The organism is Ferruginibacter profundus (assembly GCF_054783275.1).
The window spans coordinates 2,279,599-2,381,521 of the sequence record NZ_BAAGQW010000001.1 but is presented as its reverse complement, the minus strand read 5'-3'; the positions used below and the strand labels follow the sequence as shown (position 1 = coordinate 2,381,521).

General features: G+C 39.7%; 71 protein-coding genes and 1 tRNA gene (1 of these 72 cut by a window edge). 44 read left to right on the top strand and 28 right to left on the bottom strand.

What is annotated here, in order from left to right; genetic code table 11:
- Positions 1–335 precede the first annotated feature (335 nt).
- The 6 genes from ACYVM0_RS10075 to ACYVM0_RS10050 all read right to left on the bottom strand — a co-directional run bounded on the left by ACYVM0_RS10075 (position 336) and on the right by ACYVM0_RS10050 (position 7,839).
- Entirely contained in the window at positions 336–1,343 is a 1,008-nt protein-coding gene (locus ACYVM0_RS10075) for a hypothetical protein (RefSeq protein ID WP_460556272.1), read from the bottom strand.
- 294 nt (positions 1,344–1,637) lie between these two features.
- Positions 1,638–1,835 (bottom strand): site-specific integrase, encoded by a 198-nt coding sequence (locus ACYVM0_RS10070; protein ID WP_460556269.1) that lies wholly within the window; start codon positions 1,833–1,835, stop codon positions 1,638–1,640.
- Between the two features lie 147 nt (positions 1,836–1,982).
- Positions 1,983–2,396, bottom strand: a complete 414-nt coding sequence (locus ACYVM0_RS10065; protein WP_460556266.1) for a helix-turn-helix domain-containing protein — start codon at positions 2,394–2,396, stop codon at positions 1,983–1,985.
- 350 nt (positions 2,397–2,746) lie between these two features.
- Positions 2,747–3,208: a hypothetical protein gene (locus tag ACYVM0_RS10060; RefSeq protein WP_460556263.1), complete on the bottom strand. Its 462-nt coding sequence runs from the start codon at positions 3,206–3,208 to the stop codon at positions 2,747–2,749.
- 219 nt (positions 3,209–3,427) lie between these two features.
- On the bottom strand, positions 3,428–4,726 hold the full coding sequence (locus ACYVM0_RS10055; protein ID WP_460556260.1) for an amidohydrolase family protein: 1,299 nt from the start codon (positions 4,724–4,726) through the stop codon (positions 3,428–3,430).
- A gap of 50 nt (positions 4,727–4,776) precedes the next feature.
- Positions 4,777–7,839: an amidohydrolase family protein gene (locus ACYVM0_RS10050; protein ID WP_460556257.1), complete on the bottom strand. Its 3,063-nt coding sequence runs from the start codon at positions 7,837–7,839 to the stop codon at positions 4,777–4,779.
- A 283-nt stretch (positions 7,840–8,122) separates the two neighbouring features.
- Between ACYVM0_RS10050 and deoC the strand changes: the two genes are divergently transcribed.
- From deoC to ACYVM0_RS10030, 4 genes are all read left to right on the top strand, one after another.
- Positions 8,123–8,779, top strand: coding sequence for a 2-deoxyribose-5-phosphate aldolase (gene deoC / locus ACYVM0_RS10045; protein WP_460556254.1), 657 nt, complete (start codon positions 8,123–8,125; stop codon positions 8,777–8,779).
- Positions 8,780–8,813: 34 nt separating this feature from the next.
- Positions 8,814–9,281, top strand: a complete 468-nt coding sequence (locus ACYVM0_RS10040; protein WP_460556251.1) for a hypothetical protein — start codon at positions 8,814–8,816, stop codon at positions 9,279–9,281.
- 90 nt (positions 9,282–9,371) lie between these two features.
- Positions 9,372–10,547, top strand: a complete 1,176-nt coding sequence (locus ACYVM0_RS10035) for a M20 metallopeptidase family protein (RefSeq protein ID WP_460556248.1) — start codon at positions 9,372–9,374, stop codon at positions 10,545–10,547.
- Positions 10,548–10,696: 149 nt separating this feature from the next.
- Complete coding sequence (locus ACYVM0_RS10030; protein WP_460556245.1) at positions 10,697–12,100, top strand: MBL fold metallo-hydrolase RNA specificity domain-containing protein; 1,404 nt, start codon at positions 10,697–10,699, stop codon at positions 12,098–12,100.
- Between the two features lie 192 nt (positions 12,101–12,292).
- Here ACYVM0_RS10030 and ACYVM0_RS10025 read toward each other — a convergent pair whose 3' ends face one another.
- The 3 genes from ACYVM0_RS10025 to ACYVM0_RS10015 all read right to left on the bottom strand — a co-directional run bounded on the left by ACYVM0_RS10025 (position 12,293) and on the right by ACYVM0_RS10015 (position 17,687).
- Entirely contained in the window at positions 12,293–15,163 is a 2,871-nt protein-coding gene (locus ACYVM0_RS10025; RefSeq protein WP_460556242.1) for a DEAD/DEAH box helicase, read from the bottom strand.
- Positions 15,164–15,245: 82 nt separating this feature from the next.
- Complete coding sequence (locus tag ACYVM0_RS10020; protein ID WP_460556239.1) at positions 15,246–16,490, bottom strand: NAD(P)/FAD-dependent oxidoreductase; 1,245 nt, start codon at positions 16,488–16,490, stop codon at positions 15,246–15,248.
- A gap of 183 nt (positions 16,491–16,673) precedes the next feature.
- Positions 16,674–17,687 carry a LacI family DNA-binding transcriptional regulator gene (locus ACYVM0_RS10015; RefSeq protein ID WP_460556236.1) on the bottom strand — a complete coding sequence of 338 codons (1,014 nt, stop codon included), beginning with the start codon at positions 17,685–17,687 and terminating at the stop codon, positions 16,674–16,676.
- Between the two features lie 168 nt (positions 17,688–17,855).
- Between ACYVM0_RS10015 and ACYVM0_RS10010 the strand changes: the two genes are divergently transcribed.
- The 12 genes from ACYVM0_RS10010 to uxuA all read left to right on the top strand — a co-directional run bounded on the left by ACYVM0_RS10010 (position 17,856) and on the right by uxuA (position 39,765).
- Positions 17,856–18,746 (top strand): inositol oxygenase family protein, encoded by an 891-nt coding sequence (locus ACYVM0_RS10010; RefSeq protein ID WP_460556233.1) that lies wholly within the window; start codon positions 17,856–17,858, stop codon positions 18,744–18,746.
- A 53-nt stretch (positions 18,747–18,799) separates the two neighbouring features.
- Entirely contained in the window at positions 18,800–21,820 is a 3,021-nt protein-coding gene (locus ACYVM0_RS10005) for a SusC/RagA family TonB-linked outer membrane protein (RefSeq protein ID WP_460556230.1), read from the top strand.
- 24 nt (positions 21,821–21,844) lie between these two features.
- Entirely contained in the window at positions 21,845–23,488 is a 1,644-nt protein-coding gene (locus tag ACYVM0_RS10000) for a RagB/SusD family nutrient uptake outer membrane protein (protein ID WP_460556226.1), read from the top strand.
- A gap of 87 nt (positions 23,489–23,575) precedes the next feature.
- Positions 23,576–24,556 (top strand): purple acid phosphatase family protein, encoded by a 981-nt coding sequence (locus tag ACYVM0_RS09995; RefSeq protein ID WP_460556223.1) that lies wholly within the window; start codon positions 23,576–23,578, stop codon positions 24,554–24,556.
- Between the two features lie 40 nt (positions 24,557–24,596).
- Entirely contained in the window at positions 24,597–26,360 is a 1,764-nt protein-coding gene (locus ACYVM0_RS09990; RefSeq protein ID WP_460556220.1) for a hypothetical protein, read from the top strand.
- A gap of 5 nt (positions 26,361–26,365) precedes the next feature.
- Positions 26,366–27,577 carry an acyltransferase family protein gene (locus tag ACYVM0_RS09985; protein WP_460556217.1) on the top strand — a complete coding sequence of 404 codons (1,212 nt, stop codon included), beginning with the start codon at positions 26,366–26,368 and terminating at the stop codon, positions 27,575–27,577.
- A 78-nt stretch (positions 27,578–27,655) separates the two neighbouring features.
- The gene (locus ACYVM0_RS09980) at positions 27,656–29,290 is read left to right on the top strand and encodes a sodium/sugar symporter (protein WP_460556214.1); all 1,635 of its coding nucleotides are present in this window, start codon (positions 27,656–27,658) and stop codon (positions 29,288–29,290) included.
- 56 nt (positions 29,291–29,346) lie between these two features.
- On the top strand, positions 29,347–31,548 hold the full coding sequence (locus tag ACYVM0_RS09975) for an alpha-N-acetylglucosaminidase (protein ID WP_460556211.1): 2,202 nt from the start codon (positions 29,347–29,349) through the stop codon (positions 31,546–31,548).
- A gap of 664 nt (positions 31,549–32,212) precedes the next feature.
- Entirely contained in the window at positions 32,213–34,528 is a 2,316-nt protein-coding gene (locus ACYVM0_RS09970) for a GH92 family glycosyl hydrolase (RefSeq protein ID WP_460556208.1), read from the top strand.
- A 5-nt stretch (positions 34,529–34,533) separates the two neighbouring features.
- Complete coding sequence (locus ACYVM0_RS09965; protein ID WP_460556205.1) at positions 34,534–36,999, top strand: glycoside hydrolase family 95 protein; 2,466 nt, start codon at positions 34,534–34,536, stop codon at positions 36,997–36,999.
- 125 nt (positions 37,000–37,124) lie between these two features.
- A complete protein-coding gene (locus tag ACYVM0_RS09960) occupies positions 37,125–38,567 on the top strand; it encodes a glycoside hydrolase family 28 protein (RefSeq protein ID WP_460556202.1) in 1,443 nt (480 codons plus the stop codon).
- 22 nt (positions 38,568–38,589) lie between these two features.
- Positions 38,590–39,765, top strand: a complete 1,176-nt coding sequence (gene uxuA, locus ACYVM0_RS09955) for a mannonate dehydratase (protein ID WP_460556199.1) — start codon at positions 38,590–38,592, stop codon at positions 39,763–39,765.
- A 37-nt stretch (positions 39,766–39,802) separates the two neighbouring features.
- On the opposite strand, the gene ACYVM0_RS09950 is transcribed toward uxuA, so the two are convergent.
- Positions 39,803–41,950 (bottom strand): glycoside hydrolase family 3 C-terminal domain-containing protein, encoded by a 2,148-nt coding sequence (locus ACYVM0_RS09950; RefSeq protein ID WP_460556196.1) that lies wholly within the window; start codon positions 41,948–41,950, stop codon positions 39,803–39,805.
- A gap of 291 nt (positions 41,951–42,241) precedes the next feature.
- Here ACYVM0_RS09950 and ACYVM0_RS09945 point away from each other — a divergent pair, with 291 nt between their 5' ends.
- Entirely contained in the window at positions 42,242–43,510 is a 1,269-nt protein-coding gene (locus tag ACYVM0_RS09945; RefSeq protein ID WP_460556193.1) for a sterol desaturase family protein, read from the top strand.
- A 158-nt stretch (positions 43,511–43,668) separates the two neighbouring features.
- The gene (locus ACYVM0_RS09940) at positions 43,669–45,414 is read left to right on the top strand and encodes a glycoside hydrolase family 13 protein (protein WP_460556190.1); all 1,746 of its coding nucleotides are present in this window, start codon (positions 43,669–43,671) and stop codon (positions 45,412–45,414) included.
- Positions 45,415–45,497: 83 nt separating this feature from the next.
- Here ACYVM0_RS09940 and ACYVM0_RS09935 read toward each other — a convergent pair whose 3' ends face one another.
- Positions 45,498–46,469: a LacI family DNA-binding transcriptional regulator gene (locus tag ACYVM0_RS09935; RefSeq protein WP_460556187.1), complete on the bottom strand. Its 972-nt coding sequence runs from the start codon at positions 46,467–46,469 to the stop codon at positions 45,498–45,500.
- 280 nt (positions 46,470–46,749) lie between these two features.
- On the opposite strand from ACYVM0_RS09935, the gene ACYVM0_RS09930 reads away from it, so the two are divergent.
- From ACYVM0_RS09930 to ACYVM0_RS09910, 5 genes are all read left to right on the top strand, one after another.
- Entirely contained in the window at positions 46,750–49,719 is a 2,970-nt protein-coding gene (locus ACYVM0_RS09930) for a SusC/RagA family TonB-linked outer membrane protein (protein ID WP_460556184.1), read from the top strand.
- A gap of 29 nt (positions 49,720–49,748) precedes the next feature.
- On the top strand, positions 49,749–51,422 hold the full coding sequence (locus ACYVM0_RS09925; RefSeq protein ID WP_460556181.1) for a RagB/SusD family nutrient uptake outer membrane protein: 1,674 nt from the start codon (positions 49,749–49,751) through the stop codon (positions 51,420–51,422).
- Between the two features lie 92 nt (positions 51,423–51,514).
- Positions 51,515–54,892 (top strand): VCBS repeat-containing protein, encoded by a 3,378-nt coding sequence (locus tag ACYVM0_RS09920; protein WP_460556178.1) that lies wholly within the window; start codon positions 51,515–51,517, stop codon positions 54,890–54,892.
- A gap of 47 nt (positions 54,893–54,939) precedes the next feature.
- Positions 54,940–58,290: a VCBS repeat-containing protein gene (locus ACYVM0_RS09915; RefSeq protein ID WP_460556175.1), complete on the top strand. Its 3,351-nt coding sequence runs from the start codon at positions 54,940–54,942 to the stop codon at positions 58,288–58,290.
- A gap of 5 nt (positions 58,291–58,295) precedes the next feature.
- Complete coding sequence (locus ACYVM0_RS09910; protein ID WP_460556173.1) at positions 58,296–61,643, top strand: VCBS repeat-containing protein; 3,348 nt, start codon at positions 58,296–58,298, stop codon at positions 61,641–61,643.
- Here ACYVM0_RS09910 and ACYVM0_RS09905 read toward each other — a convergent pair whose 3' ends face one another.
- The 3 genes from ACYVM0_RS09905 to ACYVM0_RS09895 all read right to left on the bottom strand — a co-directional run bounded on the left by ACYVM0_RS09905 (position 61,644) and on the right by ACYVM0_RS09895 (position 65,664).
- On the bottom strand, positions 61,644–62,579 hold the full coding sequence (locus tag ACYVM0_RS09905; RefSeq protein WP_460556171.1) for a hypothetical protein: 936 nt from the start codon (positions 62,577–62,579) through the stop codon (positions 61,644–61,646). It abuts the gene before it with no gap.
- Between the two features lie 61 nt (positions 62,580–62,640).
- Complete coding sequence (locus tag ACYVM0_RS09900) at positions 62,641–64,134, bottom strand: glycoside hydrolase family 32 protein (protein WP_460556168.1); 1,494 nt, start codon at positions 64,132–64,134, stop codon at positions 62,641–62,643.
- A 180-nt stretch (positions 64,135–64,314) separates the two neighbouring features.
- Positions 64,315–65,664: an MFS transporter gene (locus tag ACYVM0_RS09895; RefSeq protein ID WP_460556165.1), complete on the bottom strand. Its 1,350-nt coding sequence runs from the start codon at positions 65,662–65,664 to the stop codon at positions 64,315–64,317.
- Between the two features lie 235 nt (positions 65,665–65,899).
- Between ACYVM0_RS09895 and ACYVM0_RS09890 the strand changes: the two genes are divergently transcribed.
- The 9 genes from ACYVM0_RS09890 to ACYVM0_RS09850 all read left to right on the top strand — a co-directional run bounded on the left by ACYVM0_RS09890 (position 65,900) and on the right by ACYVM0_RS09850 (position 79,419).
- Positions 65,900–67,600, top strand: coding sequence for a glycoside hydrolase family 13 protein (locus tag ACYVM0_RS09890; RefSeq protein ID WP_460556162.1), 1,701 nt, complete (start codon positions 65,900–65,902; stop codon positions 67,598–67,600).
- Positions 67,601–67,684: 84 nt separating this feature from the next.
- Positions 67,685–69,712 (top strand): glycoside hydrolase family 65 protein, encoded by a 2,028-nt coding sequence (locus ACYVM0_RS09885; RefSeq protein WP_460556159.1) that lies wholly within the window; start codon positions 67,685–67,687, stop codon positions 69,710–69,712.
- Positions 69,713–69,975: 263 nt separating this feature from the next.
- Entirely contained in the window at positions 69,976–70,545 is a 570-nt protein-coding gene (locus ACYVM0_RS09880) for a hypothetical protein (protein WP_460556156.1), read from the top strand.
- 70 nt (positions 70,546–70,615) lie between these two features.
- On the top strand, positions 70,616–71,947 hold the full coding sequence (locus ACYVM0_RS09875; protein ID WP_460556153.1) for a vanadium-dependent haloperoxidase: 1,332 nt from the start codon (positions 70,616–70,618) through the stop codon (positions 71,945–71,947).
- An 80-nt stretch (positions 71,948–72,027) separates the two neighbouring features.
- Positions 72,028–73,095 (top strand): transporter family protein, encoded by a 1,068-nt coding sequence (locus ACYVM0_RS09870; RefSeq protein ID WP_460556150.1) that lies wholly within the window; start codon positions 72,028–72,030, stop codon positions 73,093–73,095.
- An 82-nt stretch (positions 73,096–73,177) separates the two neighbouring features.
- The gene (locus ACYVM0_RS09865; RefSeq protein ID WP_460556147.1) at positions 73,178–74,128 is read left to right on the top strand and encodes a hypothetical protein; all 951 of its coding nucleotides are present in this window, start codon (positions 73,178–73,180) and stop codon (positions 74,126–74,128) included.
- A 48-nt stretch (positions 74,129–74,176) separates the two neighbouring features.
- Positions 74,177–75,730, top strand: a complete 1,554-nt coding sequence (locus ACYVM0_RS09860) for a vanadium-dependent haloperoxidase (protein WP_460556144.1) — start codon at positions 74,177–74,179, stop codon at positions 75,728–75,730.
- Positions 75,731–75,792: 62 nt separating this feature from the next.
- Complete coding sequence (locus tag ACYVM0_RS09855; RefSeq protein WP_460556141.1) at positions 75,793–77,994, top strand: TonB-dependent receptor family protein; 2,202 nt, start codon at positions 75,793–75,795, stop codon at positions 77,992–77,994.
- Positions 77,995–78,279: 285 nt separating this feature from the next.
- Complete coding sequence (locus ACYVM0_RS09850) at positions 78,280–79,419, top strand: DUF3179 domain-containing (seleno)protein (RefSeq protein WP_460556138.1); 1,140 nt, start codon at positions 78,280–78,282, stop codon at positions 79,417–79,419.
- Between the two features lie 7 nt (positions 79,420–79,426).
- Here the strand turns inward: ACYVM0_RS09850 and ACYVM0_RS09845 are convergent, their stop codons facing one another.
- From ACYVM0_RS09845 to ACYVM0_RS09820, 6 genes are all read right to left on the bottom strand, one after another.
- Positions 79,427–80,377: an alpha/beta hydrolase gene (locus tag ACYVM0_RS09845; protein WP_460556135.1), complete on the bottom strand. Its 951-nt coding sequence runs from the start codon at positions 80,375–80,377 to the stop codon at positions 79,427–79,429.
- A 26-nt stretch (positions 80,378–80,403) separates the two neighbouring features.
- On the bottom strand, positions 80,404–80,820 hold the full coding sequence (locus ACYVM0_RS09840) for a DUF3830 family protein (RefSeq protein WP_460556132.1): 417 nt from the start codon (positions 80,818–80,820) through the stop codon (positions 80,404–80,406).
- Between the two features lie 249 nt (positions 80,821–81,069).
- Complete coding sequence (locus ACYVM0_RS09835; RefSeq protein ID WP_460556129.1) at positions 81,070–81,444, bottom strand: hypothetical protein; 375 nt, start codon at positions 81,442–81,444, stop codon at positions 81,070–81,072.
- Between the two features lie 10 nt (positions 81,445–81,454).
- Positions 81,455–82,708 (bottom strand): hypothetical protein, encoded by a 1,254-nt coding sequence (locus ACYVM0_RS09830; protein WP_460556126.1) that lies wholly within the window; start codon positions 82,706–82,708, stop codon positions 81,455–81,457.
- 9 nt (positions 82,709–82,717) lie between these two features.
- Entirely contained in the window at positions 82,718–84,052 is a 1,335-nt protein-coding gene (locus ACYVM0_RS09825) for a DUF4270 family protein (RefSeq protein WP_460556123.1), read from the bottom strand.
- A 136-nt stretch (positions 84,053–84,188) separates the two neighbouring features.
- A complete protein-coding gene (locus ACYVM0_RS09820; protein WP_460556120.1) occupies positions 84,189–85,217 on the bottom strand; it encodes a Kelch repeat-containing protein in 1,029 nt (342 codons plus the stop codon).
- Between the two features lie 235 nt (positions 85,218–85,452).
- Between ACYVM0_RS09820 and ACYVM0_RS09815 the strand changes: the two genes are divergently transcribed.
- Positions 85,453–86,652: a sensor histidine kinase gene (locus tag ACYVM0_RS09815; protein ID WP_460556117.1), complete on the top strand. Its 1,200-nt coding sequence runs from the start codon at positions 85,453–85,455 to the stop codon at positions 86,650–86,652.
- A 58-nt stretch (positions 86,653–86,710) separates the two neighbouring features.
- Positions 86,711–87,469 (top strand): LytR/AlgR family response regulator transcription factor, encoded by a 759-nt coding sequence (locus ACYVM0_RS09810; protein WP_460556113.1) that lies wholly within the window; start codon positions 86,711–86,713, stop codon positions 87,467–87,469.
- 29 nt (positions 87,470–87,498) lie between these two features.
- On the opposite strand, the gene ACYVM0_RS09805 is transcribed toward ACYVM0_RS09810, so the two are convergent.
- The 6 genes from ACYVM0_RS09805 to ACYVM0_RS09780 all read right to left on the bottom strand — a co-directional run bounded on the left by ACYVM0_RS09805 (position 87,499) and on the right by ACYVM0_RS09780 (position 90,704).
- A complete protein-coding gene (locus ACYVM0_RS09805; RefSeq protein ID WP_460556110.1) occupies positions 87,499–87,669 on the bottom strand; it encodes a hypothetical protein in 171 nt (56 codons plus the stop codon).
- Between the two features lie 156 nt (positions 87,670–87,825).
- Positions 87,826–87,972, bottom strand: a complete 147-nt coding sequence (locus ACYVM0_RS09800) for a hypothetical protein (RefSeq protein ID WP_460556107.1) — start codon at positions 87,970–87,972, stop codon at positions 87,826–87,828.
- Positions 87,973–88,009: 37 nt separating this feature from the next.
- Positions 88,010–88,666, bottom strand: a complete 657-nt coding sequence (locus tag ACYVM0_RS09795) for a class I SAM-dependent methyltransferase (protein WP_460556104.1) — start codon at positions 88,664–88,666, stop codon at positions 88,010–88,012.
- A gap of 115 nt (positions 88,667–88,781) precedes the next feature.
- Positions 88,782–89,258 carry a DinB family protein gene (locus ACYVM0_RS09790; protein ID WP_460556101.1) on the bottom strand — a complete coding sequence of 159 codons (477 nt, stop codon included), beginning with the start codon at positions 89,256–89,258 and terminating at the stop codon, positions 88,782–88,784.
- A gap of 30 nt (positions 89,259–89,288) precedes the next feature.
- A complete protein-coding gene (locus ACYVM0_RS09785; RefSeq protein WP_460556098.1) occupies positions 89,289–90,029 on the bottom strand; it encodes an SDR family oxidoreductase in 741 nt (246 codons plus the stop codon).
- An 84-nt stretch (positions 90,030–90,113) separates the two neighbouring features.
- Positions 90,114–90,704 (bottom strand): TetR/AcrR family transcriptional regulator, encoded by a 591-nt coding sequence (locus ACYVM0_RS09780; RefSeq protein WP_460556095.1) that lies wholly within the window; start codon positions 90,702–90,704, stop codon positions 90,114–90,116.
- Positions 90,705–90,869: 165 nt separating this feature from the next.
- Here ACYVM0_RS09780 and ACYVM0_RS09775 point away from each other — a divergent pair, with 165 nt between their 5' ends.
- Positions 90,870–91,349: a hypothetical protein gene (locus ACYVM0_RS09775; RefSeq protein ID WP_460556092.1), complete on the top strand. Its 480-nt coding sequence runs from the start codon at positions 90,870–90,872 to the stop codon at positions 91,347–91,349.
- 18 nt (positions 91,350–91,367) lie between these two features.
- The gene (locus ACYVM0_RS09770; protein ID WP_460556089.1) at positions 91,368–91,538 is read left to right on the top strand and encodes a hypothetical protein; all 171 of its coding nucleotides are present in this window, start codon (positions 91,368–91,370) and stop codon (positions 91,536–91,538) included.
- Between the two features lie 145 nt (positions 91,539–91,683).
- Here ACYVM0_RS09770 and ACYVM0_RS09765 read toward each other — a convergent pair.
- Positions 91,684–91,755: transfer RNA gene (locus ACYVM0_RS09765), tRNA-Glu, on the bottom strand.
- Positions 91,756–91,967: 212 nt separating this feature from the next.
- On the opposite strand from ACYVM0_RS09765, the gene gap reads away from it, so the two are divergent.
- The 7 genes from gap to ACYVM0_RS09730 all read left to right on the top strand — a co-directional run bounded on the left by gap (position 91,968) and on the right by ACYVM0_RS09730 (position 98,075).
- Entirely contained in the window at positions 91,968–92,978 is a 1,011-nt protein-coding gene (gene gap, locus ACYVM0_RS09760; RefSeq protein ID WP_460556086.1) for a type I glyceraldehyde-3-phosphate dehydrogenase, read from the top strand.
- A 219-nt stretch (positions 92,979–93,197) separates the two neighbouring features.
- Entirely contained in the window at positions 93,198–94,418 is a 1,221-nt protein-coding gene (locus tag ACYVM0_RS09755) for a phosphoglycerate kinase (protein WP_460556083.1), read from the top strand.
- A 183-nt stretch (positions 94,419–94,601) separates the two neighbouring features.
- The gene (locus ACYVM0_RS09750; protein WP_430989363.1) at positions 94,602–95,183 is read left to right on the top strand and encodes a LemA family protein; all 582 of its coding nucleotides are present in this window, start codon (positions 94,602–94,604) and stop codon (positions 95,181–95,183) included.
- Positions 95,184–95,188: 5 nt separating this feature from the next.
- Complete coding sequence (locus tag ACYVM0_RS09745; RefSeq protein WP_460556079.1) at positions 95,189–95,788, top strand: LemA family protein; 600 nt, start codon at positions 95,189–95,191, stop codon at positions 95,786–95,788.
- Between the two features lie 6 nt (positions 95,789–95,794).
- Positions 95,795–96,256 carry a TPM domain-containing protein gene (locus ACYVM0_RS09740; RefSeq protein WP_460556076.1) on the top strand — a complete coding sequence of 154 codons (462 nt, stop codon included), beginning with the start codon at positions 95,795–95,797 and terminating at the stop codon, positions 96,254–96,256.
- A gap of 11 nt (positions 96,257–96,267) precedes the next feature.
- Positions 96,268–97,059, top strand: coding sequence for a TPM domain-containing protein (locus ACYVM0_RS09735; protein WP_460556073.1), 792 nt, complete (start codon positions 96,268–96,270; stop codon positions 97,057–97,059).
- Between the two features lie 11 nt (positions 97,060–97,070).
- Positions 97,071–98,075 (top strand): TPM domain-containing protein, encoded by a 1,005-nt coding sequence (locus ACYVM0_RS09730; RefSeq protein WP_460556070.1) that lies wholly within the window; start codon positions 97,071–97,073, stop codon positions 98,073–98,075.
- A gap of 65 nt (positions 98,076–98,140) precedes the next feature.
- On the opposite strand, the gene ACYVM0_RS09725 is transcribed toward ACYVM0_RS09730, so the two are convergent.
- Positions 98,141–100,585 carry a M1 family metallopeptidase gene (locus tag ACYVM0_RS09725; RefSeq protein ID WP_460556067.1) on the bottom strand — a complete coding sequence of 815 codons (2,445 nt, stop codon included), beginning with the start codon at positions 100,583–100,585 and terminating at the stop codon, positions 98,141–98,143.
- A 187-nt stretch (positions 100,586–100,772) separates the two neighbouring features.
- On the opposite strand from ACYVM0_RS09725, the gene ACYVM0_RS09720 reads away from it, so the two are divergent.
- A protein-coding gene (locus ACYVM0_RS09720) for a DUF4476 domain-containing protein (protein WP_460556064.1) crosses the window boundary here: on the top strand, positions 100,773–101,923 show its 5' portion. Its footprint extends 298 nt past the window's final position; only the first 1,151 of its 1,449 coding nucleotides appear in the window; its start codon is at positions 100,773–100,775; its stop codon lies beyond the right edge, outside the window.

Sequence of the window (101,923 nt, the reverse complement as noted above, 5' to 3'; positions counted from 1 at the left end):
TAATTAATAGAAATGAATTTCTATTCAAAAGCTTCTGTTTGTAAGGTCAAAGATTTAATCTGTTTCGTATTGGTCTTGTGCTGGGTTATCGAAATTTAAGGGTGTTCTTAAAATTACAGCCAACGTTCGAGGCTTGCCGCAGGGCTGGTATTTTTTAACTGTCTGCCCGGCAACTGAAGCCGATTGAAAAACTGAAGTTGAAGTTAACAACTAAAAGCTCAATAGAATTCGGTCAAGCCCGATATTAGCTGATAGTAGTTAAACTGCTGATTGTTACTACGTCCGCCAGCCCTGCGGCAAACCTTTTGTTGCCTGCTGGCGTTTCATTAGGGGCGTCAATTCTCCACGTTCGCTTCTTCTCCTAGGAACTCTTTGTGTAAGTTGTCTATGTCAACCTTGTTCTGGTATTTCTCAAAAAGTGGATTTGGATATTTTGCAATCGCAATTGTTAGATACCTTCCCAATGTTTCCCGTCTAAACTTGTTTCTTGCATTTATGGTTTTATCAAATAATTCTATTGTCTTTGCGTTGGGATATTTTGCTAATGCCTGATAAAGTATTCTCCATTTACTATAGTCATAGTATTTGTCCTTCCATTCTGTTTCAAATACTTTAATTAGCAGCGGATAAAAAGTAGTATCTGGGAATTCTCTAACTGCCCAAATAGCATAGTATTGAGTTTTGTCATCAGAAAAATAGCTTGTAATAATTTCTTTATCCTGTTGCCTTTTATACTTTGCCAATGCCAAAACTGAAACTGGAATTCTTTCGTTTAGAGCTATATCTCTTATTCTGTCGTAATACAAAGTGTCGCCATTAATTCCTTTAATTCTCCCTTCTTTGTACGCAAGACGATTTTTTGGGTCGTAAAATAGTAAGCTGTCAACTCTTGCAATGCTTGGATAATTGTTTATCCAATAGCTGCTGTCTTTGGTTGCCAGATAAAAGTAAAATGTCTGCAGAAAATAGTCGCCTGTCATTTGTTGCGAGCCAATACACCCTTGTTGTATAGAAACTAAACTTGTGTCATAGAGATGCGATATTACAACAGGAATAATGTCAACACTGTCTTTTGAACAAAGAGATTGAAAGGCAGCACATTTAACAGTAGTATTCTTGCTTGCCGTCAAGGCTAAAAGTTCTTTTGATGTTGAAATCTCTGTCAATTGGTTTAGACGGTCATATTGATTTGACTTAATACCAGGATACCCAATATATAATCCGTCCAACTTGTTATATTTAGCAATGCTGTCAACAAGAGATTCTACTTCAGGTCTAATGGTTTGACCAAAAGTTAGTAGCGGAATAAAGCAGATAGCAAATATTTTTAAACTTACGGTCATTTTGATGCTTGTGTTACGCTTGCAGCCAAAGTGTGTATTTATGTTATTATACGCTATTAGGTTAAATAAAAATATATTGAAAATCAAAGCTTTAATGTTATACATTTTGTATTTAGCGTAGCGTCAATGAGATTTAACTATTTTTTTAATATGTCTGATCTTGTTGTAAAAAATATGGCGTTGCCAACCCTGACTCACATGCTTTCAAGGTGCGGCTGCATATCCTAAATTAAGAATTTATTTATTAAAAAATAAAATATTCAAATGCAACTAATTTAAACTCAAAACAGTCGGCTACCAGTCTATTGCTTCCTGCTTCCACAAATCATCAAATGGGCTTACAATATTTACCAGCTGCTTTTTACTTACATGCAGGTAACGCTCCGTTGTCTTAATATCAAAATGGCCCAGCAGTTCTTTTATGTATTTTATATCGGTGCCCTTATCAGGCAGGTGGGTGGCAAAACTGTGCCGCAGGCTATGTATCCCCACTTCTTTTTTTACCCGGCTTTATTCTTTTGCTGCAGTAACGGGGGCAGTAACGGCGTGTAGCCCGTGGGGTAATTGCGGTGCAAATTTAAATATAGCCACCACAATACAAACAATACGCTCTTACAACTCCAAAGTAAACAATCCGCATTATGGCTGCTTTGCAGCTAACAGCTTTTGCAACAGCTCCACTTTCTCTCTTTCACTTTGTAACAAACGTTCGTAAAGTTCTTCATTTTTATTAACTGCTTCCATCCATTTTTCTACAGGGTTAACGGTAAATGTGGGGTAGTAGTTATAGCCGTTCGATTGGTCATTAAATGTGTTGGAGATAATATTCACTGCAACTTCTTCATCAAAATTCTTAATCGCCTCCAGTGGTACCTTCAATACCCCGGCCACCTGTTGCAGCAAGGCCTCGTCAATCTGCTCTTTGCTTTCCAGCAGCGATATCTTTTTCTGGTTCCAGTCTGCGCCCAGGTCGTGGGCAAGGCTTTCCTGTTTAATGCCCAGCATCTCTCTAAAGCGTTTTACATTGCGGCCCTGGTGTATTGTTTTTTCCATATAGTATTTGATTGTGTGTTTACAAATATAACAACATTTATAAGTATACCCTCTCGTATAAAATACTCTTTTTTTAAGATAAATTATATCCTTTGCGGCGCCCGGGGTACCTCCCGTTTCTATAAGGGTAAAAAGCATCCTGGTGCTTAACAAAGTGGTTAGTGTTTGCTGCTGCAGGCCGGGCTATGCGGTGCGGCACCTGGTAACAGGTAAACCACAATACCTGGCCCTCTTTTACCGGTGCCTTTATCCGTTAGGGTTAGTGCCTCAAACAGGCAACCTGGTTTTACCTACATAAATCAATAGTGTTAAAATTTGCAACTAACCGGCGCCGCTGCAGCAAGCCAAATTTATACACGTATATATTTTGTCCTCATCCCTTCATGATGAATCATTGTAATCAGATCAATGCCTGGTTGAATAAAAATATAATCACAAGGTTGTGTAAATTCCATATTCAACAGATCCGGGTATACAATTTCCATAAAGTAAATCATATCCTTAAAGTAAAAAACAGAAAAAGCCTCCTGATCTCTGAAACACTCATCGGTTACAATGATCGTTTCGCCGCCTGCAGGTGTAAGTTTTGCAAATGCAATATCTAAATAATCCTGGTTACTCAATTCGTAGGTATTGTCTTCCCAATTCAATATCGGGCGCCATTTAAATTGTACGCCGCATTGTTCGGCAAACTGGTGAATAGAACCTGGCGTTAAAACAAAATTAATGCTATTACTTTCATTATTGAATATCTTTTCAATGTGCTTTTTTACAACGGCAAACGGTATTTTTTTATAAATAGGTGCTGGCATAGTAAGTTATCTTTTTATAGCATCTTTGGCGGTAATTACGGTTATCCATAATAGATACTATAAAGTTATTATTGTTTTTAATTCCGGCTGCACGCAATAATTTATTGGCCTCAGCAGGCCTGTTTTTTTGTGGCCCAGGCCGTAATTTTTTAAGAGGCGCCGTGCAAACAAAAAAAATCCCGGTTGCAACAACCGGGATCCTTCATACTAAAACTGCAATTATTTTATACCATACTTATACTTATACTTGTCAAACAACTGTGTTTGCTTATTGGTAAGGTTTACTTCCCTGCCTTGTATAAAGGCGTGGGTAATGCTATTGCTTTTCATATCCAGTATATCGCCGTCGCTTACCACTATATTGGCGTCTTTGCCGGTTTCTACCGATCCTGTTTTATCAGCAATGCCCAATATTTTTGCGGCGCTTAAAGTAATGGCAGTTAAAGCTTCTTCTTTAGTAAGGCCATTGGCAGCAGCAGTGCCGGCTTCAAAAGGCAGGTTGCGGCTGCGGGTGTTTTCGTCATTATCATTCAACGCAAATAATACCCCTGCTTTTTGCAAAACTGCAGGTGTTTTAAAAGGCTGGTCAATGTCATCATCCACCATCGTTGGCAGGGCATGTAATTGTTCCAGCACCACAGCAATATTATTTTGCTTTAAAAGATCGGCTATCTGCCAGCTGTCCGATGCGCCTTCCAGCACCACATCAAAGCCAAACTCTTTTACAAAGTCAACCGCCAGCAGCATCTCCTTTACAATATTGCAATGGATAAACAGTTTTTGTTTTTTGCTGAACAAACCTTTTACCGCTTCGTATTTTAAATTGGTATTCTCATGCGTTGGCTCTGCCAGGTAAGCCTTGGCTTCCCTGAAGAAGGCTTTCACGCTTTCCACCTGCTCAAGGCCTCTTTTTACAGGGTCAACAGGTGGTTGCTGCCCGCCACCAAAGCCACCACGGCCACGGGTACGTGCTAATAAAGATGGCATGCGAAAATGTATGGCGCCATCCATTTTATACACCGCATCCTCCCAGTTCCAGGCATCTAACTGTACTACAGAAGAAGAGCCGGAGATAAGCCCGCCACCCGGTACGGTATTGGCTAATAAGATGCCGCTGGTACGTAAAGTGTTGATCACTTTGCTATCGGTATTATACGCCACTATAGAACGGATGCTGGGGTTTAGCTCTCCCAGTTCTTCTGCATCAATGGTGGCCCTTACCGCAGGTACTTCCATCAAACCCAGTTCGGTAGACGTTAAAATTAAACCGGGATAAATATGTTTGCCCTTGCAGTCAATTATTTTTCCGCCGGTAGAAGTAGTGGCACCTACTTCGGTTATCTTACCGTTTGTGATCACTACATTACCACTGGTAATTACATTGCCATTGCCTACATGTATGGTGGCATTGGTTAAAGTGATGGTTTCTTTTTGTACCGGTGCAGGGTACACTGTTTCCTGTGCCCGTGCAGTAGCAAAACTACATACCGTTAAACAAGCTATTAATATTTTTTTCATCAGTATTTTTTTAATTATCAATTATCCATTATTTCATTATCCATTATACACTACTGCCCGTCCAGTTCATCCGCATCTACCTCTAACAGGCCATGGTGTGTATGATCCATACAGGTATTCACCACTTCAAATCTTGGCCTTGGCCTTTGAAAATTGCCTCTGGTACCCCCCGGTGCATCGGATGATTTTTTTGCGGCCGCTAATTTTTGTATCAGCCTTGCTTTTTCGGCCTGGTTGCGTTTGCGCAATTCCATGTCTTTATCCCTGTCAAAATAAATGGTACCATCTACAATAGTGGTTAATGCATTGGCATAAATGCTCAAAGGGTTATCGCTCCATAAAACAAGGTCGGCATCTTTACCCACTTTTATGCTGCCCACTTTAGCATCTACATGCAGCATTTTTGCAGGGTTGATAGTTACCATCTTCAATGCATCTTCTTCGCTCATGCCACCATACTTCACGCTTTTTGCAGCTTCCTGGTTTAAGCGGCGTGCCATTTCTGCATCATCAGAATTGATGGCAACATTTAAACCCACCTTATTCATAATGTAGGCATTGTAGGCAATGGCATCCACTACTTCCATTTTATAATTCCACCAATCGCTGAAGGTAGATGCGTTGGCGCCATGGGCTTTCATTTTATCAGCTACTTTATAGCCTTCTAAAATATGGGTAAAGGTGTTTATTTTAAAACCAAAATGTTCAGCCACCTTCATGGTTTCATTTATTTCGCTTTGTACATAAGAGTGGCAGGTGATAAATCGCTTGCTGTTCATGATCTCTACCAGGGCATCCAGTTCCAGGTCTCTTCTTACCACCATGGGTGTGGCACCTTTCTTTTTATTATTTTCTTCTGCGGCTTTCCATTGTTTCTGGTAATCGCTGGCTCTTTGAAAAGCATCCATCTGCACTTCTTCCACACCCATCCTTGTATCGGGGAAACGGGTATTGCCTTGCGAGCTTGAACTGCGTTTTACATTTTCACCCAATGCAAATTTGATGAAAGGGTCGGCACCTGCAAATTTCAGGTCTTCTGCGTTTGCGCCCCAGCGTAATTTTATCAATTGTGTTTGCCCGCCAATGGTATTGGCCGAGCCATGCAGTATATGAGAGGTAGTAACACCACCGCTTAACTGCCTGTAAATATTCACATCTTCGGGGTTAAGGTTATCACCAATCCTTACCTCAGATGTTACACTTTGCCCGCCTTCATTAATAGAAGCGGCAGCAATATGTGAGTGTTCATCAATAATACCCGGTGTTAAATGTTTGCCCTTGCCATCAATCACTTTTGCTGTAGCATCAGACAAGTTTTTTCCAATGGCGGCTATCTTGCCATCTTTTACCAGTACATCGGTTTCTTCTAATTTACCTGCTGCATCACTTGTCCATACGGTAGCATTTTTAATAAGTATGTTTTCCTGCTTTGGCGCTTCTTCCCAGCCATAGCTTACAAAAGGATACGTTACTTTACCCAGTGTTAATGGCGTTTTGGCTTTAACACTATCTGCTTTTACTTCCAGGGCATGGTCAAAACTTGCCGACCATGTAAATGTGTTGCCTGCAATATCCCTGCCCATACCATTCCAGGTATCGCCATTGGCCGTACCGCTTAAAATAGTTTCTTTAGCCTCTCTGCCGCGGCCTTCGGTATAACTCAGTTTTACCAGTTTACCATCGTAACTGTATTTACCGGTAAGGGTGTCGGCAGCAATAAAGCTGGCCACACCGCCATCTTTTAATTCTAGCGAAAATGCTTTGCCATTGCCGGCGGTATATTTATAAGCGCCTTTTACATCGTACCAGCTATCTTCTTTTACGGCATTCTTAATACCCTGTGTCCAGTTTTGAAATACCGTGGTTTTTTCGGCAAAGATGGGGCCGGAGGTAATTACAAAATTGGCGATCTTGCCATTATCTAAACTACCCAGTTTATCGTACACACCTAATAATGTGGCGGGTGTTTTGGTTAATGCTTCCAGGGCCCTGGTTTCTGTTAAACCATATTCAATGGCTTTACGCAGGTTAGGCATAAAATCGGTGGTATTGGCAAGGTCTGCTGTAGAAATACAAAAAGGAACCCCTGCTTTTTCCAGTGCTGCTGCATTGCCCGGTGCCAGTTCCCAATGTTTCAGATCGTCCAGGCCCACAAAACGCAGGTCGTTCGGGTCATCCACATCCATTGCTGCAGGATAATTTAAAGTAAGAATGTAGGCAGCTTTTGTAGCGGCAATTTCTTTAATGCGCTGGTACTCGTTACCGCCACCTTTAATAATATATTGCACACCAAACTCGTCGCCTATTTTATCGGCACGTAAATCGTTCCATTTATCGCTGGCATCAAATATCTGTGGCAGGCTTTGGTTATCGTTCCAGCTTTTTAGAGAGAGGTTAGTGCCTTCCTTAGCCGGAGCAGATTTATACCATTGGGCATCTAAATAGGTCTGGCGCAATAAAGCGATCATACCCATCATAGAATTAGGATAGCTCTGTGTGGAAGTACCTTTACTGAACGAATAAAAAGCCGCTGCCTTATCTTTTAATACAGTAAAGTTATCGGGCTGTGTAGCCAGCGAAACCAATGGGCCGGTACCACGGGCAATACCATCTTTCTGGTGGGTGAGTGCGGCGCCAAAACCAAGGTCACGTAAGGTTTTTGCTTTGGTATCATCGCCGGTAAATAATTTGCTGCCATCAGTCTCGCTTTTAATGGCCTGGTTCCAGCCAAATGCACCCTTGGTGCCCGAAGTAATCTGCTGTGCGGCAAAAAAGCCACCGCCGCCTTGCTGGCGTTGCGGGGTTACAATACCGTAATCGCTGAAGATGTCGATAAAGGAAGGATAGATAAATTTTCCTTTACAATCAATTACCACCGCATCTTTAGGGATGGCGATATTGGTACCTATATTTTCAATCTTCCCCTGCCTTATTACCAATGTGGCATTTTGTAAAGTGCTTTGGGCATCTTTTACAATGGTGGCATTGGTAAAAGCATAGCTGCCGTCTTTGGGGCTGGCAACATCATTAACGGGAAAAGTGGCCTGGGCATTGATCTGTAAAGTGGTAATTACAAACGCCAATACCAGTGCCGGAAATTTTAATTTTTGCATGAAAAGAAGTTTTGGTATTAAAAGGAATGAACGATAAAAATAACGAAACTATCTGTTGAACAATAACCATTGGTGTAATATTATGTGAGTGGAGATGAGAATTATATAAAGATGGTTAGTTGTTGTTTATATTGTAAAAAAACTGCAAGAGAATAGTAAAAGGGGTTTAAATAACATGCATCCCCTTGCAGCTTGTCTCTTGAAGCTAGATTAAATACCGGAAAGAGAAAAAGTATTGGCAACCTTTATCAGCTTTATAAAAACCGTATTTTTACATCCCATTATGAACATTGCCTCTTATATAGACCATACGGTTTTAAAACCCACCACCACCATTGCCAATGTAGAGCAATTGTGTGCCGAAGCAAAAGAGTACGGCTTTGCCGCTGTTTGCGTGCCCCCTTTATTTGTAAAAAAAGCAAAGGAATTAACAGCGGCAACTAATGTAAAAGTGGCTACTGTTATCGGTTTCCCGTTTGGCTACTCGGCTATTGAGGCCAAGGTGGCCGAAATAGTGCTGGCCATTATTGATGGCGCCGACGAACTGGATATGGTAATTAACATCAGTGCCATAAAAAACAACGACTGGCAGTTTTTAGCCAACGAGATCAATACGGTAATGCCGGTGATAAGAAGTAAAGGCAAAGTAATTAAAGTAATTATTGAAAGCGGTATTTTAACCGACGAAGAAATTATTACCTGCTGCGATATTTATGGTGCCGCCGGGGTGGATTTTATGAAGACCAGCACCGGTTACGCCGAAACAGGAGCTACCATTGCTGCGGTGCAACTGATGCGTAAACATTTACCGTCTTCCATAAAAATTAAGGCAAGCGGTGGTATAAAAAACTATAGTTTTGCTGCAGCGTTGGTGAGTGCAGGGGCAAACAGGTTAGGATGCAGCAGTAGTGTACAGATTGTTAAAGAAGCCGGCCGGTAAATTGATGGAACAGTTTTTGCAAAAACGGATGAATATGAAACAAACGATACTATTATTTTTTGCGTTGCTTTTTTGGGTGGCCGTTAAGGCACAAACTGTAGCTGCCGACACTGCAGTTACCGGTAAAATAACTATTAATAAAGACCCCCGGCTGGACATTTTGGCCAAACAGGAAGCTGAAATTAATAAAGCCACTGTTGGGCTGGGTACAAAGGCTGCCAAGGGCTACCGCTTACTGGTACTAAGCAGCAACGATAATGAATATGCTAAAAAAGTAAGGGCTGCCTTGCTGCAGCGTTTTCCCGAACAAAAAGTGTACATGACCTTCCAGGCGCCTTTTATAAAACTAAAATTTGGCAATTTTGTAGAAAAAGATGAGGCAGAAAAATACCGGAAAATGCTCACCAGCTCTAAAATAGTAACAACTAATATTTACCTGGTACCGGAAATTGTAGAGGTAAAAGTGGATAAGAGCAAAGAAAATGAAGATAGCCAACGGTAAGTAGTAACACCTGGATGGGAAAACTCAATAATGCTGTCAGATTCACCACTGACGATTCACCATTCATGTCTCACGTCTCACGACTCAATTATGCTGAAAGAAAAAATACAACAATTAGCCCGATTATATGCCAGCGAATTTATTGATGTAAGGCAGCATATACATGCCCATCCCGAACTGAGCTATAAAGAATTTGAGACCTCAAAATTTGTACAGCAAAAACTACAGGGCTGGGGCATTCCTTTTGAAATAATGGCCACTACAGGTGTGGTGGGTTTAATCAAAGGAAAAAATCCGGAAAAAAAAATAATTGCATTGCGTGCCGATATGGATGCATTGCCCATTACAGAAGCCAATGATGTGCCCTACAGATCATTACACGAAGGCGTGATGCATGCCTGCGGCCACGATGTACACACCACCTGTTTATTAGGTGCTGCAAAAATTTTAAATGAACTGAAAGACGAATGGGAGGGTACGGTAAAATTAATTTTTCAACCGGGAGAAGAAAAGAACCCGGGAGGCGCCAGTATAATGATCAAAGATGGGGTACTGGAAAACCCTAAGCCACAAAAAATATTTGCCTTGCATGTGCATCCCGGGATGGAAGTGGGGCAATTGAGTTTCAGGGGAGGTATGATCATGGCCAGTGCCGATGAAATTTATATTACCATTAAAGCAAAAGGTGGCCATGCAGCAGCACCGCATTTAACCGCCGATACCATTTTAATTGCATCGCATTTGGTAGTAAGCCTGCAGCAGATCATCAGCCGCAATAACAATCCTTTCAATCCTTCGGTATTATCCATCACTTCTTTTAATGGCGGTAATACCACTAACGTTATCCCCAGCGAGGTAAAACTGATGGGCACTTTCCGTGCTATGAATGAGGAGTGGCGTTTTAAAGCACATGAGCTGATAAAAACACAAACTATTGAACTGGTAAAAACAATGGGTGCAGAAGCGGATATTTTAATTGATGTCGGCTATCCCTTTGTGTTAAACGACGAAGCATTAAATGCAGTGTCCCGTAAAAATGCTGAAGACTATATGGGAGCCGCAAATGTAAGCGAAACAGAATTAAGAATGGGAGCCGAAGATTTTGGTTATTACTCTCACCAGGTACCGGCCTGCTTTTTCAGGTTAGGGGCAGGCAATAAAGCAAAAGGCATTACCAGCGGTGTGCATACGCCCACATTTAATATTGATGAAGGAGCGATAGAAGTGGGGATGGGGATGATGGCCTTTTTGGGAAGTGGAGAATGAGAAAGAATGCTCAATTTTCAATGTTCAACGAACAATGCTCAGGAAGAATGTACCTGTATTTTAACTTGAGAATTGAGCATTGAACATTTTCCTGTAAATTGAATAGCGGTTGCATAAATTTTACATGTAGCTAAAAAATAAAAAATTATATGAAACTTGCTTTCCATGGTGCTGCAAGAACCGTTACCGGTTCAAAACACTTACTCAGTTTAAAAAACGGCAAAAAATATTTACTGGATTGTGGTATGTTCCAGGGGTTGGGAAAAGATACCGATATGATGAACCGCCAGTTTGGATTTGATCCCACTGAAGTAACCACCTTAATTCTTTCGCATGCGCATGTGGATCATTGCGGGCTTATTCCTAAATTGGTAGCGGATGGTTTTAAAGGAAAAATTTATTGCACACCGGCTACTAAAGAATTGTCTGCCGTATTAATGGAAGACAGCGCCGGTATACAGGAAAATGATGTGAAATACGAAAATAAAAGAAGGGCACAGGAAGGCTTACCCTATTTAAAACCTTTGTACACCACCGACCAGGCTTTGGCTGCAGTGGATCAGTTTGTAACAGTAGAGTATGATACCTGGTTTACCATTGATGAAAGTATAGACGTGATGTATACCGATGCCGGCCATATCATTGGCAGTGCAGCGGTGCATTTAAAAATTAAGGAAGATGGAAAAATAACCAGGTTAACTTTTAGTGGTGATGTGGGCAGGTATAGAGATGTAATATTAAAATCACCGGCAGAATTTTCGCAGGCAGATTATATTATCTTGGAATCTACTTATGGTAACAGCCTGCACGATAATGCCATTACCACACCTGACCAGATACTGGAATGGGTGGAGAAAGCCTGCCTGCAGAAAAAAGGGAAATTAATTATTGCAGCTTTCAGCGTAGGCCGTACACAGGAAATTTTATTTGCTTTAAATCAGTTGGAATTAGAAAGACGATTACCTGATGTGCCGTATTATGTAGATAGCCCGCTGAGTGTAAAAGCCACCGAAATAGTAAAGCATTACCCGCAGTATTTCAATAAGACCATACAAAAAATATTGGCCAGCGATAATGATCCGTTTGGATTTAAAGGATTGAAATTTGTGCAGTCGGTTGATGAATCAAAACTGCTGAATTTTAAGAACGGTCCTTTTGTAGTGATCTCTGCAAGTGGTATGGCAGATGCAGGAAGAGTGAAACATCATATCAGTAATAATATCGAAAGCAGCCGCAATACTATTTTAATGACGGGTTATTGCGAACCCAATTCGCTTGGTGCCAAATTGCAGCAACCCGGAAGAAAGGAAGTGAATATTTTTGGGGTTACGCATGAGATCAATGCCGAAGTAGGCAGCATCCGCAGTATGAGTGCCCATGGCGATTATGATGACCTGAGCCAATTCCTTGCCTGCCAGAACCCGAAACAGGTACAACGTTTATTTTTAGTGCATGGTGAATATAATGTGCAACAGGATTTTCGGCTACGGTTAATGAAGAAAGGCTATGATGTGGAAATACCGGAAATGCATAGTGAAGTAGGATTGGGATGACAAAAGATAACAGGATGAACCGCTAATGCGGTTCTTTTTTTTGAACGCAGATTTTTATGATGGTTATGATCAGTTAAGATTAATATGCGTAAACAAAAAGCTTGTTTATAGAGCTTGTTATCCGATAATTCCTGTCAGTGTAAATCATGATCATCATAAAGATCCGTGTTCCGGCCCCGGCGCCGAATGCGGCTAACTAAATAAAAACTCCACATCCTCTTTCGTAAGCTGTTTTACAAATCCTTCATTATCGCCGATCAGGTTTTCACTCAGTTCTTTTTTACTTTGTTGCAATTGCATAATTTTTTCTTCAATGGTATCCTTGCAGATCATTTTATAGGCAAATACATTTTTCGTTTGCCCGATACGGTGAGTACGGTCAATGGCCTGTTGCTGCACTGCATTATTCCACCAGGGATCAAACAGGAAAACATAATCGGCAGCGGTTAATGTAAGCCCCGTATTGCCCGCCATCAGGCTGATGAGGAATACCTGTGTAGTATTGTCCTCTTGCTGAAAATCGGCTACCAGCTGGCTTCTTTGTTTGGCAGGCGTACTGCCATCTAATAAATAAAATGAAATGCCTTTTTCTGTCAGTGTATCTGCAAGCAATTGCAGCATTTTTGCAAACTGGGAAAATACCAGCACTTTATGTTTACCCAGATTACCCAGTTCTTCCAATAGCAGATCTGTTTTAGCAGAGAGCCGGGTGCTTTGTTCTTCGGCTGGTAATAACATCGGCGAACTGCAGATCTGTTTCAGTTTCATAATGCCCTGCAGCACTGCCAGTTTGGTTTTACCAAGGCCATTGGTTTTAATATCAGTAAACAGGTTGTCTTTGATCTGGCTTTTAATGCCATCGTATAGATCTTTTTGCTGTGTACTCATATTGCACCAGAGTACCGATTCTGTTTTTTCGGGCAGGTCTTTAGCTACCTGGTTTTTAGTGCGGCGTAAAATAAATGGTGCGGTTAATTTCTGCAGCATCCATATTTTTTCTTCGTTATGGTCTTTATCAATGGCATCGGCATATTCCCGTTTAAAAAATTCCCTGCTGCCAAACATGCCGGGCAGTAAAAATTCCAGCTGGCTGTACAAATCAAACGTATTATTCATTACCGGTGTACCACTAAGGGCTACACGACAATTGCCCTGTATTTGATTTACTGCTTTGGTAATTTGTGCTGCCGGGCTTTTAATATTGTGGCTTTCATCAATTACCACCACTTCAAAAGGTATGATTGACAATGCTTCAATATCAGAACGCAAAGTACCATAACTGGTGATGCATACGTCGGTGGTTTTGTGGCTTACACTATCCAGGTTGCGTTGTGTACCATGATGTACATAGCTACGCAGGTGTGGTGCAAACTTTTCAATTTCAGCCTGCCAGTTGTAAATTAAAGACGCCGGGCAAACAATTAAAGCCATGCCCACAGGCGTAGCTTCTAATCTGTCGGTGATAAAACAAATGGTTTGCAAAGTTTTACCCAGGCCCATATCATCTGCCAGGCAGGCTCCGGCATTAACTTCGGCCAGCATCTTCATCCATTCAAAACCTTTTTGCTGGTAAGGCCTTAACGTAGCTTTTATTTTTTTTGATACGGGATACACTATCGAGTTGATATCCTGCCATTTTTCCCAAACCTGCCACCAATCGGTACTGATGCTGAGCGATAAATTCTTTTCTGCTGTTGCATTGCTATGTTCACCAATGGCCAGCCATTTGGGTGCCAGCAATGTTGAGGGATTGCTGATCTTACTATGTTTTATTATAGTGGCAAACTCGGCCAGCCAATCTTCATGCAATACGCCTAATGAGCCATCTTTCAGCATCACCGCTCTTTGCCCTGCCAATATTATTTTCTGCAATTCATTTAAGGGCACTAACTCTTTTCCAAAATGTAAGGAAAAAGTTATTTCAACTTTGCTGTCGTTGATATTGCTGATTACAAAAATAGTTTCGGGCTTATGTGGCGAATACCTGAAGTGCGTAAGCATATCAATGCCCGCCAGTTCAATATTCATTTCCAGTAACTGGTGGTATACTTTTAAAAACCATTGTTTCTTTTGAGCATCAGCAAAGCTTACATAATACCAGCCATTTAATTGTTTGGGAAAATTAGGGTGCAGACCTTCCAGCAATTTTTTAAAATCCAACTCGGCCTGTTTATTTCTTTTAATAAAAACCTGTTGCCCTTCCTCCGTGGTTTCAATCTGTTCTTTCCATTCGCCTTCTGCAATATTGCCATCATAGATCCATTGCGGCGTAAGCACTAAAAATGAATTGCTGATCTCACTCAGCATTACCCTTTGCGTGGGTACAATATTTTCAACCAGGTTAACAGCAAATAAATTATTTCTTTCAACAGTATAATTTTCTTCCAGTACCGCTAAAATGTTTTTTGCAAAGGCAGCGCCATCGGCATCAATGGTTTTATTTTTTTTGATCCATTCCAGCGTTTGGTAATCTTTATTCTTAAGAATAAAATATTCATTCTTACTTTCCAGTAAAAAAGCAAAACGCCTGAAATCATACTCGGCATAGGCAATGCCATTGATGGTGATTTGTGTAAACAATAAAAAATTATTGTTTTGTTTTTCTACAGTAAAACTAAGTGAGGGTGTATAATTGCTGAATGTACAGGGTGCTATCATCAGGTTACCTGTTGCAGGATTGGGCAACTGGTGATAACATTTCAGTAAAGGGAAAAATGGTTTTACTGTTTCAAAAAGTTGCTGCAGCTGCCTGTTGTAAGCAGAGCCTATAAACTGCTCTGCCCCGATACCTGATTTCTGTTGCCTGTATTTTTTTACCAGTTCGTCTTCAATAAGTTTTACTTTTTCCGGTAGTAATGCTGCTACGGCTTCTTTAGCCACCGGTGGTAATGCAGGAAAATATTTAGGCAGATCCCTGGGAGATAATTCCTGCGAACTGTATTGAACAATGCCTTGCCCTTTTTTTAAGGTTAATAAATGAACAAAAGGATTTCGCTTGAGTAACTGAAGGGGTAAAAAAAGGATACCGGTTTTTACTGCAGCGGATAATGTTTCGGGAGTCATCAGGTTAGGAACGTTAAACTATTTTAAACAGGTATTGCCACACCTGGTTTATTAATTAAAAACAAAATGATACCAGTTGCTATTAAAATCTTTCTACTTTAAATGCACTGATATTGATAGAAGTGGTTTTACGCTGAATGATCTCTGTTACCAATTTGCCGGTACCTGTGCCTTCACTGATACCCAGCATGGCGTGGCCACCTGCAATCACCACATTCTCGTACAAATGATGTTTGCCAATATAGGGTAAACCATCCGGTGTTACGGGCCTCAGGCCATTCCATATTTTATCAACAGGAGGAAAATCAATTTTTAAACCGGGGTAAAAATCCAATGCAGAATCGTAAATGCCTTTCATGCGTTTTACCAGTACTTTATTGTTGATGCCACTTAATTCCATGGTGCCGCCAATTCTTAATTGATTGCCCCATGGAGTAATGGCACATCGGCCATCAACTAAAATAGCGGGGTATTTAATATTTTTTTCTACCGAAGGATAAGTATAACTGTAACCCTTACCCGGTTGTAATAATAATTTTATGCCCATCATTTTTGTCACCACCGGCAGCCAGCTACCCGTTGCAACCACAACTTCGTCGCAGGAAAATTTTCCCTTATCAGTAATTACAGCAGTAATTTTTTTAGTCGCTTTTTCAAAACCCGTAACTGTGGAATGAAGCTGCAGCTTTACTCCTTTACTTACCAGGTAATCCCTAAGTGCCACCATCATTTTACCGGGATTAAAATGGCAGTCATCTTTAAATAATACGGCGCCGGCAACATCTACTTCTACGTTGGGTTCTAATTTTTGTACGTCTTCTTTTACCAGGCGTTCTACTTTCAGGCCCAGCATTTCGGCATCATCTGCCATATGAAATTCATGGTCCAGTGTTTTTTGTTGTTTACACATCATCAGGCAGCCGATCTGTTCCATATCAAAAGTGTCGCCGATATCGTTGCGGAGATCATTAATAAGTTTACGGCTCAGCTGTAAAATATTATTCAGGTGCGGCGAATTTTTTTCTACTGTTGCGGCATTGCTGCTTTTCCAGAAATGATATCCCCATTGCATCAGGTCCAGGTTCAATCTTGGTTTAATATAAAAAGGAGACGTAGAACTCAGCATCCATTTTAACCCCTGGCTGATAATGCCCGGGCTGGCCAAAGGCACAAAATGGCTGGGAGAAATATAACCCATATTACCAAAAGAACAGCCATCTGTAATATCTCCACGTTCAATAACCGTAACGTTGTAACCGGCTTTATTTAAGTAGTATGCACTGGATAAACCTATAACACCACCACCAATTACAGCAATTTCACTCATAATCAATTATTAGTTTTTACTTCCTTAATTACAACTGGCAAATTACTAACTAATGTGCTTACATCTTCAACTTTATGGCAAAATTTTCGGCTGCAAAAGCAGGAGGGGTGGGGGCATGCCTGTATTTGAGTGCTGCCCTGCAGCAATTGTTATCACCTGTTTTTTTTAACGCCTGCCGGTTATTTAATTTTTTGTGGACTTGCGGATGGTTAATACCGAGGGAATAACAACGGTTTCATTTGGTATAACAAAATTCTTTTTTTCCAATGCTTTTACCAGTGTGGCAGCAGCGGCCTGCCCAATTTCGTAAGCCGGTTGTGTGATGGTGGTAAGCGGCGGATTTAAAAAAGAAGCCGTATCTAAATTAGAAAAACTGATCATCTGCAGGTCGGCGGGAATTTTTATATTCAGGTCTTCACAAACCTTATAAATGATGATCGATAAATTTTCAATGGAACATAAAATACCATCGGGCCTTTTAGCAGCTTTTAATTTTTTAAGAAGGATGTTATAATTATGCTCGAAGTTGGTGGTGCAATTGATAATATTGGTATCGCTGAAGGGTATACCATTATCTTGCAATGCTTTTTTATATCCTTCCATGCGGCAGCTGATGATGTTAAGATTGCCGATGATAGAAACAAAATGCGGATTCTTACAACCGCTCTTTATCAAATGAGTAGTGGCAGCATAAGCACTTTCAAAATCGTTGGTGGTAACTTTCACGGTGTTGATCTCATCAAATACCCTGTCGAAAAAAATAACCGGCACTTCCTTATCAATTAACTCACTGATATGTGTACTGGCTGTTGTTTCTCTTGATACCGACAGCAGCACCCCATCCACACGGCCGCTTTCAAAATCTTTTAAGATCGCTTTTTCGTTCTCAAAATTCTCATGTGTTAAATAGATGAGTACATGGTAACCTTTTGCTTTAGCCACCGATTCAATACCATTGATAGATTGAGAAAAAAAACTGTTTACCACTTCAGGTATCACCACGCCAATGGTTTTACTTTTTCTTTTGCGTAAACTGCTGGCGTATGGGTTGGGGGTATAGTTCAGCTCTTCGGCTAATGCCAGTACTTTTCTTTTTGTTTCTGCGCTTATCTCGTGGCTGTCTCTTAATGCTTTTGATATGGTAGAAACAGAAAGTTGTAATTCTTTTGCCAGTGTTTTAATAGTCAGTTTGTCCATCTTAATATTCTTGATCCGCCTGTTTATTGGTTTGTAAGCTACATAAATTTCCAGTAAAAGCGAAAACGGTTGCGTAAATAAAAATAGCCCGATGCGTCGTTTGTAATTTATAAAATGTCAATTTAGTGTTACGATTTTTAGATCAGACACTTAAAACTATTGCACTATATGGCGTCAACAGCAAAGCAATTGCTTCCCGGCGAAGTAAATCCACTGCACAGTCTCGACGAATGGGAGGAAGACGTTCTGGAACGTTATCCCGATCCGAAAGCTATCGCAAAAGACAAATCCACAGAAGCGTACAGAAATTATGAAGCCCCTGCAAGGGATACGGTAAAAGAATTTTACCGCCTCAATCATACGTACCAGACTTTTGATTTTGTTAAAGAAAAACAAAATAATTTTTTAAAATTTGATAAGAAGGAGATGCCGGTATGGGATGCATTCCAGTTTTTAAATCAACTGGTAGATGATTCCGATCCTGATACTGACCTGGACCAGTTTCAACATCTATTACAAACCTCTGAAGCTATAAGAAGAGACGGGCACCCCGACTGGATGGTGATGGTGGGATTGATGCATGACATGGGAAAAACGCTTTGCCTGTTTGGTGAACCGCAATGGGCGGTAGTGGGTGATACATTCCCTGTAGGATGTGCCTATTCTGATAAAATTGTGTACCCGGAATTTTTTAAAAATAACCCTGATTACAACGACGAACGATACAATACAAAATTTGGTGTTTACACACCGAATTGCGGATTACGCAATGTTGATATGAGCTGGGGACATGATGAATATGTGTACCAGATGATGAAAGACCATTTACCGGAAGAAGGTTTGTATATGCTGCGGTACCATTCTTTTTATGCCTGGCACAGGGAAGGAGAATACAGCCATTTATTAGATGACCACGATAAGGAAATGCTGAAGTGGGTAAGTTTATTCAATCCTTACGACCTGTATTCAAAAAATCCCACACCACCCAACTGGGATGAACTGAAACCTTACTACACGGAGTTAGTGGCAAAATACCTGCCGGCAACTTTAAAGTTCTAACCATTTTTATTCGAGAATTGACCAATTAAATAATCTAACCAAAACAACCAATCATGCGCTTGCTATTCCAACAATTTTTAAAAAGCAGTACTGCTGTTCTGCTGCTTTTATTTGTGCTGCCGCTTTGTGCTGTGGCACAAACGAAATCGGTTTCCGGTATTGTAAAAGATGCCAAAGGCGACCCTGTTCCTAACGTTACTGTAACGGTAAAGGGCAGTAAAACCGGGGTTGCTACTGCAGCTAACGGATCGTTTACTATTAATGCTGCATCCGGTGCCACGCTGGTATTTACTGCAGTAAATTTTGAAGCTGCAGAAATTAAAATTGGCGCTGCCAATAGTTATGATGTGGTACTTACTGAAAAACAAACCGTACTATCTGATGTGGTGGTAGTGGGATATGGTAAAAGTTCACGGAAAAATTTATCCAGTGCTGTAACAACAATTAAACCCGACGACTTTAATAAAGGTGCTATCGGCGATGTAGGGCAATTGTTACAAGGTAAAGTTGCCGGTGTAAATATTACTGCCAGTGGCGATCCTAACCGGTCTGCAGCAGTTATTTTACGTGGTGCGTCTACACTAAACAGTTCGCAGGGGCCGTTTTATGTAATTGATGGTATACCCGGGGCTGATATAGCAGTGGTGGCTCCTGATGATATTGCCACTATCGATATTTTAAAAGATGCTGCGGCTACTGCCATTTATGGTAACCGTGCTGCCAATGGTGTAATTATTATCACTACCAAAAAAGGAAAGAAAGGACAGTCGCTGGTAACCTACAGTGGTTATGTTGGCACTGAAAAAGTTTCCAGCGAACTGAAAATGATGGATGCTGCACAACTGAGGGCATTTGTTACTAAAAACAACCTGGCTTTTACGCCGGCCGATGATAAAGGTGCCAATACCAACTGGCAGAAAGCAGTTGAAAAAAACAGTGCCTTATCGCACAATCATAATATTTCTTTAAGTGGCGGTAACGAGCATACTACTTATAATGCCAGTGTAAACTACTTAAGCAAAGAAGGGATTTTGTTAAACAGCGATCTTACAAGGGTGATTGCACGTATAGGCTTAGAACAAACTGCCCTTAATGATAAAGTAAAGTTTGGTATCAATGTAACCAACTCTAACAGTAGCGCCGATGACCTGCCTTACAGGAATACCATCTTATTACAGTCTGCGCTTTACCTTCCGGTATCTCCTATAAAAAATGCTGATGGTTCTTATTTTGAAAACTTTGTTAAGTCCGGGTATTATAATCCTGTATCCATGCTTAACAATGCACAAATGAATACCAAGTACAATTTACTGATCGGAAGTTTTAACACCCAGGTTAAACTGCCTTTTGGATTAACCTATGACCTGAATCTTTCTTACCAGAATTCATCTTACCTCTATGGTGCTTACCTGAATAAATATTTTACCAGTAAGTACAACAGCATGTACGATAATCCTGATCCGGGTTATAGCGGACATACTTTACAGGCTTTTGGTTCAAACGGTCAAGCTACAAGAAGTTCTTTCCAGGACAGAAAAAAAGTGCTGGAAACATTCTTAACATGGGATAAAAAGATCGGTTATCATAGTATCAATGTAGTTGCAGGATATTCATGGCAGGATAATATTATTGGTGATGGTTTCCAGATCACTACCAGTAATTTCCCGGTTGATAATACCAGCTATAACAACCTTACCTTGAGCAGTCCGTCTACTTACGGCAGTGGTTTATATTTTGGTGCCGGCGGAGCGTATCAGCATACCCGTTTGATATCTGACTTTGGCCGTTTGAATTATAACTACAAAGAAAAATATTTATTACAGGGATCAATCAGGAGAGACGGAAGTTCAGTGTTTGGAAAAAATAATCAATGGGGTTATTTCCCTTCTGTAGGTGCTGCATGGAGAATTACACAGGAAGATTTTATGAAAAATCAAACGATCTTTTCTGACCTGAAATTAAGAGGAAGCTATGGTGTAACCGGTAATGCCTCCGGCTTTAATGCGTATACAGCGCAATTTATTTCCGGAAGCCTGGGTACGTATTATTATAATGGTGTAGGTTTAACATCTGCCTATGGCCCGACGCAGGCTGCAAATTTTGACTTGCAATGGGAAAAAACAGCCACTACCAATATCGGTTTGGATTTTACCGTGTTGAAAGGGAAATTAAGCGGATCGGTTGACTGGTATGAAAAAAATACTACCGGAATGATCTATGGCTACAGGGTAGATCCGATACTGGTTCCTTCTGGCAGAATTACTGCTAATGGAGGTACTATTAATAACAAGGGTATTGAGTTAAGTTTGAATGCTACCCCGGTTGCTACAAAAGATTTTACATGGAACAGCAGCATCAACCTGGCACATAATAAAAATGTGATCACCAAATTAACCAATCCATTATTTATTGGCGGAGATTCTGTAAGTGTAAGTTATCCTGAAGGTAGCGGCCAATCGGGAAGCTCATTGCAACTGTTGAAAGAAGGCCATCCTTTAGGACAGTTCTTCACACTGGAATATGCAGGAAAAAATTCAGCAGGCGTATCACAATTTGTTGCTGCTAACGGAAGCTTAACTACTACTCCTACCAGGGCCGATTACCGCTACGAAGGTGACGCACAACCTAAATTGGTGATGGGATGGTCGAACAGTCTTAAGTATAAAGATTTTGATTTTAATCTTTTCATCAGAGGCGTATTTGGCAATAAAATATTTAATGCCACCCGTGCAGACCTCTTCAGGCCTACTACTGCAATGAGTACCAACATACTGGTTGATGCAGCAGATGAATCACCTGCGGATGGAAATGCCTATAAATATTCCAGCAGGTTTATCGAAAGCGGTAGTTACATCAGGTTCGATAATGCATCACTGGGATATACCATCAAAGGCATATCTAAATATATCAAATCGATGAGGGTGTATACTTCTGTAAATAATCTTTTTACCATCACTAAGTTTAAAGGTATTGATCCGGAAGTTAACCAGGGTGGAATTGCACCGGGTGTGGATTATAATAATTTTTATCCTAAAACAAGAACCGTTTTAGTTGGAGTAAATGTTTCCTTTTAATTAAAACTTGTTAAATAATAAATCATGAAAAAATTAATAGCTTATATTGTTCTTCCTGCATTACTGCTGAGTGCAATAAGTTCATGTCATAAATTAGATGTTCCTATCACCACACAGTTAACCCCTGATGTTTTTCCCAGGGATTCAACACAATTTATCGCCGCTTCGGGTCCTGTTTATGTAGCACTGAGAGGGAATTATGCTGCAGAATGGTTCTTTCAGCAAACCTATTCTACCGAAGAAGGCATCATGCCTGCGAGAGGTGGTAACTGGTATGACGGCGCACAAAATGTGCAGATGCATTACCATAACTGGACCAAAGATAACGGGTACGTAAATGGTAACTGGGATTGGCTGTCTACTGTAATTGGTTATGCCAACCAGACACTTTCTATATTAGGTACTACAGAACCAGCCGGTGCTGCTAAAAATACCAATATGGCTGAAATTAAGATGGTGAGGGATTTGGCTTATTTCTTTATGATGGATAACTATGGCAATGTTCCGCTGGATACAGTGTATGGCGATTTTTCTCCGCATACAAATGTACCAAGGGCACAAGTGTTTAGTTTTTTAGAAAATGATATTAAAAGCTGCATACCAAGTTTAAGTACAGTAAACGGTGTAAGTACTTACGGACGCCCCACTGTGTATTGCGCTTATGCGTTGCTGGCAAAAATGTATTTAAATGCTGAATACTATACAGGTACCGGAAGATACAACGACTGTATTGCGGCATGCGATTACGTGATCAATTCGGGTAAATTCAATCTTGCCACTATTGCTAACTACCTGCAAATGTTCTATCCGCAAAACGGGCCAACAGCACCGGGCAGCAAGGATGAATTTATATTTGCTATTCCTTACGATGCTACTTCGGTAGGTAATTATGGCCGCTCCGCCAATTACCATGCAAGGTATGATGTACCACGTTCAATGGGGCAAGTGGCTCCGGGTGCTGGTTACAACTACTTTAACATTCCTTACACACCTGGTGCACCTGCCAGTACATTGCCTGAGTTCTATGCTAATTTTAATGATCCCAATGATATCAGGAATAAACAATGGTTAACCGGTTTGCAATTCCGCCCGGATGGTGTAACGCCAATAACTATTACTACTACACTAAAAGGATACGACCAGTTTTATACTGGTGTTGATGCACCGTATACCTACCAGTTAAATCTTACACCCAATATCGTTTTAAGGCAATCAGTTCCGTTATTCGATTGCGGTAATGATGAAATTGCATGGAACATGGGATATCGTAATATTAAATTCTATCCTGATGCTACTTCAACCAGCAGGAACCAGAATAATGATATACCTGTATTTCGTTATTCAGATATCATCCTGATGAAGGCAGAAGCAATCTTAAGAGGAGGAACTGCCACATTGGGCCATACACCGTTATCGCTGGTAAACTCTTTAAGAGCCAACCGCACCACTTCGGCACCACTGGCAACAGTTACTTTAAATGATATTCTTGCAGAACGCTCACGTGAATTTGCATGGGAAGGATGGCATAGGAATGATGTGATCAGGTTTGGCAAATACGAAGGTACATGGGGCTTTAAGACGAATAATGAAACCTACCGCAGGATTTTCCCAATACCAACAGGTGCATTTGCAGTTAACCCTGCTTTGGTACAAAATCCCGGTTATTAATTTCTTACAATAGCAGTAGTACAATCAATCAAAGCCCGGAGTTTTTACTTCGGGTTTTAAATTTAAATTGTAGAAAATTACAGTAGTATGAAACCTCAGTCAATTCTTGTTGTCACTTTTGCCATTTTATTTGCGGCAGTTGCTGATGCACAGGTGTTAATTAAAGATAGTGTGCATTATGTACAACCGTCAACGCTTACCACAGCTCCGGGTGCTTTAAATTTTATTGCCATGGGTGATTGGGGCAGGGTTGGCGCCGATCATCAAAAAGAAGTAGCCGCACAAATGGGCAAAACTGCTGCTGAAATAAAATCGCAATTTACCATTGCCACAGGCGATAATTTTTATCCCAGCGGAGTGATCAGTGAATCTGATCCGTTGTGGCATTATTCCTTTGAAGATATTTATACCGCATTTTCCTTACAATGGGATTGGTATCCTGTATTGGGTAATCATGATTATAAAAGTAATCCTGATGCACAGGTGGCTTATTCAAAAATCAGCAGGAGATGGAAAATGCCGGCACGGTATTATGCTAAAGTAATTTCAATACCAGGCGATACAGCCAGTAAGATTTTATTTTTATTTATAGATACCAACCCCTTGATACCTGAATTTTATGCCAATGCTGATTACGGGCCTAATGTAAAAAAAGCAGATAGTGCACAACAGAAAAAATGGATCGCAAAAGAATTAAGTAGTACTTCTTCGCATATAAAATGGAAAATTGTAGTAGGGCATCACCCTATGTTTACCGGCGGCAGCAGGTTTGAAGGTTACGATACCAAAGCCATTCGTAATTCTTTAAAGCCTTTGTTTGATAAATATGGTGTGGATGTTTTTTTAACCGGGCACGAACATAGTTTGCAACATTTGGTGAGCGGTAAAACACAACATTTTATTTCCGGCGCTGCTTCAGAAAAAACAGCGGCACGTTTAGTGCCTGAAAGTAAAATGGCTGCATCGGAATATGGCTTTATGGTTTTTTCTGTTACAACAAATAGTTTAACGGTACATACGATTGATCAGAATGGTAAAATAATTTATACCACCACTATTAATAAATAACAGCTTTGATAAAGCTGCAAAAATTGCTTTCTGTAAAAATATGAAACGACATTCTTTTATAAAAATGAGTGCACTGGCCATGCTGGCGCCATTAAGCAATGACCTTTTTGCAGGAGCAAGTGCTGCAAAAACTGTTTTACCCGGAGATGATATTTTTGAAAGAATGGTAATTGCAAATGATGTACAGGTTGATGGTTTGCTGCAAACAGTAAGTGTGGCTAATTTTAATTTTGGCAGAAAAGCAGGCTTTGATTTTGCTACATTGACCGCATCGTATTGTTATACCGGATCAAAATATTTTAAAAGTCCTTTAGTAGTTCCTAAACTGGAAATACTGATACAGGAACTCACGAAATTTCAAACAGCAGACGGCACGGTAAACGTGGGTAATTTAGAATCTCCGCCTGATACGGCTTTTTTATTGGAACCATTATCTGCTGCCGCTTTTCTGCTGGTAAAAAACAAAGGAGCCGAAACAGCCGGCATTAACAGTCAGTTAAAAACATTTATTATTAAAGCTGCCGATGCATTGGCAACAGGCGGTGTGCATACACCTAATCACCGCTGGGTGATTTGTGCGGCACTGGCACGTGTACACAAAATTTACCCCGATAAAAAATATACTGATAGAATTGAAGACTGGCTTGGCGAAGGTATCTATATGGATAGCGATGGGCATTATCCTGAAAGAAGCCGGATATATTCCGGTGTGGAAAATAATTCTTTACTCACGATGGGGCGCTTGCTTAACAAGCCAGCTTTATTTGAGCCGGTAAGAAAAAATTTAACGGCTACATATTATTACATGGACCCCGGTGGAGAATTAGTGACTACTGATTCCCGCAGGCAGGACCAATATATGACTAAAACAATTGTATCGTATTATTTATACTACCGGTATTTAGCCATAAAAGATAATAACAGCAATTTTGCAGGTATTGCCAAACTGATTGAACAAATGAATGGCTTTGAGGATGAAATAATGAACAGGTCTTTATTTCATTTTTTAGAAGATGAATTATTGCAACAACCATTACCAGCTGCTATTAAACCTTCGGTTGATTACGAAAAATATTTCAGCACCTCTCAATTGTTACGGATAAGAAGGGATAATACCACTGCCACAATTTTTGGCGGTGTGGATTGGCCGGTAATTATTGCATCGGGCCGGTCAAATAGTCCCAATTTTTATGCGTACAGAAAAGGCAATGCGGTATTAAAATTTATGCGCTTATCAGCAGCTTTTTTTGGTATGGGATATTTTTACAGCGAAGGCATAAAGAAGGAGGGCCATAAATATATACTGCATAAAAAAATAATGGTGCCTTATTATCAACCGCTTCCAAAGAATAAAAGAAAAGCTAGTGGCGATTATACATTATCACCCAGTATTGATGATCGCTTCTGGAATAAAATGGATTTTAAAGACAGGCCGGTAAGCAATGTTAAAACACTGGATACAACCATCACTTTTGCAGAGAATGGTAGTGCCAACGAACTTACATTTTTAGTGAGCGGACTTAAAGGCGTTGCTGTTACCATTGAATTATGTTTTGCAGAAGGTGGCAAATTAACCGGTGTAACAGAAGCTAAGGACGGCAATAATTTTTTAGAAACAGGGATGGGAAAATATGAATTTGGAGAAGAGAGCATTCAGTTTGGCCCGGGAGCAGTAACGCACAAAACGATTACAAACCTGGAAGGTGAAAGATACAGCACACATTTTGGTAACCTGCATACCAAAGGCATGTATGTATACATTACTGGTACAACACCATTTATGCACCAACTCATATTTAGTTAGAATATATGACAGAACAATCAATCAATATAAAAAAGCCTGCAACAAGATTATTATCTCTTGATGCATTGCGTGGCTTTGATATGTTCTGGATCATCAGTGGCGAAGGTATCTTTCATGGTTTAGCCAATGTAGTAGTAACAAAACATTCCTTATACCGTAACCCGGCTGACTGGCAGATTGCTGCAACAGGCGATCTGAATTTTTGGGAGCGAATTGCCGTGGGTATCAGTAACCAATTGCATCATACACCATGGAACGGTTTTACTTTTTACGATATTATTTTTCCGCTGTTCATTTTTATCGCTGGTATTTCTATGCCTTTTTCATTCGGAAAGCAAATTGAAAATGCCGGAGCTAATATGGCTATTGCAAAAAAAAATATTTATCGCTCATTGATAAAACGTACACTGATCCTTCTCTTTTTAGGTATGGTGGTAAACGGTTTATTCAAATGGCAGGGCTATGAAAATACAAGAATGGCAAGTGTATTAGGTCGTATTGCATTGAGTTGTTTTTTTGCTGCCATCATTTATTTAAACAGCTCATTGCGTACCCGGATTATTTGGTTTGCAGGATTATTATTATTGTACTGGGCTGCAATGGTGTTAATTCCGGTTCCTGGTTATGGTGCCGGTGTACTTACGCCCGAAGGAAACCTGGAAGCCTATATCGACAGGATATTATTACCCGGAAAATTACATCGTGCCGTATACGATCCGGAAGGATTATTGTCCACTATTCCTGCTATTGGCAGCGCTATGCTGGGTGTTTTTACAGGACAGTTTTTGGGCCATGAAAAACTAACTTCAATAAAAAAAGTACTGGTATTAATTGCGACAGGTATTGTATTGCTGTTAATGGGCCTGTTATGGGATATTGTTTTTCCTATCAATAAAAATATGTGGACAAGCGCTTTTGTTTTATATGCAGGAGGATGGAGCGTATTACTGTTCGCTGTATTTTATTATGTGATTGATGTGGCAGGATTTAAAAAATGGTGTATGCCTTTTGTGTGGGTAGGCTGCAATTCAATTTTAATTTATATGGCAGCACATGGTGTGGTGAATTTTGAATCTACGTCAACATTTCTTTTTGGTGGATTGTATAATAAAACGCCGGAAATGTGGCATAGCGCATTATTATGGACGGGTGTGGCACTTATTCAATTTGCTGCATTGTATTTCTTGTATAAGAAGAAGTGGTTTTTAAAAATATAGGATTTCATATAGAGAAGTCAGTTTTTTAAAAGCCGGCTTCTCTTACAGCTTAATTAACGATTACAAACTATTGAACTAATGAACAAATTACAGACAGCGGACTACATTGTATTTATTATTTATTTCATCCTCGTATCTTCTTACGGCATCTATATCTACAATAGAAAAAAAGCCAAAGCAACAGATTCAAAAGATTTTTTCCTGGCAGAAGGTTCGTTAACCTGGTGGGCCATTGGTGCTTCATTGATTGCTTCCAATATTTCTGCTGAACATTTTATCGGTATGAGTGGTTCGGGTTTTGCATTGGGCCTTGCCATCTCCACCTACGAATGGATGGCAGCAGCTACATTGATCATTGTTGCCATCTTCATCATCCCCATGTACCTGAAGAATAAGATATTTACTATGCCGCAGTTTTTAGCCAAACGTTACGACGGTACGGTAAGCACCATCATGGCAGTGATATGGCTGCTGCTATATGTATTTGTAAACCTTACTTCAATTATTTATCTCGGCGCATTAGCAATATCATCTATTGCTCCCATCAGTTTTGAATGGTGTGTGGCAGGGCTGAGTATTTTTTCTATCATTGTAACATTGGGTGGCATGAAAGTAATCGGCTACACCGATGTATTCCAGGTTTTAGTATTAATTATTGGCGGATTGGTAACTACTTACCTGGCATTAACATTATTATCAGAACAGTTTGGATTTGGTAAAGATATTTTTAAAGGCCTTTCCATTTTACGTAAAGAAGCACCCGAACATTTTCATATGATCTTTGATAAGTCAAGTCCGCATTATATGGAATTACCAGGCATGTCGGTTTTAATTGGTGGTATGCTTATTAATAATCTGGCTTACTGGGGATGCAACCAATACATTGTGCAAAGAGCCCTGGGAGCTGATTTAAAAACTGCCCGTAAAGGCATTTTATTTGCCGCATTTTTAAAAATGATTGTGCCGGTAATTGCAGTATTGCCTGGTATTGCCATGTATGTAATGCATCACAATGGGATGTTTCAAAAAGAAATGTCGGATGCTGTAACAGGGGCTATAAAGCCAGACCATGCGTATCCCACCCTGATGAATTTATTGCCTGCAGGATTAAAGGGTGTTGCCTTTGCAGCATTAACCGCAGCCATTGTTGCATCGCTTGCAGGTAAAGCCAACAGCATCTCCACTATTTTTTCTTTAGACATTTATAAAAAGTATATTAATAAAGATGCCAGCGAAAAAAAATTAGTGATCACCGGAAGATGGGCTGTGATAATTGCCATGCTGATTGGCGCCATTGTGGCACCTTCATTAAAAACATTAGACCAGGCATATCAATTTATACAGGAATATTCAGGGTTTTTCTCGCCGGGTGTATTGGCCATTTTCTTATTGGGTATGTTCTGGAAAAAAACAACTGCCGCAGCTGGTTTGGCAGGTGCATTGTTAACGGTGCCTATTTCAACGGTATTAAAATTTTTGCCGGGCTGGACCAACGGTGCTTTCCCCAACTATCCTTTTTTAGACAGGATGACCATTGCGTTTTTTCTTTTGGTCATCATCATGGTCACTATCAGTTTAATAAAACCTAAACCTGCAAATGATACGCATGTTATAGAAATGGATACGGCATTATTTAAAGTATCACCCGGGTTTATTGTAGGGTCGGTAATTATCTGTGGTATTTTAGCGGCACTGTATACCGTGTTTTGGTAAGGTGGTGAGTGGTGAGTGGGCGTTTTGCGAATAAGGTTATTTAAAATTATTGAAAGATGAGATTTTTTGTTGTTATTATATTGTATTTGTTGTTGCCAAATGCTACGCAGGCACAATTAAATATTGCCGCATCAAAAGCATTGTTGCAAAGAACAGTACCAGGTCATACGGCAGCATTTATAATTGAATCTTTGCCGCAACAAAACAATAAAGATGTTTTTGAAATAGAAGGCCGTAATAATAAAATTGTATTAAGGGGCAATGATGGCGTTGCCATTGCATCGGCACTATATTTTTATCTTAATGAATATTGCCATGCACAAATAACCTGGAATGGCACTCATTTAAATTTGCCCAAAACTTTACCGGAAGTAAAAACAAAAATTCATAAAGCCACACCATACGAGTATCGTTACTATTTAAATTACTGCACTTTTAATTATAGTATGAGTTGGTGGGACTGGCCACGCTGGGAAAAAGAAATTGACTGGATGGCATTGCATGGTATCAATATGCCGCTGGCAATAACAGGAGAAGAGTACACCTGGTATTTAGTGTATAAGGAAATGGGATTTACAGATGATGACCTGAAAGATTTTTTTTGCGGGCCTTCTTATTTCTCCTGGTTCTGGATGGGAAATCTTGATGGCTGGGGCGGGCCGTTACCAGTAAGCTGGATGAAAAATCATTTTGAATTGCAGAAAAAAATCATTGCACGGCAAAGAGCTTTAGGTATGAAACCGGTATTGCCTGCATTCACCGGGCATGTGCCGGCAGCGTTCAAAAAAAAATTTCCGCATGCCAGGCTCAAACAAACCAACTGGACCAATGGTTTTGCAGATACTTATATTTTAGATTCCGAAGACCCGATGTTTGCGATGATCGGTAAAAAGTTTTTACAAAAGCAAACCTCTTTATTAGGTACCGACCATTTGTATTCGGCCGATACCTTTAATGAGAACGAACCACCGAGTGATGATCCGGAATTTTTAAGTAAGCTGAGTGCAAGAGTGTATGATGGTATGCACCAGGCCGATACTGCTGCAATATGGGTAATGCAGGGTTGGTTGTTTTATAGTGATAGAAAATTCTGGGCAGCTAAACAAACGGAAGCGTTGTTACAATCTGTGCCCAATGATAAGATGATATTGCTTGACCTGGCAACTGAGATAGAGCCGGTATGGAAACGTACCGATGCATTTTATGGCAAACCATGGATATGGAATATGCTGCACAATTTTGGTGGAAACACCAGTCTCTTTGGCAGGATGGAAACTATTGCAACTGAACCTGCCCTTGCATTACACAATGCCAAAAGCGGTAACATGAAAGGCATTGGATTAACGATGGAAGGCATTGAACAAAATCCGGTGCTGTACGAATTGATGCTGCAGAATACCTGGCAGGATGAAGTGATCAATGTGGATGAATGGCTGCCGCAATATATTTTCAATCGCTATGCTGTAAAGAATACAAATGCTTTGAATGCATGGAATGTATTACGTAAAACAGTATATACAGTGCCTGCTGATAAATACAAGCGTGACGGTTCAGAATCAATTATACAGGCAAGGCCAACATTGGATTCGTCCGGCAGGTGGGCCAATACAAGATTGAACTATAATGCTAAAGACCTGTTGCCTGCATGGGATGAAATGATGAAAGCAATTCCGGACTGTAAAAACAGTGATGGCTTTCAATATGACCTGGTTGATATAGCAAGACAGGTACTGGTGAATTATGCCAGCGTATTGCAACAACAATTTGTAACCGCATATAAGGAAAAAGATATTACAGCTTTCTTAAAATACAGTCAACAGTTTATTGAACTGATTGACGATGTGGATCAATTATTAGCGACTAGAAAAGATTTTTTATTGGGCCCGTGGATAGCCAGTGCAAGAAAATGTGGTGCCACAGAAAAAGAAAAAACATTGTATGAGATGAATGCAAAAGACCTCATCACACTTTGGGGAGATGAGAATTGTCCGCTGAATGAATATGCCTGCCGCCAGTGGAGTGGTTTACTCAGCGATTTTTATAAACCAAGGTGGGAGCAGTTCTTTGTAAAAGCATTAGCGGCATTAAAAGAGGGAAAGGAAATAGATAAAAATAGTTTTGCAAAGGAAATTAAACAATGGGAGTGGCATTGGGTAAATGCAAGAAAAGATTATGCTGTTGCAACAAAAGGCAGCCCTGTGGCAATAACAAAAATGCTGTATCAGAAATATTATGCAGTTATAGAGAAAGCGTATTAAATATTTTTATCACGAACATGCTTATTTCTTCCCGTAGGGAAGCCAGTTGGGAATAACAAAAATGCACAATCAGAAATAGTATGGCTTTATAGAAGAAATGCATTAAACGTTCTTATTTCTTCCCGTAGGGAAGCCAGTTGGGAATAACAAAAATGCACAATCAGAAATAGTATGGCTTTATAGAAGAAGTGCATTAAACGTTCTTATTTCTTCCCGAAGGAAAGCCAGTTGGGAATAACAAAAATGCCCAATCAGAAATAGTATGGCTTTATAAAAGAAGTGCATTAAACGTTCTTATTTCTTCCCTTAGGGAAGCCAGTTGGGAATAACAAAAATGCCCAATCAGAAATAGTATGGCTTTATAGAAGAAGTGCATTAAACGTTCTTATTTCTTCCCGTAGGGAAGCCAGTTGGGAATAACAAAAATGCCCAATCAGAAATAGTATGGTTTTATAGAAGAAGTGTATTAAACGTTCTTATTTCTTCCCGTAGGGAAGCCAGGTGGGTAGAAAAAAAATAGAATATTGTTTTCCCGTTCCGTAGGAACGAGAGGTGCAATGGAATTAAAGAATAGCATGCCAAACAAATAATGTAATAAATTTAAGAAGTTCAATAGGGTTAATTATGCTGAAAAGTGCAGCCCGAAGAATTCATTTGAATACCAATGAAGCAAAGTAGCATTAACGCAGGTCGTTTCAAAAAAATAATAATTGCTGTAGCAATTGTATTGTTATGGTTGCCACAAACAACAGCGCAAGGCCTGTTGCAATACGTGCAGCCGCTATCCGGCACCGCACCCTCCACTACTGTTGCGGCAGTAAAACACAGTGAAGCCGGCAGCGAAGCCAATGCCAACACAATCCCCGCCGTTACCTTACCTTTTGCAATGACGCAGTTTACTGCCCAAACCAGGGTAACAGAAAATAAATGTATTCCCCCGTATTTTTATAAAGACAGCCTGTTCAGTGGCTTTCGTGCCACGCATTGGATCAGCGGCAGTTGCACACAGGATTATGGAAGTTTTACCGTGATGCCGGTTACAGGAAAATTAACAACACTGGTAAACGATTATGCCATTCCATTCCATCACAATAATGAAATTGCAACTGCGGCTTATTATAAAATATCATTTCCCGGGAAAAATTTAACTGCAGAAATAACCGCTACAGCAAGATGTGGTGTAATGCGGTTTACCATGCTGCAGGATGATAGCCTGTATTTATTGATCACCCCAAATAGTGATTACGGCACCTGTACAGCAAAAGTCAATGCCATTGCAAATGAAGTTATGGCTACCAATGCCGTACATCGTATTTACCAGGGTTGGGGCAATAAGGCAGGTTTTGATGGTTGTGTTTATTTTAAAGCCAATAAAAATATTGCAGCATCGGGTGTTTTTAATGGTGCTGCTATTATTAGTGCAGATACGATATCGAATAAAAAAGATGCCGGAGCTTATATTGGCTTTTACTTAAAAAAAGGGGAGTCGGTAGAATTGAATGTGGGTACCTCCTTCAGCAGTATTGAAGGTGCAAAAAATAATTTGCTGCAGGAAATCGGCAACGAAAATTTTGATGCTGTTTACGCAATTGCAAAACAAGTATGGGAAAATGCGCTGCAACAAATACAGGTTACCACAAAAAGTGAAAAAGATAAACGGATTTTTTACACTGCCATGTATCATGCCATGCAGCACCCCAGGTTGATGAGTGATGTGGATGGTGTGTATCCGAAATTTGCCGGTAATTATGAATTGAAAAAAATGAGCCATGGGAATTATTACGATGATTTTTCGATGTGGGATATTTACAGGGCGCAATTGCCCCTGCTGGAAATTTTAAATCCGGCACTTACCAATCAATGGGTACAGTCTATAATCAATAAAGGAGAACAAGGTGGTTGGTTACCGATATTTCCCTGCTGGAACAGTTATACTGCAGCCATGATCGGCGATCATGCTACTGCTTTTATTGCATCGGCTTACAATAAAGGTATTCGTAACTACAATGTAAATGCAGCGTATACTTTAATGCGAAAAAATGCTTTTGAAACCCCTGCAGATTTTAACGACTATAAAAATGGTTTTGGCAGAAGGGCTTTAACTTCCTACTTAAAATATGGTTTTATACCAATGGAAGATAGCGTGCAGGAAGCCTTTCATAAAAAAGAACAGGTGAGCAGAACACTGGAATATGCTTACGATGATTATGCATTGTCGGTTGTGGCCAGGGGATTAAATAAAAAAGATGATTACCGGCAGTTGTACCAACGTGCATTAAATTATAAAAATGTATTTGATAAAACTGTTGGTATGGTTAGGGGGAAATATACCAATGGTAAATGGGTTGAAAGTTTTCATGCAGATAAAAGAGAATCTTATATTACCGAGGGCACACCCAGGCAATATACTTTTTATGTGCCACAGGATGTAAAGGGGGTATCAAAAATAATGGGCGGCACAAAAAAATTAGAGAATGCTTTGGACAGTCTATTTACAAAGAATGAATACTGGCATGGTAATGAACCGGGACACCAGATTCCGTTCATGTACAACTATACGGCTTCACCTTATAAAACCCAGCAGGCAGTAAGAAAAATTATTGCAGAAGAATACAGTGATGGTGCAGGTGGCTTAAGTGGCAATGATGATGCCGGCCAGATGAGTGCCTGGTATGTGTTTGCAGCAATGGGCTTTTATCCCGTTGATCCGGTAAATAATGAATATATTTTATGCACTCCTTTATTTGATGCGATAACAATGCAATTGCAGCACAATAAAAAACTGGAGATTGCTACGAATAAAAAATCAGGTGACGCTGTATACATTTATAAAGTACTTTGGAACGGAAAATTGTATACTAAAAATTATATCACTTACACCATGATTTCCGGTGGCGGCAAACTGGAAATATTTTTGCAGGACCAGCCTTCTTCATGGGGTTCTGCTGTAAATTGCAGGCCATCATCTTTAAGCAAATAAAATAAATGAAGACCAATACTTTTTTAACCCTGATCTTACTATTGCCTTGTTTTGCTCTTGCACAACAGGATACAAAGTTGTGGTATAACAAACCTGCTGCCACCTGGACGGAGGCCTTGCCCGTGGGTAACGGAAGATTAGGTGCCATGGTTTTTGGCGGCATTAATGAAGAGTTGATACAACTGAATGAATCAACTTTGTGGAGCGGTGGCCCGGTAAAACAAAATGTAAATCCGCAGGCACCGGAATATTTACCCCAGGTAAGAGCCGCTTTATTTAAAGGCGATTATGACAATGCCAACAGGCTGGTAAAAAAAATGCAGGGCTTGTATACCGAAAGTTATATGCCGCTGGGTGACCTGGTGATCAAACAAAATTTTAATGGAGTTGAACCTGCTGCTTATTATCGTGAGCTGAATTTGCAGGATGCCATTGCAACGACAACGTTTACTACTGGCGGAGTTGCATATAAAAGAGCAGTATTTGCATCTGCCCCCGACCAGGTGATCATCGTGCGGCTTACTGCAAATAAAGCGAAACAATTAAATATTACCGTGAATGCAAAAAGTATTTTGCATTATAAAAATGAAAGTACGGGTAATGATGGCATCATCTTAAAAGGTAAAGCACCGGCGCATGTTGACCCCAGTTATTTCAGGGAAAACAAAGAGCCGGTAATTTATAACGATACTACCGGTTGCAGGGGCATGCGTTTTGCACTACTGATAAAAGCAGCAAGTAGAGATGGAAAAATTACAACAGATACCAGCGGTATTCACATTGCTGATGCTACTGAAATAATTTTGTATTGCACGGCGGCTACCAGTTTTAATGGTTATGATAAATGTCCTGATGCAGAAGGAAAGGATGAAATAGCATTGGCAAAAAATTATTTACATAAAGCAATTGCTAAATCATACACCAGTTTAACTGCAGCGCACCTTGCAGATTTTCACCGGTACTATAACAGGGTATCGCTGCAATTGAACAATGGTAAAGACAGTAAAATAAATTTACCAACGGATGAAAGAATGGAGGCATATAACAGGTCCGGGGAAGATGCCGGGCTTGAAGCATTGTATTTTCAATACGGCCGTTATTTACTCATCAGCAGTTCCCGTACACCGGAAGTGCCTGCAAATTTACAAGGCATCTGGAACAAGGAATTAAGAGCGCCCTGGAGTGCCAACTATACCACCAATATCAATGTGCAGATGAATTACTGGCCTGCCGAAGCCGCCAATCTTTCTGAAATGACACAGCCTTTATTCGGACTGATAAAAAATTTATCTGTTACGGGTACCCGAACAGCTAAAGAATTTTACAAAGCTAACGGGTGGGTTACACATCACAATGCTGATATCTGGGCATTAAGCAACCCTGTAGGCGACATTGGCAAAGGCGATCCCAAGTGGGCCAACTGGTCCATGGGTGCCAACTGGCTTACCCGCCACTTGTGGGAACATTACTTATACACCGGCGATAAAAAATTTTTAAAAGATACTGCTTACCCTTTAATGAAGGGGGCTGCATTGTTTACCCTGGATTGGCTGGTACCCGATAGCAGCGGGCATTTGGTTACTGCACCCTCAACTTCCCCGGAAAATGATTATTACTATGATGGTAAAAAAACAAGCGGGCTTTCTGTAGCTACCACTATGGATATGGGCATTATCCGTGATCTCTTTGGTAATCTTGTTGCAGCATCAAATGTTTTAGGTATTGATGCTGCTTTTCGTGATACCATAATTAACACAACCAATAAACTCTACCCATTTACCATTGGCAGCAAAGGTCAGTTGCAGGAATGGTATAAAGATTATGAGGATGTTGATCCGCATCATCGCCACGTATCGCATTTGTATGCTTTATATCCTGCCAATTTAATTTCTTCCAGTGCCACGCCGGAGTTGGCCAATGCAGCAAGACGCACTTTGGAAATAAGAGGCGATGAAGGTACGGGGTGGAGCCTGGCATGGAAAGTGAATTTCTGGGCAAGGTTGCTGGATGGTAACCATGCCCATTTGTTATATAAAAATTTATTGCGTTTAACCAAAGAAAATAATACCAATTACAATAGAGGTGGTGGCGCTTATCCAAATCTCTTTGATGCCCATCCGCCGTTCCAGATCGATGGCAATTTTGCTGGCGCAGCAGGGCTGATGGAAATGTTATTACAAAGCCAGGGCGGCGAAATATTTTTATTACCTGCCTTGCCTGATGTTTGGAAAACCGGTACAGTAAAGGGTTTGGTGGCAAGGGGAAACTTTATAGTGGATATTAATTGGGCCAATAATAAATTAAGTAGTGCAACATTGGTTGCAAAGAATGGAGGTGATTGTGTTATCAGAACCAATCAGCCGGTTATTGTGCAAGGTGTAAATGCGGTATCAGAAAGGTCATCATCTATCGGTTATGTGTTGATATTTAAAAGTATAAGAGGAAAGACGTATAAAATTGTAGCAAAATAAAAGGTTGTTTTTATTTTTTGTTTTTACACGGGCATTTGGTTTTCATGGCATCATCGTTGTGTCATTTCCCGAAAGCACTCGGGATACGGCAACTCAATATTGAACATTTATCGAAGCAAAGAATTATGAGACGTAAAATATTTACCAGTTGTATTTTTTTAATAGTGATCATCACTACATCTGTTGCGCAAAAAGTATTCAACATCAAAAACTTTGGTGCAAAAGGTGATGGAAAAACAGATGACGCTCTGGCTATTCAGAAAGCCATTGATGCCTGTACAAAGACCGGCGGAACAGTCTTTGTGCCTGCGCCGTACACTTTTATGACGGGCCCCTTTACTGTAAGATCTAATATAGAATTATTTGTTGAAGGTGGCGCTAAACTATTGGCCAATCCTGACGAAAAAGTGTATACGAAAAGTGCTTTCCGGCAAAACCCCGGCGAAGGTATGATCTGGATCGGCGGCGAAAATATCAGCAACCTCACCATCAGCGGCTCGGGAGAAATCAACGGTAATGGTATTTCTTTTATGGGGCCCGAGCTGGAAGATTCGTATGTGCTGAAACCGTTTAATAGCAAAGATCCCAGGCCGCATGTGTTAACGATAGTAGGCGGTAACAATATCCGCATTAAAGATATTCATATCGGCAATTCCGCTTATTGGACAGTGCACCTGGTGGGTTGTAATGATGTAACAATAACCGGCATCACTTTATTGAACAATTTAAAAGTGCGTAACAGCGATGGTATCGATTTGGACCATAGTAAAAATGTACGCATCAGCAACTGTTATATTGAAAGTGGCGACGATTGCATTTGTTTAAAAAACAGGCGGGAGTATGAAGAGTTTGGCCGCTGCGAAAATATCACCGTTACTAATTGTACCATGACGGGCAGAAGCTGCGCCATAAAAATTGGTTCCGAAAATATGGACACCATCAGGCAGGTACTGTTTAATAATTGTATCATTAAAAAAAGTAATCGTGGTGTGGGTATTCAAAACCGGGACGAAGGTGTGGTGAGCGATGTGGTATTTTCTAACATGATCATTGAAGGACATTTATTTACCGATGTATGGTGGGGAAAAGCAGAACCGATCTACATCACAGCCTATCGACGTGCAAGCGGCAATAACAAAGATGCCAACTGGCGTTTTCCAAAAGGCGCAACAGAAGGAAGGGTGGGAGAAGTGAAAAATATCTATTTCAGCAATATTAAATGCACCAGTGAAAATGGTATTTATGTAAGCGCAGAATCAAACGATAAAATTTCAAACATCTTTTTTGATAATGTAGATGTATTGATTGATAAAACCACGGCCATTGCCGGTGGTGTTTACGACAGAAGGCCATGTGCTGTTGAGGGATTTGTAAAAGGCAGCACCTCTGGTTTTTATTTTGATGCGGCAAAAAGTATTACAATAAGAAACTGTAGTGTACAGTGGGGCAATAATAAACCTGGTTATTTTGCCCATGTTATAGAAAGTAAAAATGTAGATTCGCTGAAAATTGTGAATGCAGAAGGGCAGGCAGCATTCCCCGGCAAAATGGATATCATAAAACAATAAGAACTTAAATATACGAGCAACAATGAATTCAATACTTAGTATGCAGCAGACGATGCGTTGGTATGGCCCCAATGATCCTGTAAGTTTAGCAGATATTCGGCAGGCAGGTTGTGCCGGTATTGTAACCGCGTTACATCATATTCCCAATGGTGAAGTGTGGCCAATAGAAGAAATTGAAAAAAGGAAAAAAGAGATTGCAGCTGCAGGTATGGTATGGAGTGTGGTGGAAAGTGTTCCGGTACATGAAGCCATCAAAACACAAACAGGCGATTTTAAAACATACATTGAAAATTACAAGCAGTCCATAAAAAATTTGAGTGCCTGCGGTATTACTATCGTTACATATAATTTTATGCCGGTACTGGATTGGACGAGGACTGATCTTGGTTATACCGTTGCTGATGGCAGTAAAGCGTTGCGTTTTGAAAAAGCAGCCTTCATTGCTTTTGATCTTTTTATGCTGAAAAGAAAAAATGCTGCGGCTGATTATTCAGCGGCTGCCATAAAAAAAGCCGAAGAGAGATTTGCAGGTATGACGGACGAAGACAAATTATTATTGCAACGTAATATCATTGCCGGCCTGCCGGGTAGTGAGGAAAGTTTTACATTAGAGAAATTTCAACAGGCATTGGATGCTTATGCTGGCATTGATGCTGATAAGCTGAGAGCACACCTCATTTATTTTTTACAACAAGTGATTCCTGTTGCTGATGCCTGTGCTGTAAAAATGGTGATACATCCCGACGATCCGCCTTATCCCATTTTAGGTTTACCAAGAGTAGTGAGTACAGCTGCGGATATTGAAGCCCTGGCAGCAGCAGTACCTTCTTTAAATAATGGCTTATGTTTTTGCACCGGCTCGTTTGGTGTACGGGCAGATAATAATTTGCCGGCCATGGTAAAACAATTTGCCGACCGCATCAACTTCATTCATTTAAGAAGTACAGAAAGAAACAGCGAAGGCGATTTTTTTGAAGCCAATCATCTGGAAGGTGATGTAGATATGTATGCGGTGGTAAAAGAACTTGTGGGCGTAATGCAACAAAGAAAAATTTCCATTCCTATGCGACCAGATCACGGGCACCAGATGCTGGATGATCTTAAAAAGAAAACCAATCCCGGTTATTCTGCTATTGGCAGATTAAGAGGGCTGGCAGAATTAAGAGGTTTGGAAACGGGAATTATAAGAAGCCTGTAAAAGAGAAGTCAAGTTTTAAAAACCTGGCTTCCCTGATTTATTGAATAATTGTACTGGTTTTGATTTTAATATCCTCTGCAGAACTGCCGATTCGTATCTCATACTCACCCGGGTAAACAACATAGGCATGTTGCTTTTCATCCCAGTATTCCAGGTCTTTTTTAGCTACAGAAAGAGAAACATTTGCAGCGGCCCCTTTTTTAATGCTGATACGTTTAAAGTTCTTCAATGTAGTATTAGGCTCGCCTTTATTTTTATTCACCCTGCTTACATACAATTGTACCACTTCTTCTCCATCAAAATTGCCGGTGTTGGTTACCTTGAAATTAATAGTATACTCATTTTTTGTTTTGTTAACGGTAAAATCAGCGTAGTCAAAATGCGTATAACTTAAACCAAAGCCAAATGGATGTAATGTGCGACCGGTAAAATAACGGTAGGTTCTTTCATTCATTGAATAGTTATCAAATGCAGGCAGGTCCGCAGTGGATTGATAAAACGTAACCGGTAATCTTCCTGCAGGATCGGAGTTACCAAAAATAATATCAGCTGCGGCATTACCACCTTCTTCGCCGGGATACCAGGCAATGATAACCGCATCTGCAATTTTTTCAACCTCAGCTAATGCAATGGCAGAACCGGTTGTGATCACCACAATTAATGGTTTGTTTGTTTTTGCTCTCAGCTGTCGTAAATATTTTAATTGAGCATAAGGAAATTCAATATCTTTTTTATCACCACCCGCCTCGGATAAATAAGCGTCCCCGTTTTCTCCTTCTAACAATGGCGATAATCCCATTACGGCAATCACGGCATCAGCATCATTAAGCTGCCAGTAAATATCCTGCATCGTGGTATCCGTTAAATTGCAACCCTGGTTATACGAAATAATGGTGGAGGCACTTACAGCACCGGTAATGCCCTCTAAAAAATTTACCGCTTTGGAAGAATTGCCATTGTAATTTGCCATCAGCACATTGCTCACATTGGCATTGGGGCCGGTTACCAAAATATGGTTGATATTTTTCTTCAATGGCAGGCTGTTATTTTTATTACTCAGCAATACCATCGATTGTGCAGCGGTTTGCCTTGCCAGCAAACGATGCGCCTCATTGTCCACCACGCTCTCTTCAATTGTATTGAAAGGGTTTTTATCAGCAGCATCAAACAGGCCCAATTTAAAAAGCGTGGTTAAATTAATTTTTAACGAAGCGTCAATTTCTTTTTGTGTAATTAATTTTTTGTTCAATGCGCCGGTAAGGTCTTTTAATGTATTGCCACATTCTACATTTACATTGGCTTTAATGGCAAGTGCAGCAGCTTCTTCGGTTGTTCTCACAAATTTGTGGAAAGTAAAAATATCATCCAGTGCCCAGCAATCAGTAACCACATAGCCTTTAAAATGCCATTCATCTCTTAAAATATCCTGTAATAAAAATTTACTTGTGCAACAAGGCAGACTATCGGTGCGGTTATACGCACACATTACACCACCTACTTTTGCTTCAGTAACCAGGGTTTTAAACGCCGGCAGGTAAGTATTGCGCAGGTCATTATCGCTTACCATTGCGTTAAACTCATGGCGCAAAGGTTCGGGGCCGCTGTGTACTACAAAATGTTTGGCGCAGGCCACTGTTTTATAATAATCGGGATTATCACCCTGCATGCCTTTTACAAATGCACTGCCCATGCGCCCGGTTAAATAAGGGTCTTCACCATAAGTTTCATGGCCACGTCCCCAGCGGGGATCACGAAAAATATTGATGTTCGGGCTCCAGAACGTAAGCCCTAAATATTGCGCCCGGTTATTATTTTTTACGGCAGCATTAAATTTTGCCCTCGCTTCATCGCTGATGGCATCAGCCACTTTATTGATCAGCGAATCATTAAATGTGGCTGCCATACCAATGGCCTGCGGAAAAACAGTGGCCCGTCCTGCTCTTGCCACACCATGCAAAGCTTCGTTCCACCAATTATACCTCGGTATATGTAATCTTTCTACACCGGGGGAATTGTATAATAACAAACTTATTTTTTCTTCGGTGTTTAATTGTTTAATAAGATCATCTGCTCTTTTATCAATGGATAAAGCCGGGTTTTGAAAGGCATAGTTGTATTGAGCATAAGTTGCCGGGCTAAGCCAGAGCAACAAAAAAAATAAATAATAATACCTTCTGTAAATCATTTTTTAATGGTTGAATTTTTTCATAGAAAAAAGCATTATTTTTTTGCGCCATATTCACCTGGCTGCAAAAATGTAAAACGGGTTTCAGAAATACATGGCCCGGGTATTATAAAGGCCTTACTCCACCTTCTGATTGCCACCACTCATACCAGCAATAGCCAGCCGGCAGTTGCGGCGGGGATTAGAATATTTTTCATAAATTGTATTCTGAAACAAGCCACGGCTGCCATACACACTATATTTTCTTAATATACGTTTAACTGTGTATAGTTACGAAAAGATTTATAAATTATGGAACAATACGGAAAGATTTTACTAATTGCCATGCCTGCATTTTTATTGCTGGTATTATTTGAAAAATGGTATGGCTGGCGCAAGGGAAAAGACACTGTAAGGAATATGGATATGATCTCCAGCCTTAGCTCCGGGGTAACCAATGTTACCAAGGATGTACTGGGTATCAGCTTTGCCATCATTTCTTACGACTGGCTGCTCGATCATCTTGCTGTAACGCATGTTAAACTAACCTGGCTTACTTATGTAATTGCATTTATTGCGCTGGATTTTGCGGGCTATGTGGTTCACCTGGTAGATCATAAAGTAAATTTTTTCTGGAACAGTCATATCATTCATCACAGCAGCGAAGAATTTAACCTGGCCTGTGCATTAAGGCAGAGCATTTCGGTATTAATAAGATTGTTTGTGATTTTATTATTACCTGCTGCCATATTAGGTGTGCCGGCATCAGTAATTGCTATTGTGGCACCATTGCATTTGTTTGCTCAGTTCTGGTATCATACACAGCATATTGGCAAAATGGGTTTTTTAGAAAAGATCATTGTTACACCATCACACCACCGGGTACACCATGCCATCAATAAAGAATACATTGATAAAAACCTCGGGCAGATATTTATTATCTGGGATAAAATATTCGGCACATTCCAGGAAGAGTTAAAGGAAGTACCACCTGTATATGGTATTACAAGGCCCGTACATACCTGGAACCCGATAAAAATAAATTTTCAGCATTTATGGTTGCTAACAAAAGATGCATTGCGTACCAGGAGTTTTAAAGATAAGATACGCATCTGGTTTATGCCAACCGGTTGGCGCCCTGCAGATATGGAAGCCAAATACCCGGTATATAAAATTACCGATGTATACAATTTTAAAAAGTATACCACATCAGAATCAAAACCTTTATTGGTATGGAGCTGGATACAACTGATCGTATTACTGTTATTGGTAAGTTACCTGTTTGGCAATATTGTTACCATTGGTACACCTGCAATTTTTGTATATGGCTTATTTATTTTTTTATACGTGTATGCTTTTACCGAATTAATGGATGGCAGCCGCTATGCCATTTTTTGGGAAGTAGCTAAAAGTGCCGTTGCCATTGCATTGATCTTTTTAATGAACGACTGGTTTGGTGCCGATAAAATTTCTTCGCTGATAAGCTATGCGCTGATTGAGTATTTTGCCCTCTCTGTTTTTATGGCTATCTGGCTGCAGCAAAAAAATAAAGCCGCCGGGGAAGAACTTGCCATGAGTTAACTATAATCAGGCAGGTGTTCCCGGGCTGTCCTCATCAATTAATACACATCAACCGTTTTCGCAAACGATTGCTACAATGAAAAATTTGCCGTAACTTTTTTTTTCAGTTACAATTAATAAATTACAGTGCCATCTCTTATTTATTAATAACCAGGCATATGAAAAATATAGCTTTTACCGCCATCTCTTTTTTAATTGGTAGTATCATTTTTTTTGCAGGATGTAATACTGCAGGTACAAAAAAAACTGCAGATACTGCTGCACCTGCCGATCGTAAATGGTGGAAAGAAGCCGTGGTGTACCAGATATATCCCCGTAGTTTTAAAGACAGTGATGGTGATGGGGTAGGAGACCTTAAAGGGATCATTTCAAAACTGGATTATATAAAAAGCCTGGGTATAGATGCCGTATGGCTCAACCCCATCTACTCTTCTCCCAATGATGACAATGGTTACGATATAAGCGACTACCGCAACATTATGAAAGACTTTGGTACCATGGAAGATTTCAACGCTTTATTAAAGGGTATGCATGACCGTGGTATTAAACTGGTGATGGATTTGGTAGTAAACCATAGCAGTGATGAACACGACTGGTTTAAACAAAGCCGCAGTTCCCGTACAAGCCCTTACCGTAATTATTATCACTGGTGGAATGCGGAAAGAGGTAAGCCTCCTTACCGGTATAGTTTATTTGATATTAACCATGATGCATGGAAATATGACTCGTTAACCAATGCCTATTACCTGCATTATTTTTCCCGCAAACAACCCGACCTGAATTGGGAAAATCCAAAACTGCGCAATGAAGTATACGACATTATGAAATTCTGGCTGGATAAAGGCATTGATGGTTTTAGAATGGATGCTTTTCAATTTGTGGCAAAGGATACTACGTTCCCCGCTTTTCCTGCCGGCTTCGAAAAAGATTTTATTAAATATTATGGCATGGTTTCGCCCATTCATGATTATTTAAAAGAAATGCATAAAGAAGTATTTAGTAAATACGATGTGATGAGTGTGGCCGAAGGTGCAGGCAATTCTTTTGAAGATGCTCATAATTTAGTGGATGCCGACAGAAATGAGCTGAATATGGCTTATGCATTTGATGCGGTAGACCTGGCTAAGCCCGAAGGGTATAGTGTGGTTAAATTAAAAGAAATTTTTACCCGGTGGGATAGTGCCTTTGCAGAAAAAGGCTGGTTGTCTATTTATTTAGCCAACCACGACCAGGCAAGAATGGTCAGCCGTTTTGGTAATGACAGTGCTGCATTCCGGGAAGTATCTTCCAAAATGCTGTCTGCTTTTTTAATGACCATGCGTGGCACACCTTACTATTATAATGGTGATGAACTGGGTATGACCAATATACGTTTTGATGATATTAAAGATTATAAAGACATGCCTACACTGAATGAATACCAGCATCAGAAAGCTATTGGCGGCGATATGAAAAAATTTATGGAAACCATTAAATTCAGTTGCCGTGATAATGGCCGTACACCTTATCAATGGGATACTACTGTTAATGCAGGCTTTACAACCGGCACGCCATGGCTAAAGGTAAACAGCAATTACACTGCTATAAATGCAGCAACGCAGGATAAAGATGCAAACAGCTGCCTGAATTATTTCAGAAAATTAACTAAACTGCGTAAGGACAACCTGGTATTGGTTTACGGTAAATATACTTTACTCGATAAAAATAATCCCGACGTGTATGCGTATACAAGGGAGCAGGAGGGTAAAAAATTACTGGTCGTTTTAAATTTCAGAAGTACAGTAAGTAGTGTAAACACTGGAATTGATGTTAGCAAAGCAAAAGTTTTACTCAGCAATTACCCTGCACCAAATGATAACACAAAATTGCGTCCATACGAAGCTGTTATTTACGAAATAAAATAAACTTTGTGATTACGGAATTACTAACAACAAAGCATACAATTGTAGGCAGCACAATTATTCATTATCAATTAACCCATTATCCACTATAAAGACCCACCTTCTACCAGCAGCGATTCTATAGTAAGTTCCTGTATAAAAGTACTTCCGCCAAGGCAGGCCATCATACTGCTGAAGGCAAGTTTGCCTAATTTGTTGCCACTGGTTTCCACATAAGTGGTTTCGGGATAATACAATTTGGGTGCAGCGCCATTGCTGATAGTGATCACCGCAATATCTTCCGGTACTTTTAATGCCTTTTGCTGTATCACTTTCATCACACCAATCAGTATCTCATCACTCATACAAAAAACGGTATCCGGTTTTTCTTTTAGCTGTTTCAGCATTATTTCTTCCGCCTCTTCAGAGCTGGAGGCATGATCGGTGATCAGTTTTATTTTATTTACTTTTTCGTTAATCGTATTGCTGAAAGCTTCCAGTCTTTTCTTTGTCATTAAAAGATGTGTGTTACCAAAAATGCCCAGCACTTTCTTCTTCTTTTTATTTACAATGGCTGTAGCTGCAAGGGTTGCCGAAAGGGCATCTGCAACACAAACTTTATTGCAGTTACTGCTATCCGGTACTTTGTCAAAAAATATTACCGGGATATCCAGTTCTTTTAATTTTAAGAAAGGTTCAATGTTTACAGTATCCGGCGAGATACAAACAAACAAGCCGGTGATCCTGTTTTGCCGGCACAGTTTTAAATTAGTGATTTCAATGGCAGGGTCGTCACCCGATTGCAGTATCATTAATGAATAACCATTTCTGCGGCTCTCTTCTTCTACTGCAGCAATAAAGGAATTGTAAAACCAGTTGGAAATAGAGGGAACAATCAATCCGAATAATTTACTGTTACTGGTACGCAGGTTAATGGCATTGGCATTAGGTTCATAATCTAAAGTGGTGGCCAGCTCCACTACACGTTGTTTGGTTTTATCCGAAATATCAGGGTGGTTTTTTAGTGCCCTGGAGATAGTAGAAATACTAAGGCCCAGTATCTCTGAAATTTTTTTCAAAGTAGTGTTGTTCATATTAGCAGCAAGTTATTAGTACCAGGTTTATAAAAAAATTTGCACAGCAACCGTTTTCGCAAACAATTTCGCAAACGTTTGCAGCGAATTTAAGGATTTAGTGTGTATTTCAGACATATTTAAATGTAGCTTTAATACAGAAATATTACAGTTTTTTTAACCTTTCGGTTGCTTTTGCGTTAAATTTTTATGGCACTTGCTATTGCTATGGTTATAAAACTGTGTTTTTCTGTCATTCATTGTTCATTCCAAAAACCAAACGATTATGCTTCTTGCTATTATGAGAAAGACTGCTATGCTCCTGCTGGCAGTAATCGGGTTTACAGCGTTTGCTAAAGCCCAAACGGTTACCGGCACGGTAACTGATTCAAAAGGAGATCCTATATCCGGGATTTCTGTTACCGTAAAAGGGTCTACAAAAGGAACCTCTACAAATGCTCTTGGTGTTTACACATTAACAGGAGTTGCTAACGGAGCTACTTTGTTATTTTCCGGAACAGGGTTTACTGCACAGGAAATAAAAGCAAATAGTGGAATTGTAAATGCTACTATGGCCGCCAACATTTCCAACCTTAACGAGGTTGTGGTAATTGGTTACGGTACTGCACGCAGAAAAGATGTTACTGGTGCTGTAGCTTCAGTACAAGCCAAAGATTTTAACCAGGGGGTTATTGCAGCTCCTGATCAGCTTCTTCAAAACAAAGTTGCAGGGTTGGAAGTTACCAGTAATGGAGGTCAGCCAGGTAGTGCTGCCACAGTTAAAATCAGGGGTAACAACTCTATCAGGGCGGGTGGTAATCCTTTATATGTAATAGATGGTGTTCCATTAGATGGAAGGTCTGCAAGACCAAATTTTGGAACCGGTGTTTTTGGTTCTACTCCCGATGCTAACCCATTAATATTTGTAAATCCAAACGACATTCAGGATATCACCGTTTTAAAAGATGCAGCTTCAGCAGCTATCTATGGTTCACGTGGTGCTAATGGTGTAATTGTAATTACAACTAAAACAGGAAGTTCAGGAGCATCAAAAATAGAGTTTGGATCAAGCTGGAGTGTGAACGCCGGATTAATGAAAAAATATGAAATATTAGATGCTGGAGAATTCAGAAGTGCATTATCTAAATATGCAATAACAGGGCAGGATAAAGGAGCAAGTGTAGATCCGTTTAAGGAACTGATGAATAAAAAACTATCTCAAAGTTATAATATGGCTTTGAGCGGGGGTAATGAAAATGGAAAATTCAGGGCTTCATTTTTAGCTTCTTCTTCTAATGGTGCTTTTAAAAATTCTCAACTGGACAAATATGTTGGAAATTTTACAGGACAGTATAAATTTCTGGATAAAAAACTTACTCTGGGATTTAACTTGACAGCAGGCCACACAACAGAAGACATTATTGCCGTTTCAAACACAGCAGGTTCACAAGGTAATATTATCAGTTCTGCCTTACAATGGAATCCAACAACAGCATTTAAAGATGCAAGCGGAATCTATGTTTATCCTACCAATGGTTCGGGTAATCCCTTAGCATTGTTGGATGGTTATAATGATATAGCTAAAATAAATTCAGTTTTGGGTAATGTTACCGCAGGGTACAAAATAATGGATAATTTAGAGTACAAGTTCTTATTTGCATTAAATAACAGTATAGGCGAAAGATATACCAATATCTATGGTTTCTTACAAGGCTATGCTGGTTTATCCGGACAGGGTTTTGGTGCAATCTCTAACCAAAAACTAAATTCGCAAACTACTACGCATACCCTGTCTTATAAAACAGAGCTGACTAAAAACATAAGTTTTGATGCGGTAGCAGGTTTCGAATACTGGAAAACTAATTTCCAGAATAGTTCATTCTCTGCTTCAGGGTTTAATACTAACCTGAGCCAGGCTACTAAAATTGATATTCCTTATACAGCAATGTTACAAAATGGAATTGCACAAAATGCACCTTCAATTTATATAGATCCTAAAACTGAATTGCAATCTTATTTTGGCAGGGTTGGGTTTAACTATTCTGACAAATACTATCTTTCTGCTTCTGTAAGGGCTGACGGATCAAGTAAATTTGGTGCTAATAATAAGTACGGTTACTTTCCTGCTGTAGGTGCTAAATGGGCCATCAGCAATGAAGCTTTTATGAAAGGCAACAGTTATTTATCTAATCTTGCATTAAGAGCTTCATGGGGTATTACAGGTAACCAGGAGTTTCCGGCAGGTGCTGCACAGGAACAGTTTTTATTTACACAAAACAATACAGTTAGCCAAATCAATGTGGCCAATCCTGATCTTCAATGGGAACAAACAAATTCTTTTAATATAGGACTTGACTTTAACAGCAAGAATGGAAAAATTTACGGAAGTATTGACTATTACAACAAAAACACAACTAAAATACTATACCAAAGCACAGCTATTCAACCAGCACCAGCTTCAGTATATTTTATCAATTTACCAGCTAACCTGATAAACAATGGTATAGAAATCAGCCTTGGTGCAAGTGTGATTGAAAAAGCGGATCTTTCCTGGGATGTAAGGTTTAATTATGCCCACAACAAGAATCTGTTAAAGAATTTTACTCAAAACGGACAGGATATCAAAATACAAACCGGCCAGATCAACGGGCAGGGAGTGTCAGGTACATTAGGTCAGATTATTACCAATAACCAACCGGTTAACGCATACTACTTAAAAGCATTTGGTGGTTTTGATGCCAGCGGCAACCAGATCATTGGTACTAATCCGGCTATTGCAGGTGACCCTAATCCGAAAGATAACTACGGTATTAGCTCAACCTTAAGGTATAAAAAATTGAATCTGGTAATCAATTGCGGTGGTGCAGCAGGTTTCTTAATTTACAATAATACAGCTACCAGTGTTACCAATATTTCTGGTATTTCTAATGGCAGAAACATTGATAAGAATGCCTATAATTCTGCAGAAAAAACAAGTAGTCCGGTAGGTGCTTCTACAAGGTTTTTGGAAAAAGGAAACTTCTTTAAGCTGAGAAACGTTTCATTATCTTATAACATTGGTAATGCAGGTAAGTATGTTAAAAATCTGAATGCATTTGTTAACGCAACCAATTTGTTTGTGATCACTAAATTCTCTGGATTTGATCCGGAAGTTAACGTAGATAAGAGCAACAATAATTACCCATCACGTTCAATTGAATATATACCTTACCCAACGGCAAGGGCTATATCATTTGGCTTTAAATTTTCACTATAATCCTATAATTCATTATAAAATCAAAATTTATGATAAAGTATAAAAATATTAAAATACTCTCCCTGCTTTTAGTTACAATGGCAAGTTGTACTAAGCTGGACGAGAGTTTAAATAGCAGGTTGACCAACGGGCAAACTGCTAACGCCCTGGGTTCGGCAGGTGTGGGGTTATTATTGCAAGGTGCCTATGCCGATTTAGGCGGACCATTTACTGCACAGGACCTGCTTTTCTGCCTGGAAGAAAACGTAACTGACGAAGCACTGGTACCAACAAGAGGTGGCGACTGGGATGATAATGGTGTTTGGCGTGTGTTGCATAACCATACCTGGAATGCTGATCATGCTTATGTATTAAATGTATTCAATGCTTTAAATAAATTAAACTTTGATGCTACCAACGTGTTAGGATTTTCTCCTTCACCTTCACAGGCAGCACAGGCAAAATTCTTAAGGGCTATAGCATTGTATTACCTGTTGGATCTTTACGGACAATACCCTGTAAGAAATCCCGGGGATAATTTATTGAATGCGCCAACTGTAAAAACCGGTGCCGCTGCATCTCAGTTTATCATTGACGAATTAACTGCTGCTATTCCTAATTTACCTACTACCGGTGGAGCAGGTGTGGCTACAAAAAATGCAGGTAATACCTTATTGATGAAATGTTACCTGAACAGGGGTGCATGGAATAACAGGGCTACCCCAACATTTGCAGATGCAGATATGCAACAGGTTATTACTATTGGTAACAGCATAATTTCCAGTGGTAACTACAGTTACATGAATGAGTATTTCAAAAACTTTGATGTTAATAATGGTGCTTCTACTGAAAACATCTTTACCATTATTAATAATTCCGGTTCTTCTTCAAATGTTAGTGACGTTAGGGGAGAGTGGTGCAGAACATTGCATTACAACCAGGAAACCAGCACCAATCCTAATGCAGGATGGAATGGCTTTACAACTATCAGTGATTTCTATAATAGTTTTGGCGCTGTAACCCCAATGGTGGGTGTTACTAATTATGCTACTGATAAAAGCGGACGTTATGCTGATACTGCTGTTGATTCAAGAGTTGGCGGAAGGTATTACCCTGGTGTAACCAATGCTTCAGGACAAAGACCGGGCTTTATGATTGGCCAGCAATACAACGAAAATGGTGTTGCATTAAAAGACAGGAAAACGCCTGCCAATAACCTGGCATTTGATCCTGCTATCGCAAATGATATGAAAGAAACAGGAAACAACCTTGAAATTACTGGTATCCGTGTTGAAAAATATGGCCCTGATTTCAGTAACGGTTCTACCTACTACCAGAACAATGCAGGTAATGATGAAGTGATCTTCAGGTATGCTGATGTGGTATTAATGGTTGCAGAAGCAAAATTACGTGCTGCTGCACCTGATGCAGCCGGTGCGCTTGCTTTGGTGAACGGCTTAAGGGTAGCAAGAAAAGCTGCTCCGTTGGTTGGGCCATTGGTTTTAGCTAATGCTGCTAATGTGGAAGATCCTAAAACTTTATTAGCTGAAAGAGGTAGAGAATTATATTGGGAAAAAGTACGCAGAACAGACCTGATCCGCTTTGGTATGTTCTTAAAAACCTGGCAGTATAAACCAACAGATGATCCTAAATACCTGGTATTCCCTGTTCCAAGTCAGGCGTTGGCAGCAAATCCAAACCTGGTACAAAATCCTGGCTATTAATTAACCATGTTTAATCATATTATATTCTAACTTTGAGAAAGGTCAATTCAATTGGCCTTTCTTTTTTTATTGATACTTTCTGAAAATCAGTTATGACGAACTTGTGTACCAGATGCCTTATTGTTTTGTGTTTCCTGTTACTCAACTCCTGTACATCAAAACCAAAGCAAACCTTGTTTGAACTGGTAAATGATACGGGGATTAATTTTGTAAACGAAGTGACTGATGGAAAAAAAGAAAACAGTTTTTTATTCCGGAATTTTTATAACGGCGGCGGCGTTGCCATTGGTGATATCAATAACGATGGCCTGGCAGATGTGTTCCTTACCTCCAATGCCGGCAACAATAAACTATACCTCAATAAAGGCAACCTGAAGTTTGATGACATCTCCCGGTCAGCTGGTATAATTGAAGATGATAAATGGAATACCGGTGTGGTATTTGCAGATGTGAACGGAGATGGCTGGCTGGATATTTATGTTTGTTCTTCCGGCCACATGCAAACCGGTAACCGGAAAAATAAATTGTATATCAACAATCACCTTTCCCCCTCTGCCGGTGGAAAGGGCAGCGGCGAGGTTACCTTTACAGAATCCGCCGCACAATATGGATTAGATATTTCAGCCTACACCACACAGGTTTCATTTTTTGATTACGATGATGATGGCGACCTGGATTGTTTTATGATCAATAACAGTCCCATACCCGTAAATCAACTGGAGTTTGCCAACCAGAGAGATCTGCTGGAAAGTAAATGGCCGGTGGGCCAGTTTTTAAAAGGTGGCGGAGATCATCTCTTTAGAAATGATAATGGCAAATTTACTGAAGTAACACAGCAGGCGGGCATTCATGGAACATTGATAAGTTTTGGCATGGGGGTTTCCGTTGGTGATATTAACGGGGACGGGTACCCTGATGTTTATGTAGCTAATGATTCTTACGAAAGGGATTACATGTATATCAATCAAAAGAACGGTACATTTAAAGATATGCTGGAAGAAAAAATGCAACATACCAGTTTTTCTTCCATGGGGGCCGATATTGCCGATATCAACAACGACGGCTATCCTGATATTTTTACCACTGATATGTTGCCGCTTTCTGACTACAGGATAAAAACTACAGGTGCTTTTGATGATATTGATATGTTTAACCGGAAAGTAAAAGCAGGGTTTTATTATCATTATGTAAAAAATTGTTTGCAGCTGAATAGTAAGAACGGCGATTTTATTGATATAGGTAATTATGCCGGTGTAAGCGCTACCGATTGGAGCTGGGGTGCTTTACTATTTGATATGGATAACGATGGCTGGAATGATATTTATGTATGTAACGGTGTTAATCATGATGTAACGGATCTAGACTTCATGAATTTTTTTGCTAATGATGTGGTGCATAATATGATATTGACCGGTAAGAAAGATGAAGTAGACCGGGTGCTGAAAGAAATTCCGAAAACACCGCTTAAAAATAAAGTGTACAGAAATGATCACCAATTGAAATTTACTGATATTGGTGATGAATGGGGATTTACCCAAACTACTTTTTCCAACGGAGCTGCCTATGCCGATCTTGATAATGATGGCGATCTGGACCTTATTGTTAATAATGAGAACCAGCCGGCATTTGTTTACAAAAGCAATGCAAGAGAACTGAATAAAAACAACTATCTCGAAATTTTATTAAAAGGAAAAGGGCAAAATACATTTGCTGTGGGCAGCAAAATACAAGCTTATGTAAACGGGCAGGTGCTTACACGTGAAGTAATACCAAGCAGGGGGTTTCAATCTTCTGTTGATTACAAACAGGTAATTGGTATCGGCAAGCTTACTGCGGTTGATTCATTGGTGATTACCTGGCCCAACCGTACAATTAAAAAATTCATTCGCCCGGCAATTGATCAATTGCTGGTAGTACAGCAGGACGATGAAAAAGAAATAGCTGATGCCACACCAATGGCAGCAACAGCAACTATTTTTTCTCCCTTGCCAACAATTTTTGATAAACACCAGGAAAACGATGTGGTGGATTTTTATGCAGAAAGAAATATTCCGCGGATGCTTTCACAGGAAGGGCCCAAAGCTGCAGTGGGTGATGTAAACGGCGATGGGCTGGAGGATGTATATATCGGCGGTACACCCGTACATGGAGGGCAATTGTATTTTCAAAATGCAAATGGCGTATTTGTAAAAAAGGAAGAAAAAGCTTTTCAGCAGTTTTTATCTTTTGAAGAGGTGGCTGTAAATTTATTTGATTGCGATCATGACGGCGATCTTGATCTGTTGATCTGTCCCGGGGGAAATAATAACGAGGTCAACAGCAGGGAGATGCAATTGCGGTTATTTAAAAATGATGGTAAAGGAAATTTTACCATTGATATCAATGCTTTTCCGGCAACAGGGATGAACATAGCGGTAGCTGCAGTAAACGATTTTAATAAAGATGGCAACCCGGATATTTTTATTGGTGCCAGGAATTATCCGCAGGTGTACGGAGAAAACCCTACGAGTTTTCTTTTTGTAAATGACGGTAACGGACATTTTACAGATATTGCGGCAAGCAAAAATCCCGACATATCAAAAATTGGAATGGTGACGAATGCGGTGTGGGCAGATGTTGCAGGTGATACGGCAAAAGAACTGATCGTTGCCGGAGAATGGATGACACCCCGGATTTTTTCTTTTAAGAAAGACCGGTTTGAAGAAATAAAAACAAACCTGGATGATTTATTTGGCTGGTGGCAAACCATTTGTGTGGCAGACGTAAATAATGATGGCAAACAGGACCTGGTAATTGGAAATATCGGCGAGAATTTTTACCTGCATCCTGCTGCAGGAGAACCTGTAAAATTATGGCTGAATGATTTTGATCAGAACGGCACGGTAGATAAAGTGGTTACATATACTATTGACGGAAAAGATAAACCCGTTGTAGTTAAGCGTGACCTGGAAGAACAATTGCCGGTAATAAAAAAGAATAACCTTAAACACATTGATTACGCTAAAAAATCAATACAGGAACTGTTTACTCCACAGGTGTTAAGTAAGGGCACTGTAAAGCAATTCAACTATTGCTCTTCTGTAATAGCGGTTAACAATGGCAATGGCAATTTTACAATTCAAAAATTACCATTGATGACACAACTGAGTTGTATAAACGCTGTTTATTGTACCGACCTGAATAATGATGGTTTTGCCGACCTGGTATTGGGAGGTAACCAGTTTGGTTTTTTACCACAATACGAAAGACTGGATGCAAGTTTTGGCGATGTGCTTATCAATAATGGCAAAGGCGGGTTTACCTGGCAGGGCCCTTTTGAAAGCGGGTTGCATTTGCGTGGGGTGGTAAGGGATATTGAAAAGATAAAACTGAACAAAACCGATGCACTGCTGTTTTTGCAGAATAATGATTATCCTGTTTTATATAAAATAAATAGCTGGCCCTATACCAATAATAGTAAAACAAAGTAAGTACATAAGTGAAACGGTACGCCGACATAACAGGGAAAAAGACTGCAATGCTTGCAAAAAGTAATAACAGATGGCTTGTAGTGGTTGTTATTTTAATAGCCTTGTCATCCTGCAGGCAAAAGGAAAAAGAACGGCAGGCTCCGGTGCTTTTTCAATCGATGGATAATACGGGCATCATCTTCAACAATAAAGTACAGGATAACGATTCCATCAATATTTTTAACTACCGCAATTTTTACAATGGCGGAGGAGTGGGTATAGGAGACATTAATAATGACGGTTTACCGGATGTTTTTTTTACAGCTAACCAGGGCAGTAATAAATTATTTTTAAACAAGGGCAATTTTAAGTTTGAAGATATTTCTGCAAAGGCTGGCTTTGCTGATAAGTTGCAGTTTAGTACCGGCGTTGTACTGGCAGATATCAACAATGATGGCTGGCTGGATATTTATGTATGCAATGCAGGCAATATGAACAATGCTGCGTTAAGAAAGAACCAACTCTACATCAATAATCATGATCTTAGTTTTACAGAGCGTGCAGCCGAATTTGGCCTTGCCGATTCAGGTTATTCCACGCAAGCCAGTTTTTTTGATTATGATATGGATGGCGATCTCGATTGCTTTATAATAAACAACAGCCCTGTGGCAGTAAGCAGTTTGGGGTATCCGCACCAGCGTGATCTTATTGCCGCTAAATGGGCAGTAGCAGATAATTTGAAAGGTGGTGGTGACCACCTGTATAGGAACGATAACGGGCATTTTACAGAAGTAACACAGCAGTCGGGTATTCACGGGTCGCTGATGAGTTTTGGTTTGGGTATAACCGTTGGTGATATTAATGGCGATCATTATCCTGATATTTATGTATCCAATGATTTTTTTGAAAGGGACTACCTGTACATCAATCAGCAAAACGGAACATTTAAAGATGAACTGGATGACAGGGTGCAGCATACCAGCTATGCCTCAATGGGTGCTGATGTTGCTGATATCAACAATGACGGGTACCCTGAAATATTTACAACCGATATGCTGCCGGCGGATGACTACCGGCTGAAAACAACTTTAAGCTTCGATGATATTGATCAATACCGTTTGAAGGAAAGAAATGATTTTCACCACCAGTTTTTACAAAATACCTTGCAGTTGAATACCGGCAACGGTAAATTTATTGATATAGCAAATTATAGTGGTGTAAATGCCTCTGAATGGAGCTGGGGCGCATTGATCTTTGACGCAGATAATGACGGGCTTAACGACCTGTATGTATGCAATGGTATTTTCAGGGATCTTACCAACCAGGATTTTTTAGATTTTGATGCCAATGCGATCAAACAAAAAATGATTGCCACCGGTAAAAAAGACCTTACTGAATTAGTCAGTAAAATTCCTTCTATTGCCGTACCTAATAAAATGTACAGGAACCTGGGCAACCTTAAATTTGCCGACGAGGGCGAAAACTGGGGATTTGTACAAAACTCCTTCAGCAACGGAGCAGCTTATGCAGACCTGGATAATGATGGCGACCTGGATATTGTGGTGAACAATGTGAATGAACCGGCAATGATCTTTAAAAATAACAGCAGGGAACAAAACCATAATAATTACTTTGGTATTTCTTTGCAGGGAACTAATAAAAATACATTTGCAGTAGGTGCTAAAATTGTTGTTTATGAAGGTAACCAGCAATTAAGCAAAGAAATAATGCCCAGCCGCGGCTTTCAATCATCAGTTGATTATAAACAGATCATTGGTATAGGAAACAAAACAACCGTTGATTCCATGACCGTTTTCTGGCCCGATCTTACCTTCACTACAATCATTCATCCGGACATTAATAAAGTAACAGTGCTGGCAAAACCAGCCAACAGTAGTAAAATAAAAGTACCGGAAGAAAAAAAAATAACTCCTCTGCTGACCCAGGTGCCTTCAATATTTGATAAGCATCAGCAACCAGACTATACCGATTTTTACCGGGAGAAAGGCATCCCGGAAATGCTGTCGCACCAGGGGCCCAAAGCAGCCGTTGCAGATGTTAATGGTGATGGTATGCAGGATATCTTTATCAGCGGCACCTCGTTGCATTATGGCCAGCTGTATCTTCAGACAGTTGATGGGTTTGTAAAAAAAGATATTGCCGATCTGAAACAATTTGCAGAATTTGAAGATGCGGCTGTTTTGTTTTTTGATGCAGATGGGGATGGCGATATGGATTTATTTATAGGCGCAGGAGGTAATAATGCCGAACCTGCTACAAGGCCATTACAACATCGTTTATTCATCAACGATGGAATGGGGAATTTTAAGATCGGTTATAATTCTTTTCCACTGAATAAAGATAATACCGGCATTGCGGTGGCCTATGATTTTGATGGTGATAATGACCTGGATATTTTTGTTGGTGCCAATGGGGTAACGCAGGAGTATGGTGTAACACCGCAAAGCCATATCTATATCAATAATGGCAAAGGAATCTTTACAGAAATGCCCGACAATAAACTGGGTGGTATTAATGTTGCAGGAATGATAAACAGTGCTGTAATGTGTGATGTGGATGGCGATACAACAAAAGAGCTGGTGCTTGCCGGTGCATGGATGAGCCCGCAGGTATATAAATTCAGTCAGGATCATTTTGAAAAAATAAGCACCAGTATGGATAGCTTATACGGCTGGTGGCAGGCTGTTGCTGTTGCAGACCTTAACGGAGATGGAAGGGAAGACCTGGTACTCGGAAATATCGGGGAGAATTTCAATTTGCACCCGGATGAAAAAAATCCTTTAAAATTGTGTTATGGTGATTTTGATGATAACGGAAGAATCGATAAGATCGTAACTAAAACCGTTGCCGGAAAAGATAAGCCGGTTTTTATGAAACGTGATATCCAGGATGAATTACCATTTTTGAAAAAACAAAACCTGCATTACGCAGAATATGCCAATAAATCAATGGAGGAATTATTTACGCCGGAGCAATTAAAAAAAGCAGTGATCAAAAAAATCAACTATACAGCTTCTGTAATTGCAATAAACAATGGTAATGGTAAATTTACCATGCAGCCGTTACCGGTAATGGTACAGATGTCTTGTGTAAAAGCAATTGTTTGTAAGGACCTGAATTTTGATGGTGCTCCGGACCTTATACTTGGCGGCAATGAATTTAATTTTCAACCACAACTGGGTAGGCTGGATGCCAGTGCCGGCCAGGTATTAGTAAATGATGGCAAAGCAAACTTTACGCTGTTGCCGTTTTCCGGCCTGGCCTTAAAAGGAATGACGAGGGATATACAACCCGTTATTACTAAAAAAGGCCGGGAGTTTTTATTCCTTCAAAATGATATGGTGCCGGTTTTATTTCAATTGCAGGCGCCGGCATCAAAAAACAAAAAAACGAATTAGTATTCATGTACACTAGTATTAAAAATATCACCAGGCTGGCGTTCTTATACGTTCTTGTTACTGCGGCGTCTTGTAACGGGCACGAGGAGAAGTTGCAGCCGGCAACTCCTTCTTTATTTGAAACATTAACTGATGCACAAACAGGATTACATTTTGCCAATACGCTAACCCCAACGGATTCTTTCAACATGTTTCATTACATGTATTTTTACAATGGTGCAGGAGTGGGCGCAGGCGATTTTAATAATGATGGTAAGATCGATCTTTTTTTTGCCGCCAACCAGGAAGAGAGTAAAATGTACCTGAACGAAGGCAATTTAAAATTCCGTGATGTAACAGCTGCAGCTAAAATACCCCTGGACAGATCATGGAGTACAGGCGTTTCCGTTATTGATATTAATAACGATGGCTTACTCGATCTGTATATCTGCAAAGTAGGTAACTACGAAATTTTACACGGAAAAAATCAGCTGCTGATCTGTAAAGGTATTACTGACGGGATACCCTATTACGCTGATGAAACTACCCAATACGGGCTGGATTTTTCCGGCTTCAGCACACAGGCCGCATTTTTTGATTATGATATGGATGGCGACCTGGATATGTTTTTGTTGAACCATTCTGTTCATCAGAATGGCACTTTTGCACCACGCCAGGATTTTCTGGGCACCTACAATGTATTATCCGGCGATCGCATGTTCCGCAATGATGGCAATAATCATTTTACAGATGTTACAAAAGCAAGCCGGATCAACAGTTCTGCAATAAGCTATGGCCTGGGTATTGCTGTTGCTGATATTAACCTGGATGGATGGCCTGATCTTTATGTGGGTAACGACTTTCACGAAAATGATTACCTCTATATAAACCAGCACGATGGCACTTTTAAAGAGCAGGGAAGCGACATGCTGATGCATACCAGCCAGTTTTCTATGGGTGTTGATGTAGCCGATGTTAACAATGACGGGTACCCTGAAATTATCTCTGTGGATATGCTTCCTTCTGATCCTTATATTTTAAAACGTTCATTGGGGGAAGATGAGTACGATATTTTTTATCACAAAATAAGTATCGGCTACAACTATCAATACACCAGGAATAATTTTCAATATAACAGGCGCAACGGCATGTTCAGCGAAACTGGATTGTATTCGGGTATCTATGCATCCGACTGGAGCTGGGCACCGCTTTGGATGGATTTTGATAACGATGGGCTGAAAGATCTCTTTATATCCAATGGCATTCCCAAGCGTATGAATGATATGGATTATGCTAATTTTATTTCGGATGGTGAGATACAAAAGCAATTGCATGGCAGTAAAAGTGGCGAAAAGGATATGGCGCTGGTCAATAAATTTCCCGAGATAAAAATCCCTAACCGTTTTTTTCGCAACAAGGGGAATTTGCAGTTTGAAGACATTAACACGGCAGATGCCCTGCCTACTTTTTCCAACGGGGCAGTATATGCAGATCTTGATAATGATGGAGACCTTGATGTGGTGGTCAATAATGTTAACCAGCCCGTACTGGTATACCGGAATAAAAGCAACGATAAAAAAGATAAACTTTTTGCTGCAATAAAATTAAATGGCCCGGCTGCCAATAGTAATGCCATTGGGGCTAAAATAATTTTGTATGCAGACAGTAGTATAAGAACCTATGAAAAAAATCCGGCAAGGGGATTTGAATCCAGTATGGAAGAACCTTTGCACATCGGGCTCACCAATACAAAAGTTGACTCTGCTTTTTTAGTATGGCCCGATAATAGTTTTCAAAAAATTGACTTAGCTACAAAAACATCAGCACTGAGTTTTACTTACGTAAAAGGCCTGCCCAAATTCAGCTATGCAAGAATTACGGGTTTTCATAAAAACGAAACCCGGCCAATGGAAGATATCACTGCGCAAACCGGTTTAAATTATGTACACAAGGAAAATTCATTCATTGAATTTAACCGGGAGTTTTTAATTCCGCACATGGTATCAACTGAAGGGCCAGCTTTGGCAGTTGGGGATATTAATCATGATGGGCTGGAAGATGTTTTTATCGGCGCTTCCCGAACATTTAAGAATGCCATTTTTTTACAACAGGCCGATGGTAAATTTACCCGGCTTGATCAACCGGCAATGGCATTGGACAGTATGTGTGAAGATGCAGGTGCACAATTTATTGATGTAAATAATGACGGGCATGTTGATCTTGTAATTGCAAGTGGCGGCAATGAATACTATGGTACTGATGAGCATTTAAAACCCCGTGTTTATTTAAATGACGGCAAGGCAAATTTTACAAAACTGGAAAATGCTTTCGGGGATATTTTTGAAACGCAGTCCTGTATTGTTCCCTATGATTTTAATGGCGATGGCTTTACCGATCTTTTTATTGGCGGCAGGGTAGTACCATGGAATTATGGAAAAATGCCGGTATCATATTTATTACAAAACGACGGCACAGGAAAATTTAAAGATGTAACCAACCAGTATGCCGCAGAACTGGCTAACGAAGGCATGGTTACAAATGCTTTGTGGTTTGATATTGACAAAGATGGCGATAAAGACCTGTTGGTTTGTTGTGAATGGGGAGGTATTGATGCATTCATTAATACCAACAGGGTATTTACCAAACAAGCGCTGAGCACCAATAAAGGATGGTGGAATTTTCTATTGCCGGTTGACATGAACAATGATGGCAATACTTCGCTTATTGCCGGTAACCTTGGTTTAAACTCACGGTTGCATGCTACCCCGGAACAACCTGTACGGTTATACTATAATGATTTTGACGGAGATGGTAAAAACGACCAGGTACTCACTTATTATGTTGGAGGAAAAGAAATTCCGTTTACCACAAAAGATGAATTACAAAAGCAGTTGCCTTTTATAAAAAAGAAATTCTTGTATGCAGCAGATTTTGCAAAAGCAACATTGGATGAAATTTTTACGGATGCAAAACTTAAGTCTGCACAGGTATCAACAGTAGATTATTTTTCTAATGCAGTATTGATCAACAAGGGGAATTTAAATTTTACTACCGAAGCTTTGCCCTGGCAGGCGCAGTTGACCTCTTACCGTACTGCAGTGGTGGTAGATGCCAATGCTGATAAACTGCCTGATGTATTGCTGATGGGCAATTACTACGATAACAATATTCAGATGGGGCGCTACGATGCAGATTTTGGTACGCTCCTTATCAACAAGGGCAATGGTAAATTTGAAACAGAAAATATAAACGGCTTACAGGTTAAAGGGCAGGTGCGTCATATAGCACCTATCACTATTAATCATCAGCCTGCATTTATACTGGCTAAAAACAATGACAGCCTCAGGGTTATCCGTTTTACAAAACCACAATAACTACATTACCGGGTAATACAACCTCGTGATCCATTTAGAGGTATCAGGTTCTGCAGCCCTGTTAGTGATCAGTAATTCAAAAGGGATGGCAGGGCTTGTTCTTTTGGCATCTTCTTTATAAATATCAAATAATTTCATGCTGTTTCTGATCGTATTCGGGCCACCTTTAATCTCCGTTATCAGCATCTTGCCTCCGGGTGGCATCAGCTTAATATGAATGTCGGCTGTTTCAGAAACTTGTTTGTTAACAGGAAGGCCTACCATAAATTCATAATGGGATGAATCTATCTGTCTTACATTCAGCATCGGGGAATTGGTTGCCGAAGCGCCCTGGCTGCTGGCATAGTCCTGTAATTTTTTTACCTGTCCGTATATTTCATCCACACCAGGTTGATGGTTGCTGCTGCTTTTTGTACTGATCAGTAAGGAATCTGACAGCCGTATTTCCTTTACTTCAATACCGTAAATATTCAGCGGGTGTTCCAGGTAGGTTTTCATTTCGTCCATCAGGCCGGCCATACTTTCTTTTAATTTTTTTGCAGCGTAATAATATTTTAACCTGTTGAAAGGGTTTGAGCCTGCAGGTATTACCGCCACCCAATGCAACGATGAAGAATCGGTTGTCATCTCCAGCGGAATCAAATTGCTTTGTACATTTATCGCATCCGAAGTAATACCAATTATGTTACCATTAAAAATGATCTTGCTTACACTAAAAGTAAAACCTTTGTATGTAAAGGTACTGTCTGTTTTAGCAGCAACATTTCCAAAGCACTGGTTTATCTTTTCCTTACTGGTAAGTAATTTGGCTACAGCAGCACGGAAAGTTTTAATATACCGTACCTCAGATACCGTAATATCGCCGGGGATTAAAATATAAATACTGCCCACTGCAATAACGGCAATAAACAAAAGACCTAAGATCCATTTTTTCATATTGATAATTAAAATAGCTTAAAAAAAATGCGGTTTGGCATGTAATATAAAAAATCGTTGCTTACCATGCTGTTTTCATTTTCCATATACTGATATCAGAGAAAATACTTTTTTCGCCACGGCTGAATAATTCAATGCCATTATCATTTGGCCCCGGAAAAAGCTGGGCTGTAAAAACCGCCAATCCGTTATTCACAAAAATTTCGGCAATACTGTTATCAAAATAAATATGTAATTGAAGTTGCTTATTTTGTAAGGGTATTATTTTTTCAAAACGACTGGCTTTTTTAAAATTTTCGTTGAATGTGGTATTGCCACTTTTGCTTCGGTCAATATAAAAAATCTGTTGTGCGGCATCGTAACCAATTTCAAAATAATTATTATTGCCTGCTGCAATTTTAACACCACTTACAGATGATGCTGATGGCATAAGTGTAAATTCCATTTCAAATTGCGTGCTTTTAACGGGAAGTATTTTTTGACCACTCACCATTTCTTTTGCAATAGTAAAATTTTCTTTTCTTAAAGAATTGAGTAATGCAACAGGCTTTTGAATCAATACCCATTCGTCGTTTATTTTTTTTACACTTAAGTTTCTTGGCAGCGACATCGCACTTTTCCAGGGTGTGGTAGGAATGTCGTTGGCATAATTCCAGTTATTGACCCAGCCGATTGCTGTGGGTAAATGTGCTGCCGGTAATTGATTGTAGGCAATGGCTGCATAATAATCGGGGCCATAATCCGGCCGGTTAATTTTATTGGCAGGGTTTTCATTGGTAAATCGTACGCCATCAAATTCTCCCACAAAATATTGCATACTGGCATTCTGCGACATTTGCAATACCCATTTCTTTTTACCCGGAGCTCCTTCAACGGGTACTTGTGTTAAATCGGGGCATTCCCATACTGCAGCAGTATCTCCGGCCGGGCCAAAATCACTCAGGTGATTCCAGTCTTTTAAATTTTTTGAACTGTAGAATTGCACGATATGCTCAACAGGAAACATCAATGCCATCACCCAGTATTTTTTAGGTTCGTACCAGAATATTTTAGGATCACGAAAATCTTTTTTATGCAGGTCAAGCACGGGGTTGCCGGCGTACTTTGTCCAGGTAATACCATCATCAAGGCTGTATGCAATACACTGCGATTGGTTTACATTTTCAATATGCCCGGTATACACGGCCACCATTGGTATTTTCCCGTTTTTGCCAAAACCACTGCTGTTGTTTCTATCTGCCACACAGGTACCGGAAAAAATCATCACGCCATTCACTTCGGGAATTGCGATGGGTAAATGTTTCCAATGCACCAGGTCTTTACTGGTAGCATGCCCCCAGGTCATATGACCCCATTGATTGCCAAAAGGGTTGTGCTGGTAAAATAAATGATACGTGCCGTTGTTATACACCAAACCATTGGGGTCGTTGCACCAGTTAAGTGCAGGTGAAAAATGAAACTGCGGACGATATTGTTCTGTATACAATTTTGTTTGCGCCTGCAGCACCAATGAAAATGCAAATGATATAAAAAGAAAATGTTTTTTTAATCTCATGACACAATAAATTTTTTGATCAAAGAAAAAATATTCAATACTAAATGCATATTATAAAATCGGGTACTACTTTCAGTGAGACTACATCATATTGATGCACTTGTCTTACTTTGAGTATTCAATTTTGAGTATTGAGCATTGAAAATTGCCCCTCCACCCGGCCCCTCCCGGTAAATTTCATTACGCACTTAATTTCTTCTCCAGCTCTTCTAATGATACACCCTTTGTCTCCGGCATCCGGGTTAATACCCAAATCAATTGCAGCACCATCATGCCCGCCAGGAAAGCAAAGATGATCCATGGGGCATCTTTTAAAAAGCCCTTGGTTTTATCTAAAAAAACCGGTGTTATTAAAGTAATGATGGCCGCAAATACCCAATGCACACTGGCTCCAAAGGATTGCCCCAGTGCACGGATCTTATTGGGAAAAATTTCTGAAATAAAAACCCATATCACCGCACCTTGTCCTATTGCATGCGAGGCAATGAATAGTAACAGGAAGGTCATCAGGAAAACAGGACCAGCGGCTGTTTTAAAAGCGTATGCCACCATACCCAGGCTGATGATATATCCCAGCGAACCAATAATGAGCAAAGTTCTTCTGCCTAAGCGGTCAATAAGAAACAAACCTACAAAAGTGAAAATTAAATTAGTGCCGCCGATAGCAATGGAGTTTAATAAGGAATGTTTTTCATCCAGACCTATCTTGGCTAAAATTTCAGGGGCATAGTATAAAATAAAATTAATGCCCGATAACTGGTTAAAGAAGGCAATAAAAAAAGCCAGGGCAATAATTTTTTTATTTTTTGCAATAAAAAATTGCGATGTATTGCCGGCAGCTGTTTCATGGTTGTTGCTTTCAATGATGGCGCCGATTTCTGCAGCAGGGTTTTCAACACCAAGGGCAGTTAATATTTCTTTAGCTTTAGCCAGGTCATTCTTTTTGGATATCAGCCATCGTGGGCTTTCAGGCACTCCTAACACCATCAGGGTATATATTGCAGAAGGTATTGCCAGCACACCCAGCATCCATCGCCAATCGTTTACACCGCCAACACCTTTTAAAAAATAATTTGATAAATAGGCCACCAGTATGCCAAATACAATATTGAACTGGTACATGGCACCTAATCGCCCCCTTGTGGCAGGCGTTGAAATCTCAGAAATATAAGTGGGGGCAACTACTGTAGATATACCAATGCCCACACCGCCTATAAACCGGAAGAAGGAAAAAGTATAGGTGTCTTGCGCAAGTGCCGAACCAAAGGCAGATATCGCAAACAATATACCTATCCATAATAAAACTTTTTTTCTGCCAAATTTTTCTGTAGGAATGCCGCCGAAGATGGAACCCAGCACTGTTCCCCATAAGGCCATCGACATAATAAAAAAGCCATGAAAAAGCGGAGAGGTATGCCACAGGTCTTTAATGGGTTGGTTGGCCCCGGATATCACCACCGTATCAAACCCGAAAATAAAACCGGCCAATGCAGCTACAATGGAATAGCGGAAAAGTTTGTTTTGATTCATAAGCAAGTTTTAGCAGCAGAAAGTTAAGCAAAACAACTGCTAATTGACCAGTTATACTTTTTTTAATCTACTGCAAACGATTGATGTTTAAAAAAAGATGGCGTAAACTTTTTTGTAAAGGAATACCTTTAAAGAATAAATTTTGATTATGCTAAAGCTATATGTCTTGCCGGCAATGTTATGCTCATTGGCCTTCCTTTCCTGTAATAATGCTGCGGAACAAAAAACAACCGCTATGGAAAATAAACCCGAAAAAAAATGGTGGAAGGAAGCGGTGGTTTACCAGATCTACCCAAGAAGTTTTAAAGACAGTAATGGTGATGGCATTGGTGATCTGAAAGGCCTTACCTCAAAACTGGATTATGTAAAAAACCTGGGAATAGATATTGTGTGGCTGAATCCGATCTATGGCAGTCCTAATGCAGATAATGGTTACGACATCAGCAACTACGACGATATCATGAAAGAATTTGGTACCATGGCAGATTTTGATGTGATGCTGGCGGAAATGCATAAACGTGGATTGAAATTGGTGATGGACCTTGTGGTAAATCATTGCAGTGACGAACATGAATGGTTTAAACAGGCACGTAGCTCGAGAACTAATCCTTACAGAAATTATTTTCATTGGTGGCCTGCAGAAAAAGGCAAGCCTCCATTCAGGCCCGGCAATTTTGAAGTGGATGGAAGCGGCTGGCGTTTTGATTCTTTAACCAACAGTTACTATTTACATTACTTCAGTTACAAACAACCCGATCTCAATTGGGAAAATCCAAAACTACGGCAGGAGATCTATGCAATGATGAACCGCTGGTTTAAAAAAGGTGTGGATGGTTTTAGAATGGACGTTATTCCATTTATTGCCAAAGACACCACATTTCCGGTGATCACTCAAAAAGACCTGGATGAAAAATACGAAGGCCGCTGGGATGTGTACCAGGCAAGTGGCCCCGGATTGCATGATTATTTACAAGAGATGAACAAAGAAGTGTTGAGCAAATATGATATCATGACTTTAGCCGAAGGCGCAGGCACTACCAAAGCAACGGCAATGAATTTTGTTGATCCCGAAAGAAAAGAGTTAGACATGGCCTATCACTTTGATGGGGTTAGTTTAGGTTATGTGCCGGGATATTTTAAAAAGATGGACCCCAACTGGAGCTTAACGGCATTCAAAAAAATTTATTCCGATTGGGATAGCGTATTCGCCAATAAGGGATGGGGCACAATTTACTTAGGCAATCACGATCAGCCACGAATGGTTACACGCTGGGGTAATGATGCACCGGAATTCAGGGAAGCTTCTTCTAAAATGCTTACCACCTTCTTATTAAGCATGAGGGGTACTCCATATTATTATTTCGGCGACGAACTCGGCATGACCAATATTAAATTTGACAAAATTGAAGATTACAGGGACATTGAAACCATTGCAGAATATGGTAAAGTAAAAAATACCGGAGGTGATTTAAAAGGATTTATTGAAGACCAGAAAAATGGTGGGGCAAGAGATAATGGCCGTACACCATTTCAGTGGGATGCAGGCATGAACGGAGGTTTTACAACAGGTATGCCATGGTTAAAAGTAAATGATAATAAAAATGAAATTAATGCTGAAGCTGAAGAAAAAAATCCCGGCTCGGTATTGAACTATTTTAAGAAAATGGTAAAGCTGCGGAAAGACCAGAAAGATGTTTTGGTTTACGGAAAATATACGCTGCTGGATAAAGATAACCCCGATGTATATGCTTATACCAGGGAAGACGGCAATAAAAAAGTATTGGTATTATTAAGTTTCCGAAAAACAGGCGGCAGTTTTAACCTGGATAAGATGCAATTGGGCGAAGAGTGGATCAACAACCTGCAGCCATTAAAAGTAAATGGAAATACAGTTACATTACAACCTTACCAGGCTTGTATTGTACAACTAAAATAATCACCCCGGGCCGTGTCTTTACCGGCCGGAATTTTAACGAGGATCATGAAGACAGTTATAGAAACGCACTCATCAAAAAACTATATGAAAAAAATATCTCTCGCAACTATTCTTTTAATTACCTGCTGCAGCTTGTTTGCACAAGACCCATGGAAAATTACAGCTACCAATATTGATGCAAAAAATTATTATGGCGTAACAGTTGCCAATGGTATGATAGGCATTGTAAGCAGCCCCGAAGCATTTAAAGTAAAAGATGTGGTGCTTGCCGGCGCATACGATCTGTACGGACGTGGCAGGGTAAGTAATTTTTTAAAAAGCTTCAATCTCTTAAACATGTACATTGAGGTGGATGGTAAAAGATTGGGTAACGCAGATGCTACCGGTATGCAGCAGCAACTGGATATGCAACATGCCAGTTTTACCACTTCATTTAATTATAAAGATGTGGCCACCATCAGTTACACCTATTATGCTTTACGCCAGTTACCCTATTCAGTGTTGATGGATATTACGGTAACAGCAAAAAAAGATTTCAATTTAGGCAGTGCTTCCCAGATGGAAGCGCCGGATGCATTAAAGGAGGTGCAGAATTACTATAACGAAATAGACAGGCCGCATACAACAATCAGCTTATTAACCTCAACAGCAAAAAGCCCTACAGGTAAATTACTGATGTGCGCCAGCAATGCTTTTATTTTTACAGAAGCACATGGCAGCGAACCAAGGGTGATTCATGAAATGTGGGATAACAATATGCACCTGATGAAGTTTGCAAAAAAAATGAAGGCAGGTGAAACTTACCGCTATGCAATCGTGGGTTCATCCATTACATCGGCTCATCACAACGATCCGTTGAATGAAGCTGAACGCCTCACCATCTTTGCAAAATTACAAGGCAGAGACCGGTTGATTGAAATGCATAACAAAGCATGGAATGATTTATGGAAAAGTGATATCATCATCGAAGGTGATGCACAAAGTCAGCAGGATATTCACAGTATGTTGTATCATTTATACTCTTTTGTGAGAGAAGGCTCATCTAACAGTCCGAGCCCGATGGGATTAAGCGGCCTGGGATATAACGGTCATGTATTCTGGGATACTGAGTTGTGGATGTTTCCCGCTATTTTACAATTGCATCCCGAAATGGCGAAGAGTATGGTGGAATACCGTTTTGAAAGACTGGAGGCCGCTAAAAGAAATGCCTTTGGCAAAGGTTATAAGGGAGCAATGTATCCATGGGAGAGTGCCGAAACAGGCGTGGAAGAAACGCCGGTATGGGCATTAAGCGGCCCTTTTGAACATCACATTACAGCTGATGTAGGCATGGCGGCATGGAATTATTATTGCGTAACACAGGATAAAAACTGGCTGAGGGAAAAAGGCTGGCCGGTGTTAAAAAATACGGCAGATTTCTGGGCAAGCCGTGTGGAAAGAAACGGTCCGGGCCATTACGATATTAAAAATGTGGTGGCAGCAGATGAATGGGCAGAAAATGTAGATAATAATGCCTTTACTAACGGTGCCGCTAAAGCGAATTTAAAAGCTGCTACGGAAGCAGCAAAAATTTTAGGCATAGCTGCTGATGCAGATTGGGTGGATGTGGCCAATAATATTCCCATTTTAAAATTAGCCGATGGCACCACCAGCGAACATGCGGCCTACAATGGAGAAGGGATTAAACAGGCTGATGTAAATTTACTGGCTTACCCTTTAAAAGAAATTACCGATGCCAGGCAAATTAAAAAAGACCTGGATTATTACTCCGTTCGTGTACCCGACGAAGGCACGCCTGCAATGACGCAGGGTATCTTTGCTTTGCTGTATTCCCGTATCGGGGATGCTGATAAAGCCTTTCATTTTTTTAAAGATGCGTATGTGCCTAATTTAAATGCCCCTTTTAATATAATTGCCGAAACCAAAGGCGGTACTAATCCTTATTTTGCAACGGGTGCCGGAGGTATTTTGCAGGCAGTACTCAATGGCTTTGGTGGCCTGGAAATTACCCCGGCAGGAATTACGCAGATAAAATCAACTTTGCCAAAACAATGGAAGAGTATTACAATTACCGGGGTGGGACCGCTTAAAAAAACATTTATAGTGAAATGAAATTTAACCATTTAAAGCATATCAGAACAAACAGAGCTCCGCTTTAAAAAGACTGTTATGTTTTCCTATATGTCCTTAAATGTCTAAATGGTTATTTCTGATTTTAAAATATATTTCTAAGTAATGCAATCTCAAATAGTTAAAAATTTGCCGGGTTGAGATAAAAAATGGGCATTTCAAACGTTTGCAGAGAAATATGCCAAAGAAAGAATAGAAAAAACCTGAGAAAACCGGATAAATATTACTATTTTGCACAGACCAGGATGAAGAAACTAGCTGCTATACTACTTTTGGGAGTCTTTGTATTCAACTTATTTGGGTACCGGCTTTTTGTATCCTTCATGGTAAATAATGCCAATCAATCCCTGGAAGCAGCCATCGATAAAAATAATTACAACGAAGACCAGCTCATCTCCATCAAAAAAGCTATTAATTTACCTTACTATAATAACACCAAAGATTTTTCACGTGCCTATGGCGAAGTGGAAGTAAATGGTGTGTTGTACCAGTATGTTAAAAGCCGCATTTATAACGATTCGCTGGAACTGCTTTGCCTACCTAATATTTCCAAACAACAAATGCTGGAATCGAAAGATAATTTTGCGCAATCCACTTTTGACCTGCAAAAAGATACCAGCAAAAAAGCACCCGGTTCGGGCAAACTTATTTCATTTGTGAAATTATTAAGTGAATATGTAAAACACAGCGACTGGACTGTGGCGCCTTCATATGCCACCACCATCGCTTTACAAAATACTGCTTATTATAACGCCAACTCCGGCAGTTTACACAAAGCTACTATCGAGCAACCTCCCGATACGTTCAATAGCTGATTACCATTTTAAGACAGCTTGCTATTGAACGATATTTTTTATCGTTCACCATTTATTTATTAAACAATTTATGAAAAGATTTTCTGCGGCTTTAGCTGCAATCGTTTTGTGCTGGTACTCCTGTACTAATGATAAACCTGCACAGGCAACTTACTTTACCAATGCATTCTCGTACAGTAAAACTGTAAAAGAACTGAATGAAGTAGTAAAATTTGTAGGTTTCTCGCCCATCGTGGCATCGCGTAATTATGCCTATGCCAATATTGCGGCGTACGAATGTATTGCAGCCGGCTATCCAAAAGAATATAACTCTTTGGCCGGGCAAATACACGGGCTTATAGCTATGCCGAAACCTGATGCTGCTAAAAAAATTGATTTTGAATTTGCATCTTTACTGGCCTTTTGTAAGGTAGGCGAAGCCGTTACCTTCCCCGAAGGCAGTATGAAGGAATACGTTGACAGTGTAAAGAAATTTGCAAAAGACCAGGGCATGCCTTCTGCTATGTTTGATAATACACTGGCTTTTGCAGATACTGTTTCCAAGGCAATACTGGCATGGAGTAAAAAAGATCATTATGCCCAAACACGCAGCGCATCACGCTATACGGTGCTGGATTCTCCGGGCCGCTGGGTACCCACACCGCCTGCCTATGCAAGTGCCCTGGAGCCTCACTGGAGAGAGATCAGGACAATTGTGATGGACAGTGCCAGCCAGTTTGCACCGCCACCACCCATTGCATTTAATATGACCGATAAAAACGGTCCGTATTACAAACAGGTGATGGCAGTAAAAAATGCAGTGGACAGTTTAAATCCTGAACAAACACATATTGCTGAATTCTGGGACGACCTGGGTGGTAAACTAAATGTTGTAGGACATATCCAATTTGTTACCAAGAAATTTTCTCCTCCGGGCCACTGGATGAATATTGTGGGCATTGCTGCACAAAAAGCAAAAGCCAGTTTCAGGAAGACCGTAGCTGCCTACACACTTACCTCCATATGTATGTTTGATGCATTTATACAATGCTGGGATGAAAAATTCAGAAGCAATATGATAAGGCCCGAAACGGCTATCAATAAATATATCGACCAGGACTGGAGGCCCTATTTACAAACACCACCATTTCCCGAATATACCTGTGGCCATAGCACGGTATCATCAGCATCTGCAGAAGCATTAACAAAAATGTTTGGCGATAATTTTAATTATACCGATACCAGTGAACTGGAATTTGGTATTGCCAATCGTTCTTTTACTTCTTTCAGGCAGGCAGCCCAGGAAAATAATATGGCTAGATTTTATGGTGGCATACATTTTCATCCAAGTTGTTTGGTAAGTAACGAATGCGGGAAAAAAGTGGGTGACTTTATTGTAGGAAAATTAAAAATGGAAAAATAAAATTTTATAATCAACAACTACTGCTAACAATTATTTAAACATCTTTATTCGTTTTCGGGTAAAGACAAAACAGACAGACAATGAAAAAACTATTAACACTGGCCGCAATCTTTTTAATGGCACAGCACAATGTAAACGCACAGGGTTGCGTAGCCATTAAGGGTACTGCAGGTATCTGCAGCAAACCTTCTGATGCAAAAGGTTGGGAATTGAATCTTAACAACCGCTACTTTAAATCCTACAAACATTTTGTGGGAACAGAAGAACAAAAACAACGTGTAGATCAGGGCACGAATGTAATTAATCATTCTTATGAGCTTGATATCACTGCTACCAGGACCATTAATTTAAGATGGTCTCTTGCTATCACATTACCGATCATGGATTTTAAACGCAGTTCACTATACGAGCATGCTAACGTAGGAAGATATTCTACAGGATCATTTGGTATAGGTGATATTCGCTTCTCAGCTTACAGGTGGATGTTTGATCCAAAAACATCACACAAAGGGAATGTGCAGTTGGGCCTTGGTTTAAAATTGCCAACAGGTAATTACAACTACCAGGATTACTTTCATACCGCAAAAGCAGATTCTTTGTTACTTGGCCCGGTTGATCAATCCATTCAACCCGGCGATGGTGGTACCGGTTTAACTTTTGAACTGAACAGTTTTTATAATTTCTCTCACAAATTAGGTGTTTACGGAAGTTTCTTTTACCTGGCTAATCCAAGGGAAGTAAACGGTACTTCTACAGCAAGAGGCGGTACGGTTTCCGCCACGGCAAAAAAATACAATACCGATGTGATGAGTGTTCCTGATCTGTTTATGGCCCGTGCAGGTGTAAGCTACATGGTGCATCAGTTCAACTTTGCAGGCGGTGTAAGAGTAGAAGGGTTGCCTTCTAAAGACCTGATTGGTGGCAGCAAAGGATTCAGAAGGCCTGGGTATATTATTTCTGCAGAGCCTTCCGTAACCTATGTAGCAAAAAAAGTAAGCTTTAATCTTGCTGTTCCTTTTGCATTAAAGAGAGACCGTACACAAAGCGATGCCGATAAAAGACAAACTATTGATACCGGCACACACAAACAAGGTGATGCCGCTTTTGCCGATTACCTCATCAGTGCCGGTATGACCTTTAAATTATAAATTATTAAATCCCCTTGCGCTTGTAAAGAATAATTGCAGCAGCTTTTACTTTTTGATAGTGCAGGGGGCTTAAATCTTTTTTATGCAGAAAAATATTTACAAAAAAAATAAAATAGCCGGTATTATAATTTGCTTTCTGTGTATTCAACAACTAACATTTGCACAAACCGATATTGATGGTATAATGATGCAGAAGAATTTTTTCTGTGTTGGTCCTACAGTGGGTACCAGCAGCTGGAAAAATTATTGGGAAGGCACTTTTAAAAGAGATAATGCCAACTTAGGTACCGTAAGCAGCACCAATGCCATGATAATGGGTAACTATGGTGTAACCCATAAACTGAACCTGCTTTTTGGATTGCCTTATATTAAAACAAAAGCAAGCGCCGGAAATTTAAAAGGGCAAAAAGGCTTGCAGGATATCAGCCTTTGGGCCAAATGGGTAGCTAAAGAAAAAAAGATCGGTAAAGGAAATCTCAAAGCGATCTTGATTGGCGGCTACTCGGCACCGGTATCAAATTATTATATCGACCTGATGCCATTGGCTATTGGTATGCATAGCAAAACCGGCCACTTCAGGTTAATGGCAGATTACGAAATGGGAGATTGGTTTGCTACCATATCCGGCACTTATATGTTACGCAGTAATGTAACCTTGGACAGAAATACGTACTATACTACCGAAATGCATTACACCGATGAAGTGAAAATGCCCGATGCCAGTGATTTTAATTTCAGGATCGGCTACCGCAGCAGTACCTGGATCATCGAGGCAATTGCAGATAAATTCAGCACCCTGGGCGGTTTTGATATCACTAAAAACAATATGCCTTTTGTAAGCAATAATATGGATGCTACAAGACTGGGCCTGCATGTAAAATATGATACTGATTTTGTGAACGGCCTTTCATTTGTTGCTGATGCCAATACCACTGTTGCAGGAAGAAACATAGGACAAAGCAGTAGCTTTGGCGGAGGTATTTTTTACATCCTGGATTTCAGCAAAAAGAAAAAGGAAGAAACTAAAAAATAAATTTCATGTTGCCATCGTCAGTAACGATTGCAAATAAATATCACAACAATGAAAAAAATATTTTTACTCATCAGTGTTTTAACTGTTTCGGCAATTACAGTTTTTAATTCCTGTTCAAAAAAGATAGACGAAGCCAATGCTGCCTATCCGCTTATCAATCCAACCAAAGCTGATGCCAATGCAGGAACATGGAAACCCATTCTATTAACTTCTGCCGGCGAATTTGCCTGTGCAGCACCAATTGCAACCACATCGCCGGATTATATTCTGCAACTCAACGAGATCAAAAGTTTTCAGAATAATATTACCAATGACGAAAAAGACCTGGTGAACTACTGGGGGGCCGGTGCTGTATTACGCTGGAACGAAATTATGAGAGAGCTGGTAGCCAAACATAACCTGCCTCCCTATCAGAATCCCGATGGTTCTTACCCTTTTCCTAATGCCAATAACCCGTTGGCATACCCGCTGTTCCCGTTTTCTAATCCGCCTTATGCGGCAAGAGCATACGCTTACCTGAGTGCCGCACAATACGATGCCTGTGTGGCTGGTTACTATTACAAATCGTTGTACAACCGTGCCGCGCCATTTACTGTAGATGCAACCATACAAACATTATTGCCAAAATCTACTTTACCTTCTTACCCGAGCGAAGATGCGGTGGTAATGGGTGCTTCAGTAGAGCTATTAAAATTATTATTTCCCGGCGACCAGGATTTTATCAATCAAAAAGCTGAAGAACACAAAAGAGCAAGACTGATTGCCGGCGCTAATGTGCGTAGCGATTTAGATGCAGGTGAAGCCTTAGGCAGGGCAGTGGCAGCAAAATTCATTGCCAGGGCAAGGGGCGACCGTGCAGGTGCTGCCATCGGTACGCAGGCGCAATGGACACAATTTGAAACAGATGCTGTTGCCAAAGGTGAAACGCCATGGATCAGCCAGGAAACACCAAAGCGTCCGCCAATGTTGCCATTATTTGGTAAAGTAAAAACATGGCTGTTTGATTCTTTAACAATGGTCACTACTATTCGCCCCGGGCCTCCGCCATTAACAGGGTCGGCACAGTTTAAATCAGAAACAGAAGAAATTTACCAGATACAAAAAAATCTCACCAGGGAACAAAGAAGCATTGCCACATTCTGGTCGGATGGGGCAGGAACTTACACTCCACCGGGCCACTGGAATTATATCGCCGCCACAGAGTTTGCGCAATTGGGCTTCAGCGAAGCAAGATGGGCACGTAACATGGCGCTCCTCAACATGAGTATAATGGATGCCGGTATTGTTTGCTGGGATGCAAAATATATTTATTTTAATCCTCGTCCCATGCAAATGGACACCCGTATAAAAACTGATATTGGCCTGCCTAATTTTCCTGCTTATATAAGTGGTCATAGCACCTTCAGTGGTGCGGCAAGCACAGTGTTAGGGTATATCATTCCGGCAAAAGCACAACAATTTATTGATATGGCAAAAGAAGCATCTGTTTCCAGGATGTATGGTGCTATACATTTCCGTAGCGATTGCGAAGTGGGGCTGGTTGCAGGAAATAAAGTAGGCAGCTATGCTATCGCCAGGGGGCATATTGATGGAGCGGAGTAATTTTTTGGATGGCGTTGTAAAAAATACAACGCCATTTTACAGGTTTAAGAAATTATTATTGAATGAAAAAAGTTGTCGTAATATTTTTATCACTCATGTTTTGTGCTACAGCTCTGTTAGCGCAACAACATAATACGGGCAAGGATACATTGGTAAGAATAAAGTCTTTAGACAGCCTTATCTTTTATTCTACTTTGTATCAAAATATTCTTAAACAACTTCCATCCCAACAGGGTACCTATATTTTCGCTGGTAAAAAAACTGAAGTGATCAGTCTTACCAACACAATCGCAGATATTACCAATAAAACAGGAAGGCAGGTATTTGCAAAAATTCCAGGTGTTTTTGTTTATGACATGGACGGCTCCGGCAACCAGGTAAATATTGCTGCACGAGGGTTAGATCCTCACCGTGGCTGGGAATTTAATATCAGGAAAGATGGTGTGCTGACAAATTCTGACATGTACGGTTACCCTGCGAGTCATTACAGTATGCCATTTGAAAGTATTGACCGTATTGAATTAGTAAGAGGCACCGGTTCTTTACAATATGGTGCACAGTTTGGGGGTATGCTGAATTATATTTCCAAACAGGGGGATACCAGCAGGCCGGTTGCTTTTGAAAGTATCAATACTGTTGGCTCTTTTAATTTGTTAAGTAGTTACAATGCCATTGGCGGAAAGCTGGGAAAATTCAGGTACTATGCGTATGTACAAAAAAAATCGAAAGACGGCTATCGTAAAAATGAACATACCGAGTCAGAAGCGGAATCTGTAATGCTAATATATGAACCGAATAAAAATTTTTCTCTCCGTTTAGAATGGGCAAGATCAAAATATTTGTACAGAATACCAGGCCCATTAACGGATAGTATGTTTACCGCAGATCCCAAACAGGCAACACGTAGCCGTAATTATTTTAGCCCCGATATTCATATACCTTCTGTAATGGTTAATTGGCAGGTTGCTGCTCAAACAAAATTACAGTTAACTACTTCGGCGGTTTTGGGTAGAAGAAGCAGCGTAATGTTTGATAAACCTACCAATATTGCTGACACTATTGTTACGGCCACATTGCAGTATAATAACCGCCAGGTGGATGTAGACAGGTTTAATAGTTACACAACAGAATTGCGTTTGCTGCAATCGTACCGTACAGGAAAACAAAGCAGTTCTTTTGCAGCCGGTTTGCAGTACATGAATAACGATTTGCATCGCACTCAATTAGGTAAGGGTACAACGGGTAGCGATTATGACCTCACGCTGGCAGACCCGGTTTGGGGAAGAGATGTGTATTTTAAAACAAACAATCTCGCCTTGTTTGCTGAAAATAAATTTCAGCTAAAAAATGATCTTTCTGTAAACTTTGGAGCAAGAGTTGAAATGGGGAAAACAGATATGAGTGGTAAGATTGTTTATTACCCGGCCAACCAGGTACCTGTTTCAATCGAACACCATTTTCCTTTACTGGGAATAAATATCTCTTATAAACCAGGTAAAAATGCAGAGCTGTATGGCGGATGGTCGCAGAGTTACAGACCAATGCTTTTTAAAGATTTAATTCCTGCTTCGTTGTATGAAAAAATTGATGCTAACATTAAAGATTCCAAAGGCTATAATGCAGAGTTTGGAATAAGAGGAAGCTGGAGATTTTTAAGATGGGATATCAACGGTTTTATGTTGCAATACAATAATCGTTTTGGCACAATAGCACAAACTGATAATGCAGGAAATTTTTATACCTACCGAACAAATATTGGTAATTCTTTTACAAAAGGGATGGAGATCTTTATACAGGCCGATTGGATGCTGAATAAAAAAACAAACCTGTCTGTTTTTACTTCTACTGCTTTTGTACATGCCAGGTATACAAAAGCAATGGTAAAATCGGGGAACACAAATATTAACATTGAAGGGAATAAAGTAGAAAGTGCACCAGATGTGATAACACGTAATGGTGTTACACTAAGGGTTAGAAAAGTAAGTTTTTCTGCTTTGTATAGTTATACCGCCGAAACCTTTGCTGATGCATTAAATACAGTTCAGGCACCTAAAGCAACTGGTGCTGTTGGTCTGGTACCTGCTTATGGTATATTGGATATGAATGCAGCTTTCAGGTTTTCTAAAAACCTGGAATTAAAAATGTCGATTAATAATTGTATAAACAAGCAATACTTTACAAAACGTCCGCTATTTTATCCGGGGCCGGGAGTCTGGCCATCTGACGGACGTAATGGAAATATTACGCTTGCGGTACGGGTTTAAAATATTTGTTATAATCGTTTGGTAACAAAAATCGTATAAACGTTTGCCCTGCTTGTCTAAGCAGGGCGGGTTTTACGACTCTTACAACAGAATTGGAAAAATAAGAATCGTTCTTTTTAAAATATGGAATAAAATCGTTTGGTAACAAAAATCGTGTAATCGTTAGTGCTGTTTTTCTAAATAGCGCAGGTTTTACGATCAGTTTTTATTTTGGAAACAAAGAATCGCATAAACATTAGCCCTGCTTGTTGAAGCAGGGCAGGTTTATCGATACCACAAATTGTTATGAAAAAATTATTCTACTTCGGTTTAATCGGCCTGCTGCTTTTTGAAGTTGCCAATGTGTATTTTATTATGCCGATGCCGGGCAGCCAGAAAATGAACAGCATTGATGTGGCCTATTTTTTATACCAATGGCGTTGGGTTTTCAGAAACTTTTTTGTGTTGTTGCTTTTGATTGGTTTATTTAAAACACACTGGAAACGAAAATGGACAGTGGCGATACCAATACTGATTGTTGCCGCTGTAATTTATATGGCCAATTTTGTAATGGCTGCAGATCATATGTTTTACCAACCTAAAGATGTGTTGATGGTAAACGCTGCAGATAATATTGTAGATACCAACCGCCTGGTAATCGGTATTGTAAATAACGGGGAAGCCAAAGCTTATCCGGTAAGATTTGTAGGTTATCACCACCAGGTACAGGATACCATTGGGGGCAAACCTGTAATAGTAACTTATTGCACGGTATGCCGCACCGGCCGGGTGTACGAACCTTTGGTAAATGGAAAGCCGGAGCAATTCCGTTTAGTAGGTATGGATCATTTTAATGCAATGTTTGAGGACGCTACTACAAAAAGCTGGTGGCGGCAGGTTACAGGCGAAGCCATTACAGGTAAATTAAAAGGGCAAATGTTGCCCGAACTATTCAGCACACAAACTTCGCTGTCGCAATGGTTACAGCTCAATCCTAACTCACTGATCATGCAACCCGACCCTGCTTTTATAGATGATTACGATACTACTTTAAACTATGAATCTGGTAAAAGTAAAAGCAGACTAACAGGTACCGATAGCCTGAGCTGGAAAGATAAATCCTGGGTGGTAGGCATAAAAGCCGGCGCAGTAAAAAAAGCCTATGACTGGAACAAGCTAAAAGCAGCAAGGATTATCAATGATAAAATCGACGGGAGAAATATAGTGGTAGTATTGTCGGATGACGATAGAAGCTTTTTTGCTTTTGAAAATCCAGACGCAGTAAACAGTTTTACTTTGCTTAATGATACTTTAGTGCTCAATAATTTCCGATACCGTATCAACGGAAAAGCTTTCGGTGCTAATGCAGATTTAAAGCCATTACCTGCTTACCAGGAATTCTGGCATAGCTGGCGAACGTTTAATAAAGGCACATTGCAGTATTAAAAAATAGCTATTTCTCAGTTGCCGTTAAAAAAGATTGGACATCAGCAATCCATTGTTCTTTATAGTGGGTTAAATAATTTTCATGCCCGGCAAGCGGATAGGTCTTTAATGCTTTTGAACATTTTAAATTGACGTAAATTTCATCAATTTCTTCACGGCTTACATTCTTGTCTTGTTCACCGTAAAGCAGCAGGGTAGGGCAATGTATTGTTTTGGCATACTCAGTTGGCCGGTGGCCGAATGCCCGGAAATCATTTTCAACACCTCCCCAGAATACAAGCAGTGCCGCCATGGGAAATGAAGGTACTTTCATATTGTTGAATCTTGCACAGGTGGTTTTGTACATCGAACCAAAAGGGCATTCAATGATTATGCCCGATGGATTTATCTGGTAATCATTAATGGCTTTCATTATTGCTACTGCACCTAGTGAAGTACCAAATAAATATATTTTTGTTTCGCCCTGCTGCACTAAATAATCAAATGCAGTTTTTACTTCTGCAGCTTCTTTAAAACCGATGGTGGTTTGATTACCTTCTGAACCACCGCTGCCCATAAAATCTACCAAAAAAGTGCTGTAACCTTGTTTAATAAATTCATCCGACTTATCCAGCAGTGTAGACTTTTCGCCACTATAACCATGAAACAAAATAATAGTGCCTTTGGAGCTATCTGTTTTTATGCTCCAGCAAGCAATTCTTTTATTACTTTGTAATTGTATGTTTTCAAATTTTTGTGATGGAATTGCAACATTTTCGGGCCTTGGATTATTTACACCAAAAAATAAAGCCTGAACTTTATCCTGGAAAGATAGTTTGTCAGGGCTTTTGGTCTTAGCTGCACCTGCAGATATAAAATGGGTAAACTTATAAGCGTGGAAGGCAGCCACAACATTCATCAAAATAAAAACAATTACTACTGACCAGAGTAATCTCTTTTTTAATTTTTTAATTTTCATAAAAGTTCCTTGTTGCTGAAATTTTGTCAATCCATCTTTTTAAAATACAATTCATGTTCCCCCTGTTTCCATATACTTGCTCCTAAAGCCTGCAAGAGTAACATGTCTTCATCAAAAACCCTGGCAAAAATATTACAGCAATCCAGTCCTTTTCCCTCGCCATAATAAATGCCCATACACCCCGAAGTTTTTGTTCTTGCTGGTTGTAATGGGCCAATCACCACTTCGCCGGGTAGCGTGAAAACGGAAGCATTCTCCTGGATGATGTTTAATGCCGGTGCATTGTCTGTCCAGAATTCCTGTCCCGAAACCCGGGCATGAATAAATACCCTGCTGAAAGGGAGTTGTTGATCAAATGCCATTACTGTTACGGGTGCCATATCAGTATAATAACTAAACCGGATCACTACATTGTTTTTTGTGCTAATGAAAAATCCCTTCATCTTTACTGTTTTTCTTTCTTTGTTACAATAAAATTATAGCTAAGAAAAATTCTTTCAACACAATTTATGAATTTTTTATTGAGTTTTGAATTGAATAGGTAAGGATAAACTATTTCTGAAATGCAGATTTCTGCAGGCACAACGCAGTGTAGTAATGTGGGAGTAAGATCTATTATTCTTATTTGTTTTAATAATTAATCAGCAAAAATTATGGCTTTGATGTTTATATTAAACAGAGACTCAAAGTACTTATACATTAACCCTCACCCAGTTAATCGCCACATCCATCACAAACATGCGGTTGAGCTTTAACACGATCTTGTTGCTGTTATGTTTGTCGAATTTTATTCTTACAAATGCAGGCTTGCCATCGTTAACTGCATAAATAACACCTTCGTATCTTTTTTTACGGGAGTTATAGCACAGGTTTTTCAAAACGATATAGCCAATACTATCTGTTTTTCTCTCAGAAGATTTGATAGCAGCAATAAATTGATTATCGTCGGCTTCTTTTATTTCATACACCCGGCTGCTATCCGAAGAATACCATAAACCGGTTAGTTTTTGTGCCTTAATTGTAGTTATACAAACTATAGAGATAAATAACAGGAAGACTTTTTTCATTGATGGAATTTTAATTGTAGCGGCCGAATCTTTTGGTGCCATACCAGATATCTTTTAAAGTAAGCCCCACATGAAACTGTACATAATTTTCCTTTATCTGGTTTAAATATGATGAACCCCTTTTGCCTATTTCTATACCTGCGCTGGCAGATAGTAGGCGGGAAAGATTTTTCCCTCCGCCAAATGATACCCCATAATCATTGATATGCTGGTTGTTGATCACTAAATAAGATTGCTCCATTTTTACACCCCAGCCGAGGTAATACTTTTCTATTACATAATCAGGTGTACTTACTCTCTTGCTGTATTCCATGCCTGCACTAAGTCCGTATGCATCTTTGGTATAACTGTTTTGATAATATAATTTCTGTGCAGGCCATTTATTATAACTACCCTGCAAATGCAATGATAAACCACTGTTGTTGGCAATACTATATCCGGCACCAAATGAAACAGGAAGTTTGAATTCAATATTTACAGGATCTGAAGTTTTGATTGTGGTGCTGTTTTCTGTATAATCTGTAGTATTCTGCCCTTTCAATTTTGTAAAGGCCGATGCTGTTACACCAACAGTATGTTGCCATTTTTTTCCTGCTTTGGTATAATACTGTAGCCCGCCCTGCAAGCCGGCAGCATTATAAAATTTGTTTTCATTTTTTATTACGTCAAGGCCAATTACAGTATTGTAATATTCTGTGGTGTTTTGCATGGCCCCAAATAGCCACGATGCTGTTGCCCCGACGGAAAAATGCTTTTTATATTCTTTAGCAATAGAAAAATATGATTGATAAATGCCGCCGCTGCCATCAGCAGATTTGATAAGGTCGGTATTGCCATCATTAAGGGCAGTAGTGGTAACATACTTGTAATTGGCGCTGCTGTAGGGTTTTAAACCAAATGCAAATGCAACAGTAGGCGTTACTTTAAAAGCAATGGTAGCCCGCTTTATAATAAAATCCTTTGATGGCAATGTTAAAGTATCTGCCCCCGGTAATTTAAATTTGCTAACTCTTCCCCTGAAGGAGAAATCTAAATTGATGGCTTTATATGGCATTACAGTAAGTGAAGCAGGATTAGAAAAATTATAGAAACCAGCCTCTCTTCTCGAAATGGCTGCACTGCCCGAAGCACTGTACCTGCCGTAATCATTGGTTTCAATATCACCAATACCTAATATAGAATAAGGTGAAGAAACATTTTGTGCACCTGCGGTTACAGCTGTCAGTAACATAAAACAGCACAGGATAAAATATTTTTGAAGCATAGTGGTAGTTTATAAACCCAGCACATACAATTTTAACTGTATAGGCCGGTTATTATTTTGATCATTTACTATTAACCTTTGCAAACCCCCGTCCTGGTAGCCTAGTGATGGATACAGTAATAATGCGGAAGTTGAAGCCTGTCCTTCGCTGATCTTTGTGTCAATGAATTTGGTGATATCAAAACTGTAATAGGTATTTTCATTGTACAAATTATCTACCACAAGATTACCGGTTTGTAATGCAGGATTAACACCATCATCATACAATGCAGATAATAACTCATTCCCCTGGTCGGTACCGTACATATTTAATGTTTTGGGCAATTGGTATGGATAGCCTGATGATGTAGCATCCGGTTTTATCACTAATATTGCTTTTACCACTTTTATATAGGGGTGTAATTCTTTCAGACTTAACAAACCTGGAAATGAAACTTTTATGCAGGCTCCCAGGTTACTGTTTAAAAAAGATTTATTGCCCGATGCCGTACTTGCAATTACCTGGGTTTTCTTATTCAGAAAAGAAGAGAAATTGCTATTCGTAAATCTGAATCCTATATTGTTGAACTGCTTTGCAATTTCGTAACGGAAGTCCAGCGTTTTTGCCTGCGGCGATGTGCCGTTTTGATGGTAGTTCAGCTTTAGCATCACAGAGTCTGTATCAGCTGTAAAATATGCCAGCGAATTGGTCACTACAGAATCTGTAGTGATATAAATACCTTTAAAGTAATTAATGAAATTTTCCTGCGTGGTAATATCAAGGTCATTGCTTTTGAATTTTGAAAGTAACTCCTGTCCTAATACATCAGAAAGTTTTACGCTCACTGCAGTACCTGATTTGCTGTTCAGGTTTATTATCTGTTGCCCTATCATTACAGGGTTATAATTAAAAGTAGTGGTATTGTAATAGGTATCAGAGTTATCGTCTGTTTTGATATTTTGTGTTAACCGGAAAACATTGATTTTTACAGGCTTTGTACTATCTCCATAAAATTCGCCGGAAGGCTTTATCAGCAATTGAAGCGAATCAAACAGGATTGTTTCTGTTACATTCAATAATGGGTTAGTGGCCGGTAAATTAATTTGCGAATACGAGCCTGCTTTAACTACACCAAAAACAGAATCGTAATGATAACCTATGCTTAATACCTGGTGACCGGAGGTAATAAATGAATCGGGTTTGTAGGTGGCAATATCTGTTTTGTAATTATCAAAATAAGTGATGTTGGGGTCTGATGTGGAAGGTGTTGCACCAAAGGTAATATCAACTTTGTCGCAGGAGGCCAATATAATCGTCAGCACAAACAAGCAAAAAAAACTAGGGAGATGTTTGTGAATTGTCATGTTCCGTATTTTGAATTTATTAGTTAAAGAAAGGATGTAAAAATGGGGTATCTTCTGAATGGTATTTCATCAATACCCCATAAACAAAACCTCATGCTCAATTCTTCGATGTATTAAAATAATGCCGTTTTAAAATTTAATTATCATTTGTATTTACTTCATCGTTAGGAAAGAACTTCCACAGGTCATCAAAACGGGTAGAGCTGTTATTACCCGTTGTTATATAGCCCTGGTTTTTTACGGTAAAGGAAAGGGCGCCTTCTCTTGCAGTACCTTCAAAAGTTGTCTTCTCTGCCCAGGTATCATTGGCAATATCATATTCCCAGGTGGTACCTATAATGCCGCTCCTGTTACCCGTAGTGAGGTAGGCTTTATTGTCCATTATAAAAGCAGTGGCATTACTTCTTGTAATGTAAGTAGCATAAAGGTCATCATACGTATCATCACTTACACTCGTGATCTTTCTCTTCTCTGTCCAGGCATTAGTACCGGGGTCATATACCCAGAAGTCATTAAGATAGCTGCCGTTATTAATGCCGGTTACCACATAAGCTTTGCTGTTGTAAACAAATGCTACCGCATCCATTCTTTTATCGCCTGTTAAACTGGCAAGCTGTGTCCAGGTATTCGTTGCGGGGGCATATTGCCAGAGGTCTTTAAGATAATTACCATCATATCCCGTACATACGTAGCCGTTATCATTGATAGAAAATGCAACTGCGCCATATCTTGCTGTGCCGCCAAAGCTGGCCACTTGTTTCCAGGAGTTGGTTGCAGGATTGAATTCCCAGAAATCATTTAATTTATTAATGCCGTCAAACCCGGTGCCCACATAACCTTTGCCACTTGCTGCAAAAGCTACCGCACTGTTTCTTGCCACTCCCGGAAAGTCAGCTCTTCTCAGCCAGGTAGCTGTGGTTTGATTGTATACCCAAAAATCATTCAGCCTGTTGGTGCCATCATAACCGCCGCCAATATATACACTGTCGCCAATAGTAAAAGTTACGGCTTCTGTTCTGCCTACCCCTTCAAACTCCGATCCTCTTGCCCAGTTGCCCACAATAGTAGTGGTATCGCTGCTGCTTGATTTACTACAGGAGCTCATAACAGCCACCAGCGCTAATAAAATAAAACTAAATTGAAAATAGGTTTTGTTTTTTTGCATACACATGTTTTTTTTCAATGCAAATATTTTTCTAAAACCTGTTAAAGAAAATGTTAAAGGGATCAAGGATGGCAAAACTACCGGTGAAATGGACAAATCTACCGTTGAAATTACGCCGGCAGAAATGCTCTTTTTTTACTTAAAATACTTTAACAATACAAAACGTTAAAACAACGTTGTAAATTTTTTTTAACAATAATGCTGACACAAATTTGCCGCTTGTTTAATAACTGCTATGATAGAATTAGTAAAAGAAAAGAAGATACTCAACAGGCTCATTATATTGATACTGGTCACTATTCCATTATTCGGGTTATTAGGTGGCACTCCGTTCCTTACATTTAATATCAGGGAGCTGAGTAATTTTTTGCCGGGAATTTACTTTGTAGCCATTATTACTTTATTGTTTTGGATACTTAATATAGGCCTCTTACTACTGGCTGAAAAAATAGCTCTGCTTAAAAGAATATTCCCCCGTGCTGCAATAAGCATAGTAGTGGGTATTGCCTTATCAACCACTATATTTCATTATTTCAGGCTTAATAATCCTCCGCCCTTTAGAATAGAAGCAAAGGATGCCGGCGGTGACAAGATAATAAGTTTTGGTATAGGGGAAAAGGCAAAGGCATTTAAGTTCTCCCCGGGGGATTCTAATTTTATTCCTATCGAACGGCCTGTGTTTAGGCAGCAATCCAATCATTTTTTTTTCTTCCCGCAAATAGTACGTTCCTTAACCATCAATCTCATCATTCTTACATTATGTGAATTGGTCTTTCTGTATTTCAGAAAACAAAAAATTGAAAGCGAAAATGCCCGGTTAAAACAGTTTAACCTGGAGGCAAAGAACAACCAGCTTAAAATGCAATTGCATCCGCATTTCTTATTTAACTCTTTAAATACGTTACGGCTGTTGCTGAAAAAAGATGCAGATAAGGCAGAAGACTATTTATTGAAATTATCGGAGATGTTACGTTTTTCCACTACCTCTGCTTTGCATGATACGGTGGATGTGGAAGACGAATTAAAACTTTGCCTGAGTTATTTACAGATGCAGAAAGTACGTTTTGGAGAAATGCTGCATTTTTCTATTGTTAATCCTCAATTGTTTGAAGTTAAAGGTAAATTACCGGTGTACTCTTTGCAACTGCTGGCCGAAAATGCTATCAAGCATAACTCCTTTACTAATGAGTCGCCGCTTACTATTTTTATTGAGTACGATGTTATGACAAATGCAATTACTGTTAAAAATAAAATTCAACCCAAGCGCATGATGGAGGTAACCACAAAAGTAGGCCTCAAAAACCTGGAAGAACGGTACAGGTTATTAAGTAACGAAAGCATAACAATTGTTAACGATGGGAAAGAATTTTCAGTAAAAATAAAAATATTACCACCCAACCAAAACAACAGAGAAGTAATCATTAAAAATAATTAACGCTGATACCCGGATAACTAATAAACCAGCTAACCGATTAACAAATAAACTAACTCCCATGAATGTTGTTTTAATTGAAGATGAAAAATTAGTCTCCGAGGATTTATCAGATATCCTGCTTTCATTAGATGGCGATATCAACATCAGCCAAACCATCAGCTCGGTAAAGGAAGCGGTAAGCTATTTTAAAAACCACGACTCGCCGCAATTAATTTTCAGCGATATACAATTAGGAGATGGCTATAGTTTCGAAATCTTTAAAGAATTGCAAACTACTACGCCGGTTATTTATTGCACCGCTTTTAACCAGCATGCGTTACAGGCTTTTGAAAATAATGGTATCGCTTATGTGCTAAAGCCTTATTCTAAAAATACTATTAAGCAGGCTTTAGATAAATACCAGTCGCTTAAAAAAACATTCGGCCGGCAACAGCAGGTCAACTACGATCATTTGCTGGCTGCTATTACCGGGCAAACTGTAAAGCCGCAAACCTTATTGGTAAATTTCAAGAATAAAATAATACCCGTAAAAATCGCTGATGTAGCTTTTTTTACCATAGAAAATAAAGCTACTTCGCTGGTAACTTTACAAAATCAGCAGTTCGCCATCAGCCAGACATTGGATGAATTAGAAGAAATTTGTGGTAACTGCTTTTTCCGTGCTAACCGGCAGTTTTTAATTAATAAAGTAAGTGTAAAAGAAGTACTGCACTATGGGCTGAGAAAATTATTTGTGAACCTTGCTGTGGAAACACATGAGGAAGTGGTGATCAACAAGGTAAAGATCACGCCTTTTTTAAATTGGTTGAAAGGCTGATATTACTATATACGAAGTAACATTTTACTTCAATTGCAGGCAATTTTTTTCAGCCTGATCCCTTTTTCAAAAACTACTGCACCGGTATTTTTAAATACCATGGCACCATTCTTTTCTTCCATTGCACCATAGCCTTCTGTGGCAATACTATCCTTAATTAAAAATATAACCTGGCGGGTTGAGGTTTTCCCTTCCGACATAAATTTATAATCAGCTACCAGTGTGTCACCTTTAAACTGTCCCTCAAATTCGCCGGTATTGCTGTCTTTTTCAAAAAGTTTATAAGAGAGCTGTCCGGTACCAATATGTTCAAAAACTTCTACTTTCAGCTTAACGGTATCTCTGCCTGTTGAGGATTAACATGTGGACGCAGGAATCATTATTTTATTTTCAACAGCTTTGGTAGTATCCTTTGCCAAGGCTTTGGATGAAGGTGTTTCAGTGGAATTGTTGCAGGAGATACTGGTAAGTGCTAGTGATACGCAGGCAAATAAATATTTCATACCATAAGGTTTAAAGTTGATCAATACCAAAACGCAATTACAAAACTTTACCCTGAGTTTTGTAACTGACTATCCAGTAATAGTCAAGTTCGGTAAATTCCACGGTACTGGCAAACTCTTTTATTTTATGCAGCACAAAATCTTTTGCAGGAAAATTTTTACGCACTAAGTGTGTGCTACCGTCTGCCAACGACCTTGTTTGAAAAGTATTGCCTTCTGCATCAGTTTCAGTCACGGGCAGGCTACTTCCCGCTACAAATTTATTATCCATAAAAACAATGGTGCTGCCCGGTGCTACGCATCGGCTGGCTTTGGCGATAAATTTATGCAGGTCTTGCAGTTGAATATGGCTCCAGATAAATCCACCGAATAAACCCTCGTATTGTCTTGGTGGCTCGAAGCTGTAAAAATCAGCAATGCCAAATATTACATTGTTGTACACATAACTTTTGTGTTTTGCAATATCAATAACGGTATCGTTAATATCGGTAGCAAAAATAGAAGTGGCTGTGGTTGCAATTTTTTCTGTCCAGTAGCCGGTACCGCAACAGATCTCCACAATATTTTTATGAGTAAAAATTTGCTGCAGAATTGTTGTCGCTAATTGCAGGTCGTTTTGCCTTTCCGGCTTTAGATAAATATTTTCGTATTCTTTTGCTCTTTCTTTATAATAGCTGATCAGGTCGGTATTCATATAGTAACTTCATTTATTCCACTTCAATAAAGTTAACACCAAATCACAGCTGGTTAAAATAATAATGTACTGACAGCGGGAGCCATCAGTACATTATTAGTATACCTGGACAATTTTAGGCGTTCAATAAATTGACCTGCCCTCTGTGATAACTCTGGTGATTCGTTCTGCCGATCAATACATTCAATTTATTACGTAGTGGTTCTTTAGCAAAATCCTCATCCGAAACAGCTGTATGCTTCGATAGCCAGTCAGCTGTAGTCATCTTGCTGAAATGATCGCTCAATGTGTTGTTCAATTTTTCCCAATCATTTTTTAAAATTGCAATAGAAGGAATATCGGCAACTGCTTTATCCGGATTTTTGATAAACATTGCTTCGTATTGGGGAAATAATCTTTTACCCAACCCAAACAAAGGCAACATACCATCATTGCTGGCAATTAAATGGCCGAGTAAATAGGTGGGCCTGTTACGCCCCGGGGCCACTTCTTTCAAATAAACATCATCGCTGTATTTATTAAAGAAATCGGTCACAGTTTTATTTTGTGCCTGCCAGGCATTTATGATTTGTTGAATGATCTGTTCTGTCATTAGTAATTGTTTTAAAAAAATAAATAAATCTTACCAGGGTAATTCTTCACCCAGGTGCATGAACTTTCCACTGGGACCATCCTCGCCAACTAAGGCTAATTGTACACTTGTTTTTGCACCATCAACAATTGCCATTGGTGCTTCGTCTCCCCCCATATCAGTTTTTACCCAACCCGGATGTGCAGAGTTTACTTTAATATTTGTGCCTTTTAATTCTTCTGCCAATTGTACTGTAAACATATTCAACGAAGCTTTAGAAGCATTGTAGGATAAAATACGGAAACCTGCAATCGGGCTGTCTTCCTGCGAATGAACACCAAGCGAACCTAAAATGCTGGAAAGGTTTACAATACGGCCTGCATCACTTTTCTTTAATAATGGGATCAGTTCTTTGGTTAAATACACAATACTGAAAAGGTTGGTGTTGAAAATGTATTCAAATTCTTCAGCTGAAGTATCTAAATTCCTGGGTTCAAATGCAGTCTTTGGAGCTACGCCGGCATTATTAATGAGGATATCCAGCTTGCCAAATTTTTCAGCAAGATAAGTTGCAGCTGCAGTTCTTTCTGCAGCCTTGGTTACATCTAATTGCAGGGCATATGCATCAATGCCGGTAGCAATTAATTTATCGGCAGCAACTTTAGCTGAGCTTAACTGGCGTGCAGCTAACACTACGGCAATACCTTGTTCTCCTAATTGTTTGGCGGTTTCAAAACCAAGGCCACGGTTAGCACCTGTGATAAGGGCTACTTTTTTTTGATTGTTGTTCATTTTATTTGTTTTTGTGTTTGATTTAAAATGGATATTTCTTATTGTATAAAATAGACCATTTGGTCTATTTTTAAGCAAAAAAAATTACTTTATTGAGTATGATTCAATTTCATTTTTTAAAGCGCCGATCAGTGTTTTCATTTGTGCATTACTGTTAGCTACACGGCAGATCAATATGCCGCCTTCCAGTAAAGTGAACATCTTTAAGGCAAACTCATCAGCGTTAAAATCTTTTGAAAATTCTTTGTTGGCAATGCCATTTTTAATGATACCTGTAATTAAACGGATTGAATTTTGTATAGCTGTTTTTATTTTATCTTTTATCACCGGGCAACCATCGTCCGACTCCACACCAAAGTTCAGTACAGGGCATCCACCACTTATCGTTGGCGACAAAGGTGTTTTGTAAGTGTCTATCACTGCAAACAATTTATCTTTTGCGGTGTCAGCCGCAGTAACAAGTGCACTTGTTTTGCCGCATACTTTCTGCATCAGGTAATCCACTGCGGCATGCGAAAGTGCCTCCTTATTTTCAAAATGACTGTACAAACAACCTTTGGCCAGTTGGGTAGCCTTCAACACATCATCAATAGACGTACCCGCAATTCCCTTCTCATTAAAAAGAGGAGCGGCCTGTTCAATGATAAATTGTTTGGTTCTTTCTGCCTTGGTCATAGCTGTTTTGCTTTCTGTGTGTAAAATTAGACCAAACGGTCTAATTTGCAAAATTTATTTGGCATTTTTTTGCCGGCATCTGAAGAACAGTAAAATACCAGGCAGTGCAATAAAAATTACTTATACCCAGGCAACTCATAATTACCCAAACCAGACTTATATGTAATGAAGCGTAGCTATACCCTCAAAAATGCCATCCGTTTTAACCCTACAGGGAAAAAATATAATGCAATTGCCAGCGTAGCGTCTGTTAAAGAAATCAGGCAACATAAAGAGTACTTTGAGTTTGACTTTGAAAAATTAGCAAAGGAGGGAGTTATATACAAAATTTGCAAAGAAAGGGATGACGATATGATACTTGGTTTGGTGGCTGTAAAGCAGAGTAAGGGTGTTTTAGATTGTGCTAACATGGAAACAAATAAAATAAATAAGACTCCAATATGCTTACATGATGGTATCGGCAGATCCATTATTGCCCTGTGTTGTAAGATATCCTTTGATATGGGCACAGATGGCTTCATTACTTTTGAAGCAAAAAATAGACTGATGCCTTATTACAGGCGCTTTGGAGCTCAACATTTAAACGGGCTACGCATGTTTATTGATACGGAAAATGCTAAAAAATTAGTCGATTTATACTTTTGAAATTCTTAAATTTACAAAATGAAAAAGGTTGAAAAAAAAGAGATAGCTCTGGATGAAACTACCATCGGAGGTGCATGCATGAGTGGTAAGTTTATGACTAAGAAGGAAGAACGGGAAACAGCTGTTTTTATTGAAAAATACAAAGCAGATAAAATTGCAAAGCAATCTAAAAGGTTATTATCTAAATAAATCCGTTCAGGTAAAATTAGTTTCCGCCCTGTATTTTGCAGGGTTTTTTATTAAAACCTCCGGCTGAACCCCCAAAACAAAAAAGCCTTTCAGATCTGAAAGGCTTTTTCTTGAAGCTATCCCCCTTGCGGCTTGTAGCTTTTCGTACCACGTACGGGATTCGAACCCGTGATTCCTCCGTGAAAGGGAGGCGTCTTAACCCCTTGACCAACGCGGCGTCTTTTATTAAAGGACGGCAAAGATAACGTGTGGCAGTTTTTCAGCCAAATATTTTAAGAAAATGAGCAAGAAATATTTTTAAAACCTTTGCGGTGAACAAAATATCAGTTGTCCACAAGACCAATATCATCAAAATAATTGGGTAATATGTCTTTTACATACTGTAATTTTGCGGTCTCAAATTAAAAGTTAATCATTTAAATCACAGTTATGAGTACAGTTAAAGTTGCAATTAATGGTTTTGGACGTATCGGACGTTTGGTGTTCCGTCAGATTTATAACATGCAGGGTATTGATGTAGTGGCGATCAATGATTTAACCAGTCCCGCAGTACTGGCTCATTTATTAAAGTACGATAGTGCACAGGGCCGTTTTGGTCAAACCGTTACACATACCGAAAATTCAATTGTAGTAGATGGCCACGAAGTAAAGATATATGCACAAAAAGATCCTGCACAGATTCCATGGGGTGCACATAATGTAGACGTAGTGATAGAAAGTACCGGTTTCTTTACCGATAAGGCAAAAGCAGAAGCGCATTTAACCGCAGGTGCAAAACGTGTGGTGATCTCTGCACCGGCAACCGGCGATTTAAAAACAGTGGTATTTAATGTAAACCACGCTATCCTCGATGGTACCGAAACCATCATCAGCTGCGCCAGCTGCACTACCAACTGTTTGGCGCCAATGGCAAAAGTATTAGACGAAAAATATGGCATCATCACTGGTTTAATGAGCACTATCCATGCGTATACCAACGATCAGAATACACTGGATGCACCTCATCCAAAAGGCGATTTGCGCAGGGCAAGAGCCGCCGCTCAGAATATCGTGCCTAACAGCACCGGCGCTGCAAAAGCAATCGGCCTGGTTTTGCCTAACTTAAAAGGTAAATTAGATGGTGGTGCCCAAAGGGTGCCTGTTATCACTGGTAGCGTAACTGAATTATATAGTGTTTTAGGTAAAGATGTTACTGCTGAAGAAGTAAATGCAGCAATGAAAGCAGCCGCTAACGAAAGTTTTGGTTACAACGAAGATGAAATTGTAAGCAGCGATGTTATAGGCATCACTTACGGTAGCTTATTCGATGCTACCCAAACCCGTGTTATTAAAACCGGCGACAAACAATTGGTAAAAACAGTTAGCTGGTACGATAATGAAATGAGCTATGTATCTCAATTGGTACGTACGGTACATCATTTCGCTGGTTTAATTAAATAATCGGTGTAAATCTGTGTAATCCGTGGCTGATTTTTTTTTGAACTGGTTTCAAAAACTTTATTTGGCTTCATTGGCGCAGCATGGTATATCCCGAATTAGCGGGACGCTTGTACATTAGTTCTTTGTTCAACGCATTCAAAGCAAAGCTTCTTAAGTAATTAAGAAGCTTTGTATATTTTATAATCTTTAAAACTAAGTTCCCCTTTAGGGGACAGGGGTATGAGTACATTTTCCAACCACAACTTCTCCGGCCAAAAAGCCCTGGTACGTGTTGATTTCAACGTACCTCTCGATGAAAACTTCAACATTACCGACGATAACAGGATGACGGCTACCATCCCTACCATAAAAAAAATACTGGCCGATGGCGGTAAAGTAATTTTAATGAGCCACTTCGGTCGTCCGAAAGGAGGTCCGGAAGATAAATACTCTCTTAAGCACCTGGTAAAGCACTTATACGCTTTATTAAACCCTGCAGGAACGCCGGAAGATAAAACGACCAACGTTTTCTTTGCAGATGATTGTATTGGAGAACAGGCCTACATTACTGCAAATATGCTGCGTAATGGCGAAGTATTATTATTGGAAAATTTGCGCTTTTATAAAGAAGAAGAAAAAGGCGACGAAGCTTTTGCAGAAAAACTAAGTAAACTGGGCGATGTATATGTAAACGACGCATTCGGTACAGCACACAGGGCACATGCCAGCACTGCAGTAATTGCAAAATTCTTTCCGGCAGATAAAAAAATGTTTGGCTTACTGATGGAAGGCGAAGTACTGAGTGCAGAAAAAGTATTGCACCAGGCAGAAAAACCATTTACTGCAATCATAGGTGGAGCAAAGGTTTCAGATAAAATACTGATCATAGAAAATTTATTGCAAAGGGCAACGGATATCATCATCGGCGGCGGTATGGCATATACTTTCTTAAAAGCAAGAGGCGGCAAGATCGGCGGTTCACTTTGCGAAGATGATCGCTTGCAAACAGCGCTGGATATTTTAGCAAAAGCAAAAGAAAAAAACGTAAGCATTCATTTACCCGAAGATTCTGTTATTGCAGATAAATTTGCGGCTGATGCTAATACAGATGTTCGCCCCAGCGATGCTATTCCTGATGGCTGGATGGGATTGGACATTGGTCCGAAAGCAGTAGGTATCTTCAGCGAAGTGATCAGGAATTCCAAAACCATTTTGTGGAACGGCCCCATGGGGGTTTTTGAAATGGAAAAATTTCAGAATGGTACTAAATCTGTAGCGCTGGCGGTTGCAGATGCCACAGCTGCAGGTGCGTTTAGCCTTGTAGGTGGTGGCGATAGTGTTGCTGCAGTAAATCAATTTCATTTGGCAGATAAGGTAAGTTATGTAAGCACCGGCGGCGGCGCCATGCTGGAATATTTTGAGGGAAAAGTATTACCGGGCATTGCTGCAATTAAAGAGTAATTACTAAAAAACAGGTTGTTGTAAAATATCAGCGCTTCTCAATCGTCTTCTTACAATAAACGAATGACGAAATTGGAAAGATTAACAACTATTAACGGTTACCTTTCCGTTGATCAAGAATTAATCTTTGTTGTATAAAATAATTATTACTTTTAACAACTTAACTTTTTAAAACATAAACACATGAAACGTTCAGGTTTAATAATTCTCGCCATTGTTGCTGTATTAGTAATATGGGGCATCTCCACCCAAAGAGGGTTGGTTGGCCAGGATGAAAATGTAAAGAATGCATGGAATAAAGTACAATCTGCTTACCAGCAAAGATCTGACCTGGTAGGCCAATTGGTGAACACCGTAAAAGGCGTGGCTAATTTTGAGCAAAAAACGTTAACTGATGTTATTGAAGCCCGCTCAAAAGCAACTTCTATCAATTTAAAAGCCGATGATCTTACACCGGAAAATATGGCTAAATTCCAGCAGGCACAGGAACAACTGAAAGGTTCATTAAGCCGTTTACTGGTTGTTGCAGAGCAATACCCGCAATTAAAAGCTACAGAAAACTTTACTAAGCTGCAGGGACAGTTGGAAGGTATTGAAAATGGTGTAAAAAGCGACAGGAATAATTTTAACGATGCGGTACAGACGTACAACGTAAAAGTGCGTGCTTTCCCCGGAAATATATTAGCTGGTTTATTTGGTTTTAAAACCAAAGAAGGTTTTAAAGCAGATGCCGGAACAGAAAAAGCTCCTGAAGTTAAGTTTTAATAAACATGGCAAATAATCCAGGCAAAAAATTTTGGCTGACAGCAGTAATCATTATTGCGCTGTTAGCCATTTTCTTTTTTACCAGTTACAATTCGCTGGTAAAAAAGCAGGAACAGGTAACTAAAACCTGGAACAACGTGCAAAGCGATTATCAGCGCAGGCTGGACCTGGTACCTAACCTGGTCTCCACGGTAAAAGCATCGTCTGATTATGAAAATCAAACTTTGATTAAGCTGGTAGAAGCCCGGGCTAAAGCGGCCCAGTTAAATGTTACCGGCGACGCCAGTTACGAGAACTATAAAAAAACAGAAGCTGCAAATGCTGAGCTGGTAGCTTCTGCAAATAAAGTAATTGCTGTAATTGAAAAATACCCCGATCTTAAAACCACCGCCAGTTTTGTAAGATTGCAGGATCAGCTGGAAGGCACAGAGAGGAGGATAAAATTTTCCAGGAACGATTTTAACCAGGCTGTGATGGAATACAACAAAACTGTCCGCTCTTTTCCATCCAGCATTGCAGCAAGTGTATTCGGGTTTAAATTAAAAGAGGGTTTTCAGGCAGATATGGGAACAGAAAAAGCTCCCGAAATAATATTTACTAAATAAAATACCGTGGCATTATTTCCTTTTTTTACAAAGAAAAGATTGTTATCAGTTGCTGATGAAGAACTGGTGGTAAACGCTATACGGGCCGCTGAAAAATATACCAGCGGCGAAGTAAGGGTGTACGTGGAAAGTCATTGCAGGTTTGTTGATCCGGTTGACAGGGCAATTGAAGTTTTCTTTGGTTTAAAAATGGAACAAACGGATGATCACAACGGCGTATTGATCTATGTGGCTTTAAAAGATCGGCAATTGGCGATCTATGGTGATGAAGGGATTCATACAAGAGTTGGAAAAGAATATTGGCAAAAGGCTGTAAAAGAAATGCTGCAGCATTTTAATAAAGACAATCATGTGGCAGGACTTTGCGAAACCATTGCCATGATTGGCCAGACTTTACATAATGAATTTCCTTACGAACCTAACGACGATAAAAACGAATTGCCCGACGAAATTGTATTCGGCAAATAATACACCCCTTAATGAAATTTATTAAACATATTCTTTTAATCCTGGCGGTATTTGTGATGGCACAATCCTTTGGGCAAAATATACCCGGCCGTCCTTCTCCGCAAAGATTGGTGAATGATAATCTGCATTTGCTGACAGCCGACCAGGAGCAGGCACTGGAAAAAAAATTAGTTGATTTTGATAATCGTTCTTCTACCCAAATAACAATAGTAACCACAGATGACATTGCAGGTATGAATGCAGGCGACTATGCTGTGGAAATTGGGAAAAAATGGGGTGTGGGTAATGCTAACTTTGACAACGGGGTTGTTTTTTTAGTATACAGAAGTAAAGACAATACCACCAGGAAAGTGTTCATAGCAACAGGTACTGGTTTAGAAAATGTGTTGCCCGATTATACCTGTTCGGAAATCGTAAACAATGAAGTGATTCCCTATTTAAAAGGGCAGGATTATTATGGAGCTCTGAATAACGGCACCGAAGCTATTATAAAAGCCACAGAAGGAAAATATACCGCACCCAAAGGTTACAATAGCAAGGGTAGCGGCGGCAAGCTTGTTAAAGCTATTTTCATTATCATTCTCATAATTATCTTCCTCGCCATTAACTCAAGAGGCGGGGGCGGTGGTTCCTATATGAGCCGCAGGGGGTACCGGGGTTTTACGGGGCCTACTATCTGGTGGGGCGGTGGTGGTGGCAGTGGCTGGGGCGGCGGCGGTAGTTCCGGTGGCAGCAGTGGCGGCGGCTTTGGCGGTTTTGGTGGCGGCGGCTTTGGTGGCGGTGGTGCCGGCGGAGATTGGTAATATTTCAATTCATGCCAATGAAATTTTTTCTGCTATCCCTTTTTTATTTGTTTTCTTTACAAGCCTTTACACAAAAAGGTGCTTCAACTTCATTTTACAAGCCAAGGCCCAAAACCTTTATTCCTGTAAACGATTTTGCAGGCATGTTTTCCAAAGAAGAAAAAGCACTACTCTCAGAAAAAATACTGCAGTACAGGGATACAACAACCAATGTAATCGTAATCATTACTCAAAAAACTTTAAAGGATACAAACACCGGCGAAGTATATCAATTAGAAGAGGCCGCAAAGCATTACTTTAATAATTGGGGTATTGGTTTAAAAGAAAAAAATAATGGGCTTCTTTTCTTTATTGTAAAAGATGATAGAAAGATTAGGATCGCTACAGGAACAGGTATTGAAAATATTTTAACCAACAAGGATTGCCAGGAAATTATAGATGATAAGATTATACCACATTTTAAAAACAAAGAATATTATTTGGGGCTTGATGAAGCTATTGAAAGTGCAATGCAAACATTGTCACCTGAATTATATACACCGGCAAATTCATCAGCTGTAACATCTGATGATAGTCTTTTTCCTTCAACCAGTCAAAGCTATTCTTATAACTCTGCAGAATCTGGTAGCCGGTCAACTGGTTTTCCTTCTGTTGTAATAATCATTTTTGTAGTTGTTGTTTTATATATGGTATTAAAAGTACTTATCAGTAATAAACCTGGTAATACAGTATATAATTCATCTGGAGCTTACCCATCAACATCTTCAAATAGCAGGGCATTAATGTGGTTTTTTTCTGGTTTATTCTTTAGCCGTATTTTTAATAATCGTAATTCAAATAACTATCAAAACAGTTCTTACAACGATCACAACTCCGGCTTCTCAAATAATAGTTTTGATTCTGGCTCTGGCAATAGCTTCAGTTCTTCTGATAGTTTCAGTTCATCTTCATCTGATAGCAGTAGCTCATCTGATGGAGGCAGTTCTGATGGGGGTGGCGCAAGTGGTAGCTGGTAAAATATTCAAAATAAAAAAATGCCCTCAACTTTTTGAGGGCATTGGTATAATTAAGCAGGATTACTTTATTTCCACAAACCCTTAATATAATCTGTAATTTCTGCACCTTTAGCTTTTCCTAATTTATCTAATCCTTCTTTAATTGTAGGATCAACAAAACCTCTGAATTGCTCTGGTACCAGGTTTCTGAATTTCATTATCATGTCAATGCCTTTTTTAACATTGGTGATATTCTGCACTTTTTCAAGATAAGCAGCAAATGTGGCACTGGCACCCACTTTTTCCTGGCTTAAAGGAGATTTATCATAACTGCCTGCAACCAGGTCAAAATCAGCTTCTGTACCATTACTCATGATAATATCAGTCACTGCCGTACTAAGGTCTCCTTTGGCATCAGTACTGTATTTTTTTGCCAGGGCATAAGCATTGGCAGGTTCTAACGCTGCAAGTCCGCCTAATGCTGCACCTGCAACACTGTAAGAAGAATCCCCAACATTGGTTTTAAATAATTGCAGGTATTTAGAATCGCCGGTGGCAGCCAGGAATTGCAAAGCTGCAGCTTTTGCTTTTTTATTTTTTTCTATGGTTGCTAATGCTTCAATAGCTTTAACCACATCTGCATCTTTAGCTAATTTACCGGCTACAATTTTATTGATAGTGTACTCTCTTAATGGGGCATACTTGTCTTTTAAACCTTCAGTAAGTTCTTTCATGTTATTTTTAGCAAAATACTGCAGGGCTTCCCTTCTGTCCATATACAATGGCGCATACTTCATTTGATGAATAAAATTTGCAGCAGTTTTATTATCCTTCTTTTCGCACAATAAAATTTTATCGCCATCTACATTTATCAGGTCGGGCTTTTGCGTATAGCTGAATGTAAAAGTGTCAATTTGGTTTTCCACCCAAACATTATGTCTTACTTTTTCAGCACCGGTATAAATATCAATCGCAATTGGTAATTTAAATATCTTACCGGTGTTTTGTGTCTGCTCAATAATTACAGACGCCTTGCCGTCATTATATAAATAATCTATCTTTAATTTAGGATGGCCATTGCCAAAATACCATTGGTTCCAGTACCAGCTTAAATCTTGCCCCGTAACCTCTTCAAATGCAAGGCGCATCTGGTCCGATTCACCATTCCTGAATTTATTGGTGTTCAAATAAAGATTTAAAGATTTAAAAAAAGCATCGTCACCTACATAATTACGCAGCATGTGCAATACACGGCCACCTTTCTGGTAGCTCACCAGGTCAAATACATCTTCTTTATCGCTGTAATAAAACCTTACCAGGTTCTTTTTAGCAGAATTGCTGTCAGAAAGGTATTGTGCCAATCCCTGGAAATTCTCTTCATCACCCGCATCCTTACCGTGTTTATATTCCATCCATAAGGTCTGGCTGTAATCGGCCATCGATTCATTCACTGTAATATTGCTCCAGCTTTCTGTAGTTACCAGGTCACCAAACCACTGGTGAAACAACTCGTGGCAAATAACAGTTTCCCAGCTATTACCTTCGGTTAACTGCCTTGCATTCTGGTAAGCACTTTCCTGGTGTAAGGTGGCGGTGGTGTTTTCCATTGCACCACTTACATAATCCCTGCCCACAATCTGGTTGTATTTCTGCCATGGATATTCTACACCCAACTTATCAGAATAAAATTTCATCATCTCAGGCGTTAAACCAAACACACCTCTTGCATATGGAGCCTGTTCTTTTTCTACATAATAACTTACTTCCTTGCCTTTATAACTGTCTTTAATAACTGCAAAATCGCCTACACCCATAAAAAATAAATAGGGAGAGTGGGGCAGGTCCATTTTCCAGTAATCGGTACGGGTGCCGTCAGCATTTTTCTTCTGGCTTATCAATAAGCCATTGCTTAATGTTACATACCTGGCAGGTACGGTCATGTAAATCTCATCGGTTGTCTTTTGATTGGGTTTATCAATCGTGGGCATCCATACACTATTGGCTTCGGTTTCACCCTGTGTCCATATCTGCGTAGGTTTGTCTTTATCTTCTCCAGTCGGGTTGATAAAATATAAACCTTTGGCATCATTGATTGCCGCACTGCCTTTAACCTTTACTTCGTTAGGCTTGCTGGTGTAATCAATATATATAGTGTAGTTTTCTCCTGCTTTATAACTCTTATCAAGGTGTATCCTTAATTGCCAGCCATCATAAGTATATTTCAAAGGCAACTTTGAAGCGCCTTTCATCATGGCAATTTCTTTAATATCCATTCCTTTTGCATCCAGCGTTAATGAATCGGTGGCATAAAAGTGTGGTTTTAAGGTCAGCCATTCTTTACCATACATCCAGGCCTTGGCATAATCAAACTTTACATCCAGTTTGGTATGTACCAGGTCATTGATCTTGGTGCTGGTAGCCCTGTAGATTTTCTTCCAGCTGGTATCTTTGACCGGGGCAGCATCTTCATCCTGTGCCATCATTAAAAAAGGGCTTGCAGTAAGTGCAAGCATAAAAAGCGTTTTCTTCATATGTTATGTTTAGGGGTCAAAAATAAGAGGAGTTTTTACAAAGTGTAGCCAATTTTTATATAAATGGTAAAAGCATTGTATTAATAAGTATTTTTGATAAGGCTTGTAACATGAACTTTCAATTCCCGGGATTGATCTTAAAACCTGTTGTAGGGCCGTTTTAATAAATAATAATTCTTTTATTGAGATGAATAAGGTGTATAAAAAAGCGTTCTCTTTTCTTTCGGCTATAATCCTTTCTTCGCTTAGCTTATTGGCACAGCAAAATCATTTCATCTATGTACAAACAGAAAATAAGCAACCCTTTTATGTAAAGCTCGAAAAAAAAATACTCAGCTCTTCAGCATCAGGCTATCTTATCATTCCCAGGTTACAGGATGGTAATTATGCAATCACCATCGGCTTCCCCAAAAACGAATGGCCCGAACAGAATGTTACATGTACCATAAATAAAAAAGATGCCGGGTATCTGTTAAAAAATTTTGGCGATAAGGGCTGGGGCCTATTTAATCTTCAAACATTGGATGTAGTAATGTCTGGCACCAGGCCCGGAGATAAAGCGGCGGCAAATGATATCAAAACAGATATTTTCTCCAATACACTTTCAAATGTTGTTAACGACCCTTCGATCCTTACAAAAACAGAAGAGAAAACAACAGTTAAAGAAGAAGTGAAGCCGCCGGTAGAAGCGGCAACAAAAAAAGAAGAGGAATCAAATAAAAACATTGGTCTTGTAAAAGAGACTCCCGTTATTACAAAACCGGAAGATAAGCCAGCTATTAAAGAGGAAGTTAAGCCCGTAGCAGAAACAATAAAGAAAGAAGAAACAGCAAAACAGGAGCCGGATAAAATAGCCAGGTTGTTCAGCATCAAAACTGCCGAAGGAACAGATTTGGTATATACAGATATTGTAAACGGCCGGGCGGATACTATAAGAATTTTTATTCCTGAAGAAAAAAGGGGAGTAGTGGAAGCTACACAGCCCGAAAAAAAAATAGAGCAACCTGCAATTGAAATTCCTAAAAAGGAAGAACTTAAGCCGGAAGCTATAAAGCAAGAAGAAATTAAAAAGGAAGACCCACCCAAACAAACAAAACAGGAAGAAATTAAAGAAGAAAAATTACCGAAAGCGGAAACACCAAAGGAAACAATAAAAAAAGAAGAGGTTAAAACCAACGAACCCAAATTTATTGATATTGAATTACCCAACCCCAACTCAAAAAAAGATACCGTTGTAAAACAGGAGGTACCTGTTCTTGTTCCGGAAGAAAAAAAGATTACCGAAGTGCCGGTAGTTCCGGCGAAGCCCAAAGAAGCTGTTAAACCTGTAATAGCCAA

Coding starts and splice junctions, on each gene's coding strand:
- ACYVM0_RS09980 (WP_460556214.1), top strand. CDS start 27,656: ATGAACAAATTACAGACAGCGGACTACATTGTATTTATTATTTATTTC.
- ACYVM0_RS09835 (WP_460556129.1), bottom strand. CDS start 81,444: ATGAAAAAAGTCTTCCTGTTATTTATCTCTATAGTTTGTATAACTACA.
- ACYVM0_RS09950 (WP_460556196.1), bottom strand. CDS start 41,950: ATGATTTACAGAAGGTATTATTATTTATTTTTTTTGTTGCTCTGGCTT.
- ACYVM0_RS09795 (WP_460556104.1), bottom strand. CDS start 88,666: ATGAATACCGACCTGATCAGCTATTATAAAGAAAGAGCAAAAGAATAC.
- ACYVM0_RS10015 (WP_460556236.1), bottom strand. CDS start 17,687: ATGGACAAACTGACTATTAAAACACTGGCAAAAGAATTACAACTTTCT.
- ACYVM0_RS10025 (WP_460556242.1), bottom strand. CDS start 15,163: ATGACTCCCGAAACATTATCCGCTGCAGTAAAAACCGGTATCCTTTTT.
- ACYVM0_RS09945 (WP_460556193.1), top strand. CDS start 42,242: ATGGAACAATACGGAAAGATTTTACTAATTGCCATGCCTGCATTTTTA.
- ACYVM0_RS10060 (WP_460556263.1), bottom strand. CDS start 3,208: ATGCCAGCACCTATTTATAAAAAAATACCGTTTGCCGTTGTAAAAAAG.
- ACYVM0_RS10075 (WP_460556272.1), bottom strand. CDS start 1,343: ATGACCGTAAGTTTAAAAATATTTGCTATCTGCTTTATTCCGCTACTA.
- deoC (WP_460556254.1), top strand. CDS start 8,123: ATGAACATTGCCTCTTATATAGACCATACGGTTTTAAAACCCACCACC.
- ACYVM0_RS09805 (WP_460556110.1), bottom strand. CDS start 87,669: ATGTCGGAAGGGAAAACCTCAACCCGCCAGGTTATATTTTTAATTAAG.
- ACYVM0_RS09900 (WP_460556168.1), bottom strand. CDS start 64,134: ATGAGATTAAAAAAACATTTTCTTTTTATATCATTTGCATTTTCATTG.
- ACYVM0_RS09815 (WP_460556117.1), top strand. CDS start 85,453: ATGATAGAATTAGTAAAAGAAAAGAAGATACTCAACAGGCTCATTATA.
- ACYVM0_RS09870 (WP_460556150.1), top strand. CDS start 72,028: ATGAAAAAACTATTAACACTGGCCGCAATCTTTTTAATGGCACAGCAC.
- ACYVM0_RS09785 (WP_460556098.1), bottom strand. CDS start 90,029: ATGAACAACAATCAAAAAAAAGTAGCCCTTATCACAGGTGCTAACCGT.
- ACYVM0_RS10005 (WP_460556230.1), top strand. CDS start 18,800: ATGCGCTTGCTATTCCAACAATTTTTAAAAAGCAGTACTGCTGTTCTG.
- ACYVM0_RS09940 (WP_460556190.1), top strand. CDS start 43,669: ATGAAAAATATAGCTTTTACCGCCATCTCTTTTTTAATTGGTAGTATC.
- ACYVM0_RS09890 (WP_460556162.1), top strand. CDS start 65,900: ATGGAAAATAAACCCGAAAAAAAATGGTGGAAGGAAGCGGTGGTTTAC.
- ACYVM0_RS09840 (WP_460556132.1), bottom strand. CDS start 80,820: ATGAAGGGATTTTTCATTAGCACAAAAAACAATGTAGTGATCCGGTTT.
- ACYVM0_RS09875 (WP_460556153.1), top strand. CDS start 70,616: ATGAAAAGATTTTCTGCGGCTTTAGCTGCAATCGTTTTGTGCTGGTAC.
- ACYVM0_RS09755 (WP_460556083.1), top strand. CDS start 93,198: ATGAGTACATTTTCCAACCACAACTTCTCCGGCCAAAAAGCCCTGGTA.
- ACYVM0_RS09965 (WP_460556205.1), top strand. CDS start 34,534: ATGAAGACCAATACTTTTTTAACCCTGATCTTACTATTGCCTTGTTTT.
- ACYVM0_RS10035 (WP_460556248.1), top strand. CDS start 9,372: ATGCTGAAAGAAAAAATACAACAATTAGCCCGATTATATGCCAGCGAA.
- ACYVM0_RS09810 (WP_460556113.1), top strand. CDS start 86,711: ATGAATGTTGTTTTAATTGAAGATGAAAAATTAGTCTCCGAGGATTTA.
- ACYVM0_RS09730 (WP_460556070.1), top strand. CDS start 97,071: ATGCCAATGAAATTTTTTCTGCTATCCCTTTTTTATTTGTTTTCTTTA.
- ACYVM0_RS09905 (WP_460556171.1), bottom strand. CDS start 62,579: ATGAAAAAATGGATCTTAGGTCTTTTGTTTATTGCCGTTATTGCAGTG.
- ACYVM0_RS09960 (WP_460556202.1), top strand. CDS start 37,125: ATGAGACGTAAAATATTTACCAGTTGTATTTTTTTAATAGTGATCATC.
- ACYVM0_RS09895 (WP_460556165.1), bottom strand. CDS start 65,664: ATGAATCAAAACAAACTTTTCCGCTATTCCATTGTAGCTGCATTGGCC.
- ACYVM0_RS09735 (WP_460556073.1), top strand. CDS start 96,268: ATGAAATTTATTAAACATATTCTTTTAATCCTGGCGGTATTTGTGATG.
- ACYVM0_RS09820 (WP_460556120.1), bottom strand. CDS start 85,217: ATGCAAAAAAACAAAACCTATTTTCAATTTAGTTTTATTTTATTAGCG.
- ACYVM0_RS09915 (WP_460556175.1), top strand. CDS start 54,940: ATGCTTGCAAAAAGTAATAACAGATGGCTTGTAGTGGTTGTTATTTTA.
- ACYVM0_RS10010 (WP_460556233.1), top strand. CDS start 17,856: ATGGCGTCAACAGCAAAGCAATTGCTTCCCGGCGAAGTAAATCCACTG.
- ACYVM0_RS09825 (WP_460556123.1), bottom strand. CDS start 84,052: ATGACAATTCACAAACATCTCCCTAGTTTTTTTTGCTTGTTTGTGCTG.
- ACYVM0_RS09910 (WP_460556173.1), top strand. CDS start 58,296: ATGTACACTAGTATTAAAAATATCACCAGGCTGGCGTTCTTATACGTT.
- ACYVM0_RS09775 (WP_460556092.1), top strand. CDS start 90,870: ATGAAGCGTAGCTATACCCTCAAAAATGCCATCCGTTTTAACCCTACA.
- ACYVM0_RS09925 (WP_460556181.1), top strand. CDS start 49,749: ATGATAAAGTATAAAAATATTAAAATACTCTCCCTGCTTTTAGTTACA.
- ACYVM0_RS10065 (WP_460556266.1), bottom strand. CDS start 2,396: ATGGAAAAAACAATACACCAGGGCCGCAATGTAAAACGCTTTAGAGAG.
- ACYVM0_RS10020 (WP_460556239.1), bottom strand. CDS start 16,490: ATGAGTGAAATTGCTGTAATTGGTGGTGGTGTTATAGGTTTATCCAGT.
- ACYVM0_RS09930 (WP_460556184.1), top strand. CDS start 46,750: ATGCTTCTTGCTATTATGAGAAAGACTGCTATGCTCCTGCTGGCAGTA.
- ACYVM0_RS10000 (WP_460556226.1), top strand. CDS start 21,845: ATGAAAAAATTAATAGCTTATATTGTTCTTCCTGCATTACTGCTGAGT.
- ACYVM0_RS09985 (WP_460556217.1), top strand. CDS start 26,366: ATGACAGAACAATCAATCAATATAAAAAAGCCTGCAACAAGATTATTA.
- ACYVM0_RS10055 (WP_460556260.1), bottom strand. CDS start 4,726: ATGAAAAAAATATTAATAGCTTGTTTAACGGTATGTAGTTTTGCTACT.
- ACYVM0_RS10050 (WP_460556257.1), bottom strand. CDS start 7,839: ATGCAAAAATTAAAATTTCCGGCACTGGTATTGGCGTTTGTAATTACC.
- ACYVM0_RS09885 (WP_460556159.1), top strand. CDS start 67,685: ATGAAAAAAATATCTCTCGCAACTATTCTTTTAATTACCTGCTGCAGC.
- ACYVM0_RS09975 (WP_460556211.1), top strand. CDS start 29,347: ATGAGATTTTTTGTTGTTATTATATTGTATTTGTTGTTGCCAAATGCT.
- ACYVM0_RS09920 (WP_460556178.1), top strand. CDS start 51,515: ATGACGAACTTGTGTACCAGATGCCTTATTGTTTTGTGTTTCCTGTTA.
- ACYVM0_RS09770 (WP_460556089.1), top strand. CDS start 91,368: ATGAAAAAGGTTGAAAAAAAAGAGATAGCTCTGGATGAAACTACCATC.
- ACYVM0_RS09995 (WP_460556223.1), top strand. CDS start 23,576: ATGAAACCTCAGTCAATTCTTGTTGTCACTTTTGCCATTTTATTTGCG.
- ACYVM0_RS09880 (WP_460556156.1), top strand. CDS start 69,976: ATGAAGAAACTAGCTGCTATACTACTTTTGGGAGTCTTTGTATTCAAC.
- ACYVM0_RS10040 (WP_460556251.1), top strand. CDS start 8,814: ATGAAACAAACGATACTATTATTTTTTGCGTTGCTTTTTTGGGTGGCC.
- ACYVM0_RS09725 (WP_460556067.1), bottom strand. CDS start 100,585: ATGAAGAAAACGCTTTTTATGCTTGCACTTACTGCAAGCCCTTTTTTA.
- ACYVM0_RS09860 (WP_460556144.1), top strand. CDS start 74,177: ATGAAAAAAATATTTTTACTCATCAGTGTTTTAACTGTTTCGGCAATT.
- gap (WP_460556086.1), top strand. CDS start 91,968: ATGAGTACAGTTAAAGTTGCAATTAATGGTTTTGGACGTATCGGACGT.
- ACYVM0_RS09865 (WP_460556147.1), top strand. CDS start 73,178: ATGCAGAAAAATATTTACAAAAAAAATAAAATAGCCGGTATTATAATT.
- ACYVM0_RS09780 (WP_460556095.1), bottom strand. CDS start 90,704: ATGACCAAGGCAGAAAGAACCAAACAATTTATCATTGAACAGGCCGCT.
- ACYVM0_RS09830 (WP_460556126.1), bottom strand. CDS start 82,708: ATGCTTCAAAAATATTTTATCCTGTGCTGTTTTATGTTACTGACAGCT.
- uxuA (WP_460556199.1), top strand. CDS start 38,590: ATGAATTCAATACTTAGTATGCAGCAGACGATGCGTTGGTATGGCCCC.
- ACYVM0_RS09855 (WP_460556141.1), top strand. CDS start 75,793: ATGAAAAAAGTTGTCGTAATATTTTTATCACTCATGTTTTGTGCTACA.
- ACYVM0_RS09990 (WP_460556220.1), top strand. CDS start 24,597: ATGAAACGACATTCTTTTATAAAAATGAGTGCACTGGCCATGCTGGCG.
- ACYVM0_RS09845 (WP_460556135.1), bottom strand. CDS start 80,377: ATGAAAATTAAAAAATTAAAAAAGAGATTACTCTGGTCAGTAGTAATT.
- ACYVM0_RS09750 (WP_430989363.1), top strand. CDS start 94,602: ATGAAACGTTCAGGTTTAATAATTCTCGCCATTGTTGCTGTATTAGTA.
- ACYVM0_RS09970 (WP_460556208.1), top strand. CDS start 32,213: ATGAAGCAAAGTAGCATTAACGCAGGTCGTTTCAAAAAAATAATAATT.
- ACYVM0_RS09790 (WP_460556101.1), bottom strand. CDS start 89,258: ATGACAGAACAGATCATTCAACAAATCATAAATGCCTGGCAGGCACAA.
- ACYVM0_RS09800 (WP_460556107.1), bottom strand. CDS start 87,972: ATGAAATATTTATTTGCCTGCGTATCACTAGCACTTACCAGTATCTCC.
- ACYVM0_RS10030 (WP_460556245.1), top strand. CDS start 10,697: ATGAAACTTGCTTTCCATGGTGCTGCAAGAACCGTTACCGGTTCAAAA.
- ACYVM0_RS09850 (WP_460556138.1), top strand. CDS start 78,280: ATGAAAAAATTATTCTACTTCGGTTTAATCGGCCTGCTGCTTTTTGAA.
- ACYVM0_RS09745 (WP_460556079.1), top strand. CDS start 95,189: ATGGCAAATAATCCAGGCAAAAAATTTTGGCTGACAGCAGTAATCATT.